Origin of the sequence: Bacillus sp. V3B, assembly GCF_024494465.1 — a bacterium.
In the GTDB taxonomy this organism is placed as follows: domain Bacteria; phylum Bacillota; class Bacilli; order Bacillales; family Cytobacillaceae; genus Bacillus_BD.
This window is the reverse complement of the sequence record NZ_JAETXM010000002.1, coordinates 57672-173014: the sequence shown is the minus strand read 5'-3', so window position 1 is coordinate 173014 and position 115343 is coordinate 57672. Positions and strand designations below refer to the sequence as shown.

At 36.9% G+C, this 115343-nt stretch carries 118 protein-coding genes (2 of these 118 cut by a window edge); 80 read left to right on the top strand and 38 right to left on the bottom strand.

Features of this window, described 5'->3' with window-relative positions:
- Positions 1–109 carry the end of a MogA/MoaB family molybdenum cofactor biosynthesis protein gene (locus JMM81_RS05285; protein WP_256240484.1) on the top strand. It extends 407 nt beyond the left edge of the window, so the window shows 109 of its 516 coding nt (coding positions 408–516); its start codon lies beyond the left edge, outside the window; its stop codon occupies positions 107–109.
- Between the two features lie 131 nt (positions 110–240).
- Here JMM81_RS05285 and JMM81_RS05280 read toward each other — a convergent pair whose 3' ends face one another.
- Entirely contained in the window at positions 241–555 is a 315-nt protein-coding gene (locus JMM81_RS05280) for a hypothetical protein (RefSeq protein ID WP_256240483.1), read from the bottom strand.
- A 389-nt stretch (positions 556–944) separates the two neighbouring features.
- Here JMM81_RS05280 and JMM81_RS05275 point away from each other — a divergent pair, with 389 nt between their 5' ends.
- Both JMM81_RS05275 and argH read left to right on the top strand, forming a co-directional pair.
- A complete protein-coding gene (locus JMM81_RS05275; protein ID WP_256240482.1) occupies positions 945–2156 on the top strand; it encodes an argininosuccinate synthase in 1212 nt (403 codons plus the stop codon).
- The gene (gene argH / locus JMM81_RS05270; protein ID WP_256240481.1) at positions 2153–3529 is read left to right on the top strand and encodes an argininosuccinate lyase; all 1377 of its coding nucleotides are present in this window, start codon (positions 2153–2155) and stop codon (positions 3527–3529) included. The genes JMM81_RS05275 and argH overlap by 4 nt, the downstream gene beginning before the upstream one ends.
- Before the next feature lie 242 nt (positions 3530–3771).
- Here the strand turns inward: argH and JMM81_RS05265 are convergent, their stop codons facing one another.
- Complete coding sequence (locus tag JMM81_RS05265) at positions 3772–4221, bottom strand: universal stress protein (RefSeq protein ID WP_256240480.1); 450 nt, start codon at positions 4219–4221, stop codon at positions 3772–3774.
- A gap of 105 nt (positions 4222–4326) precedes the next feature.
- Here JMM81_RS05265 and JMM81_RS05260 point away from each other — a divergent pair, with 105 nt between their 5' ends.
- Together JMM81_RS05260 and ald are read left to right on the top strand one after the other, a co-directional pair.
- Complete coding sequence (locus JMM81_RS05260) at positions 4327–4491, top strand: hypothetical protein (protein WP_256240479.1); 165 nt, start codon at positions 4327–4329, stop codon at positions 4489–4491.
- Between the two features lie 290 nt (positions 4492–4781).
- Positions 4782–5903, top strand: a complete 1122-nt coding sequence (ald, locus tag JMM81_RS05255) for an alanine dehydrogenase (RefSeq protein WP_256240585.1) — start codon at positions 4782–4784, stop codon at positions 5901–5903.
- Positions 5904–5941: 38 nt separating this feature from the next.
- On the opposite strand, the gene JMM81_RS05250 is transcribed toward ald, so the two are convergent.
- Positions 5942–7015 (bottom strand): M24 family metallopeptidase, encoded by a 1074-nt coding sequence (locus JMM81_RS05250; RefSeq protein ID WP_305367719.1) that lies wholly within the window; start codon positions 7013–7015, stop codon positions 5942–5944.
- Positions 7016–7251: 236 nt separating this feature from the next.
- On the opposite strand from JMM81_RS05250, the gene lplA reads away from it, so the two are divergent.
- The 3 genes from lplA to JMM81_RS05235 all read left to right on the top strand — a co-directional run bounded on the left by lplA (position 7252) and on the right by JMM81_RS05235 (position 10644).
- A complete protein-coding gene (gene lplA / locus JMM81_RS05245; RefSeq protein ID WP_256240477.1) occupies positions 7252–8241 on the top strand; it encodes a lipoate--protein ligase in 990 nt (329 codons plus the stop codon).
- A gap of 132 nt (positions 8242–8373) precedes the next feature.
- Positions 8374–9150, top strand: coding sequence for an enoyl-CoA hydratase-related protein (locus JMM81_RS05240; RefSeq protein ID WP_256240476.1), 777 nt, complete (start codon positions 8374–8376; stop codon positions 9148–9150).
- 216 nt (positions 9151–9366) lie between these two features.
- On the top strand, positions 9367–10644 hold the full coding sequence (locus tag JMM81_RS05235) for a M48 family metallopeptidase (RefSeq protein ID WP_256240475.1): 1278 nt from the start codon (positions 9367–9369) through the stop codon (positions 10642–10644).
- Positions 10645–10787: 143 nt separating this feature from the next.
- On the opposite strand, the gene JMM81_RS05230 is transcribed toward JMM81_RS05235, so the two are convergent.
- Positions 10788–11021 (bottom strand): IDEAL domain-containing protein, encoded by a 234-nt coding sequence (locus tag JMM81_RS05230; RefSeq protein ID WP_256240474.1) that lies wholly within the window; start codon positions 11019–11021, stop codon positions 10788–10790.
- A 186-nt stretch (positions 11022–11207) separates the two neighbouring features.
- Between JMM81_RS05230 and JMM81_RS05225 the strand changes: the two genes are divergently transcribed.
- From JMM81_RS05225 to addA, 18 genes are all read left to right on the top strand, one after another.
- Positions 11208–11774, top strand: coding sequence for a competence protein ComK (locus JMM81_RS05225; RefSeq protein WP_256240473.1), 567 nt, complete (start codon positions 11208–11210; stop codon positions 11772–11774).
- A gap of 413 nt (positions 11775–12187) precedes the next feature.
- Entirely contained in the window at positions 12188–13138 is a 951-nt protein-coding gene (locus JMM81_RS05220; protein ID WP_256240472.1) for an LCP family protein, read from the top strand.
- A 181-nt stretch (positions 13139–13319) separates the two neighbouring features.
- The gene (locus tag JMM81_RS05215; RefSeq protein WP_256240471.1) at positions 13320–13943 is read left to right on the top strand and encodes a TVP38/TMEM64 family protein; all 624 of its coding nucleotides are present in this window, start codon (positions 13320–13322) and stop codon (positions 13941–13943) included.
- Between the two features lie 42 nt (positions 13944–13985).
- Complete coding sequence (lepB, locus tag JMM81_RS05210) at positions 13986–14540, top strand: signal peptidase I (protein WP_256240470.1); 555 nt, start codon at positions 13986–13988, stop codon at positions 14538–14540.
- Positions 14541–14903: 363 nt separating this feature from the next.
- Positions 14904–15992, top strand: coding sequence for a hypothetical protein (locus JMM81_RS05205; RefSeq protein ID WP_256240469.1), 1089 nt, complete (start codon positions 14904–14906; stop codon positions 15990–15992).
- Positions 15979–18162 (top strand): molybdopterin oxidoreductase family protein, encoded by a 2184-nt coding sequence (locus tag JMM81_RS05200; RefSeq protein WP_375162350.1) that lies wholly within the window; start codon positions 15979–15981, stop codon positions 18160–18162. Before JMM81_RS05205 ends, JMM81_RS05200 begins: the two co-directional genes overlap by 14 nt.
- Positions 18163–18723, top strand: a complete 561-nt coding sequence (locus JMM81_RS05195) for a 4Fe-4S dicluster domain-containing protein (protein ID WP_256240467.1) — start codon at positions 18163–18165, stop codon at positions 18721–18723. It abuts the gene before it with no gap.
- A 12-nt stretch (positions 18724–18735) separates the two neighbouring features.
- Entirely contained in the window at positions 18736–19260 is a 525-nt protein-coding gene (locus tag JMM81_RS05190) for a Rieske (2Fe-2S) protein (protein WP_256240466.1), read from the top strand.
- Positions 19250–19450, top strand: a complete 201-nt coding sequence (locus tag JMM81_RS05185) for a hypothetical protein (RefSeq protein ID WP_256240465.1) — start codon at positions 19250–19252, stop codon at positions 19448–19450. Before JMM81_RS05190 ends, JMM81_RS05185 begins: the two co-directional genes overlap by 11 nt.
- A complete protein-coding gene (locus JMM81_RS05180) occupies positions 19443–19757 on the top strand; it encodes a hypothetical protein (protein ID WP_256240464.1) in 315 nt (104 codons plus the stop codon). The genes JMM81_RS05185 and JMM81_RS05180 overlap by 8 nt, the downstream gene beginning before the upstream one ends.
- Positions 19744–20031: a hypothetical protein gene (locus tag JMM81_RS05175; protein ID WP_256240463.1), complete on the top strand. Its 288-nt coding sequence runs from the start codon at positions 19744–19746 to the stop codon at positions 20029–20031. The genes JMM81_RS05180 and JMM81_RS05175 overlap by 14 nt, the downstream gene beginning before the upstream one ends.
- Positions 20024–21214 carry a nitrate/nitrite transporter gene (locus JMM81_RS05170; RefSeq protein WP_256240462.1) on the top strand — a complete coding sequence of 397 codons (1191 nt, stop codon included), beginning with the start codon at positions 20024–20026 and terminating at the stop codon, positions 21212–21214. Before JMM81_RS05175 ends, JMM81_RS05170 begins: the two co-directional genes overlap by 8 nt.
- A 42-nt stretch (positions 21215–21256) precedes the next feature.
- The gene (locus JMM81_RS05165; RefSeq protein WP_256240461.1) at positions 21257–21910 is read left to right on the top strand and encodes a sensor histidine kinase; all 654 of its coding nucleotides are present in this window, start codon (positions 21257–21259) and stop codon (positions 21908–21910) included.
- A gap of 124 nt (positions 21911–22034) precedes the next feature.
- Entirely contained in the window at positions 22035–22688 is a 654-nt protein-coding gene (locus JMM81_RS05160) for a response regulator (protein WP_305367710.1), read from the top strand.
- A gap of 15 nt (positions 22689–22703) precedes the next feature.
- Positions 22704–23156 carry a GAF domain-containing protein gene (locus JMM81_RS05155; RefSeq protein ID WP_256240460.1) on the top strand — a complete coding sequence of 151 codons (453 nt, stop codon included), beginning with the start codon at positions 22704–22706 and terminating at the stop codon, positions 23154–23156.
- Positions 23157–23169: 13 nt separating this feature from the next.
- Positions 23170–24513 (top strand): sensor histidine kinase, encoded by a 1344-nt coding sequence (locus JMM81_RS05150; RefSeq protein ID WP_256240459.1) that lies wholly within the window; start codon positions 23170–23172, stop codon positions 24511–24513.
- 233 nt (positions 24514–24746) lie between these two features.
- Complete coding sequence (gene addB, locus JMM81_RS05145) at positions 24747–28244, top strand: helicase-exonuclease AddAB subunit AddB (RefSeq protein ID WP_256240458.1); 3498 nt, start codon at positions 24747–24749, stop codon at positions 28242–28244.
- The gene (gene addA / locus JMM81_RS05140) at positions 28213–31995 is read left to right on the top strand and encodes a helicase-exonuclease AddAB subunit AddA (protein ID WP_256240457.1); all 3783 of its coding nucleotides are present in this window, start codon (positions 28213–28215) and stop codon (positions 31993–31995) included. The genes addB and addA overlap by 32 nt, the downstream gene beginning before the upstream one ends.
- Positions 31996–32149: 154 nt before the next feature.
- On the opposite strand, the gene JMM81_RS05135 is transcribed toward addA, so the two are convergent.
- From JMM81_RS05135 to JMM81_RS05110, 6 genes are all read right to left on the bottom strand, one after another.
- The gene (locus JMM81_RS05135) at positions 32150–32368 is read right to left on the bottom strand and encodes a spore germination protein (RefSeq protein WP_256240456.1); all 219 of its coding nucleotides are present in this window, start codon (positions 32366–32368) and stop codon (positions 32150–32152) included.
- 2 nt (positions 32369–32370) lie between these two features.
- On the bottom strand, positions 32371–32772 hold the full coding sequence (locus JMM81_RS05130) for a spore germination protein GerPE (protein ID WP_256240455.1): 402 nt from the start codon (positions 32770–32772) through the stop codon (positions 32371–32373).
- Between the two features lie 4 nt (positions 32773–32776).
- The gene (locus tag JMM81_RS05125; protein WP_256240454.1) at positions 32777–32956 is read right to left on the bottom strand and encodes a spore gernimation protein GerPD; all 180 of its coding nucleotides are present in this window, start codon (positions 32954–32956) and stop codon (positions 32777–32779) included.
- Positions 32953–33558 (bottom strand): spore germination protein GerPC, encoded by a 606-nt coding sequence (gene gerPC / locus JMM81_RS05120; RefSeq protein ID WP_256240453.1) that lies wholly within the window; start codon positions 33556–33558, stop codon positions 32953–32955. Before gerPC ends, JMM81_RS05125 begins: the two co-directional genes overlap by 4 nt.
- A gap of 72 nt (positions 33559–33630) precedes the next feature.
- Positions 33631–33846 carry a spore germination protein GerPB gene (locus tag JMM81_RS05115; protein ID WP_256240452.1) on the bottom strand — a complete coding sequence of 72 codons (216 nt, stop codon included), beginning with the start codon at positions 33844–33846 and terminating at the stop codon, positions 33631–33633.
- 41 nt (positions 33847–33887) lie between these two features.
- Entirely contained in the window at positions 33888–34109 is a 222-nt protein-coding gene (locus JMM81_RS05110; RefSeq protein ID WP_256240451.1) for a spore germination protein, read from the bottom strand.
- 198 nt (positions 34110–34307) lie between these two features.
- On the opposite strand from JMM81_RS05110, the gene JMM81_RS05105 reads away from it, so the two are divergent.
- Complete coding sequence (locus JMM81_RS05105; protein ID WP_256240450.1) at positions 34308–35507, top strand: DUF418 domain-containing protein; 1200 nt, start codon at positions 34308–34310, stop codon at positions 35505–35507.
- A 158-nt stretch (positions 35508–35665) separates the two neighbouring features.
- On the top strand, positions 35666–36019 hold the full coding sequence (locus JMM81_RS05100; protein WP_256240449.1) for a YisL family protein: 354 nt from the start codon (positions 35666–35668) through the stop codon (positions 36017–36019).
- Positions 36020–36080: 61 nt separating this feature from the next.
- Here the strand turns inward: JMM81_RS05100 and JMM81_RS05095 are convergent, their stop codons facing one another.
- On the bottom strand, positions 36081–36641 hold the full coding sequence (locus tag JMM81_RS05095) for a DUF2777 domain-containing protein (RefSeq protein ID WP_256240448.1): 561 nt from the start codon (positions 36639–36641) through the stop codon (positions 36081–36083).
- Positions 36642–36934: 293 nt separating this feature from the next.
- On the opposite strand from JMM81_RS05095, the gene asnB reads away from it, so the two are divergent.
- Together asnB and JMM81_RS05085 are read left to right on the top strand one after the other, a co-directional pair.
- On the top strand, positions 36935–38782 hold the full coding sequence (gene asnB / locus JMM81_RS05090) for an asparagine synthase (glutamine-hydrolyzing) (protein ID WP_256240447.1): 1848 nt from the start codon (positions 36935–36937) through the stop codon (positions 38780–38782).
- A 212-nt stretch (positions 38783–38994) separates the two neighbouring features.
- A complete protein-coding gene (locus tag JMM81_RS05085; protein ID WP_256240446.1) occupies positions 38995–40503 on the top strand; it encodes an alpha-amylase family glycosyl hydrolase in 1509 nt (502 codons plus the stop codon).
- Positions 40504–40665: 162 nt separating this feature from the next.
- Here JMM81_RS05085 and JMM81_RS05080 read toward each other — a convergent pair whose 3' ends face one another.
- Together JMM81_RS05080 and JMM81_RS05075 are read right to left on the bottom strand one after the other, a co-directional pair.
- Positions 40666–41529, bottom strand: a complete 864-nt coding sequence (locus tag JMM81_RS05080; RefSeq protein ID WP_375162348.1) for an SDR family oxidoreductase — start codon at positions 41527–41529, stop codon at positions 40666–40668.
- 205 nt (positions 41530–41734) lie between these two features.
- Positions 41735–42226 (bottom strand): YajQ family cyclic di-GMP-binding protein, encoded by a 492-nt coding sequence (locus JMM81_RS05075; RefSeq protein ID WP_256240445.1) that lies wholly within the window; start codon positions 42224–42226, stop codon positions 41735–41737.
- A gap of 204 nt (positions 42227–42430) precedes the next feature.
- Between JMM81_RS05075 and JMM81_RS05070 the strand changes: the two genes are divergently transcribed.
- A complete protein-coding gene (locus JMM81_RS05070) occupies positions 42431–43303 on the top strand; it encodes a CvfB family protein (RefSeq protein WP_256240444.1) in 873 nt (290 codons plus the stop codon).
- 195 nt (positions 43304–43498) lie between these two features.
- Here the strand turns inward: JMM81_RS05070 and JMM81_RS05065 are convergent, their stop codons facing one another.
- Together JMM81_RS05065 and JMM81_RS05060 are read right to left on the bottom strand one after the other, a co-directional pair.
- Entirely contained in the window at positions 43499–43630 is a 132-nt protein-coding gene (locus tag JMM81_RS05065; protein ID WP_256240443.1) for a DUF3941 domain-containing protein, read from the bottom strand.
- Positions 43631–43716: 86 nt separating this feature from the next.
- A complete protein-coding gene (locus tag JMM81_RS05060; protein ID WP_256240442.1) occupies positions 43717–44580 on the bottom strand; it encodes a DegV family protein in 864 nt (287 codons plus the stop codon).
- Positions 44581–44879: 299 nt separating this feature from the next.
- On the opposite strand from JMM81_RS05060, the gene JMM81_RS05055 reads away from it, so the two are divergent.
- Complete coding sequence (locus JMM81_RS05055) at positions 44880–45317, top strand: intracellular proteinase inhibitor (RefSeq protein ID WP_256240441.1); 438 nt, start codon at positions 44880–44882, stop codon at positions 45315–45317.
- A 73-nt stretch (positions 45318–45390) separates the two neighbouring features.
- On the opposite strand, the gene JMM81_RS05050 is transcribed toward JMM81_RS05055, so the two are convergent.
- The 3 genes from JMM81_RS05050 to JMM81_RS05040 form a co-directional block, all read right to left on the bottom strand.
- Complete coding sequence (locus JMM81_RS05050; RefSeq protein WP_256240440.1) at positions 45391–45576, bottom strand: DUF3813 domain-containing protein; 186 nt, start codon at positions 45574–45576, stop codon at positions 45391–45393.
- A gap of 2 nt (positions 45577–45578) precedes the next feature.
- A complete protein-coding gene (locus tag JMM81_RS05045; protein ID WP_256240439.1) occupies positions 45579–45731 on the bottom strand; it encodes a hypothetical protein in 153 nt (50 codons plus the stop codon).
- A 96-nt stretch (positions 45732–45827) separates the two neighbouring features.
- Positions 45828–46646, bottom strand: coding sequence for a Cof-type HAD-IIB family hydrolase (locus tag JMM81_RS05040; RefSeq protein ID WP_256240438.1), 819 nt, complete (start codon positions 46644–46646; stop codon positions 45828–45830).
- Positions 46647–46890: 244 nt separating this feature from the next.
- Here JMM81_RS05040 and JMM81_RS05035 point away from each other — a divergent pair, with 244 nt between their 5' ends.
- The 4 genes from JMM81_RS05035 (at position 46891) to moaA (ending at position 50770) form a co-directional block, all read left to right on the top strand.
- A complete protein-coding gene (locus JMM81_RS05035) occupies positions 46891–47661 on the top strand; it encodes an alpha/beta fold hydrolase (RefSeq protein WP_256240437.1) in 771 nt (256 codons plus the stop codon).
- A 96-nt stretch (positions 47662–47757) separates the two neighbouring features.
- Complete coding sequence (locus JMM81_RS05030) at positions 47758–48066, top strand: metal-sulfur cluster assembly factor (protein ID WP_256240436.1); 309 nt, start codon at positions 47758–47760, stop codon at positions 48064–48066.
- Between the two features lie 400 nt (positions 48067–48466).
- Positions 48467–49579 (top strand): TIGR04053 family radical SAM/SPASM domain-containing protein, encoded by a 1113-nt coding sequence (locus JMM81_RS05025; RefSeq protein WP_256240435.1) that lies wholly within the window; start codon positions 48467–48469, stop codon positions 49577–49579.
- A gap of 174 nt (positions 49580–49753) precedes the next feature.
- A complete protein-coding gene (gene moaA / locus JMM81_RS05020) occupies positions 49754–50770 on the top strand; it encodes a GTP 3',8-cyclase MoaA (RefSeq protein ID WP_256240434.1) in 1017 nt (338 codons plus the stop codon).
- A gap of 93 nt (positions 50771–50863) precedes the next feature.
- Here moaA and ric read toward each other — a convergent pair whose 3' ends face one another.
- Entirely contained in the window at positions 50864–51562 is a 699-nt protein-coding gene (ric, locus tag JMM81_RS05015) for an iron-sulfur cluster repair di-iron protein (RefSeq protein WP_256240433.1), read from the bottom strand.
- Positions 51563–51747: 185 nt separating this feature from the next.
- Between ric and JMM81_RS05010 the strand changes: the two genes are divergently transcribed.
- The 3 genes from JMM81_RS05010 to mobB all read left to right on the top strand — a co-directional run bounded on the left by JMM81_RS05010 (position 51748) and on the right by mobB (position 54594).
- Positions 51748–52704, top strand: coding sequence for a methyl-accepting chemotaxis protein (locus tag JMM81_RS05010; RefSeq protein ID WP_256240432.1), 957 nt, complete (start codon positions 51748–51750; stop codon positions 52702–52704).
- A gap of 118 nt (positions 52705–52822) precedes the next feature.
- Positions 52823–54088 (top strand): molybdopterin molybdotransferase MoeA, encoded by a 1266-nt coding sequence (locus JMM81_RS05005; protein WP_256240431.1) that lies wholly within the window; start codon positions 52823–52825, stop codon positions 54086–54088.
- A complete protein-coding gene (gene mobB / locus JMM81_RS05000) occupies positions 54082–54594 on the top strand; it encodes a molybdopterin-guanine dinucleotide biosynthesis protein B (protein WP_256240430.1) in 513 nt (170 codons plus the stop codon). The genes JMM81_RS05005 and mobB overlap by 7 nt, the downstream gene beginning before the upstream one ends.
- 45 nt (positions 54595–54639) lie before the next feature.
- Here mobB and JMM81_RS04995 read toward each other — a convergent pair whose 3' ends face one another.
- Positions 54640–55332 carry a Crp/Fnr family transcriptional regulator gene (locus tag JMM81_RS04995; protein WP_256240429.1) on the bottom strand — a complete coding sequence of 231 codons (693 nt, stop codon included), beginning with the start codon at positions 55330–55332 and terminating at the stop codon, positions 54640–54642.
- Between the two features lie 382 nt (positions 55333–55714).
- On the opposite strand from JMM81_RS04995, the gene argC reads away from it, so the two are divergent.
- From argC to clpB, 9 genes are all read left to right on the top strand, one after another.
- On the top strand, positions 55715–56749 hold the full coding sequence (argC, locus tag JMM81_RS04990; RefSeq protein WP_256240428.1) for an N-acetyl-gamma-glutamyl-phosphate reductase: 1035 nt from the start codon (positions 55715–55717) through the stop codon (positions 56747–56749).
- 36 nt (positions 56750–56785) lie between these two features.
- A complete protein-coding gene (argJ, locus tag JMM81_RS04985) occupies positions 56786–57994 on the top strand; it encodes a bifunctional ornithine acetyltransferase/N-acetylglutamate synthase (protein WP_256240582.1) in 1209 nt (402 codons plus the stop codon).
- A 12-nt stretch (positions 57995–58006) separates the two neighbouring features.
- The gene (argB, locus tag JMM81_RS04980) at positions 58007–58768 is read left to right on the top strand and encodes an acetylglutamate kinase (RefSeq protein WP_256240427.1); all 762 of its coding nucleotides are present in this window, start codon (positions 58007–58009) and stop codon (positions 58766–58768) included.
- Between the two features lie 6 nt (positions 58769–58774).
- Positions 58775–59932, top strand: a complete 1158-nt coding sequence (locus JMM81_RS04975; RefSeq protein ID WP_305367708.1) for an acetylornithine transaminase — start codon at positions 58775–58777, stop codon at positions 59930–59932.
- 76 nt (positions 59933–60008) lie between these two features.
- Positions 60009–61091 (top strand): carbamoyl phosphate synthase small subunit, encoded by a 1083-nt coding sequence (locus JMM81_RS04970; RefSeq protein WP_256240426.1) that lies wholly within the window; start codon positions 60009–60011, stop codon positions 61089–61091.
- Positions 61084–64197, top strand: a complete 3114-nt coding sequence (locus tag JMM81_RS04965; protein WP_256240425.1) for a carbamoyl-phosphate synthase (glutamine-hydrolyzing) large subunit — start codon at positions 61084–61086, stop codon at positions 64195–64197. The genes JMM81_RS04970 and JMM81_RS04965 overlap by 8 nt, the downstream gene beginning before the upstream one ends.
- Entirely contained in the window at positions 64194–65159 is a 966-nt protein-coding gene (gene argF, locus JMM81_RS04960; protein WP_256240424.1) for an ornithine carbamoyltransferase, read from the top strand. Before JMM81_RS04965 ends, argF begins: the two co-directional genes overlap by 4 nt.
- Positions 65160–65344: 185 nt before the next feature.
- Positions 65345–65524, top strand: coding sequence for a YjzC family protein (locus JMM81_RS04955; RefSeq protein ID WP_256240423.1), 180 nt, complete (start codon positions 65345–65347; stop codon positions 65522–65524).
- A gap of 155 nt (positions 65525–65679) precedes the next feature.
- Positions 65680–68277 (top strand): ATP-dependent chaperone ClpB, encoded by a 2598-nt coding sequence (gene clpB, locus JMM81_RS04950; RefSeq protein WP_256240580.1) that lies wholly within the window; start codon positions 65680–65682, stop codon positions 68275–68277.
- Positions 68278–68395: 118 nt separating this feature from the next.
- On the opposite strand, the gene JMM81_RS04945 is transcribed toward clpB, so the two are convergent.
- Positions 68396–68587 carry a YjzD family protein gene (locus tag JMM81_RS04945; protein WP_256240422.1) on the bottom strand — a complete coding sequence of 64 codons (192 nt, stop codon included), beginning with the start codon at positions 68585–68587 and terminating at the stop codon, positions 68396–68398.
- A gap of 298 nt (positions 68588–68885) precedes the next feature.
- Here JMM81_RS04945 and JMM81_RS04940 point away from each other — a divergent pair, with 298 nt between their 5' ends.
- The 3 genes from JMM81_RS04940 (at position 68886) to JMM81_RS04930 (ending at position 71622) form a co-directional block, all read left to right on the top strand.
- Complete coding sequence (locus JMM81_RS04940; protein ID WP_256240421.1) at positions 68886–69623, top strand: alpha/beta hydrolase; 738 nt, start codon at positions 68886–68888, stop codon at positions 69621–69623.
- Positions 69624–69761: 138 nt separating this feature from the next.
- Entirely contained in the window at positions 69762–70544 is a 783-nt protein-coding gene (locus JMM81_RS04935; protein ID WP_256240420.1) for a hypothetical protein, read from the top strand.
- A 127-nt stretch (positions 70545–70671) separates the two neighbouring features.
- Positions 70672–71622 (top strand): BMP family ABC transporter substrate-binding protein, encoded by a 951-nt coding sequence (locus JMM81_RS04930; RefSeq protein WP_305367706.1) that lies wholly within the window; start codon positions 70672–70674, stop codon positions 71620–71622.
- 81 nt (positions 71623–71703) lie between these two features.
- Here JMM81_RS04930 and JMM81_RS04925 read toward each other — a convergent pair whose 3' ends face one another.
- On the bottom strand, positions 71704–72045 hold the full coding sequence (locus tag JMM81_RS04925; protein WP_256240419.1) for a hypothetical protein: 342 nt from the start codon (positions 72043–72045) through the stop codon (positions 71704–71706).
- A gap of 239 nt (positions 72046–72284) precedes the next feature.
- On the opposite strand from JMM81_RS04925, the gene JMM81_RS04920 reads away from it, so the two are divergent.
- The 4 genes from JMM81_RS04920 (at position 72285) to JMM81_RS04905 (ending at position 76368) form a co-directional block, all read left to right on the top strand.
- Entirely contained in the window at positions 72285–73217 is a 933-nt protein-coding gene (locus JMM81_RS04920; RefSeq protein ID WP_256240418.1) for a beta-ketoacyl-ACP synthase III, read from the top strand.
- A gap of 63 nt (positions 73218–73280) precedes the next feature.
- The gene (gene fabF, locus JMM81_RS04915) at positions 73281–74519 is read left to right on the top strand and encodes a beta-ketoacyl-ACP synthase II (protein ID WP_256240417.1); all 1239 of its coding nucleotides are present in this window, start codon (positions 73281–73283) and stop codon (positions 74517–74519) included.
- A gap of 344 nt (positions 74520–74863) precedes the next feature.
- Entirely contained in the window at positions 74864–75271 is a 408-nt protein-coding gene (locus JMM81_RS04910) for a Fur family transcriptional regulator (protein ID WP_256240416.1), read from the top strand.
- A gap of 347 nt (positions 75272–75618) precedes the next feature.
- A complete protein-coding gene (locus tag JMM81_RS04905) occupies positions 75619–76368 on the top strand; it encodes a YjbA family protein (RefSeq protein WP_256240415.1) in 750 nt (249 codons plus the stop codon).
- Positions 76369–76542: 174 nt separating this feature from the next.
- On the opposite strand, the gene trpS is transcribed toward JMM81_RS04905, so the two are convergent.
- A complete protein-coding gene (trpS, locus tag JMM81_RS04900; RefSeq protein ID WP_256240414.1) occupies positions 76543–77532 on the bottom strand; it encodes a tryptophan--tRNA ligase in 990 nt (329 codons plus the stop codon).
- A 498-nt stretch (positions 77533–78030) separates the two neighbouring features.
- A complete protein-coding gene (locus tag JMM81_RS04895; RefSeq protein ID WP_256240413.1) occupies positions 78031–78213 on the bottom strand; it encodes a hypothetical protein in 183 nt (60 codons plus the stop codon).
- A 666-nt stretch (positions 78214–78879) separates the two neighbouring features.
- On the opposite strand from JMM81_RS04895, the gene spxA reads away from it, so the two are divergent.
- The 3 genes from spxA (at position 78880) to JMM81_RS04880 (ending at position 80180) form a co-directional block, all read left to right on the top strand.
- A complete protein-coding gene (spxA, locus tag JMM81_RS04890; RefSeq protein ID WP_256240412.1) occupies positions 78880–79275 on the top strand; it encodes a transcriptional regulator SpxA in 396 nt (131 codons plus the stop codon).
- Between the two features lie 358 nt (positions 79276–79633).
- A complete protein-coding gene (locus tag JMM81_RS04885; RefSeq protein WP_256240411.1) occupies positions 79634–79906 on the top strand; it encodes a ubiquitin-like small modifier protein 1 in 273 nt (90 codons plus the stop codon).
- Position 79907: 1 nt separating this feature from the next.
- On the top strand, positions 79908–80180 hold the full coding sequence (locus JMM81_RS04880) for a MoaD-like domain-containing protein (protein ID WP_256240410.1): 273 nt from the start codon (positions 79908–79910) through the stop codon (positions 80178–80180).
- A 202-nt stretch (positions 80181–80382) separates the two neighbouring features.
- On the opposite strand, the gene JMM81_RS04875 is transcribed toward JMM81_RS04880, so the two are convergent.
- On the bottom strand, positions 80383–82194 hold the full coding sequence (locus JMM81_RS04875) for an aldehyde ferredoxin oxidoreductase family protein (protein ID WP_256240409.1): 1812 nt from the start codon (positions 82192–82194) through the stop codon (positions 80383–80385).
- 162 nt (positions 82195–82356) lie between these two features.
- Here JMM81_RS04875 and JMM81_RS04870 point away from each other — a divergent pair, with 162 nt between their 5' ends.
- The 5 genes from JMM81_RS04870 to pepF all read left to right on the top strand — a co-directional run bounded on the left by JMM81_RS04870 (position 82357) and on the right by pepF (position 89405).
- Complete coding sequence (locus tag JMM81_RS04870) at positions 82357–83388, top strand: ThiF family adenylyltransferase (RefSeq protein WP_256240408.1); 1032 nt, start codon at positions 82357–82359, stop codon at positions 83386–83388.
- A gap of 380 nt (positions 83389–83768) precedes the next feature.
- Positions 83769–84434, top strand: coding sequence for an adaptor protein MecA (mecA, locus tag JMM81_RS04865; protein ID WP_256240407.1), 666 nt, complete (start codon positions 83769–83771; stop codon positions 84432–84434).
- A 134-nt stretch (positions 84435–84568) separates the two neighbouring features.
- Entirely contained in the window at positions 84569–86083 is a 1515-nt protein-coding gene (gene cls / locus JMM81_RS04860) for a cardiolipin synthase (RefSeq protein WP_256240406.1), read from the top strand.
- A gap of 195 nt (positions 86084–86278) precedes the next feature.
- Positions 86279–87469 (top strand): competence protein CoiA, encoded by a 1191-nt coding sequence (locus JMM81_RS04855; protein ID WP_256240405.1) that lies wholly within the window; start codon positions 86279–86281, stop codon positions 87467–87469.
- A 121-nt stretch (positions 87470–87590) separates the two neighbouring features.
- Positions 87591–89405, top strand: a complete 1815-nt coding sequence (gene pepF / locus JMM81_RS04850; protein WP_256240404.1) for an oligoendopeptidase F — start codon at positions 87591–87593, stop codon at positions 89403–89405.
- 58 nt (positions 89406–89463) lie between these two features.
- On the opposite strand, the gene JMM81_RS04845 is transcribed toward pepF, so the two are convergent.
- The 5 genes from JMM81_RS04845 to JMM81_RS04825 all read right to left on the bottom strand — a co-directional run bounded on the left by JMM81_RS04845 (position 89464) and on the right by JMM81_RS04825 (position 92660).
- Positions 89464–89637 carry a hypothetical protein gene (locus tag JMM81_RS04845; RefSeq protein ID WP_256240403.1) on the bottom strand — a complete coding sequence of 58 codons (174 nt, stop codon included), beginning with the start codon at positions 89635–89637 and terminating at the stop codon, positions 89464–89466.
- Positions 89638–89960: 323 nt separating this feature from the next.
- Positions 89961–90842, bottom strand: coding sequence for a ClpXP adapter SpxH family protein (locus JMM81_RS04840; protein WP_256240402.1), 882 nt, complete (start codon positions 90840–90842; stop codon positions 89961–89963).
- Positions 90821–91246, bottom strand: coding sequence for a globin domain-containing protein (locus tag JMM81_RS04835; RefSeq protein ID WP_256240401.1), 426 nt, complete (start codon positions 91244–91246; stop codon positions 90821–90823). The genes JMM81_RS04840 and JMM81_RS04835 overlap by 22 nt, the downstream gene beginning before the upstream one ends.
- Positions 91247–91445: 199 nt before the next feature.
- Positions 91446–92048, bottom strand: coding sequence for a lytic transglycosylase domain-containing protein (locus tag JMM81_RS04830; RefSeq protein ID WP_256240400.1), 603 nt, complete (start codon positions 92046–92048; stop codon positions 91446–91448).
- A 24-nt stretch (positions 92049–92072) separates the two neighbouring features.
- On the bottom strand, positions 92073–92660 hold the full coding sequence (locus tag JMM81_RS04825) for a CYTH domain-containing protein (RefSeq protein WP_256240399.1): 588 nt from the start codon (positions 92658–92660) through the stop codon (positions 92073–92075).
- A gap of 130 nt (positions 92661–92790) precedes the next feature.
- Between JMM81_RS04825 and JMM81_RS04820 the strand changes: the two genes are divergently transcribed.
- From JMM81_RS04820 to JMM81_RS04805, 4 genes are read left to right on the top strand one after another with little or no spacing between them, the layout of a single operon-like run.
- Positions 92791–93162 (top strand): UPF0738 family protein, encoded by a 372-nt coding sequence (locus tag JMM81_RS04820; protein ID WP_256240398.1) that lies wholly within the window; start codon positions 92791–92793, stop codon positions 93160–93162.
- Between the two features lie 12 nt (positions 93163–93174).
- Positions 93175–93822, top strand: coding sequence for a GTP diphosphokinase (gene yjbM / locus JMM81_RS04815; protein WP_256240397.1), 648 nt, complete (start codon positions 93175–93177; stop codon positions 93820–93822).
- Between the two features lie 20 nt (positions 93823–93842).
- Positions 93843–94637 carry an NAD kinase gene (locus JMM81_RS04810; protein ID WP_256240396.1) on the top strand — a complete coding sequence of 265 codons (795 nt, stop codon included), beginning with the start codon at positions 93843–93845 and terminating at the stop codon, positions 94635–94637.
- A gap of 32 nt (positions 94638–94669) precedes the next feature.
- Positions 94670–95572, top strand: coding sequence for an RluA family pseudouridine synthase (locus JMM81_RS04805; protein ID WP_256240394.1), 903 nt, complete (start codon positions 94670–94672; stop codon positions 95570–95572).
- A 295-nt stretch (positions 95573–95867) separates the two neighbouring features.
- On the opposite strand, the gene prpE is transcribed toward JMM81_RS04805, so the two are convergent.
- Positions 95868–96605, bottom strand: coding sequence for a bis(5'-nucleosyl)-tetraphosphatase PrpE (prpE, locus tag JMM81_RS04800; protein ID WP_256240393.1), 738 nt, complete (start codon positions 96603–96605; stop codon positions 95868–95870).
- A gap of 310 nt (positions 96606–96915) precedes the next feature.
- On the opposite strand from prpE, the gene JMM81_RS04795 reads away from it, so the two are divergent.
- From JMM81_RS04795 to JMM81_RS04785, 3 genes are all read left to right on the top strand, one after another.
- Entirely contained in the window at positions 96916–98781 is a 1866-nt protein-coding gene (locus JMM81_RS04795; protein ID WP_256240392.1) for a monovalent cation:proton antiporter family protein, read from the top strand.
- Positions 98782–98919: 138 nt separating this feature from the next.
- The gene (gene fabI / locus JMM81_RS04790) at positions 98920–99693 is read left to right on the top strand and encodes an enoyl-ACP reductase FabI (RefSeq protein ID WP_256240391.1); all 774 of its coding nucleotides are present in this window, start codon (positions 98920–98922) and stop codon (positions 99691–99693) included.
- A gap of 342 nt (positions 99694–100035) precedes the next feature.
- Entirely contained in the window at positions 100036–100680 is a 645-nt protein-coding gene (locus JMM81_RS04785; RefSeq protein ID WP_256240390.1) for a CotO family spore coat protein, read from the top strand.
- Positions 100681–100859: 179 nt separating this feature from the next.
- Here JMM81_RS04785 and JMM81_RS04780 read toward each other — a convergent pair whose 3' ends face one another.
- A complete protein-coding gene (locus tag JMM81_RS04780) occupies positions 100860–101369 on the bottom strand; it encodes a CotY/CotZ family spore coat protein (protein WP_256240389.1) in 510 nt (169 codons plus the stop codon).
- Positions 101370–101573: 204 nt separating this feature from the next.
- Here JMM81_RS04780 and JMM81_RS04775 point away from each other — a divergent pair, with 204 nt between their 5' ends.
- The 6 genes from JMM81_RS04775 to spoVIF all read left to right on the top strand — a co-directional run bounded on the left by JMM81_RS04775 (position 101574) and on the right by spoVIF (position 105181).
- Positions 101574–101924: a DUF1360 domain-containing protein gene (locus JMM81_RS04775; RefSeq protein ID WP_256240388.1), complete on the top strand. Its 351-nt coding sequence runs from the start codon at positions 101574–101576 to the stop codon at positions 101922–101924.
- Positions 101925–102368: 444 nt separating this feature from the next.
- Positions 102369–102845 carry a stage V sporulation protein AC gene (spoVAC, locus tag JMM81_RS04770; protein WP_256240387.1) on the top strand — a complete coding sequence of 159 codons (477 nt, stop codon included), beginning with the start codon at positions 102369–102371 and terminating at the stop codon, positions 102843–102845.
- Complete coding sequence (spoVAD, locus tag JMM81_RS04765; RefSeq protein WP_256240386.1) at positions 102845–103855, top strand: stage V sporulation protein AD; 1011 nt, start codon at positions 102845–102847, stop codon at positions 103853–103855. The genes spoVAC and spoVAD overlap by 1 nt, the downstream gene beginning before the upstream one ends.
- Positions 103856–103936: 81 nt before the next feature.
- Complete coding sequence (gene spoVAE, locus JMM81_RS04760) at positions 103937–104293, top strand: stage V sporulation protein AE (RefSeq protein WP_256240385.1); 357 nt, start codon at positions 103937–103939, stop codon at positions 104291–104293.
- A 112-nt stretch (positions 104294–104405) separates the two neighbouring features.
- On the top strand, positions 104406–104534 hold the full coding sequence (locus JMM81_RS04755; RefSeq protein ID WP_256240384.1) for a YjcZ family sporulation protein: 129 nt from the start codon (positions 104406–104408) through the stop codon (positions 104532–104534).
- A gap of 392 nt (positions 104535–104926) precedes the next feature.
- Positions 104927–105181 carry a sporulation-specific transcription regulator SpoVIF gene (gene spoVIF, locus JMM81_RS04750; RefSeq protein WP_256240383.1) on the top strand — a complete coding sequence of 85 codons (255 nt, stop codon included), beginning with the start codon at positions 104927–104929 and terminating at the stop codon, positions 105179–105181.
- Positions 105182–105327: 146 nt separating this feature from the next.
- Here the strand turns inward: spoVIF and JMM81_RS04745 are convergent, their stop codons facing one another.
- From JMM81_RS04745 to JMM81_RS04730, 4 genes are all read right to left on the bottom strand, one after another.
- Positions 105328–107613, bottom strand: coding sequence for a UvrD-helicase domain-containing protein (locus JMM81_RS04745; protein WP_256240382.1), 2286 nt, complete (start codon positions 107611–107613; stop codon positions 105328–105330).
- A gap of 168 nt (positions 107614–107781) precedes the next feature.
- Positions 107782–108204: a GNAT family N-acetyltransferase gene (locus JMM81_RS04740; protein ID WP_256240578.1), complete on the bottom strand. Its 423-nt coding sequence runs from the start codon at positions 108202–108204 to the stop codon at positions 107782–107784.
- A gap of 20 nt (positions 108205–108224) precedes the next feature.
- Complete coding sequence (locus JMM81_RS04735; protein WP_256240381.1) at positions 108225–108737, bottom strand: 2'-5' RNA ligase family protein; 513 nt, start codon at positions 108735–108737, stop codon at positions 108225–108227.
- A gap of 110 nt (positions 108738–108847) precedes the next feature.
- Entirely contained in the window at positions 108848–109570 is a 723-nt protein-coding gene (locus JMM81_RS04730) for an alpha/beta hydrolase (protein ID WP_256240380.1), read from the bottom strand.
- A gap of 247 nt (positions 109571–109817) precedes the next feature.
- Here JMM81_RS04730 and JMM81_RS04725 point away from each other — a divergent pair, with 247 nt between their 5' ends.
- The 4 genes from JMM81_RS04725 to JMM81_RS04710 all read left to right on the top strand — a co-directional run bounded on the left by JMM81_RS04725 (position 109818) and on the right by JMM81_RS04710 (position 114291).
- Complete coding sequence (locus tag JMM81_RS04725) at positions 109818–110786, top strand: TAXI family TRAP transporter solute-binding subunit (protein ID WP_375162349.1); 969 nt, start codon at positions 109818–109820, stop codon at positions 110784–110786.
- A 313-nt stretch (positions 110787–111099) separates the two neighbouring features.
- Complete coding sequence (locus tag JMM81_RS04720) at positions 111100–111459, top strand: DUF1850 domain-containing protein (protein WP_256240378.1); 360 nt, start codon at positions 111100–111102, stop codon at positions 111457–111459.
- Positions 111452–113413 carry a TRAP transporter permease gene (locus tag JMM81_RS04715; protein ID WP_256240377.1) on the top strand — a complete coding sequence of 654 codons (1962 nt, stop codon included), beginning with the start codon at positions 111452–111454 and terminating at the stop codon, positions 113411–113413. Before JMM81_RS04720 ends, JMM81_RS04715 begins: the two co-directional genes overlap by 8 nt.
- Before the next feature lie 638 nt (positions 113414–114051).
- The gene (locus JMM81_RS04710; protein ID WP_256240376.1) at positions 114052–114291 is read left to right on the top strand and encodes a hypothetical protein; all 240 of its coding nucleotides are present in this window, start codon (positions 114052–114054) and stop codon (positions 114289–114291) included.
- Between the two features lie 125 nt (positions 114292–114416).
- Here the strand turns inward: JMM81_RS04710 and JMM81_RS04705 are convergent, their stop codons facing one another.
- Positions 114417–114554, bottom strand: coding sequence for a hypothetical protein (locus JMM81_RS04705; RefSeq protein ID WP_256240375.1), 138 nt, complete (start codon positions 114552–114554; stop codon positions 114417–114419).
- 471 nt (positions 114555–115025) lie between these two features.
- On the bottom strand, positions 115026–115343 hold the final stretch of the coding sequence (locus JMM81_RS04700) for an MFS transporter (protein WP_256240374.1). Its footprint extends 909 nt past the window's final position; only the last 318 of its 1227 coding nucleotides appear in the window; the start codon falls outside the window, past its right edge; it ends in the stop codon at positions 115026–115028.

Sequence of the window (115343 nt, the reverse complement as noted above, 5' to 3'; positions counted from 1 at the left end):
CATCTTTGCTACACCGGGATCAAGTGGTGCAGTCAAGTTAGCCATGAATAAATTAATATTACCTGAACTTGGCCATGTTGTGAGGGAGTTAAAGAAAGATTTTTCTTAATAAATAAAATTAGAACGGATCATAATAAAGAAAGAGTGACTTAAAGCAGATATACATCGTTTAGGTCACTCTTTCTTTATTTCAGATTAATTGCTAGAACCTTTTCATCTTTAAGAGCATAAAGTGTTATCTTAGTGATGCATTTTCTCAGAAATAACTTGGTTTGTTCGGAACCATAGCCATAAATCATTAATAATGGAAGCAAGTTCAGCGATTTCACTATTCAATTGACAAGAGAGTTTAAAATCGCCTTCATCCGATAGTTGTGCTTGTTTCTGATTAATTAATTTTTCGAGATCTTGGATACGATCAGGAATCGCACCTCTAATATTCTCCCAGTGAAGTAAAATGGATGCTTTTATCTCCTCAGGTAGATGACTCCATTCAAGATCTTCTGCTGGAAGGTAAATACCTAATCGATCGTTATAAAAAAAATATTCTTCCATTCAATGAACCTCCCCACACGATGTTGTATATCTATTTTTATTATACTCATTGTATACTTTACAATATCGTGTTACAACGTGAGTGTTTAATATACAGGATTATATTAGCTTCGATGAGTAGAACTAGGAATTATTGGACGGTGTAGGCGAAGACAAAATTAGTAAAATCTTTTAGTGGAATCAGCCTGTTTTTATATTCAATTTGGATAAACAGAGTCTAATATTCATGGTTCTATCTCTTTCTGTCATACAAAATGAATTATTTTTATGCAAAATGAAAAATACCTATTGAATTTTAGTGAAAAAGTTGTTAAAGTGTAAAAAAGAAGAAATGAATAAAAATATAAATATATGAATATTTATTCGTAAAATATATAGGGGGAAACATCATGTCAAATCCAAAAGTAGTTCTTGCATATTCAGGTGGTCTAGATACTTCAGTAGCCATTAACTGGTTAAAGGATCAGGGGTATGACGTTGTTGCATGCTGTCTAGATGTTGGTGAAGGTAAAGATTTAGATTTTATTAAGGAAAAGGCTCTTACGGTTGGAGCTACACAATCTATTGTCATTGATGCAAGAGAAGAATTCTCACGTGATTTTGCGTTAATTTCGCTACAAGCACATACACTATATGAAGGAAAGTATCCGCTTGTTTCTGCACTTTCAAGACCACTTATTTCTAAAAAGCTTGTGGAGGTTGCGGAAGAAGTTGGAGCTGTTGCTATTGCTCATGGATGTACGGGTAAAGGAAATGATCAAGTTCGTTTTGAAGTATCTATCCAAGCACTTAACCCAAATCTACAAGTATTAGCACCTGTTCGTGAATGGGCTTGGTCAAGAGAAGAAGAGATCGAATATGCAAAACAAAAGAATATTCCAATTCCAATTAATTTAGATAGTCCATTTTCTATTGACCAAAATTTATGGGGAAGAGCGAATGAATGTGGTATTTTAGAAGATCCTTGGGCTACACCACCTAAAGACGCTTATGAGTTAACGGCAGAACTTGAGGATACTCCTAATACAGCTGATTACGTTGAAATTAGTTTTGAAAAAGGTGTACCTGTAAGCTTAAATGGTCAGATCTATTCTTCTTTGGCACAGCTTATTCAAGATTTGAATATTGTTGCCGGTAAACATGGGGTTGGTAGAATTGACCATGTTGAAAATCGTCTTGTTGGGATTAAATCTCGTGAAGTATATGAATGTCCAGCTGCGATGACACTTATTACTGCTCACAAAGAATTAGAGGATTTAACTCAAGTGAAAGAAGTAGCACACTTCAAACCAGTAATTGAGAAAAAATTGACTGAACTTATTTATGAAGGTCTTTGGTTCTCACCATTAAAAACAGCTTTAACAGCATTCTTAGAAGAAACACAAAAATTTGTAACAGGTACAGTTAGAGTGAAGCTTTTCAAAGGCCATGCGATTGTGGAAGGCAGAAAATCTGAGTACTCTCTATATGATGAAAAATTAGCTACTTATACATCTGATGATGAATTTGATCATAGTGCTGCTGTAGGCTTTATCCAACTTTGGGGTCTGCCTACGAAAGTACAAAGCATTGTGCAAACAAATAAGAAGGTGAAAGTGTGAAAAAGCTTTGGGGCGGAAGATTTACAAAATCCGCAGAAGAATGGGTCGATGAATTTGGTGCATCCATTTCCTTTGACCAAGAATTAGTCCTTGAAGATATAACTGGCAGCATCGCCCATGTGACGATGCTTGCCAAAACAGGGATCTTAACTGAAGGAGAAGCTGAGCAAATTAAGAATGGCTTAGAGGCTCTAAAGAAAAAAGCATCTAATGATGAATTGGAATTCTCTGTAGCATTAGAAGATATCCATTTGAACTTAGAAAGTAAGCTGACAGAATTGGTTGGTCCAGTGGGTGGGAAACTGCATACTGGTCGCAGCCGTAATGATCAAGTGGCAACAGATATGCATTTATACTTAAGCAAGCAAGTTGCTGTGATTATTGAATTAGTAGCTGAAATGCAACAAGCAATACTTACGCAAGCTGAAGAACATATTGAAACGATTATGCCTGGATATACTCATTTACAAAGAGCACAGCCTATTTCATTTGCACATCATTTAATGGCTTATTTCTGGATGCTTGAACGTGATAAACAGCGTCTTAGTGAAAGCTTGAAAAGAATTAGTGTGTCACCACTTGGAGCAGGCGCTCTTGCGGGAACAACTTTTCCGATTGATCGTGCTTATAGTGCTGAACTGCTTGGTTTTGATGGAATATATGAGAACAGCATGGATGCTGTAAGTGATCGTGACTTTATTTTAGAGTTCCTTTCTACAAGCTCTATTTTAATGATGCACCTTTCACGTTTCAGTGAAGAAATTATTCTATGGTCAAGCCAAGAGTTTCGTTTCATCGAGCTTGATGATAGTTTTTCAACAGGAAGCAGCATTATGCCGCAAAAGAAAAATCCAGATATGGCAGAATTGATTCGTGGGAAGACCGGACGTGTCTATGGAAATCTGTTTGGCTTATTAACGGTTTTAAAAGGTTTACCGCTTGCTTACAATAAGGATATGCAAGAGGATAAAGAAGGTATGTTTGATACGGTTAAGACGGTTACAGGATCGTTAAAGATATTTGCTGGGATGATCCGGACGATGAAAGTTCATACCGAAAATATGGAAGCAGCAACGAAACAGGACTTCTCTAATGCGACAGAATTAGCTGATTATTTATCAGGCAAAGGTATGCCGTTTAGAGAAGCACATGAGGTTGTTGGAAAGCTTGTCCTTAAATGTGTTGAGCAGAAGTGTTTCTTGACAGACTTATCGATGGGTGAGTTTAAACAATCAAGTTCTCTTTTTGAAAACGATATTTATGAAGTGTTAGCTCCAGAAACAGCTGTTGCACGCCGTAACAGTGCTGGAGGGACAGGGTTCGAACAAATTAAAGTTGCTCTTGATAAAGCGAAAAGCTGTCTAGATGCTTAAGTAAAACATTCAATCAATCATTGGATAAAAAAGAAATCCCACTGTCTACAGACAGTGGGATTTCTTTTTATGTAGATAAGAAAGTATAACTTTTTAAACTTAGATAGTAGTCTAGCTCTAGTGTTTAGCCTCTCTTGGGTCTAGCTATTCCTGAATAGAAGAAAGGAAAAAAACGCCTTCTTCTATTCAGGAGCGTCTTATGCTATACCTAAGGTTGAGCAAGGCGCTTTCACTTTTCTTATTTATTCTTCATTTTCACTGCGTACAACTAATACATCACAGCGAGCGTGGCGAGTAATATGTTCGGAAACGCTTCCAATTAAGAAACGTTCAACGGCATTTAAACCTGTAGCTCCGCACATAATTAAGTCAATCTCATGTTTTTTAGCAATATCTTTTGGGATTTTTACTTTAGGAGAGCCGTAATCGATTACATACTCTACATCAGATACGCCTGCTTCATTTGCCTCTTTTTTATAATTTTCCATAAGTTCTTTTGCGAAAAGTTCAGCTCTTTCCGCAATTGTACGGTCATAAGCTTCGACAGTAGCGAATGTACGTGTGTCGATGATATGAGCAATCAAAATTTTAGCATTATTTCTTTTAGCTACTGCAATCGCTTTCTGATATGCCCACTCTGCTTCTTTTGAACCATCTACTGCTACGAGGATTTTCTTATATGATAGTGCCATTATATCCCCTCCTTTCCTATATTATATAATAAAACGACAGTATAATATAGTAGAATTTTGCAAAAATAAGAAGAATTTAATTTTATTGAAAAGAGGTAAACAAACATGAAAAGTAGTGAACCGAAAAGGCAATTGCATTCTTTCATCTATGATGAACAGGGAACAAAAGAAGTGAGTGAGCAAATCATGAATGCCTATAATAGTGGCGTTATTGATCAGGAGGATGGTTCTTTTCATTGGAATGATGGACAACAATTAGTCGATAGATAAAAGGTAAAGCTGTCGTTCTCCAATGGCACCTTTTTTCTATATGTTTTATTTGACTCTTACTGCCCGTAAAGGTCCGATAAGTGTGACAAGACTTTTATTTGTGGGCTTTAGCCCTTAGAAAAGTCAATCAGGCTTGCATGACTAACCATCAGTAGGAGATGAGGAAAACCCCGCTGATGGAAGCTTTCTTTATATGGGGATGAGGTTTCATTTCCTTCCTAATGTTCAAAGGTGTAATATTTAATATATAGATTAATACATAGAAATATACTTAATTGGGGGGCTTGATGATGCGTATTGGGGTGCCTAAGGAAGTAAAAAATAATGAAAGTCGTGTGGCTATGACACCGGCTGGCGTTGTGAATCTAGTTCGAGAGGGGCATCAAGTTTATATTGAAACAGGTGCTGGACTTGGTTCTGCTTTTATGGATGACGATTATGTGAACGCTGGTGCTACGATTGTGGCGAAAGCAGAAGAAGCTTGGTCAACCGATCTCGTGATGAAGGTTAAAGAGCCAATGCCTAGTGAATATTCTTATTTCAGGGAAAATTTAATCCTATTTACATACTTGCATCTTGCACCAGAGCCTGAACTCACGAAAGCCCTGTTAGATAAAAAGGTCGTTGGAATTGGCTATGAAACCGTTCAGCTCCCGAATAATTCTCTTCCACTGTTAACACCGATGAGCGAAGTAGCAGGCAGAATGGCTACACAGGTGGGAGCACAGTTTTTAGAAAAAATTTATGGTGGAAAAGGAATTCTTCTTTCAGGGGTGACTGGTGTAGAGAGAGGAAAGGTGACCATTATTGGTGGTGGCGTTGCGGGAACGAATGCTGCTAAAGCAGCTGTTGGGCTTGGTGCGAATGTGACCATTTTGGATGTAAATCCTGATCGCTTACGTCAATTAGATGATATCTTTGGCGCAAGGATTACAACTCTTATATCCAACCCATTCAATATGGCAGAATCGGTTAAGGAATCGGATCTTGTCATTGGGGCGGTATTAATTCCGGGAGCGAAAGCACCTACACTGGTGACAGAAGAGATGATTAAATCAATGAGTCCTGGTTCTGTTGTTGTGGATATTGCGATTGATCAAGGCGGTATTTTTGAAACAACAGATCATGTGACAACGCATGATAGCCCAACGTACGTTAAACATGGAGTGGTTCATTATGCAGTGGCCAATATGCCAGGTGCTGTTCCACGAACATCAACGATTGCCTTAACGAATGTAACGGTACCATATGCGATTCAGATTGCGAACAAAGGGTATAAACAAGCCTGTCTTGATAATGAAGCATTGCGAAAAGGGATCAATACTCTAAATGGACTTGTTACCTATCAAGCTGTGGCCGAAGCACTAAGCTTAGGATATCATGATGCGAAGAGCATTCTTGCCTCTATTTAAAGGAAAAACCTCCGGAACGTTCGCCGGAGGTTTTTCTTTTAAATAATTTGAAGTTCTTTCGGGAATTTTGTTAATATTTCTACTCCATTATCTGTGAGAAGCAGATCGTCTTCAATCCGAACACCTGCTACATTTGGAACGTATATTCCTGGTTCAATCGTGTAAACCATTCCTTGTTCTAATAATAATGAGTTGGTTTCTGTCAACGATGGATACTCATGAACACCTATTCCTAATCCGTGCCCAAGACGATGTGGGAAAAATTCTCCGTATCCAGCATCGTTTATTATTTTTCTAGCTATCAGATCTACATCCGCACATGCAACACCTGGTTTACTAGCCTCAATTGCGGCTAGCTGAGATTTTAAAACAGTATCATATATTTCCTTTTGTTTCTCATTGATCTCTCTAAAAGCTACCGTTCTTGTAATATCTGAGCAATAGCCATCAACAACGACACCTAAATCAAAAAGAACAAAATCACCTTTCCTCACTTTAGAGAGACCAGGAGTTCCATGGGGGGATGCCCCATTAGTTCCGGTCAAAACCATCGTAGAGAAAGACATTTGGGTTACGCCTTTTTTCTTTAATTCATATTCAATGGCTGCAAGTATTTCTAATTCTGTTTTACCCTCTTTTATTTCCGAGCAACCAACTTCAATCGCATAATCAGCCAATACACAGGCTTCACGAATTTTTGAGATTTCCGTTTCATCCTTAATCATCCGTAATTTACGTAAGTTTTCTTCTGCTGAAATAAATGATACATCTGTAAATAGAGAAGAAATAGCCTCAAAACGCTCCACATTCATATGCTCTTTTTCAATTGCAATCTTTGTTACTTTTGATATTCTCTTTTGAATGGATTTTTGGATAAGTTCCCAAGGGTTATCTATGTCATTGTATCCGATGATATCAAAATTCCAGCCTGCTTTTTTTGCATCTTCTACTTCCATACTCGGACAAACGAGAAAAGGTTCTGTGTCTTGAAATAATACAAGACAAAGCAATCTTTCATGTGGATCACTGTAAAATCCGCTTAAATAAAAAATGTTTTCTGTAGATGTAAGGAATGAAATATCGCATCCGTTTTGTTTCATCCATTGGGACATGTTTGTTACTTTCTGTTTCACATTGATGACCTCCATTTTGATAAACGCTCCTCAACCCTTTGTGGCGTTCATTTTCTGAGTAAAAAGTCATTTTTATTCTCTTATTTTCTATGCTACGATTGCTATTGTACCCTTTTAAATACATGTAGAAAAGGGAATATCAAAAATGGAATTTAGTGAGATGTGTGACTTTTTTGTTAGTCTATTCATCATTATCTATCAAGGGAGTGTTACCATTGTTATTTATCGATAATAAAGGGATTACAGATCCACGAATTAACTTGGCGATTGAAGAGCATGCTTTGAAAAATATTGATATAAATGAAACATATTTATTGTTTTACATAAATAAGCCTTCCATTATTATTGGTAAGAATCAAAATACAATTGAAGAAATTAATACTGAATATGTAGAGGAGAACGGGATTACGGTTGTACGGCGGTTGTCAGGGGGTGGGGCAGTTTACCACGATTTAGGTAACTTTAATTTCAGCTTTATTACAAAAGATGATGGTGAAAGCTTTCATAACTTCAAAAAGTTTACCGAGCCCGTTATAAATGCTTTGAAAAATCTTGGTGTGAACGCTGAACTGAGTGGTCGGAATGATCTTGTGGTAGAAGGTCGGAAAATTTCAGGAAATGCGCAGTTTTCAACAAGAGGAAGAATGTTCAGCCATGGAACATTGATGCTGGATTCGGAAATTGACCATGTCGTTTCCGCATTGCGAGTGAAAAAGGATAAAATTGAATCAAAAGGCATTAAATCGATTCGTAGTCGTGTGGCAAATATTTCTGAGTTTTTATCAGAAAAACTGACGATTGAAGAGTTTCGTCAGTTGTTGTTAACCAATATTTTTGAAGGTTTGGACGAGACTTCAGAATATGTATTAACAGAAGATGATTGGAAAAAAATACATCAATTATCAGAGGAACGTTATCAAACATGGGAGTGGAATTACGGAAAATCACCTAAATTCAATCTTCAGCATTCCCATCGTTTCCCGGTTGGAGGGATCGATGTGAGACTTGAAGTGAATAAAGGGATCCTTGAGAATTGTAAGATATATGGTGATTTCTTCGGTGTAGGTGATGTACAGGATATTGAAGGTCGTTTGAAAAATGTAAAATATGAAAGATCAGCACTTGAAAAAGCACTAGAAGATCTTGATATTAAACATTACTTTGGAAATATCACTAAGGAAGATTTTCTGCAATTAATTTATTAAAAAATATCATATAGTAAAAAAGGAAGCAGATGTAAATTTGTCTGTTTCTTTTTTTTGTAGAACAGCGTCGTTTGGCTATTTTTTATGTAAAATGAGAATATATTGAATCATTCTTTTAAAGGGGGCTATGGGATGGAGAATGTGACCTTTGAAATAAAAGGAAATATCGCGGTTGTGACATTAAATCGATCAGAGGCTTTTAATGCTTTTAATTTTACGACATTATCTGATCTTCATGAACTGGTCGATCAGATTAGAACGAATTCCCATATTTGCGTTGTTATTTTTACGGGATCGGGTGAGAAAGCGTTTAGTGTAGGTGCCGATTTAAAAGAGCGGAAAACACTGACCGAGGAAGAAGTAAAAAGAAATATCTATAAGATAGGAGAGGTATTTAACAGCATTGATCTACTTCCCCAACCAACAATTGCCGCTATTAACGGTTTTGCCTTTGGTGGAGGAATGGAGCTTGCATTGGCATGTGATTTTCGAATAGCTTCTTCTGAAGCGGTGATGGGGTTAACAGAGACAAGTCTAGCCATTATACCTGGTGCGGGTGGTACGCAACGGCTGCCAAGGCTCATTGGACAGGCAAAGGCACTCGAGCTTATTCTAACAGCAAAGCGGATAAAAGCAGAGGAAGCCTTATCTTATGGTCTTGTAAATGAAGTTTCAGAAAAGGATAAATTACTAGAAACAAGTTTTTCTTTTGCAGAAAAGATGCTTGCAAATGGACCGTTGGCTTTAATACAGGCGAAGTTTGCCATTAAGCAAGGAATGAATACGGATTTGCAAACAGGGCTTGCGATTGAGCATAAAGCGTATGAATTACTAATTCCAACGGAAGATCGAGTCGAAGCTTTAGTTGCTTTTACCGAGAAAAGAAAGCCTAATTTTAAGGCGAAATAATTAAGTAGTAAGCTTTACCGACCCGAAGGTTCTCTTGCTTGAGGAATGGTGATTGAGTGATATTCATTTTGGAGACTGACAATAAGTGTTAGCTCCTTTTTGTTTTGCCAAAATATGCTGGTCTTTGATTAATTCATGAGTTCTTGTTCTAAATTTTAGCATTTTTACTACACTATTAATAAGGTGGTTGTACATTTTGGGGAAGGGGGGAACTGTGTGGCAAGAAAGATTGGTCTGTATGGGATTTTAGCTTACTTCCTTTATGGCTTGTTTTTTTATTGGTATTTATTTTATTTTGCTGATACAAGTTTACCTTTTGAATATCAAGGGTCACAAGCAGATCCTGCTACATTTTTGAACGGTAGAGAGCTTATTTTGACAGAGGAATACTCAAAGGTACGAAATTTATTGTATTTTCTGTCAACCCCATTTGAATGGCTTTTTTATTTATTTATTTTATTACTAGGCTTATCAAAAGCGTTTAAGAATTGGGCAGAATCCTCATCAAAGTATAAGTGGATCCAAACAGCTATTTATTTAATTTGGTTATCCTTTTTCTCATTTATTGCCATGCTGCCGTTTAGCTATGTTAGCTATACATTGGCAAAAAGCTATCATATATCAACGCAGACCTTTGCATCATGGATGAAAGATGAGTTAATTGATTTTTGGGTGAACTATGGAATCCTGTTTATCCTGGTTTCTGTTCTTTATTGGTTAATGAAAAAGAGTGTAAAACGGTGGTGGTTGTATGCATGGTTGCTTTCTGTACCGTTTACATTGTTTATGATGTTTTTACAGCCTGTTGTGATTGATCCTCTTTACAATGATTTTTCCCCATTAAAGGATAAAGAATTAGAAACGGAGATTCTTGAGATAGCAAGCAAGGCTAATATCCCTGCTGAACATGTTTTTGAAGTGAATATGGCGGAGAAGACCAACGCTTTAAATGCCTATGTGACAGGGATAGGTTCAAATGCAAGAATTGTGCTTTGGGATACGACATTAAATCAATTATCTAATAAACAAATTCTGTTTATTATGGCTCATGAAATGGCTCATTACGTTGAAAAACATATTTATTTTGGTATTGCTACGTATTTACTTTCTTCATTAATTGGACTGTATGTAACGGCTAAACTAATGAATTGGGTTGTGCGACATTTTGGAGAAACACTGAAAGTTCCGGTTGTACATGATATTCGTTCTTTGCCTCTCTTTTTATTAATCATTTCATTGCTTCTTTTCCTGTCAAGTCCGATATCGAATTCGGTTTCTCGTTACCAAGAAACAAGAGCAGATCGGTATGCAATTGAGATAACCAAAGATGCAGAAGCAGGTATTAAAACTTTTCAAGAGTTAACACGTGCTGGACTGAGTCAAGTGAATCCGCCATTTCTTGTGAAAATTTTTCGGTATGGACATCCAACTATGCTAGAGAGGATTTCAATCCTTGAAGAATATGGAATTAAGCATAAGGATAATGAAGAATAATAAGAAATGAAAAATATCCTCCTGTTGAGAAAAAGGAGGATGTTTTTCGTTGGAATAAAGGGTGAGTCAGCTTGTTACATTCAGGTAGTCGACAGGCAAAAGGTGAAATGAAGAGGAAGGTAATGGCGTTACGCTATTGATCCTTAAGTTCCGAAGCGTTTGTTGAGTTCTCTGTATTGATTGGATAGTTCCTTAAATGTCTCTTGATTTCTCTCATCGATCGCTTGGTCTATACGGACTAATAGTTTGTCTTTTTCTGCCTTCAATAAGATTTCGACTAGAAACATTTCAATGTACAAGTCTTGAATGAAGTTTTCTTTTAATTTTTTTCTCATGGCACTTGATTTCATTAATTCTGTGTAAGAATTGTCTTTCATGGAAATCACCTCGGGTGCTTTTTTATAGTATATGAGATAATCCTTCATAAATCAACTGAATTTTGCAAATTTTTAGATAATATTTTTTGTTATTGTGAATAAATTAACAAAATTGTCTTAGTTTATTGATATAATATGGAAAGTATATGATATTATAGTACTTGATATTAGTTGAAGGAGATGAAGATGAAAATGAATAAAAGAGAAGTAATCGAGGAGTATGAGATTAACCCAATGACACTTGCGATCCTGCCGGTCCAATACGGAGGGAAGCTTTATTCACAAATTTATCAATTAGATGATGATGAATTATATTCTCCATTCAAACCACTTGAACTGATAAAAAGAAGTTGTCGATTATTTGCCTCGAGCTATGAAGGACGCAAAGAAGGGAGTCGGCAATTAATCGGTGTCACTCATAAAATTCCCATCACAATTGATTCCACTAATTTAATGTATTTTTTTCCGACTATTTCACCAAAAAAATCTCAATGTGCCTGGGTTTCTCATGAACATGTTTTACATTATGAAAAAGTTGATTCAACGAATACACTTGTTATCTTTAGAAATAAGGAATCCGTTATTATTCCGATATCTGTTTATTCTTTTGATAATCAAATGCTGAGAACAGCTTTATTACGTACAAAGTTAATGCAGAGGATCGGGGAATACGATCGAAAAACAATGATTGTCTATCGGAACTCTTCCAAGGCATCTGAGCGTAAGTCAACTTATGGCGATATTGAAAGATAATAGATGAAATAAAAGAAGATATTAATATTAGAAGGCAGAAGCATGGGAAAGATGAGACATGCTTCTGTTTTTCGATCATTTTTCGAGATCCTAATCATCGGTTCGCAAACTTCCTTATATCATGTATGAAACCACCAGTTATTTTAAGTTGCTTTCTGAAAATAACTTTTTTGATTTTCAGAAAAGTTTTCATTCATAAAGGATCTAATACTCTTATTAGATTGTGAATATATATTGTTATATTCAACAGTAATAGCCCAAATAATAGAAAATAGAACTAAAATGTGTGAAGCATAGGAGGTTCTTTTAAGGTAAAATAGAGAAAAGAATATTTTGTGAGAAATGGAAACGAAAGGCTCTTGTTTGCCGTCAAATATGATAGCAGATATAAGCTTTAGGAAGGGCTAATCGATATGAGATATGAAAAACATCAGCACGAAAAAAAATTAAAAAAGAAGCGAAAAAAAAGAAAGTTAAAAAATGTTGTTTTATTATTATTCTTTTTTATGCTTGTAACCTTTGGGTATGCGTATTTTCAGTATCAACAAGGTATTAAGCATTCACAGGAACAAGCATCTTTTGAACAGGAAAACTATGAATTTAATGGTGAAAAGGATCGTTATGGAGGGATAAACATTCTTTTAATTGGTAGTGATTCAAGAGGAGAAGAGAGTGCACGTTCAGATACGATTATGATTGCTCAATACCATCCTGATAAACACTCATACAAACTTATTTCTATAATGCGTGACACCTATGTAGATATTCCGAAACATGGAAAAAATAAAATTAATGCAGCTTTTGCATTAGGTGGACCTGAATTATTAAGGCAAACCATTAAAGAAAACTTTGATGTGGATACGAAATACTATGCGATTATCGACTTTGATGGGTTTGTCCATTTGATTGATGAAGCTTTTCCAAATGGTGTCAAAATAGATGTAGAAAAGGCGATGTCAGCCTATATTGGTGTAAAGTTAGAACCAGGTCTGCAACGTCTTGATGGGAAACATTTATTAGGATATGTACGCTTTCGACATGATGCTATGGGAGATTTTGATCGTGTAAAACGACAACAAAAGGCAATGAAAGAGGTAGCAGATCAATTTGCTTCTCTACAAACTTTATCGAAACTACCTAAATTAGTAGGAGTTATGAAACCTTTTGTGAATACAAATATGGATACGTCAGATATTATATACATTGGAAAAGATTATTTATCAAAGAATAACCGTGATATTAGCACGCTTCGTGTTCCCATTGATGGGGAGTTTGAACCGCAAAGAATTAGTCATATAGGAGAAGTTTTACGTTTGGATCTTGGTGCTCATAAAGAAGCCATTGGAGATTTTTTAGCAGAATAGTTGCAATAAATGTTAATTTTATTTAATAGGTGTAAAATGATGAAGAAGGGTATTTTTATGAAATATTTATATTTTGGAGGTACCCTAGTTTCTTTATAAAAGCACCAAGTTATACTAGGGGAAATAGGTGGGAATGTCAAATTGAAGATTATGCTTTTCACAGAACTAGGAGAAATCATTCATGGACTTTGAAACGTTGAAAGACTGGGCAACTCTTGAAAATATTATGGAACTCATTAAAGAATATCGATCTTTTGGTCCGCTTCCTGGCATATTACTCCCTATGCTTGAGGCTTTTTTTCCCTTTCTGCCACTTTTTTTGTTTGTCATGGCGAATGCGAATGCATTTGGACTTTGGTTTGGATTCTTATTTTCATGGATCGGTGCCTGTGCTGGAGCGGTGCTCGTTTTTTTGCTGATTAGGAAATTTGGACAAAAAAGAGTTTTTCAATTTATTAAGAAGCATCCTCAAGTTCAGAAGCTTATGAATTGGGTGGAACGACATGGTTTTGGTCCGCTATTTCTTCTTCTTTGTTTTCCTTTTACGCCATCCGCAGTCGTTAATATTGTGGCAGGGTTATCAAAAATTAATATATATCAATATATGCTTGCCGTAATGACTGGGAAATTAGTAATGATTTTTACCATCAGCTTTGTCGGACATGATATCCGTTCGCTCATGACGCAGCCAATGAGGACAGCTATTGTTGCCGTGGTTATTTTTATTCTTTGGTATGTTGGGAAGAGAATTGAAGTAAAATTAAATAAAAGTATGGAAAAAGAAAAAGGTGGCCATGAAGGGTAGAAGAATAGAAAGATCCTATTTTAGATGGAGGGAGTGGTGCTTATGAACGAGAAAATAAAAAAAGAGGGTATCGAATGGTTGAAAGCATTTGCCATTGGAATCATTATTTTTTCGGTTATTCGTATGTTTTTCTTCTCAAATTATGTTGTTGAAGGCGAATCCATGATGCCGACTCTCCAAGATGGTAATAAACTTGTCGTTAATAAAATTGGCTATCAAATTGGTGAACTAGATCGATTCGATGTGATTGTATTTCATGCGAATGAAGAGGAAGACTATGTAAAACGTGTGATTGGATTACCAGGAGATCAAATTGAATATCGTGAGGATCAACTATACATTAACGGAAAGAAGTATGATGAACCGTACCTAGAAAAATACCGTGAACAAGTATTTGGCGGAAGGTTGACAGGTAATTTTAATCTAATGGAGTTAACAGGGGGAGAAATAGTACCAGAAAACAAAATCTTTGTATTAGGAGATAATCGCCTAGGTAGTCGAGATAGTCGTGAATTTGGTTTTGTATCTGTAGATCAAATCGTTGGAAAAGTAGACCTGCGTTATTGGCCAATGGAAGAAATAGCTGTCTCTTTTTAAAAAACTATATTGACCATGATTAAAAAAAGACTCCATTATAAGTCTTTTTTTTGTGTGTAAAAATAAATTATTGGTTCGCTTACTTGAACAAGCCTTTATGTATGTAGTAAAACATAAGCAGTGAAAGTGGGTAAACCGATATTTGCATACTGGGTTAAGAGTAGATACTCATGAAAATTTTATATAAAAAAATCGGGGAATTCACCTCCGATGATGGGGAAATTCCCCGATAGGTAAAACACTAACTGTTTCTTACAATAGAACTAAGGTTAGTGTTTTTTAGGATTTGTTCATAATGATTGACTGCAGTATTATTTTCAGCTAAATAAGGTATTTAAACTTTTGAAATTGGGAGGTATCACGATGGAAACAAATCTTTCAGCAAACAAAAAGACAGAGCGTTCACTTAATCAGGCGTTTGCGTCTCAGTTTGCCAAGTCTGTGTTCTTAACGGTGCTTGGACTTCTTGTATTAGTGTTTATTGGAACGAGAATGTTTACACATATTGATTTGAATCTTTATGGATATATGATGGGGACGTTAGTGTTTATCGGAGGATTCTTTTATCGCTTTATTGCTTGGGGAGAACGTCCACCAACAAAAATCATCATTAAAAAAGGCTTAAAGTTATTATTTCGTAAATCAACAGCAAAAACATCTGTTGAGCATTTAGCTGCGTACCGTTTTATTTGGAATAGGGGAATTTACCGATGGACACAGCATGCGTTAATTGGCTGGGGTTGTGTACTCGCTTGTTTAGTTACGTTTCCCCTCGTATTTGGCTGGATGTATTTCACGATGGATGAGAACGGTTACTACAACATTGTGCTTATGGGGATGAACGTGCTGGAAATCAAGGCTAATGGATTTATTGCGTACGTATCTTATAATGCGCTGAATATTAGTGCGGCAATGGTCATTGCTGGAGTTAGTATGTCGCTATACCGTCGCTTGAAAAATATGCAAGCAAGAGCTGAGCAAAAGTTTATCTATGATTTCTTACCACTATACTTGCTTTTATTCGTAAGTATTACAGGACTTGCGTTAACGTTTATAAATATGTTTTTAGAGGGAAAAGGTCACTCGGTTATGTCATTGATTCATCAATATTCCGTTATTATTACACTAATTTATCTACCGTTCGGCAAGCTTGCCCATATTCCGTTCCGCCCAATGAGTGTGTTAGCAAGAAATTACCGTGAACATTATGGAGAGCAATCGATGAAGGAATGTAAGGTTTGCGGAGACCAGTTTGTTTCAACTGAACAATCGAAAGATGTTGTCGAAGTGCTCGGTGTGAATGATATTGAGTTTCAAACGAAGGAAGGACATCATCTTGCTGAAATGTGCCTACCTTGCCGTAGGAAATATCGAATTGCTCAATTTTCTGGATTTCCCACTCACGAAGTAAAAGTCAAGGAGGCTAACCAGAATGCAAATGGATCATTATAAGAATCCAAGAGATACGTTTTTTAAAGAAGTCGAAAACTTGAACCATCCAAATGAAACACTTGTTAAAACACATTGTAGTTACTGTGGCATGCAATGTGGTATGAATTTACGGGTCAATACAGTGACAAATAAAATTATTGGTGTGGAGCCTCGTTACGATTGGCCTGTTACATTAGGGAAAATGTGTCCTAAAGGGGTTACTGCCTATCAACAAACGAATCACGATGATCGAATTCTAAAACCGTTAATTCGTGATGATGCCTCATTAAAAGGAACAAAAGAAGGGTTTCGAGAAGCAAGCTGGGAAGAAGCTTACGACTTAATTGTAAAAAAATTCACTAAACTGCAAACAGAATATGGGAAAGATTCATTATCCGTATTCAGCGGTGTTTCCATGACAAATGAGAAATGTTATTTAACAGGTAAATTTGCCCGCGTTGGTCTTGGCACAAGATACATCGATTATAATGGACGCTTTTGTATGTCAAGTGCTGCTGGTGGCTTTCTTCGTTCTTTTGGAGTAGATAGAGGTTCAACATTGCCGTGGACGGATATACATGAAACGGATTGTCTATTTATTGCCGGGAGCAATATTGCAGAATGTCATCCTACCTCTATGTTCCGTGTTTGGAATGTTCAAGAGCGAGGCGGCTATATAATCGTTGTGGATCCACGCGAAACAGCACTAGCAAGAAGAGCTGATGTGCATCTTGATTTAAAACCGGGTACAGACTTGGCGCTAGCAAATGGTATTTTAAACTTATTGATTACAAATGGTCATGTTGATGAACAATTTGTAAAAAGCCATACAAATGGCTTTGAAGAAACGAAGGAACTTGTGAAAGAATTTACACCTGAATATACGAGTGAGCTTACAGGTGTGGCTCCAGAAAAAATTATTCGTGCTGCTGAACTTTATGGGAAAGCACCAAATGCGATTGTTATGTTTGCTCGTGGAATTGAGCAACAAATTAAAGGTGTTGATAATGTATCAGGCTATACAAATATGGCGCTGATTACAGGTAAAATTGGCCGTCCAAAAGCAGGAGTAGCAACCTTAACAGGGCAAGGAAATGGTCAAGGTGGACGTGAACATGGTCAAAAGTCCGATTTGCTTCCAGGTTATCGTAAAATTACAAATCCAAAACATGTTGAAGAAGTGTGTAAAGTGTGGGGAATCACACCAGAAGAAATGCCAAAGCCAGGAGTGTCCGCATTTGAAATGTTTGAACTAATGGAACAAAAGACCATTCGTGCGCTTTATCTTCTTTGTTCCAATCCTGCTGTATCCGCACCAAACTTAAACTATGTTAGAAAACAATTAAAGGACTTGGATTTCATGGTTTGTGTTGACTTCTATCTTTCTGAATCAGCTGAATTTGCGGATGTTATTCTTCCTACAACAACATGGTCAGAGGATGAAGGAACGACTACAAACTTAGAAGGAAGAATTATCAAAATTAATGCAGCCCAAGCACCAGTTGGCGAGTCAAAACCTGACTGGTTGATTCAAGTCGAACTGTCAGAACGATTAAGTCGGGGAGAATATTTCTCCCATTTAAAAACAGCTAAAGATGTTTCAGATGAATTGCGTTTAGCATCAAAGGGTGGATACGCAGACTATTATGGTGCCACATGGGAAAAAATTGATCAACAGGACGGCGTGTTCTGGCCTTGTAAGGATGAAGAGGATACGGGAACACCTCATATGTTTTTAGATAAAAAATTCTATCATCAGGATGGGAAAGCAAAAATTTGCGCACTTCCATATCGCCCACCTGCTGAAGAACCGGACGTAAATTATCCATTGCGTCTCACAACAGGGCGTGTTGTTTTCCATTATTTATCAGGAAACCAAACAAGAAGAATTCCATTTTTACGCGATATGTGTCCAGAACCATATGTGGAAGTACATCCGGAAACAGCGGAAAAATACCAGATTGTCCATGGAGAAAGAGTTCGTCTTTTTACCCGACGTGGTGAAAGTGTGTACAAAGTAAAAATTACTGAAGCTATTCGAAAAGATACCGCTTTTGTGCCATATCATTTTGGTCATGATCAATCTATTAATCTCTTAACGATTGCTGCTCTTGACCCGATGTCAAGAATGCCAGAGTTTAAAGCTTGTGCAGCCCAAATGGAAAAATTAGAAGGAAAGAAGGTGCAATAAATGAAAAAAAGGCTTTATCTTGAGTTGGAGAATTGTATCGGATGCCGCTCCTGTCTTGCTGCATGTACACAATGTGGAGGACACGAGGAACGAAACCGAAACTATGTATACGATGTAAACCCACTTGTCGACCGGCAGACAATGCCTTTAATGTGCCTTCATTGTGTGAATCCAGCATGTGCAAGAAGCTGTCCAGCACAAGCGATTCAAATCCATGAAACAGGTGCAGTGTTATCTGCATTAGTAGAAAAATGTATTGGTTGTCAAAACTGTACGATTGCTTGTCCGTATGGGATTCCGAAGTTTGATACCGAACAAAATTTAATGTACAAATGTGACCTATGTATTGACCGGACAAAAGATGGGATCCCACCGATGTGTGCGAGCGTTTGTCCATCTAACACGCTTCAATGGCTAACAGATGAAGAAATTGAAGCGAAGCAAAAGCAATATAATTTGGATAATGGTAAATGGGTAACAAGTCAACCGTATCTTGAAGGTGAAACAAATGTAAAAGTCAATCTTCCTGGGATTTTACAGGGAATTGCGAAGCTGTATTAGGAGGGATATACCATGACAGACAAAAACAATAAAATCCCATTTAATGAAGATAACTACACACATAATATCAATCGTAATAATGAAAGAAAGCTAGATAGAAGGGGCTTTATGAAGACTCTTGTAGGAGCTGCGGGCGTATTTGCCGTTTCCTCCCTACCATGGGGAGCAGTAGCCGCAAAAGAATTAAGTAGATTAGGAGAAAAAGAATATCCACATAAGAAAATTACTGATGTAGATTCCATTGCGATTGGCGATGCGGTGGAATTTAAATTTCCTGGTGAACACGATGATGCCCTTCTCATTCGTCTAGCGGAAAATAACTATGTTGCTTACCAAAATGCCTGTACTCATCTTCGTTGCCCAGTCTTTTGGGAAAAAGAAAAGCAGGAAATGATCTGCCCGTGTCATCACGGCAAGTTTGATGTAGAGACAGGAGATCCAACTGCGGGACCACCGAGACGTCCACTGCCAGCTATTCAAGTGAAAGTGGAGAAAGGTACGGTATATGCTGTAAAGGTGAAACGTTATGAAGTCTAAACATATATATTTTGCCGCTCTATGTATCATCTTGCTTTTGAACGTGATCTTTACGCAGAAAATGGTGCATCAATTTTATTATGAACAATACACAAATACAATTATTTTAGGGTTGTTAAATATTGTCTTATTTCCATTAGCCTTTTTGATTTATAAATGGGATCGAAAGGCGGAAGGAAAAGATGAATAATGAAACCTATCTTGACTTTTGCTTTGTTAGAAAGACGCAAGGTAACTTTAGTAACGAAATAAATGATCTGTTTTCAGCTCTTTTTACCGGGGTGAAATTGAATTGGTTTTTAGAAGAGAAGGTAGAACAAGGGGCAGAAATTGTGATTGCCCAAGTAAAAGGTATGAGTAAATGGCGCTCTGAAGAGGAAACGATTCAGTTTCTCGAAGATCAAGCGGGAGAGACCTTTTGGAAGTATCTGCAAGGCTACCAAATGTACATCTACCCAGCAAGTATGAGGGGGTGCACAAGCTGTGGAACTCATTAAACTTGAAGATCTAAATCGATTTTTGGCTGTTCCAGTTCAAGTGGGTATACAAGATATACAAGGAGAAGAAAGAGCCCCATTTTTACAAAAAACAATCAAGAAGCTGCAAATCTGCCCTGATCATACTCATTTGCGTATTTATTTTGATGACGTAAAGTTTTTTGCGATTCCACTCGATGCAGCCATTACGGAATCAGCAAATGAGTGGACAGCATATGATCATCATTCGGGTTTGAATTATATAATTAAAAGGGAGAATGGATACTATGATTAAAAAATTGCAACTTCCCTTGCAAACATTAAATTTAACAGTAGGTTTTATGATTTGGGTGATTCTTTCATCGTTACTTCCATTTATTAAAGAGGATATTAATATAACAGCAGATCAGCTTGCATGGGTCACCGCAATTCCGGTAGTACTCGGATCTATATTGCGTGTCCCTATTGGCTATTATACGAATCTATTCGGAGCAAGAAAGATTTTTATGATCAGCTTTGTACTTTGTATCTTTCCAGTGTATTATATTAGTAACGCAAATTCTGTGACGGACTTATTGATCGGGGGATTATTCTTAGGTGTTGGAGGAGCTATATTTTCAGTTGGTGTTACCTCTTTGCCGAAGTATTACCCAAAGGAACGTCATGGATTTGTTAATGGAATTTATGGTGCGGGAAATCTCGGTACAGCCATTTCGACGTTTGCTGCACCTGTCCTTGCAACGAAATTTGGTTGGGAAACAACCGTACAATTATATATGGTTCTATTGGGAATCTTTATCATAGCTAACTTTTTTATCGGAGATAAAAAAGAAACAAAAGTGAAAACATCAATGATTGAACAAATCAAAGGTGTGTATAAAAATGAAAAATTATGGCTTTTTAGTTTATTTTATTTTGTTACATTTGGTTCATTTGTAGCCTTTACTGTGTATTTACCAAACTTTTTAGTTGCACACTTTGAACTAGAAAAAGTAGATGCAGGAATAAGAACCGCTGGCTTTATTGCTCTTGCAACAGCTATGAGACCAATCGGTGGTTGGTTGGCTGATCGTTTACATCCATTAAAGATGTTGATGTTTGTCTTTATCGGCTTTACTATTTCCGCGTTGATCTTATCTTTTTCACCGACAATTGGCTTATACACAGTTGGTTGCTTAGCGATTGCCACTTGTTCAGGGATAGGGAATGGCGTTATCTTTAAATTAGTCCCAACTTATTTCCAAGAACAAGCAGGAATTGTGAACGGATTGGTTTCTGCGTTTGGTGGATTGGGAGGCTTTTTTCCACCGCTTATTTTAAGCTTATTATTCAAGTTTACCGGACATTATGCGATCGGGTTTATGGCATTGTCTGAAATTGCCCTTGCTAGTTGTATTCTGGTAATGTGGATGTATTACCAAGATAAACAGAAAAACCAACCATTTTCTGATCAAAAAACAGTTATGAATCAAAACTAAACCTAATACAATTCATAAATAGGAGAGCAGGAGCTGGAGAGGATGGAAAAGAGACCGGAGAATTATATTAGCTCTTATATTATTCAAACTCAAGAAGAAGAAATCAAACGAATTGCTTTGGAGCTACATGAAGGTGTCGGTCAAACCCTTTACAGTCTGTTTACGGGTTTACAAATGATTGAAAACAGTATTGAAAAACCGGCTATTAAAAGTTATGTAAAGGAAATGGCTCAGGGACTAGAAAAAACGATTCAGGAAATCAGACTGTTATCTGTTGAACTACATCCGCCGACTTTGGCTACGCTTGGTCTTGTTCCTGCCATCAAAAGTTATGTAAAGCTTTATATGTCAACTTTTGGCATTGTTGTAAATATGGAAAGTTTTGGGAAGGAAACCTTGATTTCTGAACATCAGAGCATTGCTTTATTTCGTGTTTGCCAAGAGGCATTAGCAAATATTGCGAAATATGCGGATACATGTGAAGCATCCATCATCTTTATATGGGGAGATCATGATTTGCAGATGTTAATTGAAGATGGTGGTAAAGGTTTTGATTATGATGAGCAATGGAAACAATCATCGGGTTTAGCAGCCATGAAAGAAAGAATGTATTTGGTAGGTGGAACGTGTCGGGTATCTTCTACAATGGGGGAAGGTACAATGATACGTGTATCCCTACCCTTAAAAATAGTCTAATGAATCATCATAATGGTGTCGTCGACTGTTCCTGCATGATTGTAGTTTCAGCATCTGTTACGTTAAGTAAAGAAGCTGTCTGCATATTATGCAGGATTTTTCAATATGAACAAGGGGGATAAATATGATAAACATTTTGCTTTGTGATGATCATGCTGTCGTGAGGATGGGTCTGACTATGCTATTGAATAACCATCCAGATATGGAAGTGATTGGGGAAGCGTCGGAAGGAAATGAAGCGATTCAAAAAGCACATGAGCTTAAGCCAGATGTAATTGTCATGGATTTAAGTATGCCACATGGGAAAGATGGACTTTCTGCCACGATAGAATTAAAAAAACAAATGCCGGATGTATCTATTTTAATCTTGACGATGCACGATGATGAAGAGTATTTATTTCGCTCTATTCAAGCAGGTGCATCGGGTTGTATTTTAAAAAGTGCCCCCCATGATGAGCTGATTTCTGCAATCCAATCGGTAGCGAGTGGTAATGCGTATCTTCATCCTTCGGCTACGAAGCGGTTAATGGAAGAATATTTAGGGAATGTCAAACAAGGGAATACGGATACTTATGATCTTCTTTCTGATAGGGAAAGAGAGGTTTTGACGTTAGTTGCAAAGGGATTTTCGAATAAAGAAATTGCTGAACAGCTTGTGATTAGTGTGAAAACGGTTGAAACTCACAAAGGGAATGTAATGGTGAAACTGCAAATGAAAACTAGACATGAACTTGTAGCCTATGCGTTAAAGAAGGGGCTACTTGGATTGGGATTGTAGAGGATATGATACTTTATGAATGAAATCAAACAATATGAACCACTTATAAGTATTTGCCAAAACCTTCTTGCCCAGCTCCCTTGTGACTTTGTCGGAGTTGCGATTCAAAATCAAAAGGGACCTGATGTAAGGTGGCATTATGCAGTTGGAAACGGAAATGACAAATATAAACGAATTACCGTCCGTTATGGAAAAGGGATTGCTGGTAAGGTTATTTCAACGGGAAGAGCGATGGAAGTGACTAATTTCCCAAATGGAATTCTAGGTAAAGCGCTTGAGTATCCAATCATGCTAGCAGAAAAGCTAGTTTCCTCTTATGCAGTCCCAGTCTTTTTTCAAGGGGGCCCAAAGGGTGTACTTCTAGTTGGACGAAGAGTATACAGGCCGTTTCAAGATCATGAGCAGATATCTGTTCAGCAATTTGTCCAATCATTAGAAGTACTGTTAAACAATGATATCAAACCATAGATGGAGTGACTATATGGATGAATTTCAAAAGCAGAAAATACCTTCATTTACAGTGGGTTCACATGATGAAACAATACTAATAGATTTGTCCGGAACCATTTGTTATATGAGTCAAGAAGCTTGCAAATTGTTCGGTTATCAGGAAGAAGAGACCAATAAATTAAATTTATCTGATCTATTTATTGATATAAACTTAGCTGAGTTGGATGAAGGAACAATTATTCAGAAATATGGAAAATGTAAAAGCGGAAAAACATTTCCGATTTTTTTCCGTTTCAGCCTATTTCTTTTTGGTGAACAACCCTTCTGTTTGCTAATGCTTCAAGATGTTAGGAACCATTCTAAATTAAGGAAAGAACTTGTTCAGCCATTCAATGAGCTGATTGACTTAAAGACTGCCATTGATAAATCAACTATTTTTGCCTTTACAGATCATAAAGGAATCATTAAATATGTCAATGAGCAATTTTGTAGGGTATCAAAGTATTCTCATGAGGAATTAATTGGTCAGGACCATCGGATTGTGAATTCCGGCTTCCATTCTAAGGAGTTTTTTAAAAATATGTGGCGTACGATTGCCTCTGGAGAAGTATGGAAGGGTGAAATAAAAAATAGAGCAAAGGATGGATCGACTTATTGGGTTGATACGACGGTTGTTCCGTTTTTAAATCATGAGGGAAAGCCTTATCAATATTTGGCAATTCGGTACGAAATAACAAAGCTAAAAGAGGCAGAAGAAGAACTGCAGCGAATGACAAAAAGAATCATTGATGTACAAGAAGATGAACGAAAGAGTCTGTCGCGAAATCTTCATGATGGCATTGGACAAAATTTATACAGTCATTTGATTACCCTAAGTCGCTTACAGGCGGAGGTTGATCACCCATTATTAGAGCAGATGCAGAATGAAGCCAGACAATTAATTGAGGAAGTAAGAGAGATTTCGTGGGAGCTGCGACCTTCTGTATTAGATGATCTCGGACTGTTACCTGCGATTCGTTCATTTCTTGTCCGTTACTCGAACCACAATCAAATCGATGTGGCGTTTGATTGTGTTTTAAATAGACGGCTTGACTCTAATAAAGAAATTTCCATTTATCGAATGATTCAAGAAGCGTTAACGAACACGTGTAAATATGCGGATACTACAAAAGCTACCGTTACAATTAGAGAGCTAGAAACGGTCGTACGGGTAATGGTAGAGGATAAGGGTAAAGGCTTTGATCCACTCCATGTTACTCGGGGTGTTGGTTTATTTAGCATGGATGAAAGAGCAAGTGCAGTTGGAGGAACGCTGGAGATTATTTCAGAGAGCGGAAAGGGAACGAAAATTATTCTTGAAGTGCCAATTGAATAGCTGTTTTTTTGTAAGGATGAGTCAAAATGAGTTGACCAATGTGTTATTATGCATGTTGGTCTTTTTTCTGTTCACTTTAAGAAGGAGTAATAGGAGTGGAATGGAGATCATTATATAAATAGGTATAATACGGCAAACCTTTTTGAAAGAAACGGACAATCTTCACTGTGAAAATTTTATTGTCTTATTGTGATAAAATATAAATTAGAAAAGTACTGGAAGGGGAATTGCAAATGTCAGTCCGTTTGTTAATCGGTCGATCGGGCAGTGGGAAAACGACTATATGTCTAAATGAAATAAGATCAAAATTGGCGGAAAATCCAGAAGGAAATCCGATCATTTACTTAGTACCAGAACAAATGACTTTTTTATCGGAATATCAATTAATCAACACACCAGGACTTGGTGGGATGATCCGGGCACAAGTCTTTTCCTTTACCCGACTGGCCTGGAGAATTCTTCAGGAGACAGGTGGAATGAGTCGTTACCATTTGAACAGTACAGGGATCAGTATGTTGATTCAAAAAATTATTGAAGATAAAAAAGAGGATCTAAAACTCTTTGAGCGCGCCACTGATAAGGCTGGTTTTATCAACCAAATGGAGCAGATGTTGATTGAATTTAAGCGGTATTGTGTTCATCCGTCAGAACTGGCAGAAACGCAGAATGACTTATCTGAAAAGGTACTGAAAGATAAACTCCATGACTTACAGTTAATTTATGAAAGCTTTGAAGAGGCATTATTGAATAAATATATTGATACAGAAGATTATTTCCGTTTGCTATCTGAAAAAATAGCACAGTCTTCTTATTTAAAATCAGCAGAAATCTATATTGACGGGTTTTATAGTTTCACACCACAAGAATATATGATTATTGAGCAATTAATGAAGCATTGTGTGAATGTCACGATTACCTTAACACAGGATCGTTCTTTTCGCGGCGTTGGCCCTGATGAATTATATTTATTTCGCCTTTCAGGAGAAAACTCTCGGACATTATATGAGATCGCTTCTGTCAATGGGTTGAAAGTAGAAGAAGTTAGCTTAAACGAGCAAACAAGATGGAGTGATGAATCTTTACAACATTTAGAGGCTAATTTCGATTCACGTCCTGCACATAGCTATGAGGGGAAAAATTCGATCTATCTTGCGCAGGCTGTTAATAGAAGGGCTGAGATAGAAGGCGTTGCCAGAAACATTAAACAACTTGTTCTTGAAAAAAAATATCGCTATCGGGATATCGCTTTGCTTATGCGAAATGGTCAGGATTACCATGAATTGATTGAAACGATTTTTCGTGATTATGATATTCCTTATTTTATTGATCAGAAAAGAACGATGCTACACCATCCCTTAGTGGAGCTAATTCGATCTGTTCTCGAAATCATAAACGGGAACTGGCGTTATGAACCAGTTTTTCGAGCGATTAAAACCGAGCTTTTATTTCCGGTTGGTCAGCAAACAGAAAAACTCAGAGAACAAATGGATAGCCTTGAAAACTATGTGTTGGCTTATGGGATCAAAGGAGATAAATGGACGAAGAGAGAACGCTGGAATTATCGTCGTTTCCGTGGGTTAGAATTAGAAAATGTAGCCCAAACCGATGCGGAAAGAGAGAAAGAGCAGGAATTGAATGAACTTCGTCTTATGGTGACAGCCCCCATTTTACGATTATCACGCCGATTGAAAAAAGCAGCTAGTGGCCGGGAACTAGGAGAGGCTCTTTATTTATTCCTTGAAGAACTTGATATTCCAACACAACTGGAGAAATGGAAACTAGCTGAAGAAGAGAAAGGCAATCTTGTAAAAGCTAGGGAGCATGACCAAGCTTGGAATGCTATCATGGATATTCTTGACCAATTTGTTGAAATTCTCGGCGATCAAAAGATTTCTCTCAAGTCATTTTCAAAGGTCTTGGACGCTGGTTTAGAAGCACTTCGTTTCTCTCTTGTTCCGCCAGCGATTGATCAAGTTCTGGCAGGTGATTTAGAGAAGTCGCGACTTTCAGATGTAAAGGTTGCTTTTATTATTGGACTTAATGAGGGTGTGTTACCAGCGAAATTTACGGAAGATGGAATTCTAGCTGATGAAGATCGTGAAAGAATGCTGATCAATGGGTTGAAAATGGCTCCTTCAAGCAGAACGAGACTATTAGATGAAGAATTTATCGCCTATAAAGCATTTGTTACGCCATCGGAAGCCTTATATATCAGCTACCCGCTTGCGAATGAAGAAGGACGAGCATTAATGCCTTCTCTTTATATAAAAAGAATGCAGGATTTATTTCCTAATCATACTGAACTTTTTTATATGACAGATCCTGCTGAGTTGTCAGCGGAAGAACAGTTTGACTATATATCACATTCAAACAGAAGTTTATCGTACTTAACGACCCAACTCCAGTTAAAAAAGAGGAACTATCCACTAGCTGATTTCTGGTGGGATGTATATAACTGGTATGTGACAGGAGCGAATAAGGAAACAGCTACCCGTGTGCTATCGAGCTTGGATTACAAAAATCCAGTGAAACAGCTTTCAGGACAAGTTAGTCATGATTTGTATGGTGATATGATCCAAGCGAGTGTGTCTAGGATGGAGCTTTTTCATAGCTGTCCATTTTCTCACTTTGCTCAGCATGGTCTGAAGCTAAGAGATCGACAAGTCTTCCGGCTTGAAGCACCTGATATTGGTGAGTTATTCCATGCAGCATTAAAATATATTGCTGAAATGGTGATGACCAACGATCTATCATGGCCATCGCTTACAAGAGAACAATCAGAAAGGTTAGCTAAGGATGCGGTAGAAGCACTGGCACCAAAGCTACAAAATGAAATATTACTGAGCTCGAATCGTCATACGTATATTAAAAGAAAGCTCGAGCAAATCATTAGCCGTGCATCGATCATTTTAAGTGAACATGCGAAAGTAAGTGGATTTTCACCAGTTGGTTTAGAATTAGCCTTCGGACCGAAACGTGAGTTACCACCATTGTCTTTTCAGTTGCGAAACGGAACGAAAATGGAGCTTGTTGGTCGGATTGATCGTGTAGACAAAGCGGAGGATGAGAGTGGTGTTTATTTACGGATCATTGATTATAAATCAAGCGCAAAAGAGTTAAATCTTGGTGAAGTGTATTATGGTATGGCACTGCAAATGTTAACGTATTTAGATATTATTATAAGTCATTCAACAAGTTTAATCGGTTCTGAAGCCAATCCAGCTGGGGTTCTTTATTTTCATGTCCATAATCCAATGATTAACGCTAAGAAAATCATGACGATGGAAGACATTGAACAGGAAATGATGAAAAAATTCAAAATGAATGGATTAATGCTTGGTGAAGAAAATGCCATTAAATTGATGGATCATACCATTGAGACAGGGAAATCAATCGTTATTCCAGCAGAAATCAAAAAAGATGGAACATTGTCTAAGCGCTCCAAGGTGGCGAGCATGCAAGAATTTAATGATATCCGTCACTATGTACGTCAAATGTATGTGAAAACAGGAAATGCCATTACAGAGGGAAATATTCAAATTTCTCCTTATAAAATGAAGGATCAATCTCCATGTACATTTTGTTCATATAAATCGGTTTGTCAATTTGATGAATCAATGGAAGACAACCAATATCGTATGCTTGCATCTCATTCGAAAGATCAAGCCCTTGAATTAATGAGAAAGGAGGCAGGGAACAATGGGGAAGAACATGATACCTCCAAAGCCTGAATCTGTAACATGGACGGATGACCAATGGAAAGCCATTATGGCCAGTGGACAAGATATTTTAATTGCCGCGGCCGCGGGTTCTGGTAAGACAGCTGTTCTAGTTGAGCGGATGATTAATAAGGTGTTGAACAAAGAGGAACCGATCAATGTGGACGAGCTTTTGGTTGTCACATTTACTAATGCATCTGCAGCTGAAATGCGTCACCGAATTAGTGAAGCATTGGAAAGGGCAATTGATGATGACCCGGCTTCCAATCATTTACGAAAACAGCTTGGTTTGTTAAATCGGGCATCTATTTCAACGATTCATTCCTTTTGTCTTGAGGTCATTCGAAAATATTATTATTTAATCGATGTTGATCCAGGCTTTCGAATTGCAGATGAAACAGAAGGTCAGTTGTTAAGGGACGAAGTGTTAGAAGAGTTATTTGAGGAAGAGTATGGGAAACCAAATAACGAAAATTTCTTTCGTCTTGTTGATAGCTTCACAAATGATCGTAGTGATAGTGCACTAATGGAGATCATTCATGATTTATATGATTTTGCCCGCTCGAACCCAGCACCAGAAAACTATTTACAAGAGATCGTCGATATGTATGAAGTGGATTCGGTTTCAATGATAGACGAACTTCCTTTTATGACATCATTGACATTTGATATCGGACTTCAGCTTGACGGTGTAAAAGACATGCTTGAAAAAGGACTTTCTTTAACGAAAATTCCAGGTGGACCTACACCAAGGGCAGAGAATTTTTTAGATGATATTCGTATTGTGGACACGATGATCGCTGCAAGCAAAGATTCGTGGAATACGTTATATCAGGCTATGCAAAGCTGGTCCTTCTCACGGGCAAAGATTTGTAAGGGTGACGAGTTTGATAAAGGCTTAATAGAGAAGGCTCAAAAATTACGAGATGGGGCAAAGAAAAAGCTTCAAGATCTACAAGCGGAATTATTTACACGGAAGCCGGAAAGTTACTTAAAAGACATGAAAGAAATGAAGCCGGTTATTGAAACACTCACTCATCTTGTGCAAAGCTTTTCTGATCGTTTTAGTAGAGTGAAAAGTGAGAAAGGGATTGTGGATTTTGCTGATTTAGAGCATTACTGCCTTGATATCTTACTAGATCCAACGGCTAAGAAGGATGGTGTACTCTCTCCATCTGAAGCAGCCCACACGTTTCGTCATGCATTTAAGGAAGTGCTCGTCGATGAATATCAGGACGTGAATATGGTCCAAGAAGCGATTATTCAGCTTGTCACGAAAGAAGGAGAACAAACAGGTAACCTTTTTATGGTAGGTGACGTAAAACAATCCATCTATCGTTTCCGGCTTGCTGAACCAAATCTTTTTCTTGGCAAGTATAATCGCTTTACAAGTGAAGGACAAGATGGTGGTTTAAAAATTGATTTAGCAAGGAATTTCCGCAGTCGCAAGGAAGTTCTTTCTGGAACCAATTATTTATTTAAGCAAATCATGGGTGTGAAAGTCGGGGAAATTGAATATAACGAATCGGCCGAGCTTGTAAAAGGAGCTTCCTATCCAGAGGAAGATAACTATCCAATTGAATTGCTACTTGTTGACCTTGAGAACGATCAAAGGAATGAGCCTAAAGAGGATAGCTATGAAGAGGAACAAGCTGTTTTTGATGCCGTTGATCTTGAACAGTCACAGCTTGAAGCACGAGTGATGGCGCAAAAAATTAAAGAAATGATCAAAGAGCAGACTTCTGTCTATAATCCAAAGACGAATAGCAGTAGCCCTGTGATGTACAGGGATATTGTGATTTTACTTCGCTCAATGACATGGGCTCCGCAAATTATGGAGGAGTTTAAGCAGCAAGGAATTCCTGTTTATGCGAACCTTTCAACTGGATATTTTCAAGCAACTGAAATCACCATTATGATGTCACTCTTAAAGGTGATTGATAACCCGTATCAGGATATACCGCTTGCGTCTGTTCTTCGATCTCCTATTGTTGGTCTAAATGAAGAGGAGCTAGCAAATATCCGCATTCACGAAAAGAATGGAACCTTTTATGAGGCTTTGTCTTCTTTCTGCCGTCAAAAGCCAATAGGTGAAATTGAAAATGTATATGATAAAGTTAAACCATTTGTCCTGATGTTAGACGGATGGAGATCAATGGCAAGACAAGGCTCCTTATCCGCGTTAATTTGGCAGTTGTATCGTGATACTCATTTTTATGATTTTGCTGGAGGGCTTCCAGGTGGTAAACAACGACAGGCTAATTTAAGGGCCCTTTATGATCGGGCACGACAATATGAGGCGACTTCCTTCCGTGGTTTATTCCGATTCCTTCGCTTTATTGAAAGAATGCAAGAACGAGGAGATGATCTTGGGGCTGCTCGTGCGCTTGGTGAGCAGGAGGATGTGGTTCGTGTCATGACCATCCATAGTAGTAAAGGTCTAGAGTTTCCCATTGTATTTGTAGCTGGTTTAGGTCGGAACTTCAACATGATGGATTTGAAAAAGTCTTATTTACTTGATAAGGAATATGGTTTTGCTGCGAAATATGTCAATGTAGAGAAACGAATCACCTATTCCTCACTTCCACAGCTTGCGTTTAAACGAAAAAAGAAAATGGAAATGCTTGCGGAAGAAATGCGTGTCTTGTATGTGGCGTTGACACGAGCAAAAGAGAAACTGTACTTACTTGCTTCTGTAAAAAACTTGCAAAAAAAGCTGACGAAATGGGAGCAAACTCTTGATCATAGGGACTGGTTATTAAAGGATTATGAACGTGCTTCTGCAATCAGTTACCTTGACTGGGTGGGACCTTCGCTTATCAGACATCGTGACAGTCAAACTCTATTGGATGAAGGTATTCATGACGCTTCCCAGCTCCCAAAACACTTGATTGAACATCCGTCCTGTTGGAAGGTAGATGTGATTCAGGCAGATAAAGCGGCTATTCTTGATGAAGATTCACAAACAGAGGATGTGGAATGGCTTGAGAACGTCATTCAAGGTAAGCAAATTCCGATCAAATCCGTCTATAAAGAAGAGGTTGAAGCAAAGCTATCATGGGCGTATCCTTTTATTAGCTCATCGTCCCATCGATCAAAACAGTCTGTCTCAGAAATAAAAAGACAGAAGGATACAGCTGATGAATCAAGTGGAACAGATTTATTGCGTAAGTTTAAAAAGCCCTTAATGAATCGACCACGTTTTATGCAGGAAAAAGCATTATCACCAGCAGAAATAGGGACTGCTATGCATATGGTGATGCAGCATATCAATCTTTCAAAGCCTACTGATCGTGAAACGATCGTGAACCTTTTAGAGGAAATGGTTTGTAAAGAACTCTTAACAGAGGAACAGAAATTAGTGGTTGATCCTGATGGATTACGGGCGTTTTTCCAAACAGATTTAGGTAAACGAATGGTCACTGCACAGAAACTTCAACGAGAAGTTCCATTCAGTTTATCCATGAAAGCATCTGAAGCCTATGATCATTGGATAGGGGAGGATGAACCGGTCTTTGTTCAAGGAATCATTGATTGTTTGTTCGAGGATAAGGAAGAATTGGTCCTTGTTGATTACAAAACGGATGGAATCACAGATCGGTTTAAAGGAGGTTTTGAAGAAGCAAAACCAATCCTTGAAAATCGTTACCGGATTCAAATTGATCTTTATACAAAAGCAGTGGAGCAAATTTATAAACGACCTGTTGCCGAACGATATTTGTTTTTTTTCGATGGAGCTCATATTTTAAAGTTAGAAAGATAACCGAAACACCGGCAGGAAAATGGTTTCCTGCCGGTGTTAATGATGATTGTTGATAAATGGCCATTGGAGCATCAACACGATTGTTTAACACAGCCTTCCTATAAAGATAATTTCATTTTTTACACGTTAACACAAGGATCTTTTAGCTTTACGATTAATTATTGCCGACATTCGGTTGATCGATTAAATTATTATCGATATGATTGGTAGCGCTTACCCCATTATTTGTCATGATAAATGCACCAGTATTCCCTGCTCCTGAACCTAAATTCGACTTTGAGTTGCTTTTTGGTGCAATATTTAACGCGTCACCAAATTGAACAGTGCCTCCACCAACGTTAGAAATTTGTACGGGTCCAATAAATGCAGGCATCTTTAATCCTCCTCTGTAGCGTTGTCACTATTATTCTCTGTGGACTCCAATTGTCTAATATGCAAGACTCGGGCTTCTGTTTGAACATGTTCAGAGTTCCCAATATGCAAAATAGCCGAGGAACTGATCCCAATAACATCAATCATACCCACCTTTATAATTGGATTTAATGATGTTGTTTGAGTGGTAATTGCTTCATCTATGGATGGAAGAGGGAGTGATTTAGAAAAAAGATCAAATAAATGAAAATCTGCTTCATGAGAATAAAAGAGTTCTTTCTGTCTTTGTACGGCGATGGCACGGGTAAAAGCATTTACTACGTTTGAATCACCAATCTGAATCACAGAGGAAATTCCGGCTGATTTTACTTTAAGAGCGTCTACTTTTGCTGTCCGTTTCAACATAGCATTAACCTTGTGGAACTAGTGGGACAAATGGACCGATAATTAAGGATTCGGGTGGGGTATCAAATAGAGAAGTAAGCTGGACTGTATTGGTATCTCCAACCATTAACAGCGAAGAGCTTGAAACCCCAAGTACCCGAATACTGCCGACACAAAGTTCACGATTAACGACTTCAAAATTCATTCTGATTTCGTTCCTTTCATATTTTCTGGTAAATGTTGAAGAAAAGTTAAAACACCATAGTGAATTTCTTTCTTCAGCTGTTCTAGAATCCATTCTTTTTGTTGTTCAGGCGATTCGTTTGCCTTTCTATGAGGCTGGTTTAAATAATACTCAATTCTGTTTGGAAGTTGTTTTTTAATATCTTGAAGAATAAATTCACGATAAGAATCATCCACTTGAAAGTTTATTTGTTGTCCTACATCCTGAACAATGGCTGATAAGTTTGTATCAAGATATTGATCGATATAGTTTTCAATTTCTGTGAACATCGACATTCTTTCTTTCGGAGAGGCAGGTCCCTTTTGATTTGGAACAGAAAAGTCCTCGATTCCCTGTAAGTCCGTTGGATTTAAACCAATGTTTAATGTTCCCTCTAGTGTTTCAACTTTCAATTGATCAAATTTGTATTCCATCCGTTCGACATGAACAGGAGGGCGATTTTGTAATTCAGTTACGGTATTCTCCAAGGAGTTTACCTTCTGTTGGAGACTACGTATTTTTTTATCTTGTTTAGCTAGGTATGCTTGCATCGATTGGAGTATCGGATAGATATTTTGGTTCATTCTTCACACCTCACAATACTCTGTCTACGACAATCAAAAACATGATGCGAAACATGGTCGTTCAAGTAAGAATTAAGAAGTGGGAGATGTCAATGGAACAGCTGGTGCTTCGATTACTGAACTGGGTGTTTCTGCTTCAGGGGCAGGTTCTATATATCCGCCTGTATTATACAAATGAGAAGCAGGTTTAATGATCCCAGCACTCCCGATTTGGAGTACAGATGAGTTTGTAATCCCATCAATTTTCAAAAATTGAATAGATATGGATTGTTGAACATAGAAATTCATATATTTCACCACTTTATTTAGTCACTTTAGGAATGAGACTGCTAAACATTAAAGAAATTCCCTTGGTCGGTTCCATCTTGATCAAAAGTATTTGTTGAGCTTTGCTGATTTTTCACATGAAGCGTCTCACCTGTATTAAAAGATCCTGCTCCAGCGAACGTCTTTGCGTTGGATATGGTTGATATTTTGTAGACATCCCCAATATGGAAAACGGCAGCTGATCCGATCGATATAACTTGAACAGCACCTACAATGGCTGGCATAGTGTAACACCCTTTAATATTTTTTATGGGGCTGAATAAAAGTGATTCTTGCCCAGCTTTTGATATTGTATGTTACGAATGACGAAAGGTGATTCGGTAGCTTAATGCTTTTAAATATTTTGTGTTATTTACAAATTTTTAAAGTATTATATTCTATAATAGAAATAGAATGGTTACTAATTAGTGAGGAGTTGAAATATGGAATCATTAATATCCCCTTTGCAAGAAAAGAATCGGATTGTATCCTTAGACATGATGAGAGGATTTGCAATATTAGGTATTTTTCTTGTGAATATGCTGTCATTTCACTCGCCATTTTTGTACATTGATCCATTGCAATGGTGGCAGAATCCGCTTGATCAAGGAGTCTATATTTTTATTGATATCTTTGTCCAAGCGAGCTTTTATCCGCTGTTTTCGATGCTATTTGGGTATGGACTCGTGTTATTAAGGGAAAGAGCACAATTGAAAAAGATTTCTTTTATACCTATTGCGTTAAGAAGGCTTTCGCTTTTGTTAGTTATTGGCCTAGCCCATGCTTTTTTTATTTGGCATGGTGATATTTTATTTAATTATGCTCTCTTAGGCTTTATCTTTCTTTTGTTTATTCGTCTGAGTGGACGAAGTATGATGATCATCGGTAACTTATTGTATATTTTGCCAAATTTATTTTTTATCGTTATGCTATTTTTGACTATTTTATTTCTTCCAGGGGAAAAGTTTTCTATTAACAATCCATTCTTATCCTCACAATCATTAGATATCTATCAGAATGGATCTTTTTTTGAGATTACAGCACAGCGTATGGATGACTGGACTTATACGAATAATGTGTTTGGGCTGGTGATGATGCTTTTTTCATTGTTACCTCTTTTTTTAATTGGTGGTAGTGCTGCGAAGTATAGATGGCTTGAACAGGTTGATAAACATCGAAAAGGGTTAACAATCACACTTATTCTAACAAGCATATTTGGTTTCGTTTTTAAGTTGTTTCCATATATGTTGGCAACCAATTGGGCTACCACATATGTTCAGGATATTCTCGGTGGACCGCTTCTTGCTATTTCATACGGTTTGACCATTGCTTTGTTTGCTGAAAAAAAATACTTGAATAAGCTACTCACTTCTATCTCATATGTTGGAAGAATGTCCTTTAGTAATTATTTACTTCAATCCATTGTGGCAACGCTCATATTCTATAGTTATGGTTTGGGGGTATATGGAAAAGTATCTGTTGCTATGGGAACCCTGCTTGTTCTGGTCATTTATACTTGTCAAATTTTCTTGAGTAGACTATGGCTTAAATCTTTTTACTATGGTCCGGCAGAATGGGCATGGCGAAACTTTACGTATTTTAAAAAGCAAAAACTCGTGCGAAAACCAAAAGGTCTTTCTTAAGTGTCTAATGAAATTCATGGATAAGAATATAATGTTTATTAATTCTTTGATGAGAATAATTCAATAGGAAAATGAGGATTGTTAACATCATATAAGTAGGTTTTTCTTTTTCTATGTGATATGATAATTTTGAATTTTAATAGAGAGGAATTGAAAGAATGACACATGCACATATTACAACATGGTTATTAGCATTGATTTTGTTTTTTATTGCAATCGGACTACATAAAGCTGGAAAATCTCGTGGTTTGAAAGTCGTTCAAATGATCTTACGATTATTTTATCTATTAATTATTGCTACGGGTGTTGTGATGCTCTTTGATCTAGGTCCAATTACTTCCATGTATTGGATTAAGGCCATTTTGGGAGTGCTTGTGATTGGTTTCTTTGAAATGGTTCTTACTTTTACAATCAAAGGAAAACCAACAGGTGCTGTTTGGGCTTTGTTTGCTGTTTTATTTGTTGTTGTAGTCTACTTAGGATTAACGCTTCCATTAGGATTTTATATTTAGATAATATGTGAAAAAACTGCCAATTGGCAGTTTTTTTTGCGTTGATAGACAGAATAAAAAATCATCCTATTTTTTCAATGACCATTCTTTTTCCTGTATTTAGTGTAAATTCGAAGCGGTCGCTTGTTTTTTCATAGTAGACGAAATGATGATGAACGCTGCAAATAGATTCACCGTTATCAAAAATAATAAAGTTAACTCCACTTTTTTGCTTCGTTTCACTTAAGAAGGTTAGATGATTATAGCAATAAATACAATCGTAAATTGAAAAATTCATGCTGTTTAAATTGGTGATAAATTGACAAAAAGCATCATCATTTACTTCTTTTAGTAATTGTTCTAATGCAAATACTAGGTGTTTACGGATTCGGATCGTTTCTTGGTTTTTTAAGTGAATGACATCATTGCCTTGTTTCATTTTACCTTCTTTATTTAATACCCCTTTTCTCCAGCGATTTAAGCGAAATACTTCAATTTCTTCATGAAGCCATACATCTAAAAGTGTAGCTTCCTCTGTCTCATCATCAAAAAAAACCCATTGATCGTTTATACACTCAATTGTTCCCTCTGTGAAGGCACGCTGTTGATATTCAATTAATTTTGTACGCTGTTGTTTATTCATGATCTATAAAACCTCCATATAGAACCCCTTATTATAGAAGGGATGATTTCTCTTTTCTCTATTATCTAGATGTGGCGTACAGGACATACAAGTTCTGGCATTGCTCCTTTAGTAGGCCATCGGTTAGGGACTTGGATCATAAGCTGATTTCGTTTTTCTATTTGTAGACAGATTCCCTCTGTTTTAAACACATTTTTTGTTTTTTAGGACAAATAACCATTTTTACACATGTTGCATAGGCTAGGTAAAGAAATGGTAGCTATCAAGGTTCCGTAAAGAAAGGATGAGTATAGATGTGTGGGATAACGGGTTGGATTGATTATGACAAGAATTTAAACAATGAAAAGACTACGATTGGAAAGATGACGGAAACTTTGGCGAAAAGAGGACCGGATGATACAAATATTTGGACAGATCTGCATGTTGGATTTGGGCACAAAAGATTAGTCGTTGTTGACCCTGTGAGCGGTAAGCAGCCTATGGTAAAAACAAAACAGGATCGTAGGTATACGATTTGTTATAACGGTGAGCTATATAATACAGAAGATATCCGAAAAGAGTTGTTATTAAAAGGATATTCATTTAATGGTCATTCTGATACTGAAGTCCTGTTAGCTGCCTATATGGAATGGAAAGAAAAATGTGTTGATTATTTAAATGGAATCTTTGCTTTTGCCGTTTGGGATCAGGAGCGAGATTTGCTGTTCATTGGTCGTGATCGACTAGGTGTAAAACCATTATTTTACTATGAAACAGCGAAAGGGATTATCTTTGGTTCAGAATTAAAGGCGATTTTGGCACACCCTAATGTGAACCGAGCGCTCGATCGGGAAGGGTTGGCAGAAGTTTTTGGATTAGGCCCATCAAGAACACCAAGTTCCGGTGTATTTAAAGGAATTAAAGAGTTACGACCCGCTCATGCGTTAACCTTTTCTCGTGACGGATTAAAGATTTGGCGTTATTGGAATGTGAAAAGTGAACAACACCATGACTCACTTGATGAAACTACTGAAAAGATCGGTTCTTTATTTACGGATGCTGTCACAAGGCAACTCGTCTCAGATGTTCCTCTTTGTACCTTTCTTTCCGGAGGTGTCGATTCAAGTGCAATAACAGCCATTACCGCAAACGCTTTTCAAAAAGAAGGCAAAGGTCAGCTTCATACGTATTCAATTGATTATGAAGAAAATGGTCAGTTTTTCAAAGCCAATGAATTTCAACCAAATTCAGATGGTGAATATATAAAAAAAATGTCAGACACGTTTAATACGGTTCATCATTATTGTGTGATTTCCCAAGAACAGTTGGCTGAGGACTTGATTGAGGCCGTTCATGTTAGGGATTTACCAGGAATGGCTGATGTGGACTCTTCCTTACTTTGGTTTTGCCGTGAAATAAAAAAGGATTTTGTCGTAGGTTTATCCGGAGAATGTGCGGATGAAATTTTTGGTGGTTATCCATGGTTTAAGCGTGCAGAGGATTTAAATCGACCAGGATTCCCGTGGATGAGATCAGTTGATGAAAGACAAGGCTTATTAAAGGACCATTGGCAAGAGCGGTTAAATCTTCGTGAATATTCATTAGCGAAGTATCAGGAAATGGTAGATGAGACTCCATTACTTGATGGAGAAAGTATAGAGGAAGCGAAGAGAAGAGAATTGTTTTATATCAATATGCTTTCGTTCATGACGACTTTACTTGATCGGAAGGATAGAATGAGTATGGGGGCAAGTCTTGAAGTACGTGTTCCATTTGCTGATCATCGCTTAGTAGAATATGTGTGGAATGTCCCGTGGGAAATGAAAATGGTTGGAAATAAGGAAAAAGGAATTTTACGAAAGTCATTAGAAGGACTGCTTCCAGATGAAGTATTATATCGGAAAAAAAGTCCTTATCCAAAGACACATCATCCTGCCTATCGAAAAATTGTCAAAGGGATGTTAGAAAGTATTTTACAAGAACGCAGCTCGGTTTTATATGAGTTATTTGATAGTGAGAAGCTACGTCAAATCGTTGAGACAGAAGGAGATTCGTTTAAAGAACCATGGTTTGGTCAATTGATGACAGGCCCACAGTTGTTAGCCCATTTAGTGCAAATCCATTATTGGTTTAACGATTATAAAATTAATATTGTGGACTAAAAAGGATGAAGAGATAAAGTTAAAAAACCAGAGAAATTCTGGATTTTTAACTTTATTTATTATTTTCTATAATAGAAAATGAATATTTCAAATGTTTCAGAATAAAAAGGTTTTTCGTTGACGATGTAGAAACGAAAAGCTAATCTTAAAGAATGAGTATAAATTTTTTAAGATAATGATAGAACAGCAGGGGGGAGAAAGGGGAATTTTGGATGAAAAAAGGAGCTATCATACTCTTGTTCATTTCGTTACTGTTTTTTAACATCCTATCAGTAGGTGCAGATGAACATGGAGATCGTAAATGGCAAGATGAAACTGTGTATTTAATAATGATTGATCGTTTTAATAATGGTGATCAGAGTAACGATATGGGTGTCGATCTAGATGACCCTATTGGTTACCATGGTGGTGACTTTCAAGGAGTAATCGATCAATTAGATTACATAAAAGATATGGGTTTTACGACGATATCACTTACACCTATTTTTGACAATATGGAGGGAGGATATCACGGGTATTGGGTAAATGATTACTACAAAACAGATGAACATTTTGGATCAATCAAGTTATTTAAGAAACTAGTAGATGAAGTACATAAGCGGGATATGAAAGTAATCCTTGATTTTGTTGTGAATTCTATAGGGCCCAATCATCCATGGTTAAATGATCCGACTAAAGAAGACTGGTTCCATCCCGAGCAACAGGAAGTGAGTCAAGAAAAGAGTCTTTTGCCAAAATTAAATCAAGAAAACGTGGAAGTTAAGAAATATTTAATAGATGTGGCTAAATGGTGGATTGAAGAGACGGATATTGACGGCTATCGTTTAGATTCAGTTAATGAAGTACCGGAAAGTTTTTTGCTAGATTTTTCGAAGGAAGTAAAAAGTATGAAAAATAATTTCTATCTTCTTGGAGAAGCCATGACCAATGATCCGGATGAACTTGCTTCATATATGGAGACTGGAATTGATGGTTTTGTTGATTATTCTTTGAATGAAGAGTTAAGAAAGGTTTTCCCGGAGCCTGATCAGTCCTTCGCATCCTTGTTTGCGATGCAGGAGCAAAAAGAAGAACTCTATCCTAATCCTTATGTAATGGCTACTTTTATGGACAATCACCATACTGTTCGATTTACAAGAGATACAGTGAGTATCAATGAGCATCCAGGTCCGCGCTGGAGACAAGCCTTAACGTTTCTTTATACAACACCAGGGATTCCATTTGTCTATTATGGAAGTGAAATTGCATTGGATGGAGGAGAAGCACCTGATAACCATAGGCAAATGAATTTCAGAGCTGATAATGACTTAGTCGAATATGTAGCAAAAATTGGGAGAGTAAGATCATCATTTCCTTCTCTCACAAGAGGTACGATGGAAATGCTATACGAAAACAATGGAATGGCTGTATTCAAACGTGTCTACGAAAATGAAACGGTTGTTGTGGCGATCAATAATACAACGCAAACAGAAACCGTTAGGATCCCAGCTAAAGAGCTTGCTGTTGATAAAGAATTGAGGGGGATACTAAACGGAGACTTGGTCCGCAGCAGGGACGATCAATTTACGATTACAATCGATCGTGATGAGTCCGAAGTCTATGTGCTAAGTAATAAATCAGGTGTAAATTACCCTTATATACTAGCGCTGGCAGTTGTACTAATTTCATTTACTGTTTTCATCATTCTTGTTAGGAAAAGATCACGCAGACAACGAACATAAAGGATAGAGATAAGTCTATAACCGATGGATCCTTTCTCTTTATTTTTCAACAAGTTAAGAAACTATTTCTTAGTAGGAGTGGCTGATTTTCGAACAGCCACTCTCTTTTTGATGAGTGAAACCGGAAGAACAGGGTGAATTGGTGACCATGGATAAATCTTATTATCCGTTTACTATCTTGCCACCATTAATATGAATGACTTGTCCGCTCATATAGGATGAATCATTGCTAGCAAGATACACATATCCAGGAGCGAGCTCGAATGGTTGGCCTGCACGTCCAAGCGGTGTATTGGTCCCAAAGCTTGCTACTTGATTTTCAGAAAAGGTTGATGGAATTAATGGTGTCCAAATAGGACCTGGAGCCACGCCATTTACCCGAATTTCTTGTGGAGCAAGTGATTTTGCTAATGATCTTGTAAAGGAAACAATCGCTCCTTTTGTTGCAGAATAGTCAATCAACTGTTCGTGACCTTCATAGGCAGTGATCGAAGCTGTATTAATAATGGAACTTCCTTTTTGAAGGTAGGGAAGAGCTGCTTTTGTTAAATAAAAATAAGAAAAAATATTTGTTTTAAATGTTTTTTCTAATTGTTCGGTGCTGATGTCTAGCAAGCTATTTTGTGGGTGCTGTTCTGCTGCATTATTAACGAGTATATCAATTTTTCCAAAGTGATGAATTGTTTGTTTAATCACTTCTTGGCAGAAGGAGTTGTCACCAATATCTCCAGCAAGGAGTAAACATTTTTTTCCTTCTGCTTCGACTTTTTTCTTTGTTTCTTCTGCATCCTGATGTTCATCTAAATAAACGATGACAACATCGGCACCTTCTTTAGCAAAGTAAATGCTGACGGATTTGCCAATTCCACTATCACCACCCGTAATAATAGCGGTTTTGTTGTTTAATTTACCGGAGCCTTTATAGTTTGGATCGATTGAGACAGGCTGCGGATTCATTTCAGTCTCTAGCCCAGGCTGTTTGTTCTGATGCTGTGGTGGAAAAGCATTTTTGTTTTGCTTCATCATACTGCCCCCTTGATATAGTCATTTTTGGTTTAGTATGTGTAAAAAGAAGAGGATTATTTGAAGGGATAGAAGAGGAGCTTATTTGCATAAAGAAAAGAGGATGGAATATCAATTTCCAACCTCTTTAAGAAAGTAACGTATTTTTGAAATTAGGTAACTGTCTAGCTTCAGCGCCTACCCTCGAAAGGTGTTTACGCTTTTCTGATTAACGATAGTTTACAAATTGAACATCGATGCTTAGGTCAGCTTCTTTTACTGCGTGAATAATTTGCTGTAAGTCATCGCGGCTTTTTGCGGTTACTCTTATTTGGTCATCTTGTATTTGGCTTTTTACTTTCAGGCCACTGTTTTTAATTAATGTATTAATTTTTTTTGCATTTTCTTTATCAATACCTTGAACGAGTTTCGCTCTTTGTCTGACCGTACCACCACTCGCTTTTTCTATTTTTCCATAATCAAGGTTTTTGACAGGGACACCACGTTTAAATAATTTACTAAAAAGGACATCTTTTACTTGTTCTAATTTGTATTCATCATCTGAAACAAGAACTAGATCTTCTTTGTCGAGAGAAATTTCGCTTTTGCTGCCTTTAAAATCGTAGCGTGTTTGAATTTCCTTCATTGCAATTTGGATCGCATTTGTCACTTCTGCAAAATCGACGTCTGATACGATATCAAATGAACTTTCTTTTGCCATATTAACCCTCCACAAAATACATTTTTTCTACTGAACCGTTTGATAGCCTGATCGAAGCTGTTTACGGAAAGAAGTTTCCCTTTATAAATTAATTATAGTAAAATATAGCAGTTGATACAACTTTAGGAATGGAGATGTGCTGACAGTATCTATTGTTTAACACCCAATCAAAAGGTGTCTATTTGGTTTTAAGGAGGAATTTTTTTGTCATTACATGAACAGATTGGACATGTCGTTGAATTAAAGGTAGCAAGACAAGCTGATTTCGGCTACTTTTTAACAGATGGAACAGAAGAAGAAGATGTTCTTTTACATAGTAGGGAAGCAGATCGTAATTTGGAACTAGATGAGAAGGTTGAAGTGTTTTTATATACTGATTCAAAAGGAAGAATAACAGCAACCACTACGATTCCCAAAATAACCGTCGGTGTATATGACTGGGCTACGGTCAGTGATGTAAAGCCTGGGATTGGTATTTTCTTAAATATTGGGATTCAGAAGGATATGCTGTTAGGAGAAGAGGATTTGCCCGCTCATAAAAGTATCTGGCCAGAAATCGGTGATTTACTGTTTATCACATTAAGAGTCAATAAAAATAATCGTATTTATGTGAGGCTAGCGACAGATCCGATTATTGAAGAGAAGTCAGTAAAAGCCACGCGAGCTGATTTTAATAAAAGCATCCACGGATATATTTATCGGACGGCAAAAGTGGGGAGCTGGATTTTTACAGCAGAAGGATTTAAAGGCTTTATTCACGAGTCACAAAGAAATGTAGAACCTCGTCTTGGGGAAAAAGTTGAAGGTAGAATCATCGATGTAAAAGAGGATGGTACCATTAATGTGTCATTGTTACCAAGAAAAGAAGAGGCTCTTGACGATGATGCTGAAAAGATTTTGGCTGTATTAAATATTAGAAATGGTGCGATGCCTTACTGGGATAAAAGTTTGCCAGAAGAGATTCAAGAACGATTTCAAATGAGTAAAGCTTCGTTTAAACGGGCATTAGGACGGTTGATGAAAGAAGGAAAAGTTTATCAAGAGGAAGGTTGGACTTATACAAAGAAAGATCAGTAGGGCGGGAGAAGTCCGCCCTTAATGATTAATATAACTATGGTGGCTAGGGGTCGGTGGGGCTTCCACAGTGTCAACGAGAAGGTTAAAGAGTAACCTTCTCTCCTCCCATTTTAAGCATATCATCTTTGAACAAGTCTTTTTGGCTTGTGATTAGTCTAGCTATGGACAACTTGATCAAGCCATCTTCGCTTTTCATTAAAGATGATCGGTTTTCGTGGAGTATTGGCGTTTTCCAGCTTTGCGATTTTTTTCGCGCATCATATTTTTTTCATGGCGTAGGGCGTTATTGTCTTTCGCTTTTTTGTCATTATCAGATGTATGTGGCATAAAAAAACTCCTTTCCATCAGTAGCGTTCAAAAATAGTGTCTGCTACGGGGAAAGGGAGTATGTAAGAGAGTTTTTACCATTCAAATTATGCTGGAGGTAATTCATTTAAGAAAAAAATAGCAATCGTTCCAGGACCTGTATGGGAACCGATGACGGCTCCAATATCAGTAATAACTACTTCTTTTGCATGAAGTTCATTTTCAAATCTTTTTTTCATGTCTAGTGCGGTTTGTTCAGCATCAGCATGACTAATACCCACAGTCTGTTGTTCAAAGTCAATGCCTCGTTCTGACATGATCTCGATTATTCGGCTTAAAACCTTCTTTTTACCACGAACTTTTTCAATGGGAACTAGTTTGCCATCTTCTACATTCAATAGCGGCTTAATGTTTAACAGCCCACCTAAAAAGGCAGATGCCTTTGACACACGCCCACCCTTTGCTAAATATTCTAAATCATCGACTGTAAATAAATGCTCTGTATGTGCGGCGAGGAACTCAGCTCTGTTGACGATTTGTTCAAATGAGGCACCTTCATTTGCTAAGCGGACAGAGTCCATTACAATGAGCCCATAGCCAAGCGAAGCACATCTCGTATCTATAATTGTTAAGTTGAAATCAGGATATTCTTCTTTTACTTGTTCACGGATCATAACAGCTGTTTGATACGTACCAGATAATTGTGATGAAAAGGCAATGTAAATACCCTCTTCGTGATTTTGAGCCATTCCTGTAAATATCTTTTCAAATGCTAGTGGGGAAACTTGAGAAGTCTTCGGCACGTGCCCATTTCGAATGGTCTCGTATATCGTTTTAGGCTCAATCGTGAGTAGATCTTCATATTCCTGATCGATCAAATGAACTTTTAACGGAAAAAGTGTAACATGATTGTCTTCATAAAAATGTAAGGGTAAGTCACTCGCACTGTCAGTTAAAATTTTTACTGGCATCGAGATCACCTGCTTTCCATTAATCTCATTTAGGTAGAGGTACATTTATTAACGACGCCTTGTTCTAAAATCTTCATTTTTACCATTTATTATTAGTATACATATTCATGAGTGTACCATTTAATGTACTTCCTTAAAAGATATAGTCTTTTGAAAGCTTTTAGAGGAAATCTTCTATTTTAGGTAAAAAAAAGGCATAAATGGACAAAAATTATTGAAAGCTATAAAAGTCATGTAGGATCTTATGCTTTACTATTTTCCACAAAGGAAAAGGACTACAAGAGAAGGGAGGGAATCTAGTGATTCAGGTTATTTTGTTGCTTTCGTCTATGCTGATCTTTCAAGCAGGAAATGAAATGGAGACGGAAAAGATAGCTGGTACGAATCATTTACAAGTTACAGTAGTAGATGAACAATCAGAAAATCCGATATTCAAGGATATAGTAGCGAGTGGGAAAAAGGGAGTATACCTGGTTACAGGCCAGGTAAATCTTGAAAAAGATGAGTTCTTCTATACGGTGGAGGACGGTCATAATGAGTATATTTCGGAAACACCAGTAAAAGTAAGTTCTAACGGTCCGACCGGGAATTCATTCGAATTGGCGGTTACCATACCAGCTGAGAAGTTGCCCCAAAATGGTACGCTTATATTAAACCTATATGAAAAAAGCAAATCTGGACAAATCCTTAATAACTTTCCAGTTGTGTTAGAAACGTTCAATAACAAACAAAGCTGACAAATTTCTGTCAGCTTTGTTTGTTGCTAAGGTGGATATTATTTTGTGATTAAGACAAGCCACCAGAGATGTTTTATTGTAATCCTTCTAACTCTTTTTGTAGATCCTGGAGTTGCTCTTTTTCAGCAGTAGAAGAATTGGCGTAAGCAGATGATAGTGCATTTTTTGCTTGGGAGATAACTACTGGTTGTTCCCCAGGTTCGCAATTTTTAGCCAAGTCGACAAATTTCCGCGCATCTTGGAACAATCTGTTACCCATAACTATATTCCTCCAAGTGAAGATTCTTTCACATTGCTCATTTTATATGCTTCAGCTTCAGCATATGTCATGTGATAAGGGATACGTTCATCATGTTTCGAAACCGTGTCTACACCTTGCTGTACAAAACGTTTCGATTTGTTACGTTTACCCATTCGAATCCCCTCCAAAAAGAGTTTTGAAGCTTTCGTGAGCTTCATTCTATAGTATGTTCTTTTCTGGAAAGAATAAAATGGTAAAAATTAGCGGTTTTATATTGCTTTTAAATTTAATAAATCGTTTAAATAATGGCCAATTCCATCTTCCTCATTGGATAGAGTGACCTCATTGGCTACGTTTTTCACTTCTTCAATTCCATTCCCCATTGCAACGCCGCGACCAGCAAATTCAAGCATTTCCAAATCATTATCTTCATCACCAAAAGCAATCACTCTTTCCGGTGGGATGTGATAATAATCGGAAGCACGCTTTAATCCAATCGCTTTATTAAGACCATTTTTGATGATTTCAATGATAGGGAAAGGAGCACCCCAGCTACGATGTTCAATCACTTCTGCATGTACGTCAGATAAATGCTGGCGAATTATTTTCACTTGTTCTTCAGTTGAATGGATTAACATACTTGTCGGGGAGGCATTCAAAAACTCCCGCAAATCACCGGTTGTTATATGTGGATTACCAAAGCCGAATATATCAAGAAGCTTCTCATCATGATAATGAAAGTAGACATCGTCAATCACTTCAGCAATAATATTATGGAAGTGGAAAGAATTACAAGCTTCTACAATATCTTTTGCCACGGAAATGTCAAGAGGGGAATGATGTATACCCCAATTTGTATCTTTAGGGTGGTGTATAAAAGCTCCGTTAAAATTGACAATCGGTGTGTCTAATTCAAGCTCTCGATAATACATTTCTGAAGAACGGAAGGGTCTCCCTGTTGCGATCATGACAACATGACCAGCTTCTTTTGCTTTATTTAATACCTGTTTTGTTTTATATGAGATTGTTTTATCATCTTTTAATAATGTACCGTCTAAATCAAGTGCAATTAAATGTTTTTTTGCCATTTTAACTCCCCTTTTTGATTGTGATTCGGTTATTTAACAGTGTAATCCTTTTGGAAAACAAAAGTCCACATGTTACACTTAAGTAATAAAAGTTTTTAAACATAGTATCTTACATATGCATTCAGTTGAATCAATCTTTTTGTTTATAATGGACGATATATCTATCTTAAAATGATTTTGTAAACAGCTTAATCTTTCATTGTAAAATTTTTATTATCTTTCAATGGATTGGGGGATTTTGATTTTGATTTTAGTTGAAAATAAGCATATCGATCGTATTCCTGTTTTACATTTAGCAGAGAAGAATCATTTTGATGAGAAACTTCCTTTTGTCTTATTTGCTCACGGTTTTTCAAGTGCGAAAGAGCATAATCTTCATTATGCATACCTTCTTGCTGAAAGAGGTTTTCGTGTTGTATTACCGGAAGCTGCTTATCATGGAGAAAGACAATCTGGCTTAAGTTCGGAACAGTTAGCCATGCATTTTTGGGAAATTATTCTACAATCCATTGATGAATTAGATTTAATACGGCAATCGTTTCAAGAAAATCATTTAATCGACTCTAGGCGAATCGGCTTAGTGGGTACATCAATGGGTGGAATGGTTACACTAGGCTCATTAACGCGTTATAAATGGATTAAAGCAGCTGTAAGTTTAATGGGCATGCCTTATTATGAAAAGTATGCTCTTTGGCAAATAGAAGAACTGAAAAAGCGTGGGGGTGAGTTGCCTTTAAAAAAGGAAAAAATAGCTGAGTTACTTGGTAAATTGGAAGTTGTTGATCTAAGCAAGCAGCCTGAGAAACTTGAACAACGACCTCTTCTTTTTTGGCATGGAAAACAGGATCCCATTGTCCCGTTTTCTTATACGTATGATTTTTATGAAACGATTAAACCTCTTTATAAAGATATACCAGAAAAGTTGCATTTTATTACGGATGAAAAGTCAGGTCATAAAGTGAGCAGAGATGGGTTATTGAAGACAGTTGAATGGTTTGATCGGTATCTTGCTTAGGGATTATGATAGAAATGGGTGCGGAACGTTTTCAGTATGACTAGATTTCTGTTACGATGGATAAGTCACAATATTTTAGCAAGGAGTTGAGCAAAAATGGATCAAGATTTAAAAGATAGTATTATGGGCGCTTTGGAGCTTGTAGAAGACCCTGAAATTGGGATTGATATTGTTAATCTAGGTTTAGTATATGATACGAAAATAGATGAAGAAGGTGTTGTTACAATTGATATGACCTTAACTTCAATGGGATGCCCGCTTGCAGGTGAGATCGTGGAACAAGTGAAGTCGGCATTAAGCGATATCCCAGAGGTCAAGGATACAATCGTAAACATTGTTTGGAACCCACCATGGTCAAAAGATATGATGTCTAGATATGCAAAAATTGCCTTAGGAATTAAGTAAGTTAGAAGAGCAACTCGTAACAGGTAAAATCAGTGGAATGGATCATTTCATTGATCTAGCAACTAAATATGAAGTAGTAACCATCTCATAACCGGCAGAAGATTGCCGGTTATTTTTATTAATAAGGCTGTGTTAAAGGTTATGGCTGATAAATGTTCGTTGGTGTATGTGGCATGTGTTTTATTCAGAATGGATCAAGGGGAAAATTTTAAATTATGAATATTCTTCCTATAATTACGGATAATACTCAATTTAATTCTATAAATATGCTAATAAATGGTTCTGAAATTCGTTAATGTGAGTAACCTCACTATATTGAATAATAAAGTTCTTTATAATGTTAATAAGGAAATCTTCAATAATGATTATTTGCTAAGAAATAATGGGAGGGGTACGAACCGTGTTTAATAGAGATTTTAATAAAAATCCATTTATTGTCATTTGGGAATTAACGAGAGCCTGTCAGCTCCATTGTTTACATTGCCGTGCAGAAGCACAACATTTGAGGGATCCAAGAGAATTAACATTTTCAGAAGGAAAGAAATTGATCGATCAAATATATGAAATGAATAATCCAATGCTCGTTTTTACGGGTGGAGATCCATTAATGAGAGAAGATGTTTTTGAGATTGCGTCCTACGCGGTTCAAAAGGGTATTCGTGTGTCTATGACCCCAAGTGCAACGCCAAATGTGACAAAAGAAGCGATTGAAAAAGCAAAAGCAGTAGGACTATCACGATGGGCATTTAGCTTAGATGGGCATAATGCTGAAATTCATGATCACTTTCGAGGGACAGAGGGTTCATTTGATTTAACAATGGAGCGAATACAGTATTTACATGAGCTTGAAATCCCTATTCAAATTAATACTGTGATTTCGCGTTATAATGTAGATTATTTAGAGGAAATGGCCGCATTAGTTAAAAAATTAGATTGTGTACTTTGGAGTGTGTTTTTTCTTGTCCCGACTGGAAGAGGTTCGGAAAAAGATATGATTTCTCCTGTCGAGCATGAACAAGTATTTACATGGTTATATCAATTAAGTAAAACGGTATCATTTGATATTAAAACGACAGCAGCGCAGCATTATCGCCGTGTCGTGATTCAACAGAAAAAAAGAGAAGTGAAACAGCAGTCTGAGAGCATTCAATATTTGGATGCACTAACACAAAAAGGCCTTACAGGTTCAATTGATGGCTTAGGTAGAGCACCAAAAGGGGTAAATGATGGAAATGGCTTTATCTTTATTTCTCATATTGGAGACGTTTACCCGAGTGGTCTTCTACCAATTAAGGTAGGCAATGTTCGTGAGCACCCGCTTGCTGATATTTATCGTGAATCACCTGTTTTACAAGATTTACGAAATCCGGATAAGTATAAAGGGAAATGTGGAGTTTGTGAATTTAGGAATGTTTGTGGTGGATCGAGGTCACGTGCCTATGCTATAACAGGTGATTACATGGAAAGTGAGCCATTCTGTGTATATATACCAAAGGCGTTAAGGAAGAAGTAAGATAGTAGCGTCGAACGCTTTTCTTTTCTTAGGGGTCCTCGCTGTAGTAAACTATTAACAATAGTAGCAATAAGTTTGTCTTCACTGCTTAGGATGTGAGATAATTAATTTTATTCAATGGTTTGAGCTGTTACAATAATGCAAGGACTCTTTAAGGGGAGGTTGAACACTAAAATGGATACACGCAAGGTTAAAGATAAATTAAATCGGCCTCTAAGAGATCTACGTATATCTGTTATTGACCGTTGTAACTTTCGTTGCCAATATTGTATGCCAGCAGATCTTTTTGGACCTGATTTTGTTTTTTTGCCAAAAAGTGAGTTGCTTTCATATGAGGAAATTGAAAGGTTAGCACATATTTTTGTGGGACTTGGTGTGGAGAAAATTCGCTTAACGGGTGGAGAGCCTTTATTACGAAAAGATCTTCCTATCCTAGTAAAAAAAATAGCCTCAATTAAAGAATTAAAGGATATTGGTTTAACAACAAATGGGATATTATTACCAAAATATGCTCATGAATTAAAGGCAGCTGGATTGCAGCGTGTAAATATCAGTTTAGATACGTTAAATGATGAATTATTTGGGCAAATTAACGGTCGTGGTGTCGGTACAGAGCCTGTTCTTGATGGCATAAAAGCTGCAAGAGAAGCAGGCCTTGGCGTAAAAATAAATATGGTTGTGAAAAAAGGTCTTAATGATTCTGAAATTATTCCGATGGCCCAATTTTGTAAAGATAATGGGCTCCAACTTCGTTTTATTGAGTATATGGATGTGGGGAGTACAAACGGTTGGAAAATGGATGAAGTTATAACAAAAAAGGAAATTTACTCCATTTTAAACAAAAAGTTTTCATTGCAGCCAGTTGATCCGGATTATTATGGAGAAGTGGCAAAACGTTATAAATATGAAGATAACGAGGTTGAAGTTGGTTTTATCACATCTGTTTCTGAATCTTTTTGTTCAAGTTGTACGCGCTCACGTCTCTCGGCTAATGGGCAAATGTTCACTTGCCTCTTTAACGGAAATGGACATGATATTCGTGACTTTATGAGAACGGGTGTAAGTGATGAAGAGATCACTGAGCGGATTACTAGCATTTGGGAAGGTCGCAGTGATCGTTATTCTGATGAACGAACAGCTGAAACGGCTGCAAATCGTAAAAAAATTGAAATGTCTTATATTGGCGGATAAAAAAACTCCTTTTAGGGGTTTTTTATTTATCGGAAATAAAGTTCTCTAAATAATAAAACCAGCTATGAATTATTCTCATAGCTGGTTTAATGCTCAAATGTAACGAGGAAATAAAATATTATTTTCTAAATGTACATGCATGAATGTGTGTGCTTCTAACATTTCAAGACGTTTATAGACTAAGCGATAGGTTCCGCATGCATCAAGTGGTGGTGTAAAGTCTCCTGTGATTTCACGCAGTTCTTTTAAAATATTTCCAGCATGATCGTGCTCTTTTTCTAGTTCACGAATGGCTTCGATAATCTCAGCTTTATTTTCAATCTCTGGGTTAGCTTCAAGTGCTAAAATATAAGGGAAGCTCATTGCTTCTTCTTTTGCTGTGTGTTCAAGTAGCTCTTGCTTTAACTCGTAAAACAGTTTGAATACTTGTAGCAGTTCAGGATGGTTATCACCATGAACTTTTGAAACCTTTGTTACATATGGACTTAACTGTGTCAGTTCTTCCTCAAGTGGGCGATGATATTGTTCGATCACATGTTGTATGATTTCTTCTGATGTACTGTTTGTCCAAACATCCATATTATCACTTTGATCTGATTTTTCATAAACAGCGATAAGCTCATTCATCAGTTCGTCGAGATTAACGTCATTTTCAATAGCTGCTGTTTGAATGGGAGTATTCCCTCCACAACAAAAGTCAATCCGGTATTTTTTAAACACATCACTTGTTTTAGGTACTTCATTCACGATATCTCTTACTAAGCTTGTATTTGAAAAAGGTATAGTAGTCATTTTATATCCTCCTAAAGTTGTTGTATGAACTAATACATTAAGCATATACGAATTAGGTTTTTAATAAGGTGACATAAATCACAGCTCGAAAGATATAAATATTTTTTTAAAAGGTGACGTGAATCATTACAAAGAGAAGAGATTATTGTTATATTGAAAGAAAAGGTTAAGGACGGTCCTACTATATGTTACAGAAAAGTAAACAAATAAAAACGTTAGAAGCTGAAAAAGAAATTCTTCAGGATGAGTTAAATAAAGTTCGACATCAATTAGATCAGAAGGATGAAGAAGTATCGTTATTTGTAAAGAATCTACAGGAACAGTTGCTAACAACCATTGAGCAGCATGAAACGGTGAACGGACAGCATGGTCAATTAGGAGGCTTAGTAGGTACAATAAAACGGCATTTTGAGAAGGCCAGTGAATTGGTCCATGAATCTGTACAATGTGCCACTATAATGGATCAGGGTGGAGAAGAACTGATTACATCTGCTAGAGTGATGGGAATAAAAGGGGAGGAAAGTAGAAATACTGTGAGCAAAATGGAGGAGAATATTACAACGCTCGGTAAAACAATGGAAGTGAATGTACGCTTAATAAAAACAGTAGGGGAAGAATCAATGGAAATAGATCGAATTGTTCACTTGATTAAAGGAATTGCTGAGCAAACGAATTTACTTGCTCTTAATGCAAGTATTGAGGCTGCTAGAGCAGGTGAGCATGGAAAAGGGTTTTCCGTTGTTGCAGAAAAAGTAAGAGATTTAGCAGAAGAGACGGCAGAAAGTACAAAAGGGATTATGGATTTGACTAGTCATTTTCAGCAGGATATTAAAGCAGCGATCAATAGTAATCAACAATGCTTTGATCTTGTTCATTCTAGTATTAACTTAAGCTCTCAAACGACAGAGAAAATAAATGAAATGGAACAAGAAATGCTTAACGTTCAAAATCAAGTGCAAAATGTACGTCAGATTATCATGCAACAAAATCATTACTGTAAGGATACACTTAAAGAAATCAATCGAACAAATGCAATTTTTCAAGAAGTAAATAACTTAATTGTTCATCATATAGAAGCAGCACAGGTGGTCGATTTAAAACTTGAAACAGGTGTAGATGCATTAAAAAAACAGATGAATTAAAGAAAGCTTTTAAGTAGTAAGAAGTCTTATCATACTTTGAATATTAAACGGTTAGCAATTAGGATGGTTAGACGTTATGATTATATTAATTCATTGTAAGTAAACAGGAGTTGATGAAATGCTAGAAAAAAGAACCCCGCTTCCAATTGAAGAGGCTGTAAGTAAAATCATGAAATATGGAGTCGTTGGTAGTACTGAATATATATCCATTAATGACAGCTTTGGACGGTACTTATCAGACGAATTAGTTGCGACCAATAACGTTCCCCCATTTGATAAATCACCTTACGATGGGTTTGCTGTTCGATCAGTTGATACGAAAGAGGCGTCTCTATCCAACCCGGTAGAATTTGAAGTAATTGACCATATTGGAGCAGGGGTCGTGAGTAGTAAAACATTGGGTTCTTTTCAGGCCATAAGAATTATGACGGGTGCTCAAATGCCTGTAGGTAGTGATGCGGTTGTTATGCTTGAATTAGCAAAAACAACTGAACGTGATGAAAAACACTATATGACGATCAAGCGCTCTTATAATAAAGGGGATAATATTTCGTACTGTGGAGAAGATGCAAGGGAAGGAGATATTCTCGTTCCAAAAGGTACTTTCATTAATCCAGGCATCCAGGCAATGCTGGCAACATTTGGGTATGCAAAAGTACCTGTTGCGAGAAAACCGATCGTTGGTCTTTTTGCTACAGGCACCGAATTGTTAGAAGTGGGTGATCCGCTCGAACCAGGAAAAATTCGGAATAGTAACTCGCATATGATCATGGCGCAAATTGAACGAGCAGGGGCTGAAGTGAGATTTTTTGGAAATCTCCCGGATGAGCTAGATACCTGCTTTGAATCTATTTCTAAAGCCATACCTCAAGTTGATCTATTAATCACGACAGGTGGGGTGTCTGTTGGAGATTTTGATTTGTTACCAGACATTTATGAAAAGCTAGGTGCTGAAATATTATTTAATAAAGTCGCGATGCGTCCTGGAAGTGTAACAACGGTAGCTCAATATAAGGGAAAGCTTCTATTTGGTCTCTCAGGAAATCCATCCGCTTGTTATGTTGGCTTTGAGTTATTTGCTCGACCGATTATTAGAATAAGGCTTTTTTCTGATAAGCCACATCTGAGAAAGGAAAAAGCGATTCTACAAGAGGATTTTCCAAAAGCCAATCCATTTACTCGTTTTGTTAGAAGTGCTTTATCGGTTTTAGATGGTCGTCTAGTTGTAGAACCAAGTGGGTTAGATAAATCCAATGTTGTTATGAGTCTTTCTGGTGCTAATTCATTTATCATTTTACCTGGTGGGACAAGAGGATTTACATCAGGCGAAGAGGTTGATGTATTATTGCTGGAAGATAAAATTGGGAGCACATGGCCTTGGTAAAACCGTTTGTCTTTCAAATTGTCGGTTACCAAAATAGTGGAAAAACGACATTTATGAATACACTATTAGCTCAATTAAAGTTAAAAGGGTTAAAAGTGGTAACGATAAAGCATCATGGACATGGAGGGAAACCGACTGTTAGTAAAGAAAAGGATTCTGCCAGCCATATTCGGGCTGGTGCAGTTGCGTCTCTCGTTGAAGGTGGAGGACGACTGATTCTACAAGTTGAGAATATGGACTGGTCATTAGAGGATAAACTTAGGTTTATATCTGAGCTTAAACCAGACTTAATTATTGTCGAAGGGCATAAGTATGAAAGGTATCCTAAATTAGTCTTTATTCGAAACGAGGATGACCAGCATCTTCTCCATGAATTGGATAGGATTGAACTCATACTGTATCAAGAACCATTAGAAGCAGATGAAAATGTTCAATCCTTTCAGCGAAATGATCAAAAAGCAGTTCAATGGTTAATGAATTATTTCCATGATCAAATGGAAAATTAAAAAAGAAACCCTGTTCGTTTGATTCAAATAGGGTTTCTCTAGTCATTACTCAATATTACATATATCAATTGGACAGTTTTCACAGTTAATCTCTTCTTTTAAGTAGTTAAGGTCATGGATGGTGATAATTCCTTTATGAACGGATAAGGCATCGTTTTTTCGTAATTCACTTAGCATACGGTTGACAACTTCTCTAGATGTACCGCAAAAATTAGCTAATTCTTGGTTGGTCATTGGCAAGTCAATCATAATACCAGTATCTGTTTGTTTACCATAACTATTAGAGAGGCGAATGAGAGTGGAATATAGTGCCCCTTTTTTTCCATTAAGGACAAGGTCACGGAATTTTGTTTGTGCTTTTCGATTTTGTAGGCTTTCCCATTTCATGAATTCTAGGGCGAGTGCACTATCCATTTCAAGTCGTCTTTCTAGCTCATCTTTATAAATAACGGCTACTTCTCCACTTTCAATGACCTTTGCATTTAGTATATATTTTGATGCAGGACAGAACATGGATAATTCTCCGATTAATTCTCCTGTAGAGCATAATCTTAAGGTGAGCTCACGACCATCTGGTGTCATTTTACTAATTTGTATTTTGCCGCTTTGAATAATGAAAACCTCTTTTGCTTCCATGCCTTCCTGATATAAAAAAGTTCCTTTTTGGACTTGACGAATATGTTGAACAGATTGTAGTAATTGTTCAAAGTTTGAAGAAAGTTTTGTTAATGGTTGCATGTAATAACCACCTTTTACTATATAGACAGTAGTTCATGGAACGTATCTATTAATTATTAGGAATATGTTAAAAAATTTTCTAATAAGAAAGGAATACAACAAATAGTATTATTTATGAGGAATGATATGCTTTATCTATCAATCCCTCCATGTTATATTAGAAAAATTCAATATATTCGCAGATGATAGTGACTTAAAGATAAAGGTTGCATATCTGCTATTTCGCTATAATACTATCATTATATTGTTAACGCCGTAAAGTTGTAATAAAAAAAATGATTGCTTTTATAGAGTGGAATTTTTATAATGAGAGAAACGTATCTTATAAATATTAAATATAATGATTAAATATTCATTAACCATTACGCGGAGGTGGAAGGAAATGAAGGTTGCAGTAATAGGAACGACAGGGTATGGTGGAGTTGAATTACTACGGATTCTGCATACACACCCTGCTTTTCAGATTCAGTCCATCCACTCGACAAGAGGAGAAGCGCCGATTTGGGAGGAATATCCTCATTTATTTGCCATTAATAATCAGGTGCTTGAGGGTATTCAGCCAAAGGAAATAGCAGAAAAAGCAGATATTGTATTTTTGGCGACACCATCGGGTGTATCAGGACAGCTTGCAACTCAATTTGCCGAGTTAAATATAAAAGTGATTGACTTATCAGGAGACTTACGATTGAAGAATCCTGATGAATATACAAAATGGTATAAACATGAAGCAGCTCCACAGAATGTGATCAATAAAGCTGTTTATGGATTAACAGAATGGAATCGAGAAAAAATTTCGAACGCCGAATGGATTTCCAATCCTGGATGTTATTCAACCGCTTCATTGCTTGGATTGGCGCCAGTTGTAAAGGGAAATCTGGTAGATCCGACATCGATTATTATTGATGCAAAGTCCGGAACTTCAGGAGCGGGAAGAAAGCCATCAAGAATGAATATGCATGCTGAAATGAGCGAGAATTTTAAAATATATAAAGTAAATGAACATCAACATATTCCAGAGATTGAACAGCAACTTAAAGTTTGGAATGAGGAAATAAAACCAATTACATTTTCAACACATTTATTGCCGATTGCAAGAGGAATTATGGCAACGATCTATGTTCAATTACAGAAAGATATGAGTCAATCTGAATTATATGAGCTTTACCAAGAACATTATCAGAATGCTCCATTTGTAAGGGTTCGACCAGAGGGGTATTATCCATCAGTCAAAGAAGTATGTGGATCTAATTATTGTGACATCGGCTTGCATCTTGATGAAAGAACGGGTAGGCTGACGATTGTATCTGTCATTGATAACTTAATGAAGGGTGCTGCCGGTCAGGCAGTTCAAAATGCAAACATCATGAATGGACTTGATGAAAAAACAGGACTTGATTTCATCCCTATGTATCCATAAAAGGAGGAACCACTTGTGCAGGCAGTTTCAAATAAAATGATTAAAGAAATAAAGAATGGCGGTATATTATCTCCCAAAGGTTTTTTAGCGGATGGAGTAGAGGCCGGGTTTAAACAGTCAAATAAAGATGTTGGTTTAATTATAAGTGAAGTACCAGCAAATTGTGCCGCTGTTTATACAACGAATCAGTTTCAGGCTGCACCAATAAAAGTAAGTCAAGATAGTATTTCTCAAGAAGGACGTATTCAAGCTGTTATCGTGAACAGTGGCTGTGCAAATGCCTGTACAGGTGAACAAGGACTTCAGGATGCGTATGAGACAAGAAAGTTGATCTCTCAAAAGTTTAATATTGACGAACATTTAGTAGCAGTAGCTTCAACAGGTACGATTGGTGTCAATCTATCCATGGAGAAAATAATAAAAGGGATTGAACAATTAAATCCTAGTAATGGTGCTGAGGATGCAGTTGCTTTTCAAACATCTATTTTAACGACGGATATTGTGATGAAAACTTGTTGCTACTCTGCAGAAATAAATGGAAAGACCGTTACAATGGGTGGAACAGCAAAAGGGTCAGGAATGATTCATCCTAATATGGCGACCATGCTTGGCTTTATTACAACAGATGTCAATGTTGACCAGGACGTACTTCAAACAGCATTAAGAGAAGTGACAGAAAAGTCGTTTAACCAAATAACGGTTGATGGGGATACTTCAACAAATGATACTGTTTTTGTGTTAGCAAACGGAAAAGCTGAGAATGATTCTTTGACTAAGGATCATCCAGATTGGCCCGTATTCGTAAAAATGTTGCAGCTGACGAGTGAAAGTCTTGCCAAGCAAATTGCGAAGGATGGCGAAGGAGCTACAAAACTAATTGAAGTCGAAGTAAAAGGTGCCAAAAATGAATTAGATGCAAGAATGATGGCGAAGCAAATTGTTGGTTCAAATTTAGTGAAAACGGCAGTTTATGGTGCGGATGCCAATTGGGGAAGAATTATTAGTGCGATTGGCCAAACAAGTGCGTTTGTGAATCCTGACAATGTTGATATTTCAATTGGATCTATTGAAATGTTAAAAAACAGTGTGCCTGTTGCTTTTTCAGAAGAAGTAGCGCTTCAATATTTAAAAGGGGATTTTATTCAAATATTTGTTGATTTACATTGTGGAGAAGCAGTAGGAAAGGCCTGGGGTTGCGACTTATCCTACGATTATATAAAAATTAATGCTAGCTATCGGACATAGGGGAGATCATGTATGAAAAAGATTGTAATTAAATGTGGAGGCAGTATTCTTGATGAATTAACTTCTGACTTTTTTTCATCATTGAAGCATTTACAGGAACATGGATATCAATTGATTTTTGTCCATGGTGGTGGTCCGGATATTAACAAAATGCTCTCCATGTATCAAGTAGAACCTGAATTTTATAATGGCTTACGAAAAACAACTGACAAGACACTTGAAGTTGTTGAACTCGTCCTCTCAGGACAAACGAACCGCAAGCTCGTTCAAAAATTAACAGAAAATGGATTTCAGACAATTGGCTTAAACGGAAGTGATGGCGGTTGTTTGCAGGCTGACTTCATTGATCAAGAGTCATTAGGATTTGTCGGTGAAATTACAGAAGTGAATGATAGGCTCATTACGATTCTTTTACAAGAGGGACTTATTCCAGTTGTTACACCTATTGCAGTCAATAAGAGCGGACAAAAATTGAATATCAATGCCGACTATGCAGCGGCAGCGGTTGCCAATGCTGTGGCTGCTGAACAATGTATATTTGTAACCGATGTAGCAGGAATTATGATAGGTGGAAAAGTTGCTGATCAGGTAGAGAAAAAAGAGGTTGAACACTATATTGAAGATGGTACTATATACGGAGGAATGATCCCAAAGGTAACTTCAGCCTTGTCAGCCCTTGATAAAGGACTGTCTAGTGTAATGATCGTGTCTGGAAAAACACCGTTTTTTAACGGTGAAGAATGGAAGGGTACAAAAATTATCGGAAAAGAGTGAGGAATCATGAGTAATCTGTTTCCAACATATAGTAGGTGGGAAATTGAGCCTGATTGGGCAGAAGGAAGTTTTCTATATGGAAAAGACGGAAATAAATATTTAGATTTTACATCAGGTATCGGAGTTTGTAACCTCGGACATCGTCCTAAAGTGGTAGAAGAAGCAGTCCAAGAACAACTTAAAAAGTTTTGGCATGTATCTAACTTATTTCCAGTTGAAAACCAAGAGGTAGCAGCTGGTAAATTAGCAGCGGCAGCGGAAATGGATGTCGTCTTTTTTGCAAACAGTGGTGCAGAAGCAAATGAAGCGGCAATCAAACTAGCAAGAAAAGCAACAGGTCGTAAAAAAATCATTACTTTTTATCAATCATTTCATGGTCGTACTTTTGCAACCATGTCTGCTACAGGTCAAGAGAAAATCAAACAAGGTTTTGGTCCAATGCTCGAAACCTTCACATATGTTCCATATAATGATCTCCAAGCTTTAAAATCGGAAATGAGTGACGAAGTAGCAGCTGTCATGCTAGAAGTCATTCAGGGCGAAGGAGGCATCCACCCAGCTAGTGAGGAGTTTTTAAAGGGTGTTGAATCCTTGTGTAAACAGTATGGATCATTGTTCATCATTGATGAGATTCAGACTGGTATCGGAAGGACTGGAAAACCATTTGCTTTTCAACATTATGGATTGAAGCCCGATATTGTTTCTGTTGCCAAAGGATTGGGAAGTGGCTTTCCGATCGGTGCTATTATCGGAAAAAGCAACTTAGAGAATGTGCTTAGTCCAGGAAGCCATGGTACGACATTTGGTGGAAATCCAATTGCCGTTGCATCAGCAATTGCGACAATGAATACTATTTTTCAAGAAAGTTTTCAAACAGAGGTACAGGAAAAAGCTAACTTTTTAAAGAATACTCTAGAAGAGAAGTTATTGGAGTTGCCCAATGTAAAGGAAATCAGAGGAATTGGTTTCATGATTGGAATTGAAGTGAATGGAAATGTACCGGACATTCTGAAAAGCTTAAGATCCGGTGGTTTGATCGCTCTTTCAGCTGGTGAAAAGGTCATTCGATTATTGCCTCCACTAACGTCAACAAAAGAAGAATTGGACGCAGGGATCGGAATCATTCAGAGCGTGTTAAAAAAATATATTAGATCAGCCGTCTAGGCTGAATATTTTTTCGATTGACTGTATAAATATTAGTCTAGTAAAATAAATATACAATATTCATGGGGTGTGAGCGATGAAAGGATATTTACAGCTGAACAGTGGGGATTGTTTTCAAGGCCAATGGCTGACAAGTACACCTCCTAATGATATCAAAGGTGAAATTGTATTTTTTACCGGAATGACTGGATATCAGGAAGTACTAACAGATCCATCTTATAAAGGTCAAATTATTGTCTTTACCTATCCACTAATTGGAAATTATGGAATTAATGAAATGAATTTTGAAAGTAAGAAACCTCATGTGGCCGGTGTTATTGTTTATGAAGCAAAACAAATGGCCTATCATTATGAAGCAAAATATACATTAGTGGATTATTTGGAAAAATGGGGAATTCCTATGCTCGGTTCTGTTGATACAAGGGCAGTGGTGAAGAAAATTCGTAGTGAGGGTACAATGCCTGCAGTATTATCAAATACGACGGTCACAGGGGAACAAAGCTTTGAGTTGTTAGAGGATAAAAAAGTGAGCAAAGTGACAGTCTCTAAACCTGAAAGTTATGGAAGTGGAGATCATCATATTGTTTTATTGGATTACGGAACCAAAAAGTCAATTATAAGCAGTTTAGTAAAACGCGGTTGTAAAGTGACTGTTGTTCCCTACCAGACGTCATATGAAGAGATCCAAATGTTGAAGCCAGATGGAATCTTACTTTCTAATGGTCCAGGAGATCCAAAAGACATACAACCAATACTGTCAACAGTGAAGCAGTTGATTAAGCAATATCCTACATTAGGGATATGCCTAGGACATCAACTAGCAGCCTTAGCACTTGGAGCAAATACAGAAAAATTAGCTTTTGGACATCGAGGAGCCAATCATCCTATTGTCGATTTAAAGACGAGAAAAGTATTTATGTCTTCTCAAAACCATAGCTACGTGGTTGATCAAAATACGCTAGAAGATACTGGGTTGATATTAAGGTTCTCTAATCTTCATGATCAGTCTGTTGAAGGACTTGTCCATGAATTTTATCCATTACAAACGGTCCAATTTCATCCAGAAGCAAATCCTGGACCAACTGAAAGCGAATATATTTTTGATGAATTTATCGAAACAGTAAAAGCAAACAATGGGAGAGTATTTGCATATGCCTAAAGACACAACGATCCATTCCATCCTTGTTATTGGCTCCGGGCCGATTGTCATCGGTCAGGCAGCCGAATTTGATTATGCGGGAACACAAGCTTGTATGTCTCTAAAAGAAGATGGCTACGAGGTGATCCTAGTCAATGATAATCCAGCAACGATTATGACGGATCACAGTTTCGCTGATCGAATTTATTTTGAGCCGTTAACGGTTGATGTATTAGAAAAAATTATCGCAAAGGAAAAACCAGATGGTCTACTCGCTACACTAGGTGGTCAGACTGGATTAAATTTGGCTTTTCAGTTACATGAAAATGGAATACTAACGAAATATGGGGTGAAATTGCTCGGTAGTTCAATTGAATCAATCAAAAAAGGGGAAGATCGGGAAGCTTTCCGTCAATTAATGCATGAACTAAATGAACCTGTTCCAGAAAGCAGAATTGTACATGAATTGAATGAAGCTCTTGATTTTGCACAAATTATTGGATTTCCGATCATTGTTCGCCCTGCCTATACTTTAGGTGGAACAGGCGGGGGAATTGCTGACTCAATGGAAGAACTGACAAAATTAGTGTCAGGTGGGTTAAAAGAAAGTGCCATTAATCAATGTTTGATCGAAAAAAGTATTGCAGGATTTAAAGAAGTTGAATATGAGGTTATGCGAGATGCTAACAATACCTGTATTACGATCTGTAATATGGAGAATATTGACCCTGTCGGGATCCACACAGGTGATTCTATTGTGGTTGCTCCATCGCAAACCCTTACGGACCAAGAATATCAAATGCTGCGTGCAGCATCGATTAAGATTATTTCGGCATTAGAGATTATCGGTGGCTGCAATATTCAATTTGCACTTGACCCGAATAGTAAGCAATATTATTTAATCGAAGTGAATCCGAGGGTGAGTCGTTCATCAGCACTTGCTTCAAAAGCCACTGGGTATCCGATTGCCCGTATGGCAGCAAAATTATCGACTGGATATTTATTAAATGAAATTATTAATCCTGTTACAGGAGATACGTTTGCAAGTTTTGAACCTGCGCTTGATTATGTGGTTGCAAAGATTCCAAAATGGCCGTTTGATAAATTTCCTTCTCTTGACCGTAAACTAGGTACGCAAATGAAAGCAACAGGAGAAGTTATGGGAATTGATCGTACTTTAGAACGTGCTCTATTAAAAGCCATTCATTCACTTGAAATAGACGTTCATGACTTAAAGCTTCCAGCTTTGGCACAGTTAAGTTTGGATGATTTAAAAAAGGCTGTACTTGAGCAAACAGATAAGCGTTTCTTTTTGTTATTGGAGCTTTTGAGAAGAGGAGTAACGATTGAAGAGCTACATGAACAAACGAAAATTGATTTATTTTTCCTTCATTGCTTTAAAATGATGGTTGAGCAAGAACAGGAAATTTCTCGTTCATCGCTTAACACAGTCACAATGGATCAACTTCAAATTTGGAAAGAAAAAGGCTTCAGTGACCAATTTATTGCTTCGGAGTGGAATGTAGAAGAGCAGGATATTCGGAATAAAAGAAAAGAATGGTCCATTCAGCCTGTTTACAAGATGGTTGATACTTGTGCAGCTGAGTTTGAGGCGAAGTCAAATTACTACTATTCGAGTTATTTTGGTGAAAACGAGCAAATTCCGAGCAGTAAAAGAAAAGTAGCTATTATAGGCAGTGGTCCAATTCGAATTGGGCAAGGAATTGAATTTGATTATTGCTCTGTACATGGCGTACTTGCTTTAAAAAAGGAAAATGTAGAAACGATCTTAATTAATAATAATCCGGAAACGGTTAGTACGGATTTTGCTACAGCTGACCGCTTATATTTTGAACCACTGATTTTAGAAACCATCTTGAATGTAATTGAGAGTGAAGGTATTTCAGAAGTCATTGTCCAGCTTGGCGGACAAACGGCTCTTAATTTAGCTAAACAATTAGAGCAGTATGGTGTAACGATTCTTGGTACAAATTCACAGACGATTGATGTTCTAGAGGATCGTGATTTGTTCTATCAATTACTTGATGATCTGCAAATTCCTCGTATTCAAGGTGATATGGCAAATGATTCTAACCAGATACAAAGTTTAGTGGAGAAAATCGGTTTCCCTGTATTGATTAGACCGTCATATGTCATTGGTGGAAAAGGGATGGAGATCATTAAAAATGAAGAGGATCTAGTTTCTTATTTACAGACCGACGATATTCCTTATCCTGTTCTTATCGATCAATTTATGCAGGCTTCTGAGGCGGAACTTGATCTTGTAGCTGATGGTGAAAATATTTGTGTACCAACTATGATGGAACATATTGAAAGAACAGGCGTTCATTCTGGTGACAGTCTTTCTGTTTTACCTCCTCAAACATTAACAGTAGATGCAAAAGTAAAAATGAAACAATATGCAGAAAAAATAGTTAGAAAACTAGGTTATAAAGGACTTATGAATATTCAATATATCGTAAACGGAGAGGATGTTTATCTCCTTGAAGTAAATCCGCGTGCAAGCCGTACAGTTCCGATTGTTAGTAAAGTAACGGGAGTTCCACTCGTGCAATTAGCGACAAAAATATTACTTGGGAAATATTCCTTGTCGAAAAATGAGATCGAAAGTAAAGTGGATATTCCTTACGTTTGTGTGAAATATCCCGTATTCTCAAACTATGCATTAAAAGGTCTTGATTCAAAATTAAGTCCGGAAATGCGATCAACTGGTGAAGGTATTTCCATTGCAGGAAGCTTACAAGAGGCTTTACGTAAAGCATTCCATGTTGCATTGAAGAAAAAGGGTGGAAAGACAATTGTCGTAAGTACATTTGATGAACTTGAACACATAAGTGGGCTTGCAACTCAATCCGGTGTACAATTAGTATTGTCAGAAGATGTAGAAACCATGTTGCGTGACCAAGATACGGTTGCCTACTATAATCCAGACGGAAATGATGAAGACAAAAGACTTCGTTCGGTAGCGACAATAAGCCGAGTCATTACGTTTACGGAAAAAGAAAGCCTAGAAGCTTTCATATCAGCTCTAGCTATAAAAGACTTTAGTGTTAATTCGATTGAAGAATGGCACAATATGATGAAAGAGGACGTGAGTGCATTATGACATCAGTTGAAACAACCATTTTAGAGCAAGACCTAAATTTAAAAGGAAAGGATTTCTTAACATTAGCTGATTTTAGTTCAGAAGAAATTCTAGGGTTATTAGCGAAAGCGAGAAAAATAAAAGAACTGCACTTAGCAGGGGAAGAATACACTCCATTAAAAGGAAAGAATTTAGGGATGATATTTGAAAAGTCTTCAACAAGAACTCGTGTTTCTTTTGAAGCTGGAATGCTCCAATTAGGTGGGAACGCTCTTTTTCTAAGTAGCAATGATTTACAAATTGGTAGAGGCGAACCAATTTCCGATACAGCACAAGTATTGTCACAATATTTGGATGGAATTATGATCCGCACATTTGAACATGAAAAAGTAGAAGAACTTGCGAAGTATGCTACGATTCCAGTCATTAATGGATTAACGGATACATTCCACCCTTGTCAAATTCTGGCTGACTTATTGACGATTCAAGAGCTTAAAGGAGAGCTTAAAGGATTGAAAATGGCCTATATCGGTGATGGTAATAATGTTACTCATTCACTCATGATCGGTGCTGCCAAAGTGGGACTCAACATTTCAATTGCTTCACCAACAGGATATAAGCCTGATGAAAAAGTTGTGAAAATGGTGGAAGAGTTTGCTAAGGAAAGTGGAGCTGAAATTGTGATAACAGAGGATCCAGTTGAAGCGGTAAATGGGGCTGATGTTATTTATACAGATGTATGGGCGAGTATGGGTCAAGAAGAAGAAAATGAAGTTCGTTTTAAAGCATTTGCTTCCACCTATCAAGTAAATGAAGAGCTTGTAAAGCATGCGAAGAGCAACTATACTTTCTTACATTGTTTACCAGCTCATCGTGGTGAAGAGGTAAGTGCTGAAGTGATCGATGGAAGCCACTCTGCTGTTTTCCAAGAAGCCGGAAACAGACTACACGCACAAAAAGCACTGCTGGCAGAATTATTATAATTTGAAATGTCGAGGTGGCTTGACTAGGCGGAGCGCAGACTAAGATCGTTACATTCGAATGTCTTCGTTCGGTGTGAAGATTTCTTTATCTTGCGGCTAGCGAAGCCTTTATCCTTAATTTCCCTACATGAATGCCTCCCGAAAAAGTCATAATAAAAGGGACAAAGGATAAAGGGGGATCAAGAATGGGGCAAAATCGTCAATTTCATGCTGGACAAAAAGCACCAAACAATGGGATCTATATAGAAATTGGTGAAACAGGTAGTAATGTAAACAATCCGCAAAGACTGAAGATGAAGGCTGGAGATGCTTTTCCGGAAAACTCCAATCATAATCGTGTCTGGACATATCAAAGAAAACCGTAAAACAAATATCGTCAGGGAAAGGCTTTACTGACGACAAAGGCCATCCTTAATTGGATGGTCTTTTATTGTTCATTCATACCAAGGCTTTTATTTTTTGAAAAAGAGGTTTATAATAAATTTAAAGGTCAAAAAAGGTCAAATAAGGAGGTATTATGATGGATATTAATCAAATGACTGAAAAAGTGCAGAAAGCAATTATGAACGCCCAATCGATTTCGATTAGAGAAGAGCATCAAGAAGTGGATGAAGTTCATTTATTTCTCGCATTATTCGAAGATGATGATAGCCTTATTACTTCTATTTTAGAGAAAGCCAATGTCCAAGTCGTAGAAATAAAAGGTGAACTCCAACAAAACCTGTTAAAAAAACCACGAGTTTCTGGTAGTGGTGTTGAGCAAGGGAAACTTTATATCACTAATTCATTACAACGAGTATTGGCAGAATCAGAAAAGTTCATGAAACAATTTAATGATGATTATCTTTCCGTTGAACATATTTTGTTAGCAGTTGTTTCCCTATCATCTGAGGTGGGGAAAATGTTAATGGAAAAAGGAATCAAATTAAAAACCCTACTATTAATAATAAAAGAGATTAGGGGGGATCAAAGAGTGACTTCACAAAATCCAGAAGGAACGTACGAAGCCTTGAAGAAGTACGGAAGAGATTTAGTCGCAGAAGTTAAAAAAGGGAAAGTAGATCCGGTGATTGGCAGGGACGGTGAAATTCGTCATGTCATTCGTATTCTATCAAGAAAAACAAAAAATAATCCTGTTTTAATCGGGGAACCGGGTGTGGGAAAAACCGCAATTGTGGAAGGGCTAGCCCATCGAATTGTTCGTAAAGATGTTCCGGAGGGCTTGAAGGATAAGACGATTTTCTCTCTTGATATGAGTTCATTAATAGCTGGAGCAAAATTTCGTGGAGAATTTGAGGAACGCTTAAAAGCGGTTTTAAACGAAGTGAAGAAAAGCAACGGAAGAATTCTCCTTTTTATTGATGAACTCCATACCATTGTAGGAGCAGGGAAAACAGAAGGTGCGATGGATGCAGGAAATATGTTGAAACCGATGTTAGCCCGTGGTGAGCTTCATTGTATTGGGGCAACCACACTTGATGAACATCGGAAATATATTGAAAAAGATCCTGCTTTAGAACGCCGTTTTCAACAAGTTCTTGTTCAAGAACCTGATGTGGAAGATACCATTTCGATTCTAAGAGGATTGAAGGAACGGTTTGAAATTCATCATGGAGTTAATATTCATGATCGGGCATTAGTGGCGTCTGCTACACTTTCTGATCGCTATATTACGGATCGATTTTTGCCGGATAAAGCGATTGATTTAATGGATGAGGCGTGTGCGATGATTCGGACAGAAATTGACTCCATGCCATCTGAATTGGATGAAGTAACAAGAAGAGTGATGCAGTTAGAAATTGAAGAGGCTGCATTAGCGAAAGAAAGTGATGAAGCAAGTAAAGATCGACTCCTTACGTTACAAAAAGAATTGGCTGAATTTCGTGACCAAGCCAATACGATGAGAGCAAAGTGGCAGCTTGAAAAAGAAGGGATTCAAAAGGTACAAGAAAAGCGTGAATTACTTGAAAAACGGCGTCGTGAATTAGAAAAGGCTGAAAATGAGTATGATCTAAATAAAGCAGCCGAATTAAGACATGGTCAAATACCAGCCTTAGAAAAAGAACTTAAACAGATGGAAGCAGAAGTAAATGAGAAACAAGGAGAAAGACTGTTAAGAGAAGAAGTAACAGAAGATGAGATTGCTGATATTGTCGCTCGTTGGACAGGGATTCCGGTGACGAAGCTTGTTGAAGGGGAACGAGAAAAGTTGCTTCGTCTTGAAAGTATTCTACATGAACGAGTAATCGGACAAAATGAAGCGGTTGAACTTGTTTCAGATGCTGTTTTGAGGGCAAGAGCAGGGATCAAGGATCCAAAACGTCCAATTGGTTCGTTTATTTTCCTCGGACCAACAGGGGTAGGTAAAACAGAGCTTGCCAAGGCGTTGGCACAAAGTTTGTTTGATAGTGAAGAACAGATCATTCGGATTGATATGTCCGAATATATGGAGAAACATGCAGTATCAAGATTAATCGGAGCTCCACCGGGATATGTAGGATATGAAGAAGGTGGACAACTCACAGAAGCAGTGAGAAGGAGTCCATATTCTGTCATCTTACTTGATGAAATTGAAAAAGCACATCCAGAAGTTTTTAATATTCTCCTGCAGATGCTTGATGATGGAAGGATAACCGATTCGCAAGGTCGAATAGTGGATTGTAAAAATACGGTGATTATTATGACATCTAATATCGGTTCACAGTTTTTACTTGATCGTCAAGAAGGGGAAGAGGAAATTAAGGAAGAAACAAGAGATCTGGTTATGGGACAATTACGAAGTCACTTTCGACCTGAGTTTTTGAATAGAGTGGATGAACTCATTTTATTTAAACCATTATCATTACAAAACATTAAAGAAATTGTAAAGAAGCTTGTTAAAGAACTACAGAATCGACTTTCAGAACAACAAATTCGATTAAGTATAAATGATGAAGCAAAAGAATATATTGCAGAAAACGGCTTTGATCCGGTGTATGGAGCCCGTCCACTTAAACGGTTTATTCAAAGAAAGCTTGAGACAAAGCTGGCTAGAGCCATCATAGCTGGGGACATTCGTGAAATGCAACAAGTCAAAATTGTTGTTGAGAATAATGAAATTGGTCTAGAAGTAAATTGAGAATTAGAAATTCAATTGATCAAGTTGAACAAAAAGTGGACTTAAAAGCAAATAAAAAGTCATCCTAACTTGCTATTAGGATGACTTACTTTCTTTCAATATTCACTTGACCATCCAATTAATGGACTCCATTTTTTTCATTTGGTGGGGCTGGGAGAATGGCAGGAAGGATATAAATCAAAATTGTTACAACCACACCTAGGATAAGGCCAGTTACATAATTGAAAGAATCGCCTACCATTGAACTTACCACGTAAGTGAGCATCTCCATAAGAGCAATCGTCCAGAACAATGTCCAAAAATAGCGCACAAAATTCACCTCTAACCTTTTCAATATCTTTCTATATCTTAGCACAATAATTCAGAATAATAAACATGATATTCTTCAGGGTTTTCTCTTTCTACTTTCTCCACTTTAAATGAAATTATGATTTCACTGCATGGTAAAAATCATATAGTACAAACTAGGCTGACTCCTATTCATTTTTGCTATAGTTACATACATTAAGGAGAGAGACATTGAGAAAGAGATATTTTTTATTGTTTAGATTATTTAAGGTCACAAATAATGCCGGATAAATGTAAAAATAAAAAAGGAGAGATATGCGATGGAGAGCCGGAACTTCCAATTGGAGACCGAATGGAATATTATTCATTATCCTGAACAGCCTCAAGGTTTCGGTATTCTTATCATTGGAGATGAGAGACACTTTGTTGATGAAAAAACAAGCTATTGGATGCAAAATGAAGGGAAAGATATGTTATTAAAGTCGCTTCAAAAGGCTGGATATACCATATTTTATAGTAACTTATATGGGCGAAATTGGGGAAGTGATAAAGCTGTGAAGTTGGCAAAGCGACTATATGAACATATGATCCGTTCAGAAATTATGAACGATAAAATCCATATAATAGCAGAAGGCATGGGAGCGTTAGTGGGACTTAAACTACTAGGCCAAATGGAATCATCGATTCGATCAATGGTTCTTATTAACCCTATATTATCCTTAAGACATCATCTTGAATTAGAAAAGGATAGGAAATTTTTTTATAAAAAATTAGTAAGAGAATTGTCTTGTTCGTATGAGCAGGATGAAAAGAAAATAATTGAACAGCTAGCAGAAGTAGATGCTCCTCTACCTTTAAATCCAACGATCCCATTGAAAATTATTCAGGTTTTATCAGACAGTCGTGCCTATAAACAATCCCATTTATTAAATCAATTATCGGTTAAATGGGAAGATGAAAAGGCATCCATTTCAGTTCGCTACATGGTTTCGGAAAAAAGGTTACAAGTGGCTAACCAAATCATTCGTTTCTTTAAAAGCCATGAAGAAGTATTGTGATATATTTCAGACGTATGAAAATATTGTGTTCCGATGTTTCTTCTTTATGTTCGATTCTACAAAATAGAAATAATTGATTCTCCCTGCGCATATGATGATGGTAATGATCACATGTATAAATAGGGAGGATTTTATTTTATGGACAAGGCAATCGTTATTGGTGCTTTTGAGTTTATCGGGTTTCATCTTTGTTTGTCTTTGCTTGAACAAGGAACTGAAGTGATTGGAATCCATTTCCCAACTGAAGATGATGATATATATTTGGAGGAAAAGCGATTAGAAATCGGAAGGAATAGTAATTTTATCGAAAAGGATGAAACGTACTTCAGTTCGTTAGAAGCATTGCCAAGTAATGATATTATTTTTCTAGATTATTACAGTTATTATATGAATAGACAAGAACATAAGCTGAAAATGTTTTTAGATACTCGACAATCGCTTGAAAATAAATCTCGTGTTGCTTTATTGTTGCCTATTCATTTCTGTGAAGAAAAGACTGAACAGAATTTGTTTCTTTTTCAAAAAGGAGATAAAGAGGAATATCATTCTATATTTTTTTTACCTACGATATATGGACCTTGGCAACCATCCAGTCATGCCTTTCACCAAGCACTTCTTTATCCTACTCTACCTATTCATGTTGATGATCGAGAATGGCAAGGAGACGCACTCTATATTGAAGATGCAATTAAAACGATTATGCTTCATCTAGAGGATAAAGAAAATAACTTGTTCCTATTAAGGAGTAAAATAAAGGATCACTGGAGAAAAGTAGCTATGAAGTTATTAATAGATCCACTTAGTGACCGATATAATGAAAGTATCCAGGTAAGTAGGACTGTAACTGTCTTAAATGTAAAGGGAAAAGAAATAAACGATGGAATTGACAGACAAAAAAGACACCTGGAAAGGTTTAAGTAGTAAAGACAGTAGATCCTAAAAAGATTCTTTCAACAGGGGGGTTTTAAGGTTAAAATGTAAGTGAACGAAAGAGAATGATTCACGACAGCAAAGCAAAAAAGAGTGATCAAAAGGGAGTTGCATAGTATTGAAACGGTTTAAGATTCTTCTTTTGTGCCTTCTCTTTTTATTGACATCATGTGGACAAGCGGGGAATCAAGACGGGCTGAAAAAGGTTGGACTATTAGTACCTGATACGATTAATGATCAAGCTTGGGGTACAAAAGGGTACAGAGGCATATTAAAAATTCAAGACCGCTATCATATTGATGTTTATTATAAAGAAAGTATGAATTCACAAACAGTTGTGGAAAGGGCAGTAAAGGAATTTGTTCAAAAAGAAGTTAACTTGATATTTGGACACGGTCATGAATTCGCTGAATATTTTACCGAAATTTCACAAAAATACCCCGATATCCATTTTATTACCTTTAATGGTGATGCAAAAAATGCAAATGTAACTAGTTTGAATTTTGAATCTTATGCGATGGGCTTTTTTGCTGGAATGATGGCAGGTCATATGACAAAAACAAATCATATTGGTATTCTCCCAGCTTTTGAATGGCAGCCAGAGATAAAGGGGTTTTATGATGGTGCCAAATATCAAAATGATCAAGTTCAGGTTGAAATCAATTATGTACATGATTTTGATGATGAGGAGAGGGCACTTCAGTTGCTTGATAAAATGATTGCAAACGATGCTGATGTCATTTATCCTGCCGGGGATCGTTATAGTGTGCCAGCAATTGAAAAGATAAAGGAAAAAGGATTGTATGCGATTGGCTATGTGTCAGATCAATCAGATTTAGGCAATAATACCGTTTTAACAAGTACGATTCAACATGTTGATGCATTATACGAAGTGGTTGCTGAAAAGTTTAATAAGGGAAATTTGGAATCAGGGAATTTATCATATGATTTTCAAGATAATGTTGTCTCACTAGGGCCATTTAGTCCAATCGTTAATCAAAATTTTATAGATGAGATAAATGAAGCTGTTAAAAAATATAAAGAAACAGGGCAACTTCCTAATCAATGACATTTAAGACAATGAAGTTTTACTTTGGAAAAGCTGACCCAAAAAAATACATTCATCGAAGGGTCAGCAACAGTTCTATTCTTATTTGATCCATTTGTCGATAAGAGGGGTAACCTTTTTCAACAGGGGCTTAAACTGGGAAGCTGAATTTATGATAGTATCCATATTTTTTAATAGTTCTTCCATGTTTACATTAGTTAATAAATGATTTAATTGTGTAGATTCGCTTCTTTCTTCCGCTACATTCTTTTTGTTATGATCTCTGTTTTGGCTACCAAACAGCCATTCATTAGCACCGAGAAATTCCTGCTGATTTTCCATCTGTCCCTCTCGGATACTTTGTTTGCCACCAAACATGAATGATGTAAATGGATCATGCTCATCATAAAAAGACTGGCTATCTTTCTTCTCCTCTTGATTCATCCCAAAAACTCCTTCCGTGTATCTTTATTAATAAAATATGAAAAAAGGCAAAAAATGAGTGGACGTTTTTATATTTCATGATGAAATAAGTGAGCTGGTTCAACTTGTTCATATATTATGTTGCGAACTGTCTATATTATTTGATAAAATTAGTACCAAGTCATAATAATTGATAATAAACGAAGCGAGAATGTTCTTTGACGATAATAGAGTGTGAAATTAAAAAAGGAGTTGGCATGATGAACGCTGGGATATTAGGATTGGGTAGATGTTTACCTGAGAAAATATTAACGAACCATGATTTAGAAAAAATTGTTGATACAAATGATGAATGGATTCGAACAAGAACAGGAATTGAAGAACGCCGAATTGCTGAGGATGGCACAGATACTTCAGATTTGGCCTATGAAGCAGCTGTTCAGGCACTGGAAGATGCGAAGATCAAACCTGAAGACATTGGTCTAATTTTAGTTGCAACGGTCACACCTGATCATCCATTTCCATCGATTTCATGTATGTTACAAGAACGGTTAGGAGCCAAAAATGCTGCTGCAATGGATGTAAGTGCTGCATGTGCAGGTTTTATGTATGGTGTGATAACGGCGAAACAGTTTATTGAAAGTGATGCGTACAAGTATGTGCTTGTTGTAGGTGCAGAAAAGCTTTCAAAAGTCACGGATTGGAACGACCGCAACACAGCTGTATTGTTTGGAGATGGTGCAGGTGCTGTTGTGATGGGACGCGTTTCTGAAGGAAGAGGTATTCTTTCATTTGAACTTGGAGCAGATGGTACAGGAGCCAAACATTTATATCAAGATGAATACATCATCATGAATGGCAGGGAAGTATTTAAGTTTGCGGTTCGTCAAATGGCTGAAAGTAGTGTACATGTGATTGAAAAAGCGGGTCTTTCAAAAGAAGATGTTGATTTCCTTATTCCTCACCAAGCCAATATTCGAATTATGGAAGCATCGAGACAACGTTTAGGTTTATCAGAAGAAAAAATGGCGAAAACCATTCATAAGTACGGAAATACATCATCAGCTTCCATTCCAATGGCCATGGCTGAAGAGTTGGAAGCGGGTAAGATCAAGGATGATGATGTAGTCGTAATGGTCGGATTCGGTGGTGGCCTAACCTGGGGTGCCATTTGTATGCGATGGGGCAATTAAGCATAAAAGAATTATAAGTACTTATTCAAATAGAGAATTAGAATAAAGGAGATGTTTAAAAAGATGGATAAACGCAGAGTCGTAGTAACCGGAGTAGGTGCCGTAACACCGCTGGGAAATGATGCAGAAACAACATGGAATAATCTTATTACGGGAGTATCAGGGATTGGTCCATTAACAAGAGTAAATGCTGATGATTTTCCAGCAAAAGTAGCTGCAGAGGTGAAGGAGTTTGACCCTACCGATTTTATGGAGAAAAAAGATGCTCGAAAAATGGATCGCTTTGCACAATTTGCAGTAGCTGCTTCAATTATGGCTGTAAAGGATTCAGGTCTTGATATAAATGAAGAAAATTCAGAACAGGTTGGGGTTTGGATTGGATCTGGAATTGGCGGGATGGAGACATTTGAAAACCAATACCAAAACTTTTTAAATAAAGGGTATCGTAGGGTCAGTCCTTTTTTTGTTCCTATGCTCATTCCAGATATGGCTGCTGGACAAGTATCGATTACCCTTGGAGCACGAGGCGTTAATTCATGTACAGTAACAGCTTGTGCAACAGGGACAAATTCAATTGGTGACGCCTTTAAAGTAATTCAGCGTGGTGATGCACTTGCGATGGTTACCGGTGGAGCGGAAGCACCGATTACAAATATGTCAGTTGCTGGTTTTTGTGCTAATACAGCACTTAGTACAAACCCGGATCCCAAAACAGCATGCCGTCCATTTGATGCAGACAGAGATGGATTTATCCTTGGAGAAGGTGCAGGAATTGTTGTATTAGAGGAATTGGAGCATGCTTTAGCACGTGGTGCCCATATCTATGCAGAAATTGTTGGTTATGGTTCAACAGGTGATGCTTATCATATAACAGCACCTGCACCGGGTGGTGAAGGTGGTGCTCGTGCCATGAAAATGGCCATTAATGATGGTGGATTAAAGCCAGAAGAAATTGATTATATTAATGCGCATGGAACAAGCACAGCATATAATGACAAGTTTGAAACGGCAGCGATTAAAGAAATCTTTGCAGATCATGCAACAAGGTTGGCTATTAGTTCAACAAAATCGATGACAGGCCACTTATTGGGAGCGGCTGGTGGTATAGAAGCTATTATATCTGTTCTTTCCATTAAAGAAGGAATTATCCCACCAACGATTAATTATGTAACATCTGATCCAGAATGTGATTTGGATTATGTACCAAATGAAGCAAGGAAGCAAGATGTTACTGCCGCCATGAGTAATTCATTAGGTTTTGGTGGACATAATGCAACGATTGTGTTTAAAAAGTATAATTAAATATCAGAAGCAGACTATAAATTGTGGTCTGCTTTTTAATTTTGGTTATGTTAATGGCTCTTGCCTGAAAATTGGCCTTTGGTGTACGCGGGCATGTGTTTTATTCCGTGAATAACTTATGCCCGTATACACCAAAGGCTTTTAAAGCAGCAATAAGATTGTTTAGCAAAACCTTAATTTTACAATAAGGTCAAAATAATAATTATTATAAATTGATATTGACTATAATTAAAAAAAGTGTATAATGAAATTATATAGAAATAGTTTACCCGGTATAAACAACAGTATTCCAACAGCGGCAGCATAATTTAAAAGAAAGTTGTTGATGGAAAGTGGAAAATATCATGGCTATCTTAAAAAGGGAAAATATCCGCATAACACCACAAAGGCAAGAAATGATATCCATTTTAAAAAACACAAAGCAGCATCTGACTGCGGAAGAAATCTTCACTGAGTTAGGAAAGCAGTTTTCATCTGTGAGTATTACGACAGTTTATAATAATCTCAAGTTATTTGTAAAATTGGGCTTTGTTAAAGAGCTACAATTCGGTGAAGGTTTAAGTAAATTTGAATGGAAAGATGAAGAACATTATCATATTATTTGCTCTAGTTGTGGTAAAATTGAAGACTTTCATTATCCGCGTCTAAAAGAAGTAGAAGCGTTTGCCCAAGATTTGTCCAAATTTAAAATCAAGAATCATCAGCTTCAGTTTTATGGGATCTGTATAGATTGTAAAGATGAGGAAAAATAAATAAAGCAGGTGAAGAAGAATCAAATGATTTGTCCAGTTTGTAAAAAAATGCAATTTGAACTTAAGCATTCCGTTAAATGTGGATGTGGGTTTCGAATTAAACATACAAAAGATACACAAACAAAAAAACAACTAGCGTCTCTAAAAGTGAGCTCAATATAAAAATCGCATCTTTCTATGGATGTGTTTTTTTCTTTATCTATACATTTTGAGAATTATGCATACTATAGCTAAATAAATATCCAAATTAAACAAAATATGGGTGTATTATGTAGTTTAAGGAATAATTTAACTCCTATTTGCCTATACTGAATGACAAACAGTTAGATGAAGTGAGGGGTTAAAATATGATGTATCTTCATGATGTATGGGTTAACTGGTTTGAAGGGGAAGAGAACGGCTATAATGTTTGTCATTTTCACGAATGGCGCAAAGATGACAGCGTTGAACTGCTTGATCAAGTACCTTTAATAAAAATAGACAGTGTGCTTTTTAACTGCATTGAAAACGACATGGCAGAGATTCCACAGCAACTATTAGACGATATTTATCAAAAAGCCTTTTTAAGGAAAAACCATGAACGGTGTCAGCTTGATTATTGTTTTGTTGTCTCAGATGGGATAGGGATTTTGGCAGTTGATACGATTGGGTATAGTATCCCAATTCGAAAAAGCAGACTGATCCCACGGCAAGAGCAACTTGCTTTTGAAATGTTGGAATCGAATGAAACAACTCATTATTCTTTTATCCCTGTTCAGACGCAAAGGAAAGAATTCCATATTTTATCTCCGCAGCCTGAGCTAATGAAAGGTCTTACACGAAAAGAACGACAACTCAAGCAACTTTTATTTATGGCTTTGGATCAGTTATATTCTTCTCAAAATGTTGCCGAGGTTCGTTATTGGTATACAGAGTGGCGCCCTGATTTATATCAAGCAATTCAACATCTTGAATTTGATGAGGCTTGGGATCAATTATTTGACCAGACAAAATGTGGTTGGACAAGTAAGCATGAACAATTTTGTGAGAACTTAATAAAGGGTCAACCGTTTTTTGAAAAACTGTGGGATATGGAACAAGGGCATAAAGTAAACTAAAAAAGAGCTGAAAATTCAGCTCTTTTTTATGTAAAAATAAACATGTATATACTTTTATACTTGGAATAGGATCTAGCTTCGCCTTATAGGATGTACAAGTGTCGATTCTAGCCGTGGCCAGCGCCTTTGTGACCTTGCAGGGATGGGATGATCAAGGTGCTTTCGCTTTTCTTTTTATCTGCGTTTTCGACCTAACCCCATGGCATTTTCCATTTTATTAACCATTTTATTTGCGACAAATCTGGCTTTTTCCGCTCCTCTATCAAGGATATCGTCTAATTCAGTGGAGTTCATTAATTCATTGTATTTTTGTTGAATTGGAGCAAGAGCGTTAATGACTACTTCCGCAAGGTCACCTTTGAAGTCTCCATAGCCTTTTCCTTCATATAGCATTTCTATTTCATTAATGGTTTTCCCAGATAAAATAGAATAAATAGAAAGAAGATTAGAAACACCTGGCTTATTTTCTTTATCAAATCGTACGATTCCATCTGAATCGGTCACCGCACTTTTTATTTTCTTTTCAACTTGTTTGGGATCATCTAGCATCGAAATAAAGGACTTTTGATTCGGGTCTGATTTGCTCATTTTTTTCGATGGCTCTTGTAAGGACATAATACGGGCCCCAACCTTTGGAATACGAACTTCCGGTATGGTAAAAATATCGTTATATTTTTTATTAAAACGTTCTGCCAAATCTCGCGTTAACTCAAGATGTTGCTTCTGGTCTTCACCTACAGGAACTAAATCTGCACTATATAACAAAATATCAGCAACCATAAGTGGCGGATATGTTAATAATGCGGCAGTGACGGCATCTTTTCCTGCTGACTTATCTTTAAACTGCGTCATCCGTTCAAGCTCACCAATATAGGAGATACATTGCATCATCCAAGCAGCTTGTGCATGTGCTGGTACTTCAGACTGAATAAATAAGGTTGCTTTATCAGGATTGATTCCAACAGCGATATATAATGCTGCGAGAGATCGAATATTATTCCGTAATACGAGTCGATCTTGTGGCACCGTAATAGCATGTTGGTCCACAATGCAAAAATAACAATTATATTCATCCTGTAGTTCGACAAATTGTTTTAAGGCACCGATATAATTGCCGAGGGTGATGGTTCCACTCGGTTGGATACCAGAAAAAATGGTTTTCATTCGTTTTTCCTCCTTTAAATAAGTGCTTTACTATTGAATGCAACTGAGAAGAGCCTCTAGTATGTAAGTGCCCTATGTATGTGTAGCAAAATCGACAAATAAAAGGTAAATTCATCGTATATGTATCAATCATAATGTTTCACAGAGTCAAAATCAATAACGAGTGGGAGCATTCATATCATATTATTTTTTAAAATAAATGTAATTTTACTAGCGTTTTAATATTTTAAGTAGGCTGTGTTAATGATGCTTGTAGATAAATGGCCTTTGGTGTATGTGGTCATGTGTTTGATTCAGTATGAGTCCACTTAATGGACGCGTATACGAAAGGCTATTAGAGCATCAACACGATTGTTTAACAGATCTTTTAATTAAAATATACGCTCATCCGTGAAACGTGACTGAATTTTTTCTGTAAGAACATTCACCTTAGGGTGCAAAAAAACTATAATAAAAAAGTGACTGACGATGATGTCAGCCACGTAATCATAAAATTGATTATTTGTTTCCGCCTACATGTTTCCATCCGTTTTGCATTCTAGTGGATTGATTAACAAATTCCGCTTTTCTTTTTCTACTAAACAGTTTATTACCAATTCCATTAGCTAAAACACCATTTGTCGCTGTAATACCGATAACAAGCAGGGCAACAAGGAGAAAATCTACAAAATAAGCAACCATCGTGGACCTCCATTTCACGGATTTTCTAAAAATTAATTGAAGAATGAAAATAATCTTCTGCTTCTATTGTATATAATTCTTTATTCAATTAAAAGAAAAAAGGAGGCTTTTTTCAGATTCTATCAATTCTTTATTCATTCAAAATATAAGTAAATAGGATGGAAATATTGAAAATAACCTGCTTGTTTTCAGTTCTGCTTCTTTAATTGAGAATAAAAAGGTATTCTTATATATATATTAATGATTGTATAGACAGGGGAGTATAAGTGAAGTGAGCAATGACTTGATTCTTAACTAGAATGAAAAAAACTTGGAGGTGTCGATTATTTTACAGAAGATGCTCTTGTTCGACAATAAGCAACATTTTCTGCTAAAGTGCGCTATTTCTATTCGTTTTGGTAATGAAAAGTTTCATTTTTTATGAAAAAATGAAACTTTTTTCTTTCTCAAACGTTTTACTATAATAGATTTTAATTAAGAGATAAAATATGCAATTATTTCGTTAATTTAAAATCTTTTTTTCGAAAAAAGGATACCAAAACGATATTTAATGGTGTATAATAAACAATATAAATTACTTTATTAAAGTTATTTTAATCTAAGAATAGTGAATAAAAATTTTTCGTAAAATAGATCTTATGTCTAATGATAAGGGAGTGGTTTGAAATGGTAACGTTATATACTTCACCAAGTTGTACTTCTTGTAGAAAAGCTAAATCATGGTTAGAAGAACACGATATTCCTTATACGGAAAGAAACATTTTTTCAGAGCCATTATCCATTGAGGAGATTAAAGAAATCCTTCGTATGACAGAAGACGGTACGGATGAAATTATTTCTACTCGTTCAAAATCTTTTCAAAAGCTAGATGTAAATCTTGAAACAATGCCTTTACATGAACTGTTTCAATTGATAAAAGATAATCCTGGATTACTACGTAGACCGATTATTATTGACGAAAAAAGATTACAAGTAGGATATAACGAAGATGAAATTAGAAGGTTTCTCCCACGTAGAGTTCGTACCTTCCAATTGCTTGAAGCACAACGACTTGTTAATTAAAAAGCTGGCTCAGTAAAATGAGCCGGTTTTTTTGTAAATAAAGATATAAAACACGAGGTATTTTAGCATCATAATAAAAATTTAACTTCATTCAGCAGAAGTCCTCCACTTCTGTAAGTGGGGATGAATGCAAAAAGCTCTCTGATTCAGTGGGGGTTCAAACCCCGACTGAATGAAGTTAAGCCTCCGGCGGATGCCTCGGATTTTTTAAAGGTCATTGATCGAGAGAGCTCGACGACGGACAGGACGTCCTAGTCAGGCGAAAGCCACAGGATGTGGCTTTCTGAAGCGTGATAAAAATCCGGGCGCAAATTCGGCGGGGCGAATTTGATTTAATACATAGAAGGGGTCGAATAAAGTGCAAGTAAAGGTCTTTGCAAATCTCCGAGCTATATGCGGGGGAGTGACAGTAGAAGTTCATCCAGATGGAGACCGGGTTATTGATGTGTTAGAGAAAATGATTGTGATGTTTCCCGACTTAGAAGAAGAAATTTTTACAGGTGAAAGAAAGTTGAAGCAATTTGTAGCGGTGTATTTGAATGGAAGGAATATCATTCATGCTGATGACTTGCAAACAAAAGTATTAGAAACAGATCAGTTTGCTCTTTTTCCTCCTGTGGCAGGTGGTTAAGATGGAGATAAAGGAGCTTGAATTTCGTGGAATACATCTTGAACATCTTAAGATGTATTTTCAGGAGTTAGGTGGAGAACTGGTAACCGATTCATTCCCGTTTATATATGAGGGCGATGGCTGGAGTACTTATATCCTACGTGAAGAGGAAATTGCATTTACAAATGTATTTAAAGTAAATGCGGTTTTTATTCGATTTGCGGCTAAGAATGAGGAAATTCTAGAAAAGATTATGAAAAGTTATCGAATGAAGACATTTAGAGCAGGAGGGTGAAGTGAAACTTCCATTCATGATTCTGTAAAATATAAACGAGAAGTTACGAGGTTCAGCTGCACTAATATAGACGTTTTCATAAGTGTTATTAATAAATTTCTCATTTTTATGTAGGATCACAGTGTGTCATAATAAATAAGAGACTAGTCCCTTTAAAGGGACTAGCCTCTTATTTATCGAAAAGAGATTTGATTTACTTGAGTTAGCCAATGATTTCAAGCTCACGAAGCTTTTCTTCTGGAACAATTCCATCTTTCCAGCCACGAACATCATAGTATTCTTGAAGCATAATATCCATGCGACTCACAAGTCCAGCACTGTTTCCTGAAGCTGCTTCTCCAGTAAAGCGTTTAGGCAAGAAGTCATCTTCAGCCTTATCAAAGCCTGCAAGGTTATTATAATAACGTTCTAGATTGTAAATACGTTCTCCTGCTTTCAGTACATCATCTGCTGTCATTGGAATACCTGTCATTGAGCTATACTGCTCAGCATAATGATCAGCATTTTCAGAGAAAGATGAGAATTTACAAATATCCATGGAGTCACCGAAGGAATGTAAATCTTGGAATATTGCTAATAATTGACCTTTACCTTCTGCTTGAAGACGATCGGTCGGTTCTGGAATTCCAGCGATTTCACTAGCAATTGTATAACCACGTAAATGACATGCACCACGGTTACTTGTTGCATAGCCAAGACCAATTCCTTGAATACCACGTGGGTCATAGGCAGGGATTGACTGTCCTTTCACAGACATCGAAAGTTCAGGAGCTCCCCACAATGCAGTTGCACGGGTAGGACCTTCTGCAAGTGCGTCTCCTAGGCCTTCACGGAAGACAATTTTCTTTGTTAGCTCAATCATAGCATCCGCATCGCCCCAATCGAGTTTTTCGTTGATTAGACCTTTTTCGTAGGCTTCCATTGTTACAGAGAACGCATGTCCAAGTTCAATGGTATCCATTCCATATTCGTTACACATATCAATTAAGTAAGAAATGGCTTCAGCATCGCTTACTAAACAGTTTGAACCGAGTGCAAAAGCAGATTCAAATTCAACGCTTTCCACTCTTGTTTTGTATTTTCCTTCTTTAACTTCTACTTCGATTTTGCAACCAACTGGACATGCATGGCATGTGTTATTAGAAACAAGAAGATTTTCGTTCACAAACTCGCCACTGATTTTATCTGCTTGATCCCATTGTGAAATTTGAGAGTTTTTCGTTGGCAAAGACCCTACTTCATTGATTAGGTTCATCAATACGTTTGTACCATAAACAGATAAACCACCTTTGTTTGGTGCTGTCAATCCACCTTCAAGAATGGCTTTTACTGCTTTTTTATTTGCTTGCTTATAATCATCTGCATTTTTTGGTTGTGGCATATTTCCTTTTTGGGCAGCTTTTATAACAATGGCTTTTAAATTTTTATAGCCCGCAACAGCACCTGTACCACCACGGCCTGCAGCGCGGTCATTTTCATTCATGAATCCTGCATAGCGGACTACATTTTCTCCAGCTTGACCAATTGTCATAACGCTCAAGTCTTTTTCACCATATTTTTCTTGCATCGCTTTAACGGTTGCTCTTGTACTTGTTCCCCAAACAGCTGAAGCATCACGAAGTTCAGCTTGGCCATCTTCAATATAAAGGTAAACAGGGCGGTCACTTTTTCCTTTGAAAATAAGGTTGTCGACTCCTGCCCATTTTAAGCGAGCTGCTGTCCAACCACCCATATGGGAATCTGTTACGGTTCCTGTTAAAGGTGACTTTGTCACGACACAAAGACGTCCACTCATGGACGTGCGTGAACCAGTGACAGGACCTGTCATAATACATAAAATATTTTCTTCTGATAGTGGCTCCACCTGTGGTCCATTATCGAGTACATACTTTACTCCAAGACCACGTCCTCCGATGTACTTTTTAGCATCCTCTTCATTTATGCTTCTGTAATCGACTGTACCGGTTGTTAAATCCACAAAAACTTCCTTGTTCATAAAGCCGCCAAGGTTCATTGTTTTCGCCACCCCTTTTTCATTTTTCTAAATTAACTAGCTACTATAGCTTTTATTATATTAAACTTATTCTTATTCCTAGATCCTATTTTACATGCTTTTACTAGAATTTTAAATAATTATAATTATAATTTATACTATTTAAAGAAAAGAGGGATATTAATGAAAGAAAATGGGCAACGTTATTCTCGGCAAGTTCTTTTTCCGCCGATTGGGATAGAGGGTCAAAAGAAATTATTAAATAGTCGTGCTGTTATTGTCGGAATGGGTGCACTTGGTACTGTGATTGCAGGTCATCTTATTCGTTCAGGAGTAGGGTTTGTGCGGATGATTGATCGCGATCTTGTGGAATTATCAAATTTACAACGTCAAACCCTTTTTGACGAAGAAGATGCAGCAAATCACCTTCCTAAAGTAATAGCAGCTAAGAAAAAACTAGAAAAGATTAATTCTACTATTACGATTGAAGCCATTATTGCTGATTTGAATCTAGATAATGCAGAAGATTTATTAGTGGATTTTGATGTTATTGTCGATGGAACAGATAATTTTTTAACTCGTTATTTAATGAATGATGTAGCCGTCAAATATGGGATTCCGTGGGTTCATGGAGCGGCCGTGAGTTCAAGAGGAATGTTTTCAGTGATTGTCCCAGGGAAGACACCGTGTTATCGATGTCTTTTTCCAAATGTACCTGTGGGGCTTGGCGAAACATGTGATACAGTAGGTGTTTTATCACCCCTAACCGATATTATCGGCTCGTTTCAATCGATGGAGGCTTTGAAACTATTAGTTGGGGCTGAAACAAATCCGAACCTGGAGCAAATTGATATTTGGTATAATTCGAACTTGCAGATGGATGTTACGGATGGACGTGATCAGGAATGTCCGACATGTGTACATCATCAATTTGATTTTTTAGACCGATCTTCCCATCATCAAGTTGTTTTTTCTACTTTATGTGGAAGGAATACAGTTCAAATTAATCCGCGGAATGGCTATGAGCTTAATATGAGTGAAACAGCCCAGCGGTTAAAGAAAAATGGTAAAGTGATTGGGAACCCTTATTTGCTGCGGTTTTTCCCTGATAATGAAATTACGATGGTACTCTTTAAGGATGGAAGGGTTCTTGTGCATGGTACAAATGATACGGTAAAAGCTAAGTCGTATTATGCCAAGTACATTGGGACATAACATATAAGTTACCGCTGGTCGACCCCCTTTTGCTAGCTACGAGGCTTAGTGGCTTGAGTATAAGCTAATTATTTTTGAAGGTAAAGGAACCTTCTGGCAGTGCTTGTCTTATACTAGTTGCAGTTGGTCGAAGCCCCTTCGCTTTTCAAAACCAATGGTTTTTGTTACAATATAGGTTAAGATATATAGGCACATAATGGTTTTTAAAAACTTATGGTTTTTTAATTCCCTTTGTTGTCTTTTTATCATAAAATATCCGTACAAGGTTTAAAATAAGATAGATCTTGTCTATATTCATTATAAAAAAGGGAAGCCATGGTTTTCTGTCTGTATGGGGGTATTTTGTCCCTTCAACCAAAGCAGGAAGGGAGAGTTGCTATATGGAAATTGAGCGTATTAATGATCATACCGTTAAGTTCTACATCTCTTATGTGGATATTGAAGAGAGAGGCTTTGACCGTGAAGAAATCTGGTATAATCGTGATCGTAGTGAAGAACTTTTCTGGGAAATGATGGATGAGGTGCACCGCGAAGAGGAATTTACGGTGGAAGGTCCTCTTTGGATTCAAGTTCAGGCTCTTGATAAAGGGTTAGAAATTTTAGTGACAAAAGCTCAGCTTTCAAAAGATGGTCATAAACTAGAGCTCCCAATATCTGAAGACAAGCTCAGAGATTTACCTGTTGATACAGGAATTGAAGATCTGCTTGATCATCACTTTAATCCAATAGAAGATGAAGATGATTCCGATTACGAAGATCGTATGGATTTTATGATACAGTTTCAAGATTTTGAAGATCTTATTTCTCTTTCAAAACGAAATAATTTAGACGAATTAAAAACAAAGCTTTTCTTCTTTGAAGGAAATTACTACTTATATACTGAATTTGATGAGGATGAATATGAAGACAATCATATCGATAATGTACTAAGTATTTTACTTGAGTATGGCATTGAAACAAGTATGACGATTCATAGACTTGAAGAGTATGGGAAACGAATCATCGATTCAAATGTTTTTTCCGAAATAAGAACGTATTTTATGTAATCATACCGATTTCCATTGTGGAATCGGTTTTTTTAAACAGAAAAATAGAAGCAGCTTATATAGATGTCCAGTTCCATGCACCATCGGCGACAAGCATAAGCGGGCGCTTTGCGCTTTTCTTATTGGAGGTCGGAATGAAAAATACAGTTAAAGTCCTTCTTTTCCTCATCATAATAGCCACTTTTCTTTATTTTGTTAATACGTACGTGAATATTACAAGTGGCTTACTCGGTTTTGTAAGTCTTTTAATTACACTGACTGTCATTGTAATTGGTTTTGTCATATTTCTTGAAAATCGACATCCTACTCAAACATTAACGTGGCTTGTGGTCCTAGGCGGTTTTCCATTAGTTGGTTTTATTTTTTATCTTTTGTTTGGTCGTAATTACCGAAAGGAAAAAATGTTTCGAAAAAAGTATTTCCTTGATAAACAGGCATTCCTAAAGCATGAGGGACAGGATCCGGTGAGTGAAGAGAAACTAAATCAAGCAGGTACACATCAAAAAAAGTTGTTCTATTTGGCACAAAGGTTAGGAAACAGTCCAATTTCTTTTGGAACACATACAAAAGTCTTAACGAATGGTGAGGAAACGTATCATCATATACTAGAGGAATTGATGAAAGCTGTTCACCATATTCACCTTGAATATTATATTGTTAGAGATGATGAAATTGGTGAAAAACTCAAATCTGTCCTGATTCAAAAGGCTCGTGAAGGAGTAAAAGTGCGTTTTTTATATGATGCTGTTGGTTCGTGGAAACTCTCTAAAAAATATATTCTTGATTTAAAAAATGAAGGAATTGAAATGGTTCTGTTCGGTCCAGTAAGAATTCCAGTTTTGAATAGTAAATTTAATTTTCGTAATCACCGGAAAATTATTGTCATCGATGGAAGTATTGGTTTTGTCGGGGGATTGAATATTGGAGACGAATATTTAGGCCGTAATGAGAATTTTGGTTTTTGGCGTGACACTCATTTAATGTTAAGGGGTGAAGCTGTTCGATCCCTGCAATTAATTTTTTTACAGGATTGGTATTACATGACCAATTATAGTTTATTAACGTCAGAGTACCTATCCCCGATGCTTGAAGAAAATAAACATGGTGGAGTTCAGTTGATTGCTGGTGGACCTGATAACGAGTGGAGTGCCATCAAAAATATCTTTTTCGCGATGATCACGTCTGCAAAAGATTCTGTTTGGATAGCTTCACCGTATTTTATACCGGATGAAGATGTTTTTACTGCTTTGAAAGTTTCTGCTTTAAGTGGGATCGATGTTCGCTTGCTCGTACCGAAGAAGCCTGATAAACGAATTGTGTTTCATGCTTCACGTTCTTATTTCCCTGATTTATTAGGGGCAGGTGTAAAAATATACGAATATGAAAAAGGATTTATGCATAGTAAAATCGTTATTGTTGATCACGAACTGGCTTCTATTGGTACATCAAATATGGATATGAGAAGTTTTCATTTGAATTTTGAAGTGAATGCCTTTTTGTATCGAACGCAGAGTACAGAAAAGCTAGTAATTGAATATTTGAATGATCTACAAGATTCAAGGGAAATAGATGTTACTATTTTTCGAAAAAGACATCTTGGCTATCGTTTGCTTGAATCTACATCCCGACTCCTATCTCCATTATTATAAGAAAAGTGAAAGTCGCCTCCCTATCGGCTTATAACCTCGAGCCAATAGCGTTTGGAGGTAGATCACTATTTTAGTTCGGAAAAGTTATAAATCTTTATACTAGAAAGAATCCATTCAATTTGATGGATTTTTTCTTTTTTAGAAGGGATATGATTATTTTTAACGAATGTAAACAGGGAAAGGAGGAGTGTGTATATGTTAACAGCGATGCGAAGAGATGGGACACCTTTTCATTTATTACCAAGACTTTCAAAAGAAGTTTTACGGTGCGAAAGAAAAGAGGGAGAATTTTATTGTCCGGAGTGCAAAGAACAAGTGTTGATGAAAGTGGGAACACACCGAATCGAGCATTTTGCTCATCAAAAAGGCTCACGATGTGTGGAAAGTTATGAGCGAGAATCGGATTATCATTTAAACGGGAAATTACAATTATTTCACTGGCTTGAGGCACAAAGTTTTCATCCAGAGATTGAACCCTTTTATGATTCCATTCGGCAACGCCCGGATATAGGAGTTTCCATCTGTAATCAGAATATTGTATTTGAATTTCAATGCTCCGTAATTCCCCCAGAGCTTATGATGAAAAGAACAAAACAGTATGTACTAAAAAATTATAAACCAATTTGGATCATGGGAGGAAAGAATATCAAACGGAAAGGAGAAAAGAAAATTTCGCTTTCAAACTTTGATTATTTATTTCTTACAAAAAACCCCTCAGGTTCATGGAATCTTCCTGCTTATTGTGCCACTTCAAAAAAATTTATCCTTTTAAAGAACATAACTCCCATCACTTCAAAAAATGCCCTTGCCCATATTTCCGTCATTCCGATTCAACAATATCTTTTTCGTGAACTTCTTGATCCTTCAGTTATTGCGTCGTTTACTAAGGATGATTGGAAAAAAGAAATTCGAACACAAAAAATAAACTTCCATTTACAGGGGCCTCGACAAAATGGCTTTTTAAAGGAACTGTATCAATGCTCTTTGAATAGTTCTCTCTTACCTCCTATCATTGGTTTACCCGTTCAAAATGCACCTGTTATTGAAACCGCACCTCTAATTTGGCAGTCCTATTTGTTTATCGATCATTTTAATAAAAGAAAGGAAGGCGAGGTTATTACATTTGGTGAAGTTTATCGAAGTTTTATGAATCGGGTCAACAAAAAACAAATTAAATTGCGTCAACTTCCTTTAGCCCCTAATAGCAATCCGACGAGTCCCCTCTCTGAATATCTTCATTTATTAGTTCAATTAGATGTACTAGAAGGGTTGAATCGAAATACATTTCGGATTAGAGAAAAAGTAGTAGTTCCCGAACATTTTGTGTACCAACAGCAAATTGAAGATGATTTTTATCAAAATTATGGGGAATGTCTTTTTAAATGAACATAAATGAAATCCATATTACCAGCATACACTAGAAATGGTTAATTTTTTTTAATGGAAGGATATTGGGGTAAACTAAGAGAAGATATTATTTAGTGAAACGAATGAATGGGGGATTATGATGGCAAATCAAGTAGGAGTAAGTAAACTTCCGGCAAGAAACGAAATTGCAGTAGAAGATACATGGAGACTAGAGGATATTTTTGCAAGTGATGATGCCTGGGAAAAGGAATTTCAAGAAGTGAAATCACTGATTCCAACTGCTAAAGAGTTTCAAGGAAAGTTAGGAGAGAGTGCAGACACCCTTTATAATGCTTTGCAATATCAGGATCAGCTATTAGAACGACTTGGTAAGCTGTATACCTATTCCCATATGCGTTATGATCAGGATACGACGAATTCTTTTTATCAAGGTCTAGATGACCGTATGAAAAATTTATATGCACAGGCAGCTAGTAGTCTGGCCTTTGTTGTTCCAGAACTATTGTCTATTGAGGAAGCAAGATTAAATGGTTTTTTAGCTGAGAAAGAAGAATTGAAGCTTTACGAACATTCACTTGAAGAAATTAATCTACAAAGACCACATATTTTATCTGCTGAGCAGGAGGCATTATTGGCTGAAGCCTCTGAAGTGTTAGGTGCTGCAGGAAATACATTTAGCATGTTAAACAATGCGGATCTTGAGTTCCCTTCCATAAAGGATGAAAATGGCGAAGAAGTGGAAGTGACACACGGTCGTTTTAGTCGCTTTCTTGAAAGTGCGGATCGAAGAGTGCGTCGTGATGCCTTTAAAGCAGTTTATGAAACATATGGGAAATTCCGTAATACGTTTTCAACTACATTAAGTGGTAATGTTAAGAAAGACAATTTCTATGCAAGAGTAAGAAATTATTCGTCTGCCCGTCATGCGGCACTTTCTGATAATAATATCCCGGAGAGTGTGTACGAAAATCTTGTGACGACCATTAATGATCATTTGCCTTTATTACATCGTTATATAAAACTTCGTAAAAAAGTGTTAGGTCTTGATGAGTTACATATGTATGATTTATACACACCACTTGTAAAAGATGTAAAAATGGAAATTAGTTATGAAGAAGCAAAGGACATCATTCTAAATGGATTAGCACCACTAGGTGAAGAGTATATTGGCGTTTTGAAGGAAGGTTTTGAAAATCGTTGGGTTGATGTTCATGAGAATAAAGGAAAAAGAAGTGGTGCTTATTCGTCTGGTGCCTATGGTACGAATCCTTATGTTTTAATGAACTGGCAAAATAATGTGAACAATTTATTTACACTTGCTCATGAATTTGGTCATTCGGTACACAGTTATTATACGAGAAAAACGCAGCCTTATCCTTATGGAAATTACTCCATTTTTGTTGCTGAAGTAGCCTCCACTTGTAATGAAGCGTTGTTGAATGACTATTTATTAAAAACGATTGATGATGAGCAAAAACGTATTTATTTATTGAATCATTATTTGGAAGGGTTTCGAGGAACTGTTTTCCGACAGACGATGTTTGCTGAGTTTGAGCATCTCATTCATCAAAAAGCACAAAATAATGAGGCGTTAACAGCTGAAAGCTTAACAAAGGATTATTATGAGTTGAATAAAAAATACTATGGAACAGAAGACATTGTCATTGATGAGGAAATTGGCTTAGAATGGTCCCGTATTCCTCATTTTTATTACAATTATTATGTATATCAGTATTCAACAGGGTATAGTGCTGCGACAGCTTTAAGTAAGGGGATATTAACGGAAGGAGCACCAGCCGTTGAGCGTTATATTGATTTCTTAAAAGCGGGTAGTTCGGATTATCCAATTGAAGTATTGAAAAAAGCTGGTGTTGATATGACAAGCAATAAACCAATTGAAGAGGCTTGCAAAGTATTTGAAGAGAAATTAACAGAGTTAGAGCAGTTATTATAGACATAAAAAGGAGCTGATCATAGTGATCAGCTCCTTCTAAAAGGAAAATGTAGTAAATTCATAGTCCTTTAAATCGTTTTCGATTATTAAGGGTAATAACAAGTAAAAGAAAGGAAATAAATAAAACAGGTGAGGTAAGATAAAATGGAAGAAGCTTCATTAAACCTAATAATTGCAAAAAAAAGGAAGATATAATGAATAGAACTAAGAAAACCATATAAATTTTTTTCATAATCCCTTTTCCCCCTTTGTGAATATATTTGAAAATTTTGCTATTTAAATAACAGTATGATTTATTTTTATTCACTGTGTTGTTAAAATAGGACTTATTTTTGACAATTGTGTGAAAGTAAACACAAACGACTTGTCACGACAAATTTCGCGTGATATATTAATGGTGTGAAGTTGATCACAAGCAAACATATACCCCTTTGTTTGACCGTGAAAAATTTCTCCCATCCCCTTTGTTCGTATTTAATTGAAAAAGACCTTGCGAGAGCAAGGTCTTTTTTCGTTGTCTGACAACCCCAAAAAAGAAGATATAGCAGAGAGTCATTATTTTTGAGAGGTATATCTCCAAAATGTTCCGTATTTTGCAGGAACTTTTTCGACAAGTTGTTTTAATTGTAGCTTCTTTAATTCGCGATCCACTTCTGGAATCGATTTATTATAGACAACCGCAATTTCTTGTGAAGCAACTAAATGAAAATGCTTTAGGAATGTTTCTAGTGGTGGAGGGTTTGAACGTACGGGCTCCTCTTGTAACATTTCCATAATGATTTGAACATACACTTCATATGAATAATGTCCAGTAATCTTAATTCCTTCATCTTCAATATTTTCATTAAAGAAAACAAGAGTAGGAATTTCTGATACATCCATTTCAGATGTGATTTTTAAATCACATTGAAATGCTTTTGCTGCACTATTTGAATGAATATCGGAAATAAACTCATTAACGTCTAAACCGGAATTTTCTGCGCAGTTTTGTAACACCTCGAGAGTGGAGATGTTCTGCTTTTCAAGAAACAACATTTCCTGTAACTTACGAAGAAAACGAATTCCTGCTTTTCTACCTTGAAGCTCGGCTGCTTTAATGGCAACAGATGCTAGGTAAGGAGCGGATATTGGATTTTCAAGCCAAAGACTTCCATCACATGACATTCCAAACCGACTTCCTGTTTTATCCCAAAGTTCTGCAATATTTTCATATTTTTGTTTCCTACCCAAATTTAGCGAAGCCAAACGCCCACTCACGACATGTTTAACTGTAAAGTACTTGCCATATTCAATTTGCAGCTTTTTCATGAGAGGTTCAAGAGCCCAGCATTCAGGGCAGAGTGGGTCAATGAACATGTATATTTCAATCGGCTTTTTTTCATTGCAGTAACAGGGGGAGGAAGCAGACTTGAATTCTAATGCTTCTTGGTTTGCCACATTCTCTCACCTTTCATGTCTTGGTTTTCATCCGTGTTAATCATATGCTGAGCGGTCTGAATGAGTCTTGAAAAGAAAAAATCTCGAATAGATCCTGTTAGACCGACCTCATCCATTGCTTCTTCCATACAATGTAGCCATGCCTTTGCTCTTGTGTGCGTAATTTCGAATGGCATGTGCCGAGCACGAAGCATCGGATGTCCATGCTCAGAAGTATATAGAGGTGGTCCACCTAAGAATTGAGTCAGAAATTGTTTTTGTTTTCGAACGGTCTCTGTTAAATCGTCAGGAAAAATGGGTACGAGATCAGGATGATTTGCGACACGACGATAAAAAGCATCAATCAGACGGTGCAACATTTCCTCACCAATTGTGTCGAATGGTGTAGGCGCGTTCTCGACCATAAATAAAAACCCCTTTATCTTGTAGTATGATCAATTTTGTCATAAACAAAAGGTTCATCCATTAATTGGATATTATATAAGACAAAATAAATACTCTTCTATTTTACCCTGCTAAATTTTATATCTCAAACAAATAGCTTAAAGGATATTAAAATAAATAAAAAAACCCGCTACTGCTGACGGGTTTTGAGGTACTGATTTAAGCTAAGTAATGGTTCTTTACTTTTTGAACATAGTTTTGTGTTTCCTTAAATGGAGGGATTCCTTGATATTTATCTACATTTCCAGGTCCCGCATTGTAAGCTGCGAGTGCAAGATCGGTATCTCCGTTATATTTATTTAGCATCTGGCTTAAATACCTACTACCACCCATAATATTTTGATAAGGGTCAAAAACATTTTCGATACCAAGAGATTTTGCCGTTTTTGGCATTAATTGCATAAGGCCACCTGCTCCAGCGGAACTGACAGCATTTGGATTAAAGTTAGACTCTTGTTGGATGACGGACTGAATCAGTTTAGCTGGAACATTGTAACGTTCAGCAGCCTCGACAATCATTTCTTCATAGTTTTCTCCAGAACTTGATAACTTTGTTAATTGGATTGGTAATACACTCATTGTATTTATAGCTGCTTTAGAGGAGTCACTTTCCTTACTTAAGGAGAGCCTAGCTTTTGTTGATAGGACACTGCTAAGTAAATCCGAAAATAAAGTGCTTTGTTTAGATTCATTGGTATTTTTAACATCAAAATTTTGCAATGCCTGTAGTTCTAGCATTGCTTTTAACTGAGTAACATTCATTGCCATTTCTCCTCATGATAAAAACTATTGAAGACCTATTATTTTTTTTCGATCATAGAATCGTTTGACTTTATTTTCAGTTTTTCGAATCGGAATATTTAATTCCGCTAGTAGGTGTAGGAAAATAGATTTTCCATTATCTCGATTACTTACCTCATATTCTACCTCATAATCTTTTATGTTTAAATAGGAACTACAATCCAATACAAGTAACCCACCTTGATAGGTAAATTCTGTTCTTTCGGTCACAAGCGAACCAAAATAGAGTAAATCGTCTGTATTTATATTCAAAGCTGAAATCTGACCTTTAATGATTCCATCCTTAATATGACTGCCATTAAGTAATTGCCTAGCATATTCATCATCAAGGTTTTCATTCGTTTCAAGTAAACCATCCTGATGGGGTTCTTTAAGTGTCATCTCAAAATGATCTTTTTTTTCTCGGATTCTAAGAGCACACCTGTGTTGTTTTAAGGCAAAATCCTTTGTATCGAAATAATGATTCTCTTGTTTAAAAAAGTCAGTGGCTGTTAGATGAAAATGGTTTACTATTTTGTTGAACTCATCTTCCGATAACATATTTTTAAATTCAATTTCAATATTTTGCGACATCTAAACACGTTTCCTTTCTCCTATAATTGCATTTTTATTAATTATCTTACTTTAAACAGAAGAAGGCAATTTTTAGTATAATAGGTGTTCATATGGTAGAATGAAAAAGACTATGGGAGGGAGCAAAATCATGAATGAACGACTAATTATAAAGAATGCATTAATTAAAAACGATACGGAGTTACAACTGGAAATAGACAGCAGTCATAAACTAATTGACTTAAGGGCAAGTGGGCAAATTCTAGTTGACTCAGATGGCTTTTCATTTATTTATTTATTGGAGAATGATAATACGTATACATATATTTCGATACCTGAAACCGTTTGGCATGATCTAAAAACCGCTGTTTCAAATAATCTTCCTGTAATTGTAACAAATGGTAGTGATCAAATATTACTTACTGGGTTTCAAGAAGAATTGACTTATTTAGTAGAAAATATTAAAGGAAACAGCAATTATGGTGAAGAAATGGTCAATAAAGTAGAGGCTGTATTTGCATAAGGTGGTGTTTTTGTGGAAGACTGGAAAGAATTTTTATCTCCATACAAACAGGCAGTCGAGGAGTTGAAGGTAAAATTAAAGGGAATGCGTGGTCAGTTTGAGTTACAATCGAATCATTCCCCCATTGAGTTTGTGACAGGTAGGGTAAAGCCGATTGCTAGTATATTGGATAAAGCTAAACACAAAGGGATTCCACTTAATAAGCTTGAATTAGAAATGCAGGATATTGCGGGATTACGAATGATGTGCCAGTTTGTTGACGATATTAATAGAGTAGTTGAGCTGATCCGAAAACGAAATGATTTTGAAATTGTGGAAGAAAGGAATTATATTTCACACAAAAAATCGAGTGGTTATCGTTCTTATCATATGGTCATTCGCTATCCGGTTCAGACCATTGAAGGAGAAAAGAAAATATTAGTTGAAATCCAAATTCGAACGCTAGCCATGAACTTTTGGGCAACAATTGAACATTCCCTTAATTATAAGTATAAAGGACAGTTTCCTGAAGATATTCGAATGAGACTTCAGCGAGCAGCGGAAGCAGCTTTTCGTCTTGATGAAGAAATGTCATTAATTAGAGGGGAAATTCAAGAGGCACAAGCATTTTTTAGTAGTAAGAAGGAAGCCCAGCAAAAGGGGGAAGTAAATAAAAGTTGATAAAAAGGGAGCTTGAACCGATGAAATTCGCAATTACTTCTAAAGGCGATTCCAATTCCAATACCCTCATGCATCGAATTAAAATGTATCTACTTGATTTTAATCTCATATATGACGAAGATCAGCCAGATATTGTGGTATCGGTTGGTGGAGATGGAACGTTGCTTTATGCCTTTCACCGTTACAGTAGCCGGCTAGATAAAACGGCTTTTGTTGGTGTTCATACTGGACATCTTGGTTTCTATGCTGACTGGGTTCCAGAAGAAATTGAGAAGCTTGTCATTGCGATTGCGAAGACACCTTTTCAGATTGTCGAATATCCTTTACTCGAAGTTATTATTAGGTACCTTAATGGTGGACAGGAATCAACCTATTTAGCTTTAAATGAGTCTACCGTCAAAAGCGTTGAAGGAACACTTGTCATGGATGTAGAAATTCGAGGTCAACATTTTGAACGCTTTCGTGGTGATGGATTATGCATGTCAACACCGTCAGGTAGCACGGCTTACAATAAAGCATTAGGGGGAGCGATCATTCACCCTTCCATCTCAGCTGTACAGTTAACGGAGATTGCATCGATCAACAACCGGGTGTTTCGAACAGTTGGAGCCCCCCTTATACTCCCAGGTCATCATACATGTATGTTAAAGCCAGTAAATCAGACTGATTTTTATGTTACGATCGATCATTTAACTTTATTACATAAAGACGTTAAATCCATTCAGTTTAGGGTGCCAGATAAGAAAATGCGTTTTGCTCGTTTTCGTCCATTTCCATTTTGGAAAAGGGTGCATGATTCGTTTATTTCCAATTAAATTGGATGGAACAGGGAATAGGAGTGACTTTTATGTCACGGTTTAATCTACAATGGGTAATAAAACCTGATGATGCAGGAAAAATAGTCAGAGAGTTTTTAAAAGAAAAGAAAATCTCAAGAACCGCTTTAACGGATATTAAGTTTAATGGAGGTAATATTAGCGTCAATGGACAAGAGGTGACTGTTCGTTATTGTTTGGAGACAAGTGATCATTTAACCGTTCAATTTCCAATGGAAGAACCAAGTGCTGGTTTGATTGGCGAGGATATCCCTTTAGAGATTGTGTATGAAGATGATTATATTCTTGTTATTAACAAACCAGCTGGAATGAATACAATTCCTTCGAGGGAGCATCGAACAGGAAGTCTTGCCAACGCATTGATTGGATATTTTCAAAAGATTGGTTTGCAGGTCACGACTCATATTGTGACAAGGCTTGATTGTCATACATCGGGACTCGTATTGGTTGCTAAACATCGTCATACTCATCATCTGTTAAGCGAACAGCAAAAGGTAGGTACGGTTAAAAGAATATATGAAGCATTTGCGGAAGGTGAATTTACTGAGGCAAGTGGTAGCATTGAGAAACCGATTGGACGAAAAGAGGATAGCATTATTGAACGGGAAGTCCGTCAAGATGGTCAGTACGCCTTGACCCATTATCGGGTTATTCAATCATTTTCAAGGTTTACATGGCTAGAACTTCGTTTGGAAACAGGGAGAACACATCAAATTCGTGTCCACCTTTCATCTAGGGGACATCCACTATTGGGGGATGTCTTATATGGAGGTAAGCTTGATAGGATAAAAAGACAAGCTCTTCATTGTCGACAACTTACTTTCCTTCACCCCATTTTGCAACAGACGTTGGAACTTAAAGCGGAGTTACCAAAGGATATGGAACGTTTAAAATCGGAAACTCAGCAATCATAAAATAACCCATTCTCTTTTAAAAATAGGCTGTGTTAAACAATTGTGTGATGCTCCAATGACCTTTGGTGTATGCGGCCATTTATCCCACTTTTAACGGGCAGTAAAGCCCCTGCCTCAAGATTCAGAGTATAACAAAGAAGATAGATGGGAGATCAACTGCCCGTAAAGGTCCGATAAGTGTGACTAACGATCAGTGGGGATGAAGAAAAACCCTCACTGATGGAAGTCTTCTTTATCAACAATAATTATTAACGCAGACTAAAAATAAAAAAAGCCGGCCACGAACCGGCTTTTTTTATTCCAACTCACGAAACTTTTCAGCTGTAAATGGCATGGTTGATGGAACAGACTGGACCTCTAGTTCAGGATAACGGAGGGAAGAAAGTTTACCGCCAAAAACGGCCCCGGTGTCAATGTTATATGTATTGCCTACTTGTCTGACATTTCTCACTGGTGTATGCCCATAAACAATATAGGCATTTCCTTTGTAATCTAAGGCCCAATCTTTTCTTACGGGTGAACCATCTGCATGTTTTTCTCCCGTTATGTCGCCGTAAAGGACAAATGTTTTGACTCGTGAACTTTGTTTTCCAATTAATTCTTCACTAATACCTGCATGAGCAATAATCAGCTTTCCTCCATCAAGTACGTGATACAATGGAGCGTTTTCGTATAAATGAATAAAAGATCTACGTACTTTTTGCTGATCTTTTTTGTTAAGTGCTTCAAACTCAGCAACAGTCGTTTCTAAACCATGCTTGATTTGCACCTTATTTCCTTGAAAATAGCGATAAAGTTTATTGCAATGGTTTCCTGGTACATAATACCCTAAATCTTTTTGAATGAGCATGAACACGATTTCAATGATTTTCAGTGATTGCGGTCCTCGGTCTGTTAAGTCCCCGACAAAAGCAAGTTTTCTCTTTTCTGGGTGAATGGGAATCCCTTGTGCCCAATCATATCCCAATTCAATCGATAGCTCATGAAATTCATGAAAGCAGCCGTGGATATCACCAATGATATCTAATTTCATTATTTAAACCCTCCTTTTTAATTCGAGGAAAACTAGAAAATATAATATTTCCATTTTTCATAGATGTGCATTCTATTGGTGAGAAGTATCTGTTAATAAAAGTAGTAATAGTAGGATTTAAGCCTGTTTTTTCTGAATTAAAATATTTGAATGATGATTTCCTATTATTATAACGCTTGTCAATCCTTTTTCCTAAATAGTGGCGTTCTTTATCTCTTTATGTTACAAGATAAAGAGATGTTTTTAATGCATAACTGCAAAGTACCTGTAAATATCTAAATTAGAAATAAAATAAGCGAGGAGAAGAAATATGGAACATGGTGCATCTGTCACATCTTTATTGATTGTTATTTTGGTTGCCTTTTTGACACCTATTATTCTACACAGATTGAAGCTAAATATTATTCCTGTTGTAGTTGCGGAAATATTAATGGGCCTTATTATTGGAAGAAGTGGATTGAATCTTGTTGAAGCGGATATGTGGCTAGAAACATTATCTTCTCTAGGGTTTATTTTTTTAATGTTTTTAAGTGGACTTGAAATTGATTTTAAGGCATTTTCAGGTAGTAAAAAACGAGGGAAGTTGCCAAATGGAAAGATTGAACCAAACACCTTTTCTGTAGCGACAATTATTTTTGTTGGCATATTTATTGTTTCACTAGGTTTATCTTATTTATTCGTCATGGCTGGATTTATTGATAATGCCTTTCTTATGACGTTAATCATCTCCACCATATCTCTTGGGGTGGTCGTTCCTACTTTAAAAGAAGCCCATCTTATGAAAACAGCCATTGGGCAAATCATTTTGCTTGTTGCTGTTATAGCCGATCTTGTCACCATGATCCTTCTAGCGGTGTTTGTTTCTCTTTATGATGGTGGACAAGGAAATACATGGTTATTACTTATTTTATTTGCTGCAGGGGTTCTCATCTATTTTCTTGCAAAAGGGTTTCAGAATCGAACCTTTTTGGAATCAATGGCAACGGGAACCGTTCAAATTGGTACAAGAGGTGTCTTCACCTTAATTATTGTACTTGTTGCTATTTCTGAGACTGTTGGGGCGGAAAATATACTTGGTGCTTTCCTGGCCGGTGTTTTAGTTTCTCTTTTATCACCAAATCCTGACTTAGTTCACAAGCTAGATTCATTTGGTTATGGGTTTTTAATTCCTATTTTCTTTGTGATGATTGGCGTTGATTTGGATGTTTGGTCATTATTTGGAGATAAGAAATTATTACTTCTTATTCCACTGTTGTTAATCGGTTTACTAGTATCCAAGCTTCTACCTGTCTATTTATTAAAGATTTGGTATGACAAAAACACTGTAATCGCCTCTTCCTTTTTACTGACATCTACTTTGTCACTTGTGATTGCGGCAGCGACAATTGGAGAAAGAATGGGTGTGATCACAAAGGAAATGAGTGGGACATTTATTTTAGTGGCCGTCATTACGTCTGTTTTTACGCCGATTGTGTTTAAAAAACTGTTTCCCTTTGAGGCTGAACAAACGAAAAAAACAAAGGTGGCTATTATTGGGGCAAACCAGTTTACTTTACCTGTCTATCGTGAGTTAAAATTAGGTTTATATGAACCGATTCTTTATCATAAAAAGCAGGAGAAAGCTGATAGTCAAACAACGAATTCAATGTTTGATATTGTTGAGTTAGTTGATTTTTCCATCGATGCTTTAAATGAAACCGATGTATATGAAGCGGAAGTGGTCGTGATTTCAAGTGGTGATGAAAAGGTCAATGCGACTCTGGGGACCATGCTGAAAAAGAACGGAATCGAGCGGGTAATTTGCCGCGCAGAGAGCCCTGAGATTGAAACTGAATTAAAGAACAGTGGAATAGAAGTATTTTCAACTCTTCTATCAACTAAAACATTGTTGCGTGCATTGATTGAGTCACCGAGTGTCATGAATATTTTAACAAACCAAGAGTCTTCATTATATGAAATTCACTTATCAAACAGCCGGTATGAAGGAATGACGTTACGCGAATTTCCTTTTACAGGTGATGTAATCTTTGTTCGTATATTTCGTGGGAATGACTCCATTGTTCCTCATGGAGATACTGAGCTTCACTTACATGATCGATTAATTGTGACGGGAACGAAGGAATATGTAGAAGAATTGATACAAGAACTTCAATATGGAAGTATTTTTGATAGATAAAGTACCTGTATTTCTTAAACGGGATAACAGCGGTAGCTTAGTGATTTTTTAGATGTTCTTTGCTTTCTTTTCTGAGTGAATTGTAGTAGTATTAGGACTAGGTACTAATAACTTGTGGTAATTATGGAGGTTAATAGAATGACGCTAAGTTTAGCTGGTAAAACATTTGTTATTATGGGAGTCGCAAACAAACGAAGTATTGCCTGGGGAATCGCTCGTTCGTTGGATAAAGCAGGTGCAAGATTAATTTTTACATTTGCAGGTGAACGTCTTGAAAAAAATGTTCAGGAGTTAGCTAGTTCTTTAGAAGGCAATGACTCACTTGTTTTACCTTGTGATGTCACAAATGATGAAGAGATTTCCAAATGTTTTAATGAAATAAAAGAAAAAGTTGGTACGATTCATGGTGTAGCTCACTGTATTGCATTCGCTAATAAAGAAGAACTTGATGGTGAATACATGAATACGACACGTGATGGATTCCTTTTAGCGCAAAATATTAGCTCATATTCTTTGACTGCCGTTGCGAAGGAAGCGAGAGCATTAATGACAGAAGGTGGCAGTATTGTCACTCTCACGTATATTGGTGGTGAGCGTGTGATGCAAAATTACAATGTCATGGGTGTAGCAAAAGCTTCACTTGATGCAAGTGTTAAATATTTAGCAGCTGATCTTGGCAAGGATGGCATCCGGGTTAACTCAATTTCTGCAGGACCTATTCGTACATTATCTGCAAAAGGCATTAGTGATTTCAATTTGATCCTGAATATTATTGAAGAGCGTGCTCCATTACGCAGAGCGACGACACCAGAAGAGGTTGGAGATACAGCTGTATTCTTATTCAGTGACATGGCAAGGGGTATTACAGGGGAAAATATTCATGTTGATTCTGGCTATCATATTTTAGGATAGACTATGTTAATGATTCATGTTGAAAATTTGTCTTTGGTGTATGCGGCCATGTGTGTTATTCCATGGAATAACACTTAATGGACGCGTATACCAAAGGCCTTTAAAGCAGTTTAACAAAGCCTTAGGATAAGAAAAAATAAAACCAAAAATTCAAAAAAGACTCACTTTCTAAAGATAAAGAAGAAAGTGAGTCTTTCTTTATGAGAATAGATGTGATAGATGATGGATGTGGGAAGCTCATACTTATTTAGGTTTTCTTCATAACTTTATAATAATCAAGAAACTAAAAAGTAATGATTGCATACATATATAGGTAGATTCCCTAAAAGGAGGAGAGCAATTTTGAGTAATAATAAATCACGTGATCCGCTCCTTTATATACAACAGCCTAATTTTACATTTCCAAAAGCTAATATGCAGCAAACTTATTTGGTGAAAAAAGAGGAGGAAACAAAGAAGTCAACACCTACTCCATTATCAGACGTGGAAAACAAAACTCAAATAAGGTCAGAGTCTGAGCGTAGTCATAAGAGCTCAAGCCGAGGTCAAGAAGCAAAAGTAAAAAAGGGAGAAGGAAATAAAATAGCAGAACTGAACCCTGAGAGAGAAGAACGTGCTGATAGTCAAGCTGACGAATCTAAGCAGGAGCTAAATTCCACAGTGGTTCAAGAAGTGATTGATCAATATCACGAAAAAGAGCAGAAGGAAGATAAAGCTTCAGCAAATAAACAAAAACAACATTCTTATTCATTTAAACGAGTGAAAAGTTTTAAGGAGATGAGCACCACAGAAAAACTGAATTATTTAGTGCATTTTCCTAAGTTGCTACCACCTGTGCCTTGTATTTTCATTACTGGTAACAGTTCAGTTAGAGGCTTTTTAATGAATCGAACAGAGGAGTCTGTTGAAATTAAACAGTTTAATGAAACAATAATGCACATTCCGATTGAAAATCTAACAGATGTTAAAATGATTGGTCTTCAATAGGGTTGAACGACGTGTATTTTATTCATAACCTCTCTAAGTAAAGAAGGGAATAAGGGAAACAGATGGTAAAATCGATTGGATAACTGAGGTAAAAGAGTGAAAATCTGATCGTTTTTCTTATCTTAGTATGTAGAGAAGCCAGCATAAAGGGCTGGCCTCTATTTATTTCGATTTTATTTTTATTCACAAATACCAAGGTCTACGTCAGCGATACATTGGATAGCACAGAAGCAGTTTAGGTCAACGGTAATACAGTCATTTGTGCTTTCAAAGCCACATAAATTACAAAACGATGATAAGTCGATGCAACAGTTGTCGACCATATCTAGAGTTGTCATTGTTCCTGCTTCTTTTGTGATTGGACGAATAACGCGTAGCGTAGCACAGCAGTTATCAAAAATTTCTTCTACTCTAAAGAAGATGGATACACAAGCACAGTCTTTATTAGTAATAAATGCATGGAACGGGGATCCATCAGCTGTTTTTAAAACGAATACCCTTGTGTCAACATTCTGTTTTTTCCCTGGGGATACTAGTGATCCAAGTGGTTCTAAAAAACAATTTGTTGGGCATTCGCACACATCTTCAGCACTATCTTGGATATCTTTAATCGCACGGACTACTTCACATACACACCCTGTAGGCCGCCTTGTAGTATCTAATACATCGTCGTTTTTTCCACAACCCATTATATTTTCCTCCTTATATACCTTATATATGGTTCTACACTTATAACATATTGCTAGAAGTTTATTTGGGTAACGGACAAACGCCCTTATTTTCTAAAATTAGGCTAAAAATGAAGGGACTAATGAGTGGAAGGATACTCCATGTGATCGGTTTCTATTTCATCGGGACTATGGCAGAAGAAATGATTAAGGGGAGATTAAACTATGAATATAACCTTTCTTGAATTGCTCATTTTGGCATTATCGTCATTTCGACTGACTCGATTAGTTGTTTTTGATAAAATAACTGCTTTTATTCGAAATTTTTTTATAGATGAAGTAGAAGAAAAGGATGAAAATGGGGAAATGGAAATCTATTTAGTACCGAAAAAGGGAGTTGTGAAGGGTTTCTTAGGAGAATTATTAAGCTGTTATTGGTGTACAGGGGTGTGGTCTTCGATTGCTTTATGTGCTTTGTACTTGATTTATCCGACTATTGCTATACCTGTTTTGCTGGTCCTAGCTGTGAGTGGATTGGCTGCTATCATTGAAACAATTATACAATTATGGATTTGATGTAACAAATGATTAACGCTAGGCAACTGATTTACACAAGCTCTTCTAATCTGCATAAACTATTAATAGAAATCATATGATTGGAGGAGTGAATCGTGAATCAATTACGGAAAAAAATGGTGTCATCAACGAATGTAAAAAGTGGAAGTAAAAAATCATCTGCTGTTAAGAAAAAAGGCTGTGGGTGCGGAAAAAAATCATCACGATAAGTATATAAATACACGTTCCATAAAATAGGAACTATAGAAAGGTATAGTATCTGATGAGACCAGGTACTATTTTTTTATGTAAAATTTGAATCCTTCCATCTACTATTCTTTTTAGTTGGAAAAATTTAGTGTGAGGGAAAAATTCATAAATTGGCCTATTAGGAAGAAAATAATAATAGCGTAATAAGTAATTATTTACATAAGAAAGGAATGAACGTAAGAAAGGAGAATCACCATGAGCAATCAGAAGCAAAAAAAGACTCCGGAGCAACAGAAATATGAACAACTCCAGCAAAAGCATGAAACAAAACGCCCTGTTATGCAAAATTGTTTAAGAGCATTCTTAGTTGGTGGATTTATTTGTATGCTTGGACAAGCAATTAGTTATTTTTATATTTATTTTTTTAATTTTACAGAACAAACTGCGAGTAATCCGACAGTTGCAACGCTTATCTTTATTTCTATGCTGTTAACTGGTTTCGGTGTCTATGATCGGATTGGACAATTTGGGGGAGCTGGGAGTGCTATCCCAATTACTGGATTTGGGAATGCGGTGATTTCTGCGGCAATTGAACATCGTACAGAAGGATTTGTTCTTGGGGTTGGCGGTAACATGTTCAAGCTTGCTGGTTCGGTTATCCTATTTGGAGTCTTCTCGGCGTTTGTTGTAGCCTTAATCAAAACGCTTCTTGGAATGTGGGGGGTCATCTAATGTTGGTCGGGAAACAGACATGGGTATTTGAACAGCATCCTGTGATTACAGCAACCGGTGTTTCTGGAGGGCCATTTGAGGCGAATGGGAAGTTAGCTAAAGATTTTGATATTCTACATGATGATTTATGGATGAGGCAAGATTCATATGAAAAGGCACAACGTATCCTGCTAGAGGAAGCGATTCAAACAGCGATGCAAAAAGGAAATATCGAAAAAGAGGATGTTCAATTTTTAATAGCAGGTGATTTGATCAATCAGGTTACGCCTTCGAGTTTTGCAGCACGAACTGCTGGGATCCCATACTTTGGTATTTTTGGTGCTTGCTCCACTTCAATGGAAGGTCTTGCCCTCGCTTCTTTTATGGTTAACTATCAGGGAGCAAAGAATGTATTAACAGGGGCATCGAGTCATAATGCAGCGACAGAAAAACAATTTCGTTACCCTACTGAATATGGAGGACAAAAACCACCAACTGCTCAATGGACCGTAACAGGTGGAGGGGTTGCACTTGTAACGGAAAATAAGAATCAACACAATTTACCTTTTACAACCTCGGCAACAATTGGGAAGGTAGTTGATATGGGGTTAACCGATCCATTTAATATGGGGGGGGCTATGGCACCAGCAGCGGCTGACACAATTACAGCTCATTTTAAAGACCGACAAATAGGTCCTTCTTATTATGATTTAATTGTGACAGGAGATTTAGCAAAAATTGGCCGTGAAACGGCACTCGAATTATTGAAAAATAGTGGGTTAGAAATAAATCCTGAACGGTTTCTTGATTGTGGACTTATGATTTATAAAGAGGACCAGCCTGTCCAAGCAGGTGGAAGTGGTGCGGGATGTTCAGCCGTTGTTTTATATGGACATCTATTAAATCAAATGAAGCAAGGTGCTTATAAACGGATCCTTCTCGTTGCAACTGGGGCGTTGTTATCACCGCTCAGTTTTCAACAAAATGACAGTATTCCTTGTATCGCGCATGCGGTTTCGATTGAAATTTAGAATACGCATAGGAAAGTACGGCTTTAGATAGGAATCAAACATATTGTTTATGTAAAACGATTCAAAGAAAGGGGGATTACGATGTTGCCAATGTTTTTTTGGGCATTTGTTGTAGGAGGCCTCATTTGTGTAGTTGGTCAACTATTATTTGACATAGCAAAGTTAACTCCTGCTCATACATTAAGTCTATTCGTTGTCATTGGAGCTGTTTTAGATGGTTTTGGTTTGTATGAGCCATTTATGGATTTTGCTGGTGCAGGGGCAACGGTACCGATCTTAAGTTTTGGAAATTCCCTTGTTCATGGTGCTTTGCAGGAAGCGGAACAACATGGAATCATTGGGGTGTTGACGGGAATGTTTGAAGTAACCAGTGCAGGGATTTCAGCAGCTATCGTCTTTGGCTTTGTTGGTGCCCTTGTTTTTAAACCAAAAGGATAACAACAGTTGCCTGTAGCCTCTCAATAATGAAATAAGTATAGCCTGCCTTCACATACTCCTTTGCTGGTACATATATTATAAATGACTCAATATATAAGTGAGGTGAAGGTGCATGTACTGCGGATTTGGCGGTGGCTATGGTTACGGTGGTGCTGGCTACGGTGGCTATGGTGGCAACACATTTGTTTTGATCGTTGTGTTGTTTATTTTATTAATTGTCGTTGGTGCTAGCTTCTATTAATTAATACGTGATAGAAGGAACGAAGAGTCGCTCGAATTTTGAGCGACTTTTTATAATGAGAAAATTAATTTGATTATGACACTAAATTTCTGGCTCCTCATAGTATATAAAGAAAACTTCCATCAGTAGTGTTTTTTGACGTATAGGAAGTGCTAGTGCAGACGCTGCAACAGGACGTCGTGTATTTAGTTTGCCACTGATGGTTAGTCAAGCAAGGCCTGATTGGCTTTTCTAAGGGCTAAAGCCGAAAGAAAAGACCTTATCGCGTTTATCGGACCTTTACGGGCAGTTAATCCCCAACAATCCTTCCTTGATTATCTCCAAGTTTTTAGGTAGGGGTTTTACTGCCCATTTAGGTGGGGAAAAGGAATTAAGGGGAGGTATTACTAGGTATGGATAATCATTTCTTTAAAAATGTTGAGAAGAAAACAGGTGTTAATATGCAAGATATTTTGGAATTAGCGAACTCATTACAAAATGCGGATTTTAAAGATGAAAATACTGTTCGTCATGTAGTGAGACGTGTTTCGCAAATTGCCAATAAACCTGTTGCAAAGGAAACAGAAGATAAAATTGTCGAATCTATTGTAAAAGATGGTAAACAACTTGATATTAACACAATTTCAAATATGATTAATAAGAAATAAAGATAGGGTTGCTTCAACAGAAAGGGGGCTGTCACATAAGGTGTCTGACATCCGCAAAATTGCATTCATCTAGCATCATGTTCAATCTATTGATACTAGATAGTGTATTGTCGTGTCTGACACCTTTGCTTTTGGAACAGCCCTTTTTAATAACGGATTGTTGTCAAGAAACGGGACGAATTTGCTTTTTTTCCACGACTGTTTTGGGGAACCGATAGATATAATTCTTCTTGGGCTCTTGTGATGGCTACATATAACAAACGTCTTTCTTCTTCAAGGGGCTCACTATCGCCTGTACGTAGGGATTCGAGCGCATAATCATGAGGAATACTGCCATCGACTGTACCAATAATATAGACAATCTTATATTCTAATCCTTTTGCTCGATGAATGGTACTTAATGTAATCGCGTCTTTTCTCTGTTTGCTTTGTAATTTTATTTCCTTATTCATCGCTGCCATGTGATCCGTATGATCAAGAAAATCACGAATCGAAGTGAAGTGTTTTGCTGCCACCTTCAGATCGCGAATATCATCAGAACCTTTATCCCACTGATTTCCTTCATTCCCACGTTTTTTCAGGAATTCTTGAAAACCTAACTCTTTCTCAACCTTTTCGATCGCTTGCAGTGGAGTTAGGGGTGAAAGTGATCGAATAACAGGGACGACTTTCTTTAGTTTTCGTTCTTGAAAGGAAAAGTTCGTCTTTATGTGACTAAGACATTCAAGTAGGGTACAATCCTTTAAAATACTGTCTGCTTTCATATCGTTGAGTATACTTTGTTTAAGGAACAGGGCAGGGAGAATGCCTGCAATTGCCTTTTGGTCTTCTTCATTTATTGTTAGTTTTAAAAAGGAAAGCATACTTCTAACGATAAACCGTTCATAAAATGATTCTATGTCTTGTTCAATTGTAAACGGTAGATTCGAATTTGTGAGCCTTTCAAAAACAGCCCGGCTTGCCGTATTTGTACGGAATAAAATCGCGAAATCTTCTGGATTTGCACCTGCCGTTATTTTTTCACTAATGTCGGTAATAATCATTGTCGCTTCTTCTTCTTCTTCATCCGGAAAAAATAATATAGGTTTATGATCATTCACAAACTGTGCATGCATGTTTTTAGGACGTCGTTGTTTGTTTGCCACAATTATTTTATTCGCTGTTTCGACAATAGAGTGGGAGGATCGATAATTTTCATTTAATATAACAACATCTGCCTGTGGAAAATCTTTCTCAAAAACCCGTATATACTGTGGATCACTACCACGAAACGCATAGATGGATTGGTCATCATCCCCAACAACACAGACATTTTTCTTTTTTGCTGATAGCAATTTAATGAGTTCGTACTGCACTTTATTCACATCTTGAAACTCATCAATGAGAAAATAATCAAATCGATTTTGATAACGTTCAAGCAATTCAGGTTCTTGCTGAAATAATTCATAACAGCCTGTTAGCATATCATCAAAATCAAAAAGCTCGTGTTTTTCTTTATACTGTTCGTATTGTTGATATAAGAAGACTACTTTTTCTTCCCAGCTTGTACTTGGTTTTACTTGATCAGGAGTGACTAATGAATTTTTCCAGAATCCAATTTGTTGTAGAGCAGAATCATATGCAAACTCTTTATCATCAAGTTCACGCTCCTTACCAGCTTCTTTTAAGATTTGTCGGCGTTGCCATTCTTTATTTAATAGTAGATTACTATTCCATTTTCGCGGAACATGATGTGCTAGAATACGATAAAAAAGACTATGAAATGTACCTGTGACCAGTCGGTTAATCTGATTCCGCATGATATTCGGATAGTTTAGTATTCTTTCTTTCATTTCTGCTGCTGCTTTTGCTGTAAAAGTAACGAGCATGATTCGATTTGCTTGAACTTCTTTTTCAGAGAGAAGAAAAGCCGTTCTTGCTGTCAAGACTCTTGTTTTTCCACTTCCAGCTCCTGAGAGAACCAGTAGTGCCCCATTTGGATGGACAACTGCTTCAACTTGATTGGCATCTAAATAAATATGGGCATCCTGAAGAGCTTGGATATATGGAGAATGGATGGAAGATAGGGTCTTTTCTTTTGTATGAAATGGAGGGAGTTGGCTGATCATTTGAGCTGATTTAAAACGTTTGCTATGTTCTTTTGTTGTTGTAATGGTCCTTGACTGAGGGAGACGAAACCCATTTATTTCCGTATCATTTTCTATGGTAATAGCCGATTCCATCATGCCCTTTGGATCTTGACAGGCTGGGCTTTTAATCGTGGTATGTTGAAAGTAAGGCGCCTTTTCAATCCCCAAAATAAGTCGAACTTTGTCCGAACATACCGGGCATTGTAAGAGTCCCTTTTTTCCTTCAGCATACAGTTGTTGATAGGATGATCGAGTGATTTGATCTAGATAGATTAATTGATTCTCTTTTATGGCTATTTTCATTGTTATTTCTCATCCTTTATCAAAGCTTTAAAATAAGACAAACTTAATCATAACAAAAATTATCGGTGTACAAAAGGATTGGTAATAAATTTTGAGTTTGTGATGTTGGAAGACTTTATCATAAACGACAAAAAACTCCTAAGTTTTGTCTTAGGAGTTTTTTCTTATTTAAATGGTTTTCAACATTGTTTTATGAGGGATACCCGCATCGAGAAATTCCTCTGATACTATCTTATAACCTAATTTGCTATAAAATGGGATTGCTTGTGTTTGTGCATTTAGCTTCAATTTATGGATTTCTTGTTTTTTTGCGTAGGATTCAATTTTATTCATCAATGCTTTACCTACACCGCTCTTACGAAACTTTTTTAATACACATATACGCTCTACTTTTCCATATCCATCAACAAAACGAAAGCGTCCAGCTCCAGCGGGTTCTTGATCAGAGTACAAAATAAAATGAGTAGCTTCAGATTCGAGTTGATCGATTTCTTCTTCGACTGGAACGTGTTGTTCATCGACAAAAACTTGTTTTCGTACGGCATAAGCAGTCTTTAGTTGTTGGTTATTGCTGACAATTTGTACATCAATTGATTTTACATTCATTCTTATTATTCCTTTCCAAAAAGAAATGTTTCATAGACTGTCCATGAGTCGTTTTCAAGCTGGTAGAGGAGATGAAAACGGTCAATGGTATCTTGCATATTTACTTGTAGCATATTTAATGAACCGTATACATCTGTATGTTCATCATTGGAGAGCGCTTGCCCGATTGTAATATGGGGAACATATAGATAGTCAGGAACATGGTCAGGGAATCGAGCATAAATGTCACTGTGTAAGTTTTCCAAATCTTCTTTTGGATTGATTTTTAAATAAATAACATTATTAACGGGTTTGAAAGAGCTGAATTTTGTGACAGTAATATCAAAAGGACTGGTCTTTTTAGCAACATCATGAAGTTTTTGAACGATTTCATTTATATGTCCATCGTCCGCTTCAAACCCTGATTTTAAGGTAATATGTGGAGGGATGTGTGTGTAATATGGATCATATCGTTTTCGATAAGAGTTGACAAAGTCTTGTAAAGATTTTGTTGGGAAAATCACAACACTATATTTCATCACCTTACCTCCAATAAGAAAGATTGTTTAACATAGTGAAAGGAAAAAGCCATACAATCATATGATACCCATTATAACAAATATTAAAATCATGCTGAAATAATAGTACTCTAGTTAAATATATGTTTTAGTGCACGTGTTAAATCAGGTTGCCAATATTTCCAAGTGTGATTTCCAGCGAATTCTTCATAAAAATAGGGAGAATTCTTCTTTTTTAAAAGATTAAATAGTTTCCGATTAGGTGTTAAAAAATCCTTCATAATCCCCTCTGTTGTTTTCACTTCTATCTCATGAACACCGATTATATGATAAATATTCAATTCGGAAATCTTTGTCTGTGCGACAACTTTCAATACATCGTTGTTTACAAAGGGTGACTGCATGATTACATGTCCGAATGTGTGTGGATATTGGATGGCGGCCATGAATGAAACCGTTGCTGCAAGGGAATCCCCGATAAGAGAACGGCTAAATCCCATTTGATAGGTTGAATATTCTCGGTCTAAATAAGGAATCAGCTCATGAGCAAGAAAACGAATATATTCTTTTTGTTGCTCACCGTTTGGGTGATACTTTTCCCATCGATCCTCTACATTTTTATATGGAATACCAACGATGATTAAGTTATCTATTTCCTGATTAAATAATAATTCATCAGCGACTCGACCGATTCTTCCAAGTTGAAAATAATCAAGACCATCTTGAGCAATTAACAAATGATATTTATACAAGGGAGAATAAGAAGCCGGTAAATAAATAAGTAAATTTATATCTTCTCCAAGTTCTTTACTATAAAAAGGAATATCTTGAATAGAACCTCTCGGAAAATTCATGGGAGCACCTCACTTTTAAAAATCATCTTTGATTGTAGCATGAAGAAACTGAAAAGATTGCTGAAATAATGCAAAAAGAGAGAAATATTTGATGAAGTTTGAAAATATCTACATTGCTTGACCCAAAAATAAGAATATATGGTAAAATTAATTTTAGAAAATTATGATTATGCTAATTAAAGGTAATTTTCTAAAAAAAGGGGGAAATTTTTTGAAGAGAAAAGGTTACTTTTTTGTGTTATTAGTGATGCTGTCGATGATTTTGGCTGCCTGTGGAGGAAGTTCTAGTGAAGAGACTGGGGGTTCTGCTGATAAGAATAGTAGTAATGGAGAATCTGATAAGCCCAAATTCATTAGTATCTTGACTGGTGGAACAGGCGGTACATATTATCCACTAGGTGGGGCTTTTGCCAATATTGTTTCAGGGGAAACCGGAATTGAAACAAACGCTGAAACGTCAGGGGCGTCTGTAGAAAACATGACAACATTAAAAGATGGTAATGCTGAAATTGCCTTTTCACAAACAGATATTGCTGCCTATGCAACAGAAGGAAAACTCATGTTTGAGGGTGCGGAAATTGACAACGTACAAGCGATTGGAACTCTTTACCCAGAGACAATCCAAATCGTAACAACTGAAAAATCAGGAATCAAGTCAGTTGAAGATTTGAAAGGGAAAAAGGTATCGGTCGGGGCACCAGGTTCCGGAACGAATTCAAATGCTGAACAAATTCTTGAAATGTACGGCTTAACGTTTGATGATCTTGATAAAAAAGACCTCTCATTTGATGAATCAACAGCTGGAATTCAGGATGGAACTATTGATGCTGCATTCGTTACAGCGGGAACCCCAACAGGAGCAGTGGAAGGTTTAGCGGCAACAGAAGATATTGTTATCGTGCCAGTTGAACAAGAAAAAATCGACGCTCTAATCGAAAAATACCCATACTATGTACAAGATGAAGTACCAGAAGGAACTTACGGATTAGCTGAGGCTGTTCCAACAGTTGCTGTTCAAGCAATGCTTGTTGTAAGAGACGATCTTTCTGAAGATGTGGTTTACGACGTTACAAAGGCAATTTTTGAAAACCTCGATAAGGTAACACATGCAAAGGCAAAATTAATCAAAGCAGAAAATGCATTAAATGGTGTAGGCATTGAGGTACACCCTGGAGCGCAAAAATACTTTGATGAAAAAGGGGTAACGGCAGAATAAATCTGAAATAGTAACCTATTCTTCTCGTTTTATCGCGATCTACTTGTTGTCTATAGCAATACTGCTAAAAATTATAGATGGCCGGCCTGTAAACTTTCGGTTAAAGGCCGGTTATTTATATTCTATTAGACTAGGGAAGGGGAAATAAATGATAAAGAGAAAATATATTTACAAGCTCTTTTTATTGTCCTGTTGCCTAATTCTAATTCTTCTTGTATTGCTCATCCCTACTAAAGATGCCTTAGTTTTTCAATATCAAAATAGCGGGAAGATCCTTGCCTATATCCCTATATCTAAAGGGGAAATATTTAAAGTGAAATACACACACTCAATTCATTTATCGGATGTGGTTGAAAGTTATGTTGTTACAAGTGATCATCAAATTAAACAATTTGAATTGATGTATGAAAATTTTGCGATTGGCATGCCAGAAAATGCTTCAGACGGGGAGACGTTTGAGCAGAAAGATGGCAAATACTATTTGAAAAATATGAATAGGTTATTTCCCTCATTTGATTTGCGGATTGGAAAAGTACATGCCAATCATACCGTGATTTTTGAAAGTAATGAATATCCACTCTCCTTTTTGATAGAGCCGGGGACATGGGTACGGCTTAAAATAGAACGAATGAATGTATGGCAACAATGGAGAGGAGTGAACATCCTTGAGTAATCAATTTGAGACACTTTCGGAAGGTCAACAGCAGAAATTACTGGAAAAATATGATCCCGAGGCAAGGACGAGGAAACTAAAGGGAATCATGGGCTGGGTAATCTTTTTCGGCCTTTTAGCGTTTTCTCTTTTTCAAATTTATACATCGGTATTTGGTGTTTTAACAGCACAATTGCAACGGTCGATTCACTTAGGTTTTGCATTGGCCTTAATTTTTTTACTTTTCCCAGCGAGAAAAAAGGATCTTGGGAAAAAACATAAAATAGCTTGGTATGATATGATCCTTGCTGCTGCGTCCATTGTCGTAGGATCGTATTGGCCGTTAATGATTGATGATTTGGTCAATCGAGTGGGGCGATTAACAGATATTGACTTTTTGGTCGGCTTATTAGCGATTCTTTTAGTATTAGAGGCAACTCGTCGTGCAGTTGGATTACCGATTACAATTATTGCTGTTCTTTTTCTCACTTATGCCTTGTTTGGTCCATATATGCCTGGGTTTCTTGCACATCGTGGTTTAGCACTTGATCGATTAGTCCAAGCGATGTTTTATACGACAGAAGGAATTCTGGGTACGCCTTTAGGGGTTTCATCTACGTTTATCTTTCTCTTTTTATTGTTTGGAGCCTTTCTAGTCAAAACAGGTGTCGGACAATATTTTAATGACTTAGCTGTTTCACTGGCAGGAAAAAGTATTGGTGGACCAGCAAAGGTTGCTGTTTTTTCCAGTGCTCTTCAAGGTACAATTAGCGGAAGTTCAGTAGCCAATGTGGTAACATCTGGTTCCTTCACGATTCCAATGATGAAAAAGCTTGGTTATAAAAAGGAATTTGCTGGTGCCGTGGAGGCTGCTGCTTCAACTGGTGGACAGCTAATGCCACCGATCATGGGAGCGGCTGCATTCCTAATGGTGGAATTTATCGGTGGTGGAATCACCTATTGGGAGATTGCAAAAGCCGCTGCTATTCCAGCCCTGCTTTATTTTTCCGGTATTTGGATTATGACTCATTTTGAAGCCAAAAGAGTGGGTTTGCGTGGCTTAACAAAAGAAGAGATGCCGAATAGAAAAGAAGTTTTAAAGGAAATTTATCTATTATTGCCAATCGTAGCTGTTATTGTGTTGTTGATGAGTGGGATGAGTGTTATGTATGCAGCACTTTACTCAATCGTCATTACAATACTTGTCAGTGCCATTAAAAAGAAAACACGGATTACCTTTAAAGGGTTTATTGAGGCCTTGGTTGATGGAGCACGAACAGCGTTAGGTGTAGCGGCTGCAACGGCTGCAGCGGGGATTATTGTGGGAGTAGTGACAAAAACGGGTCTTGGTCTTAAACTTGCCAATGGCTTGCTAGATCTTGCTGGTGGATCTTTAATTCCCACATTAATGCTTACAATGGTAGCTGCTATTATTCTGGGAATGGGTTCACCGACGACTGCTAACTATGTCATTACATCAACGATCGCGGCTCCAGCTATTATTTTACTAGGTGTACCAGATTTATCGGCTCATTTATTTGTCTTCTATTTTGGAATTGTTGCGGATATAACACCTCCAGTTGCGCTTGCTGCTTTTGCCGCATCTGCTGTTTCAGGAGGGGAACCACTAAGGACGGGTGTCAATGCTTCAAAGCTTGCGATAGGTGCCTTTATTATCCCCTATATGTTTGTCCTTTCACCAGAATTATTGATGATTGATACAACGTGGACCTATTTAATATGGGTTGTTTTTACTGCTTTAGCAGGAATGACTACGATAGGTGCCGGGGTTATTGGATTTTGGTTCCGGAAATTATCGTGGGTTGAACGTCTTCTTGGAATTGTAGGTGGATTATGTCTTATTTACCCAGAAGGCTATTCAGACATAATCGGTCTTGCTATTTTCGCAGGTCTGATTGCCATTCAATTTATTTTTAAAGGACACGATACACCGAAAACACAAGTTTCGGGATAAGACTCCCACTTCAATTTTGTGCAGGGTGAAGCCCAAAAATAAGTGGGAGATGAATCGCCTTTTTGCGTAGCAAAACACTTGTTTGCATGGTATAATACTCCTATAAGTTGCTCTTTGAAAACTGAAGATATGACGTTCTAGCAGGAAAAATATCTGCTAGGTAAAATCTTCAACGTTCTAATCGCCTCCAGACGACCCGAAGTTGCGAAAATCAAGCTAAAGTAGGGAGTGTGGCGAGTCAACGTGATATTAAGCACTAACCGTCGGGGCGACGGGGTTAGCCTGCTAAAGAACTGGTGGATACACTGGTGTTCGCAGGAATCTCCCACTTCAAATTTCGTTGGAAATTAAGTGGTGAGTAGTTCAAGGTATCCACTTTATCTTAAACTTCTGGAAAACGGTCACGATAAAGAGTTCAGGGTGCCCGATAACTGTGTAAAAAAGAATTTATTTTGGCTTATAGGTGGATAACGCTTCTTTATTGGTATCAGTGAAGGAATAGTAGATTGTCTGCAAATCCTTGTTTGCTTCCGCAGAAGGTAACGAGCTTAAATATAGTCACGATTAAGTTGTCTGACACCGAATGCTTTTTTCTTTTTGAAACATACTAGTGTGAGGTGAAAAAGGAGGTTAAGCAGATGAAAAAAGAAGAGCTTTTTGATGCAGAAGCGAATGAAGCGAATATGGAATTGAGTGAGAAAATGAATGGTGACAGTCCTGTCCCACATGGATCAGCAGTGGGAGAAGAGAATTCTACGACGGAAGCGAACCTTAAAATCCAAGAAGCTTTTTATGGTGAGAAGAACCAAGATGAGGTTGCACCAACTTATTTAAACCACAACACTCCAGCGATTAAGATTACAGGTAATAATGAGTAGATATCGTTCAGCACAAAGGGAAAACCGGTCGGATTTGGACCGGTTTTTGTGCGCTAATATAAGAGAGTATAACTTTTCTGAACTGAGATAGCGCTCTAGCTCTAGACGCCCTGCGCTTTTCTTATTTAAACAATGCCATCTGTTTTATCGCTTTTGTCTTTATTCCGTTTATTCCCTTTGCTGTTGTCCCCACTAAAAGGAACTTCACCATGTGCTTGTGGAGAATTTTGATTTTTGCTACCTTTATTGAACTTTTTTGTCATGATTATCACACCTTTCTTGTTTTCAAATACAGTTTGCCACTTTTTCAGTAAACTTATGACAATCTATTTCTGAAACTGCTGTTGCTCGATTACCTCTAATTGTGTAATTTTCTCTTCATGAATGACAATAGTTAGCTCATGTATTTAAAGAAAGTAATAAAGCTGACCTCACAATGTATAGATTCTAGAGTGCTTTTTTATCTGTCCCTTCTTTTGGTGATATCGAAAGAAGATATTGATTCAATGCTTTCCAACTTAGAGAACGTACTTGAAAATATCATGAATCACATAGCCGTCCTAGTAAAATAACTTTACCAACAATATTGCTAGGTTATCTTTGATAAGATAACGAATTCCATTATTGCAAAATATAAGTGTCTTAACACTGTTTATAAAAAATAGAGATTCCTAAATAATGAATAATAAAACGACGTTCCGAAAATGGAACGGCGTTTTATTATTCATTTTAATTTAAAGAGATTGAGAACTCACTTTTGAAGTACTCGATTTTTTAGTTGATGAAAAAATCGGAGCAGTAATCAATAAGCCCACTGTCAGAATACAGCCAAAAACGATAAATGGAAGGGTAGTATTGCCTGTTTTTAAGATTAAAGTTGCCATAAGTGGACCGATACTTGCTCCGATAAATAAAATAAACGTATAAATGGAGGTGGCGATTCCTTTCTCATTTCCACCTAATTGTCCGACTAAAGCTAGCATAGATGGTACAACGATCGCAATTCCACATACATAGAGAACACTCATCACAATCGTGATAACTAAATGATT

Bases quoted from the DNA above. Each gene is read 5' to 3' on its own strand.
- JMM81_RS05280 (WP_256240483.1), bottom strand. From the start codon at position 555: ATGGAAGAATATTTTTTTTATAACGATCGATTAGGTATTTACCTTCCA.
- JMM81_RS05275 (WP_256240482.1), top strand. From the start codon at position 945: ATGTCAAATCCAAAAGTAGTTCTTGCATATTCAGGTGGTCTAGATACT.
- JMM81_RS05265 (WP_256240480.1), bottom strand. From the start codon at position 4,221: ATGGCACTATCATATAAGAAAATCCTCGTAGCAGTAGATGGTTCAAAA.
- JMM81_RS05260 (WP_256240479.1), top strand. From the start codon at position 4,327: ATGAAAAGTAGTGAACCGAAAAGGCAATTGCATTCTTTCATCTATGAT.
- ald (WP_256240585.1), top strand. From the start codon at position 4,782: ATGCGTATTGGGGTGCCTAAGGAAGTAAAAAATAATGAAAGTCGTGTG.
- JMM81_RS05250 (WP_305367719.1), bottom strand. From the start codon at position 7,015: ATGTCCCAATGGATGAAACAAAACGGATGCGATATTTCATTCCTTACA.
- JMM81_RS05240 (WP_256240476.1), top strand. From the start codon at position 8,374: ATGGAGAATGTGACCTTTGAAATAAAAGGAAATATCGCGGTTGTGACA.
- JMM81_RS05230 (WP_256240474.1), bottom strand. From the start codon at position 11,021: ATGAAAGACAATTCTTACACAGAATTAATGAAATCAAGTGCCATGAGA.
- JMM81_RS05225 (WP_256240473.1), top strand. From the start codon at position 11,208: ATGAAAATGAATAAAAGAGAAGTAATCGAGGAGTATGAGATTAACCCA.
- JMM81_RS05220 (WP_256240472.1), top strand. From the start codon at position 12,188: ATGAGATATGAAAAACATCAGCACGAAAAAAAATTAAAAAAGAAGCGA.
- JMM81_RS05215 (WP_256240471.1), top strand. From the start codon at position 13,320: ATGGACTTTGAAACGTTGAAAGACTGGGCAACTCTTGAAAATATTATG.
- lepB (WP_256240470.1), top strand. From the start codon at position 13,986: ATGAACGAGAAAATAAAAAAAGAGGGTATCGAATGGTTGAAAGCATTT.
- JMM81_RS05205 (WP_256240469.1), top strand. From the start codon at position 14,904: ATGGAAACAAATCTTTCAGCAAACAAAAAGACAGAGCGTTCACTTAAT.
- JMM81_RS05200 (WP_375162350.1), top strand. From the start codon at position 15,979: ATGGATCATTATAAGAATCCAAGAGATACGTTTTTTAAAGAAGTCGAA.
- JMM81_RS05195 (WP_256240467.1), top strand. From the start codon at position 18,163: ATGAAAAAAAGGCTTTATCTTGAGTTGGAGAATTGTATCGGATGCCGC.
- JMM81_RS05190 (WP_256240466.1), top strand. From the start codon at position 18,736: ATGACAGACAAAAACAATAAAATCCCATTTAATGAAGATAACTACACA.
- JMM81_RS05185 (WP_256240465.1), top strand. From the start codon at position 19,250: ATGAAGTCTAAACATATATATTTTGCCGCTCTATGTATCATCTTGCTT.
- JMM81_RS05180 (WP_256240464.1), top strand. From the start codon at position 19,443: ATGAATAATGAAACCTATCTTGACTTTTGCTTTGTTAGAAAGACGCAA.
- JMM81_RS05170 (WP_256240462.1), top strand. From the start codon at position 20,024: ATGATTAAAAAATTGCAACTTCCCTTGCAAACATTAAATTTAACAGTA.
- JMM81_RS05165 (WP_256240461.1), top strand. From the start codon at position 21,257: ATGGAAAAGAGACCGGAGAATTATATTAGCTCTTATATTATTCAAACT.
- JMM81_RS05160 (WP_305367710.1), top strand. From the start codon at position 22,035: ATGATAAACATTTTGCTTTGTGATGATCATGCTGTCGTGAGGATGGGT.
- JMM81_RS05155 (WP_256240460.1), top strand. From the start codon at position 22,704: ATGAATGAAATCAAACAATATGAACCACTTATAAGTATTTGCCAAAAC.
- JMM81_RS05150 (WP_256240459.1), top strand. From the start codon at position 23,170: ATGGATGAATTTCAAAAGCAGAAAATACCTTCATTTACAGTGGGTTCA.
- addB (WP_256240458.1), top strand. From the start codon at position 24,747: ATGTCAGTCCGTTTGTTAATCGGTCGATCGGGCAGTGGGAAAACGACT.
- addA (WP_256240457.1), top strand. From the start codon at position 28,213: ATGGGGAAGAACATGATACCTCCAAAGCCTGAATCTGTAACATGGACG.
- JMM81_RS05135 (WP_256240456.1), bottom strand. From the start codon at position 32,368: ATGCCTGCATTTATTGGACCCGTACAAATTTCTAACGTTGGTGGAGGC.
- JMM81_RS05130 (WP_256240455.1), bottom strand. From the start codon at position 32,772: ATGTTGAAACGGACAGCAAAAGTAGACGCTCTTAAAGTAAAATCAGCC.
- JMM81_RS05125 (WP_256240454.1), bottom strand. From the start codon at position 32,956: ATGAATTTTGAAGTCGTTAATCGTGAACTTTGTGTCGGCAGTATTCGG.
- gerPC (WP_256240453.1), bottom strand. From the start codon at position 33,558: ATGAACCAAAATATCTATCCGATACTCCAATCGATGCAAGCATACCTA.
- JMM81_RS05115 (WP_256240452.1), bottom strand. From the start codon at position 33,846: ATGAATTTCTATGTTCAACAATCCATATCTATTCAATTTTTGAAAATT.
- JMM81_RS05110 (WP_256240451.1), bottom strand. From the start codon at position 34,109: ATGCCAGCCATTGTAGGTGCTGTTCAAGTTATATCGATCGGATCAGCT.
- JMM81_RS05105 (WP_256240450.1), top strand. From the start codon at position 34,308: ATGGAATCATTAATATCCCCTTTGCAAGAAAAGAATCGGATTGTATCC.
- JMM81_RS05100 (WP_256240449.1), top strand. From the start codon at position 35,666: ATGACACATGCACATATTACAACATGGTTATTAGCATTGATTTTGTTT.
- JMM81_RS05095 (WP_256240448.1), bottom strand. From the start codon at position 36,641: ATGAATAAACAACAGCGTACAAAATTAATTGAATATCAACAGCGTGCC.
- asnB (WP_256240447.1), top strand. From the start codon at position 36,935: ATGTGTGGGATAACGGGTTGGATTGATTATGACAAGAATTTAAACAAT.
- JMM81_RS05085 (WP_256240446.1), top strand. From the start codon at position 38,995: ATGAAAAAAGGAGCTATCATACTCTTGTTCATTTCGTTACTGTTTTTT.
- JMM81_RS05080 (WP_375162348.1), bottom strand. From the start codon at position 41,529: ATGATGAAGCAAAACAAAAATGCTTTTCCACCACAGCATCAGAACAAA.
- JMM81_RS05075 (WP_256240445.1), bottom strand. From the start codon at position 42,226: ATGGCAAAAGAAAGTTCATTTGATATCGTATCAGACGTCGATTTTGCA.
- JMM81_RS05065 (WP_256240443.1), bottom strand. From the start codon at position 43,630: ATGCCACATACATCTGATAATGACAAAAAAGCGAAAGACAATAACGCC.
- JMM81_RS05060 (WP_256240442.1), bottom strand. From the start codon at position 44,580: ATGCCAGTAAAAATTTTAACTGACAGTGCGAGTGACTTACCCTTACAT.
- JMM81_RS05050 (WP_256240440.1), bottom strand. From the start codon at position 45,576: ATGGGTAACAGATTGTTCCAAGATGCGCGGAAATTTGTCGACTTGGCT.
- JMM81_RS05045 (WP_256240439.1), bottom strand. From the start codon at position 45,731: ATGGGTAAACGTAACAAATCGAAACGTTTTGTACAGCAAGGTGTAGAC.
- JMM81_RS05040 (WP_256240438.1), bottom strand. From the start codon at position 46,646: ATGGCAAAAAAACATTTAATTGCACTTGATTTAGACGGTACATTATTA.
- JMM81_RS05030 (WP_256240436.1), top strand. From the start codon at position 47,758: ATGGATCAAGATTTAAAAGATAGTATTATGGGCGCTTTGGAGCTTGTA.
- moaA (WP_256240434.1), top strand. From the start codon at position 49,754: ATGGATACACGCAAGGTTAAAGATAAATTAAATCGGCCTCTAAGAGAT.
- ric (WP_256240433.1), bottom strand. From the start codon at position 51,562: ATGACTACTATACCTTTTTCAAATACAAGCTTAGTAAGAGATATCGTG.
- JMM81_RS05010 (WP_256240432.1), top strand. From the start codon at position 51,748: ATGTTACAGAAAAGTAAACAAATAAAAACGTTAGAAGCTGAAAAAGAA.
- JMM81_RS05005 (WP_256240431.1), top strand. From the start codon at position 52,823: ATGCTAGAAAAAAGAACCCCGCTTCCAATTGAAGAGGCTGTAAGTAAA.
- JMM81_RS04995 (WP_256240429.1), bottom strand. From the start codon at position 55,332: ATGCAACCATTAACAAAACTTTCTTCAAACTTTGAACAATTACTACAA.
- argC (WP_256240428.1), top strand. From the start codon at position 55,715: ATGAAGGTTGCAGTAATAGGAACGACAGGGTATGGTGGAGTTGAATTA.
- argJ (WP_256240582.1), top strand. From the start codon at position 56,786: ATGATTAAAGAAATAAAGAATGGCGGTATATTATCTCCCAAAGGTTTT.
- argB (WP_256240427.1), top strand. From the start codon at position 58,007: ATGAAAAAGATTGTAATTAAATGTGGAGGCAGTATTCTTGATGAATTA.
- JMM81_RS04975 (WP_305367708.1), top strand. From the start codon at position 58,775: ATGAGTAATCTGTTTCCAACATATAGTAGGTGGGAAATTGAGCCTGAT.
- JMM81_RS04970 (WP_256240426.1), top strand. From the start codon at position 60,009: ATGAAAGGATATTTACAGCTGAACAGTGGGGATTGTTTTCAAGGCCAA.
- JMM81_RS04965 (WP_256240425.1), top strand. From the start codon at position 61,084: ATGCCTAAAGACACAACGATCCATTCCATCCTTGTTATTGGCTCCGGG.
- argF (WP_256240424.1), top strand. From the start codon at position 64,194: ATGACATCAGTTGAAACAACCATTTTAGAGCAAGACCTAAATTTAAAA.
- JMM81_RS04955 (WP_256240423.1), top strand. From the start codon at position 65,345: ATGGGGCAAAATCGTCAATTTCATGCTGGACAAAAAGCACCAAACAAT.
- clpB (WP_256240580.1), top strand. From the start codon at position 65,680: ATGGATATTAATCAAATGACTGAAAAAGTGCAGAAAGCAATTATGAAC.
- JMM81_RS04940 (WP_256240421.1), top strand. From the start codon at position 68,886: ATGGAGAGCCGGAACTTCCAATTGGAGACCGAATGGAATATTATTCAT.
- JMM81_RS04935 (WP_256240420.1), top strand. From the start codon at position 69,762: ATGGACAAGGCAATCGTTATTGGTGCTTTTGAGTTTATCGGGTTTCAT.
- JMM81_RS04925 (WP_256240419.1), bottom strand. From the start codon at position 72,045: ATGAATCAAGAGGAGAAGAAAGATAGCCAGTCTTTTTATGATGAGCAT.
- JMM81_RS04920 (WP_256240418.1), top strand. From the start codon at position 72,285: ATGAACGCTGGGATATTAGGATTGGGTAGATGTTTACCTGAGAAAATA.
- fabF (WP_256240417.1), top strand. From the start codon at position 73,281: ATGGATAAACGCAGAGTCGTAGTAACCGGAGTAGGTGCCGTAACACCG.
- JMM81_RS04910 (WP_256240416.1), top strand. From the start codon at position 74,864: ATGGCTATCTTAAAAAGGGAAAATATCCGCATAACACCACAAAGGCAA.
- JMM81_RS04905 (WP_256240415.1), top strand. From the start codon at position 75,619: ATGATGTATCTTCATGATGTATGGGTTAACTGGTTTGAAGGGGAAGAG.
- trpS (WP_256240414.1), bottom strand. From the start codon at position 77,532: ATGAAAACCATTTTTTCTGGTATCCAACCGAGTGGAACCATCACCCTC.
- JMM81_RS04895 (WP_256240413.1), bottom strand. From the start codon at position 78,213: ATGGTTGCTTATTTTGTAGATTTTCTCCTTGTTGCCCTGCTTGTTATC.
- spxA (WP_256240412.1), top strand. From the start codon at position 78,880: ATGGTAACGTTATATACTTCACCAAGTTGTACTTCTTGTAGAAAAGCT.
- JMM81_RS04880 (WP_256240410.1), top strand. From the start codon at position 79,908: ATGGAGATAAAGGAGCTTGAATTTCGTGGAATACATCTTGAACATCTT.
- JMM81_RS04875 (WP_256240409.1), bottom strand. From the start codon at position 82,194: ATGAACCTTGGCGGCTTTATGAACAAGGAAGTTTTTGTGGATTTAACA.
- JMM81_RS04870 (WP_256240408.1), top strand. From the start codon at position 82,357: ATGAAAGAAAATGGGCAACGTTATTCTCGGCAAGTTCTTTTTCCGCCG.
- mecA (WP_256240407.1), top strand. From the start codon at position 83,769: ATGGAAATTGAGCGTATTAATGATCATACCGTTAAGTTCTACATCTCT.
- cls (WP_256240406.1), top strand. From the start codon at position 84,569: ATGAAAAATACAGTTAAAGTCCTTCTTTTCCTCATCATAATAGCCACT.
- JMM81_RS04855 (WP_256240405.1), top strand. From the start codon at position 86,279: ATGTTAACAGCGATGCGAAGAGATGGGACACCTTTTCATTTATTACCA.
- pepF (WP_256240404.1), top strand. From the start codon at position 87,591: ATGGCAAATCAAGTAGGAGTAAGTAAACTTCCGGCAAGAAACGAAATT.
- JMM81_RS04845 (WP_256240403.1), bottom strand. From the start codon at position 89,637: ATGAAAAAAATTTATATGGTTTTCTTAGTTCTATTCATTATATCTTCC.
- JMM81_RS04835 (WP_256240401.1), bottom strand. From the start codon at position 91,246: ATGGTCGAGAACGCGCCTACACCATTCGACACAATTGGTGAGGAAATG.
- JMM81_RS04830 (WP_256240400.1), bottom strand. From the start codon at position 92,048: ATGAATGTTACTCAGTTAAAAGCAATGCTAGAACTACAGGCATTGCAA.
- JMM81_RS04825 (WP_256240399.1), bottom strand. From the start codon at position 92,660: ATGTCGCAAAATATTGAAATTGAATTTAAAAATATGTTATCGGAAGAT.
- JMM81_RS04820 (WP_256240398.1), top strand. From the start codon at position 92,791: ATGAATGAACGACTAATTATAAAGAATGCATTAATTAAAAACGATACG.
- JMM81_RS04810 (WP_256240396.1), top strand. From the start codon at position 93,843: ATGAAATTCGCAATTACTTCTAAAGGCGATTCCAATTCCAATACCCTC.
- JMM81_RS04805 (WP_256240394.1), top strand. From the start codon at position 94,670: ATGTCACGGTTTAATCTACAATGGGTAATAAAACCTGATGATGCAGGA.
- prpE (WP_256240393.1), bottom strand. From the start codon at position 96,605: ATGAAATTAGATATCATTGGTGATATCCACGGCTGCTTTCATGAATTT.
- JMM81_RS04795 (WP_256240392.1), top strand. From the start codon at position 96,916: ATGGAACATGGTGCATCTGTCACATCTTTATTGATTGTTATTTTGGTT.
- fabI (WP_256240391.1), top strand. From the start codon at position 98,920: ATGACGCTAAGTTTAGCTGGTAAAACATTTGTTATTATGGGAGTCGCA.
- JMM81_RS04780 (WP_256240389.1), bottom strand. From the start codon at position 101,369: ATGGGTTGTGGAAAAAACGACGATGTATTAGATACTACAAGGCGGCCT.
- JMM81_RS04775 (WP_256240388.1), top strand. From the start codon at position 101,574: ATGAATATAACCTTTCTTGAATTGCTCATTTTGGCATTATCGTCATTT.
- spoVAC (WP_256240387.1), top strand. From the start codon at position 102,369: ATGAGCAATCAGAAGCAAAAAAAGACTCCGGAGCAACAGAAATATGAA.
- spoVAD (WP_256240386.1), top strand. From the start codon at position 102,845: ATGTTGGTCGGGAAACAGACATGGGTATTTGAACAGCATCCTGTGATT.
- spoVAE (WP_256240385.1), top strand. From the start codon at position 103,937: ATGTTGCCAATGTTTTTTTGGGCATTTGTTGTAGGAGGCCTCATTTGT.
- JMM81_RS04755 (WP_256240384.1), top strand. From the start codon at position 104,406: ATGTACTGCGGATTTGGCGGTGGCTATGGTTACGGTGGTGCTGGCTAC.
- spoVIF (WP_256240383.1), top strand. From the start codon at position 104,927: ATGGATAATCATTTCTTTAAAAATGTTGAGAAGAAAACAGGTGTTAAT.
- JMM81_RS04745 (WP_256240382.1), bottom strand. From the start codon at position 107,613: ATGAAAATAGCCATAAAAGAGAATCAATTAATCTATCTAGATCAAATC.
- JMM81_RS04735 (WP_256240381.1), bottom strand. From the start codon at position 108,737: ATGAAATATAGTGTTGTGATTTTCCCAACAAAATCTTTACAAGACTTT.
- JMM81_RS04730 (WP_256240380.1), bottom strand. From the start codon at position 109,570: ATGAATTTTCCGAGAGGTTCTATTCAAGATATTCCTTTTTATAGTAAA.
- JMM81_RS04725 (WP_375162349.1), top strand. From the start codon at position 109,818: ATGCTGTCGATGATTTTGGCTGCCTGTGGAGGAAGTTCTAGTGAAGAG.
- JMM81_RS04710 (WP_256240376.1), top strand. From the start codon at position 114,052: ATGAAAAAAGAAGAGCTTTTTGATGCAGAAGCGAATGAAGCGAATATG.
- JMM81_RS04705 (WP_256240375.1), bottom strand. From the start codon at position 114,554: ATGACAAAAAAGTTCAATAAAGGTAGCAAAAATCAAAATTCTCCACAA.